Consider the following 115,343-nt stretch of genomic DNA (forward strand, 5'->3'; position numbering starts at 1 on the left):
ACGATCAACAACCTGTTTGACCGCTTCAATTTTAAACTCTTCGGGATAACGCTTACCGCTCATGGGCACCTCTCTTTAAGTCATCTTAAATGACTCTGAGGTGTCTGTTAAACCTGTGGCGATTCAGATAGCGTCATTGATACTGATACGTTAGAACTGACTAGCAGTAACGTTGCGGATAATAATGGCAATGTTTATGCTGGTGTGTTCAACATTCATAGCAATGACTATACCCTAAATGCCGATTTGGTGAACGACCGTACCTGGGATACCACTCAGGCTAACTACGGTTACGGCGTTGTCGCGATGAACTCTGATGGTCATCTGACTATCAACGGTAACGGCGATATCAACAATGGTGACGAGGCTGATGCAAGTAGCACCACTGACAACGTTGTAGCGGCCACTGGTAACTATAAAGTGCGCATCGACAACGCTACTGGCGCGGGTTCTGTTGCGGATTACAAAGGTAACGAGCTGATTTATGTCAATGACATAAACACCGACGCGACCTTCTCTGCAGCTAACAAAGCTGACCTGGGTGCTTACACCTATCAGGCTAAGCAGGAAGGTAACACTGTCGTGCTGGAACAGATGGAACTGACCGACTACGCTAACATGGCGCTGAGCATTCCTTCTGCGAACACCAATATCTGGAACCTGGAACAAGACACCGTTGGTACTCGTCTGACCAACGCTCGTCATGGCCTGGCGGATAACGGCGGCGCATGGGTAAGCTACTTCGGCGGTAACTTCAACGGCGACAACGGCACCATTAACTACGATCAGGATGTTAATGGCATCATGGTCGGTGTTGATACCAAAGTTGATGGTAACAACGCTAAGTGGATCGTTGGTGCGGCAGCAGGCTTCGCGAAAGGCGATCTGAGCGATCGTACCGGTCAGGTGGATCAGGACAGCCAGTCTGCCTACATCTACTCTTCCGCTCGTTTCGCAAACAACATCTTTGTTGACGGTAACTTGAGCTACTCTCACTTCAACAACGATTTGTCTGCTAACATGAGCGACGGTACTTACGTTGACGGCAACACCTCTTCTGACGCCTGGGGCTTTGGCTTGAAACTGGGTTATGATCTGAAGCTGGGTGATGCAGGCTACGTAACGCCTTACGGCAGCGTATCCGGTCTGTTCCAGTCTGGCGACGACTACCAGCTGAGCAACGACATGAAAGTTGACGGTCAGTCTTACGACAGCATGCGTTATGAACTCGGTGTAGATGCAGGTTATACCTTCACTTACAGCGAAGATCAGGCGCTGACCCCGTACTTCAAACTGGCTTACGTTTACGACGACTCCAACAACGATGCTGACGTAAACGGCGATTCTATCGACAACGGCGTAGAAGGTTCTGCGGTACGTGTTGGTCTGGGTACTCAGTTCAGCTTCACGAAGAACTTCAGCGCCTACACCGATGCTAACTACCTCGGCGGCGGTGATGTTGATCAAGACTGGTCTGCAAACGTTGGTGTTAAATATACCTGGTAATCATTTTCTCTCAGGAGAAATAAAGGTAATTTAAACTGAAAAATGCCCGTCAAGGACTTGACGGGCATTATTGCAAGGAATGCATATGTTATCTTTAAGCAAGCCACTACAGGAATTCTACAGACTCGATAAATGCCTTTCTAAGCATGGTACGCGTTTCGAGTTTGTTAATGATAAAGAGATTATCTGTTCACCTGATGAAAGTAATACCCATACCTTTGTTATTTTAGAGGGGGTTGTTTCGTTAGTTCGCGGTGATAAAGTTCTTATTGGTATTGTGCAGGCCCCCTTTATTTTCGGTTTAGCCGATGGTGTGGCGAAAAAAGAGGCACAATATAAATTAATTGCGGAGAGCGGTTGCATCGGTTATCGCCTCTCATCATCACAAACTCTTGCCATCATTGAGCAGAACCAACTGTGGCGTGAAGCCTTCTGTTGGATAGTATGGAAAAGTCAGGTACTGGAACTTCGTGACAAGCAGCTCATTGGTAATAATTCTTACGACCAAATTCGTGCGACGTTAATGACAATGATTGAGTGGGATGAAGAACTTCGCTCACGTATTGGTGTTATGAATTATATTCATCAACGAACGCGCGTATCGCGATCGGTGGTGGCGGAAGTTCTCGCGGCCCTGCGTAAGGGTAATTACATTGAAATGAATAAAGGCAAACTGATCAGTATTAACCGTTTGCCCTCCGAATATTAACAAAAATGTTGCGCCTCGTCTGATATAGCGCGAGGCGCGACGACTCAGGATGCAGGAATAGCAATCGGTTTATTGCCGCTTAGCTCAGTAACCAAATCGTTAATCCCGTCGCTCATATTGGTAAAACGAGTGAGGGGGGAACGGGTTACGACCACAAAAGCGCCAATATTATATTGCGGGATCATCGCCATATAGGTAATAAAACCGCCGCCTCCTCCTGTTTTCTGGATAATGCCAGGACGTCCGTCTTTTGGCGCCATATAGACCCAACCCAGACCGAGCGCGTCGGCTTTACCCGGTACGTCCATCCCGATGATTTTCTTTAACTGTGTGCGCTGATAAATCAACGTTTGCATACGATCGGCCTGTTGGCTACGGTGATAGAAATCTGACGACAGATACTGTTGCATCCAGCGCATCATATCTCCTGGCGTAGAATAGACCCCACCGCTGCCAATGGCAGCCAGCGTATTATTACAGGGGCTTGCGCCTTTCTCTGCCACCATCAGACGCTTACACTGATCGGGAGAGGGGGTAAACGTGGTGTCTTTCATTCCCAGCGGGCGAGTAATCTTTTCTTCAAACAGTTGCGTATAAGGTTTGCCGGAGGCGGTCGCCAGCGCGTCGGCTAACAGGTCGAACGCCAGATTGGAATAGGCCGCCTGTGAACCGGGCGCGACTTTTAACGTTGCTGTGGAGAGCCAGTTCCAGCGTTGTTCGCGGGTTGGCCAGACAAATACCGGACGATGCGCCGCGCCGCCGGGCTGTTCTCGCGGAAGCGCGCTGGTGTGGGTCGCTAAGTTGACCAACGTAATCGGCGTGCCTTGATACGTCGGGACACGCGCGCCGGGAGGCGCATATTTGCTGAGAGGATCGTTTAATTTTACCGTTCCCTGATCGAGCAATTTTACCAACATTTCACTGGTCATGAGCTTGGTGAGAGAAGCGATACGAATGACCGAATCAAGCTGTGGACGAACATTATTGCCCGGTCTGGTGTCACCGAAACTACGAAACACGCGTTGATTGCCGTCGATCACCACCAGCGCCATGCCCGTGGCGCCGCTACCATAAAAGATATGCTCGGCATAACGATCAACGATATCAGAGGCAAAAACCGGATCGGCAATCGGCTGAGCCGCCTGGACAGAAGTAAGTGATGCCGCAAACAGCATGGCAGTAAAAAGCAGACTACGTTTCAACGGTGATGTCCATAAGTGAAATAACGGTGGTTATGCGTATTTATACTACCCGGCGGCACATTGCAAAACGTTAAAGAGAAAAAAGTGGGTGAAAAAACGTAACGGCGGGTTTTCGTGATGGAGAATGTTTACTTTTGTGATAGAGCGCTTGTGATAACCTGATAGCGTCAGCGTGCCTGCTGTGTATGAAACTCGTCGAAACAATTCTGTTGAGCAGAAATGCGAACTAAGCGTCACAACGTAGGTCACAATGCCTGGTTTAGCCCTTTCATTTGCGTGGGCATGGCGTGATATTGCCGCCGTTACAGCAGCCGTAATAAAGAGAAGAAGTTAGCAGGAGAGCATGATGTTTAAATCTTTTTTCCCAAAGCCAGGGCCGTTTTTCATGTCGGCGTTTGTTTGGGCGCTGATCGCCGTCATTTTCTGGCAGGCGGGAGGAGGAGATTGGGTGGCGCGACTTGTGGGGGCATCCGATGAAGTGCCTATCAGCGCAGCGCGCTTTTGGTCGCTGGACTATCTGATTTTTTATGCTTATTACCTGATTTGCGTGGGATTATTTGCAACGTTCTGGTTCATCTATAGCCCGCACCGCTGGCAGTACTGGTCGATACTTGGCACCTCGCTCATTATTTTTGTCACCTGGTTTTTGGTGGAGGTTGGCGTCGCGGTTAACGCCTGGTACGCACCGTTCTATGATTTGATTCAAACGGCGCTCAGCTCGCCGCACAAGGTCACTCTTGGTCAATTTTATCATGAAGTGGGGGTGTTTCTCGGTATTGCGCTTATCGCCGTGGTGATCGGCGTGCTGAACAACTTCTTTGTCAGCCACTATGTATTTCGCTGGCGTACCGCAATGAATGAGCACTATATGGCGCACTGGCAGTACCTGCGCCATATCGAAGGGGCTGCCCAGCGTGTGCAGGAAGACACCATGCGTTTTGCCTCTACACTGGAGAACATGGGCGTGAGTTTTATCAATGCCATCATGACGCTTATCGCCTTTCTGCCGGTGTTAGTCACCCTGTCAGCGCATGTGCCGAATTTACCCATCGTAGGACATATCCCTTACGGCCTGGTCATTGCCGCCATAGTCTGGTCATTAATGGGGACGGGCCTGCTGGCGGTCGTCGGGATCAAATTGCCAGGGCTGGAATTTAAAAATCAGCGAGTGGAAGCCGCTTATCGTAAGGAGCTGGTCTACGGTGAAGATGACGCCAGCCGCGCCACGCCGCCAACAGTCCGTGAACTGTTTAGCGCGGTGCGCCATAACTACTTCCGTCTCTACTTTCACTATATGTATTTCAACATCGCGCGCATTCTCTATTTGCAGGTCGATAACGTTTTCGGTTTGTTCCTGCTGTTTCCTTCCATTGTTGCCGGTACGATTACGCTGGGGCTGATGACGCAAATCACCAACGTGTTTGGCCAGGTGCGCGGTTCGTTCCAGTATTTGATTAACTCCTGGACGACGCTGGTGGAGCTGATGTCTATTTATAAACGTTTACGTAGCTTTGAACGTCAGTTGGATGGTCAGCCAGTTCAGGAAGTGACCCACTCTTTTAGCTAACAGAAGGAAACGTTATGTCGGCGGCGTCCCGTCTTTATCCTCTGCCTTTTCTGGCGGTTGCCATATTGGCTGGCTGTAGTAGTCAATCCGGGCAGCCGGTGAGCAAGGGCGAGAAGCCTGTCGACGTGGCAAGCGTAGTTCGTCAGAAAATGCCGGCCAGTGTCAAAGACAGAGAGGCCTGGGCGAAAGATATCGCGACAACGTTTAAGAGCCAGGGGCTGGCGCCGACGGTAGAAAATATCTGTTCGGTGCTGGCTGTCGCCCAGCAGGAGTCCGGTTATCAGGCGGATCCTGTCGTGCCGGGGCTAAGTAAAATCGCCTGGCAGGAGATTGATCGCCGCGCTGAACGACTACACATTCCGCTGTTTCTGGTGCACACCGCGCTGAAAATTAACTCCCCCAACGGCAAGAGCTATAGCGAACGCCTGGACACGGTAAAAACCGAAAAACAGCTTAGCGCTATTTTTGACGATTTTATCAATATGGTCCCGATGGGGCAGACGCTATTTGGCTCATATAACCCGGTGCATACGGGCGGCCCGATGCAGGTCAGCATTGCCTTTGCCGAACAGCACGCGAAAGGTTATCCGTGGAAGATGGCGGGTACGGTACGTCAGGAGGTCTTTACGCGCCGTGGCGGGTTGTGGTTTGGAACTTACCATTTGCTGAATTACCCGGCGAACTACAGCGCGCCTGTTTTCCGCTTCGCCGACTTCAACGCGGGATGGTACGCCAGCCGTAACGCTGCGTTCCAGAATGCCGTCAGTAAAGCCAGTGGGGTAAAACTGGCGCTGGATGGCGATCTGATTCGTTATAACAGCAAGGAACCGGGCAAAACAGAGTTAGCGGTACGCAAACTGGCAGGGCAGTTGGGAATGAGTGAGCGTGAAATTCGCAGCCAACTGGAGAAAGGCGATAGCCTGGCGTTTGAAAAAACGGCGCTCTACAAGAAAGTCTATAAACTGGCCGAGGCCAAAACGGGCAAGACGCTTGCGCGGGAAATGTTGCCCGGTATTCAACTGGAAAGTCCGAAGATCACACGCAAGCTGACGACCGCCTGGTTTGCTAAACGAGTTGATGAGCGGCGGGCGCGGTGTATGGGGCGATAAATTTCGCGCTGGGATACTTTCTCCAGCGCGCTAAGGTTTATTGGTGACGGTGACGCCAGCGTAAAAACGCGGCGATAACGGCGAAAATGAGGCAGCCCGTGAGGAAGGGCACCAGGCCAAAAATCGTCCCGACGCCCAGCCCAATCTCTACCCGCGGTCGACCTGTATCCTGTACCTGCATCAGATGCTCATAGATGCCCGGCGCATGAACCAGCAGGTTTAAGAGTTGCGCTCCGGCCCAGAAGCAAAACAGTACAAATATGGCGTAAGCAATATTTCCGGGCGTAGAGGAGGTTTCTCGATGCTTCCCGCTGAACAGCGATTTTGAGAGAGTGAAATCAGCCATAAAGACCTCCAGGATGATCGGCTACGATCTGGCGTTATGCCATCGGCTTACTGTGAAGTCTGACAGGTCATTGTGTTTGTCAATATCAGAATCATGGTAATTTCACATACGGAATGTATCCATCGCGTAAATTTTTGTTAGTTGTCACAAAACGATCACTTTTATCAAAATCAATTAACATTTAAGAAATTCCGTATCCCCCACAGACTCGCTCGCCAGAAGTATGCAAAAATACGTTTTTGTTACTGTTAATACGTCGGAGTCGTTATGCGTTTGCCTGTAAAAATTCGTCGTGACTGGCACTACTATGCCTTCTCTATTGGCCTTATCTTTATTTTGAATGGCGTCGTAGGATTGCTGGGTTTTGAGGCTAAAGGATGGCAAACCTATGGCGTTGGGCTGGTAACATGGATTATTAGCTTCTGGCTGGCGGGGTTCATTATTCGCCGGCGCGAAGAGGATGAGGTAAAAGACGCCCGATAAACGTTGCGCTATCGGGCGTGCGCTATTACATCGTGGTTTTTAAGGCGTTATTCGCCGTATGGCGTTCCAGCGCCAGCTCAATCAGGCGGCTGATCAAATCGGTATAGCCCAATCCGCTCGCCTGCCAGAGTTTTGGATACATACTGATATTGGTAAAACCTGGCAGCGTATTAATCTCGTTAATCACGACCTCATTGTCTGCCGTTAAGAAGACATCGACACGCGCCATACCCGCGCATCCCAGTGTCTGATAAGCCTGGATCGCGATCGCGCGGATCTTGTCATTCACCTCGGAAGGGATCTGCGCAGGCACGACAACTTGTGCGCCATTATCATCAATATACTTAGTATCGTAGGCGTAAAATTCGCTGTTCAGTACGATTTCGCCGCAGGTACTGGCCTGTGGGTTATCGTTACCTAATACGGCGCATTCGATCTCGCGCCCTTTGATCCCTTGCTCCACCACCACTTTATGATCGAATTCGAAAGCCAGCGCGACCGCCTGCTGATATTGCGCTTCGTTAGCGACTTTACTGACGCCGACCGAAGAGCCCTGATTGGCGGGCTTAACGAACAGCGGCAGTCCCAGACGGGATTCAACCTCGGCAAAACTAAACGCGTGACGATTCGTTCGGGTGAGTGTAATAAACGGGGCGATATTCAGTCCTGCATCGCGTAGCAGTCGTTTGGCGACGTCTTTATCCATGCAGGCTGCGGAGCTCAGCACGTCTGAACCGACAAACGGTAAGTTTGCGACGCGTAGCATCCCCTGCAATGAGCCGTCTTCGCCCAGCGTACCGTGGACGATAGGAAAAATAACATCTACCGTCGGCAGCGGCTGCCCATTCTGGGCGTTAATCAATTGGTGTTGATGTTTGCCAGGCACCTGGGCCAGACTGATTGCCGAAGGACGTAGCGCGATATGTGCCGGATCGTCTGCATTCTGCAAATAATTTTCCGCATCGTTAACATGCCATTGTCCCGCCTTATCTATCCCTAACAGCACCACGTCGAAGCGGGTTTTATCGATCGCATCAACGATATTTTTCGCTGATTGCAAAGACACTTCATGTTCCGCCGACTTACCGCCAAATACTATTCCTACCCGCAATTTCGCCATCTTAAAAACCCATTCCATCGAATGCAAAGCGTATACATTACCACGACAAAACGCGGGTTTCGCGGGGTTCTGCCATAATGTTTATGGGATGTGAGAACGGAGGTCGCGTGAGAGGTAAGGGTTTTCTGATTATTGTGCTGTTGGGCGGTATTGGCGGGCTGGGATATCGTTATCTTCCCTCTTATTATAATCCTTTTGCTCCGCTACAACTTGCCGATCCGCCAGGCTGGATCACTACCTTCAAACTACAGCGCCTGACGCCGTCGCAGTGCCGGGAGCTGTTGACGGCGGCCAATCAACAGGGATTAATTTCATCACAACCTGTTGCGGATAGCGCTGGTGAATGTCCCTTGTCCCATGTTGTGCGCGTCAGAGATTTTGGCCAGGTCAAACTGAGCAGCAGTTTTTTAGCCTCCTGCCCGTTGGCGCTGCGCTCCGCGCTGTTTGTCGAACAGCAGGCAAAACCTTTAACAGAAACGTGGATGAAGCGCCGCCTGACCCGCATCGAACATCTGGGTAGCTATGCCTGCCGTAATATTTATCACCGCCCGGATGCGCGTCGCAGTGAACATGCCAGCGCAGAAGCGCTGGATGTCAGCGGGTTTCAGCTATCGGATGGCCGAAAAATCACTGTCCTGCGCGGCTGGGGGCGTGAGGAGACGGGGCCCTGGTTACGCGCTATGTTAAACGCCAGTTGCCATTATTATGGCAATGGGCTCGGGCCTGACTATAACGCTGCTCATGCTAACCATTTTCATCTTGGAATGCGGGGCTACGGCGTGTGTCGTTAAAGCATAAACGTCTGCCTTGCGCGGCTATATAATGTGACATGTTTCACAAAAATGATGAACGGGGAGACAAAATAGCAAAGTGTGACGTATCGCACCTCTGGAACCACCAGGAAAAAGAGAACTTGCTAAGCTAACGCGTATTTTCAGCTACTTACCGTTACGAGTCTTATGGAATCCTGGAAAGTTAATCTAATTTCCGTTTGGTTTGGATGTTTTTTTACCGGGCTGGCAATCAGCCAAATCCTGCCATTTTTACCCCTGTATATTTCCCAGCTTGGCGTCTCTTCCCATGAAGCGTTATCAATGTGGTCCGGGTTAACGTTTAGCATCACGTTTCTTATTTCCGCCATTGTGTCGCCGATGTGGGGCAGTCTCGCCGATCGTAAAGGGCGTAAACTGATGCTATTGCGCGCGTCGCTCGGGATGGCGATAGCTATTCTACTGCAGGCATTTGCGACCCATGTCTGGCAACTTTTCCTGTTGCGCGGAATCATGGGGTTAACGTCAGGCTATATCCCCAATGCCATGGCGCTGGTAGCCTCTCAGGTACCACGCGAACGTAGCGGCTGGGCGCTCAGTACGCTTTCTACCGCGCAGATCAGCGGCGTTATCGGCGGGCCGTTAATGGGCGGCTTTGTCGCGGATCATATCGGGCTGCGGGCGGTATTTCTGATTACCGCCATGCTGTTGGTGGTGAGCTTTCTGGTCACGCTATTTTTAATTAAAGAAGGCGTGCGTCCGGTCATCAAGAAAAGCGAACGCCTGAGCGGTAAAGCCGTTTTTGCGTCGTTACCTTATCCTGCGCTGGTGATCAGTTTGTTTTTTACCACGATGGTCATTCAACTCTGTAATGGTTCCATCAGTCCAATCCTGGCGCTGTTTATCAAATCAATGATGCCGGACAGTAATAACATCGCCTTTCTTAGCGGGTTAATCGCCTCGGTGCCCGGTATCTCTGCGCTTATCTCTGCGCCTCGCCTGGGAAAACTTGGCGACAGAATCGGCACGGAAAGAATTCTGATGGCCACGCTTATCTGCGCAGTGCTGCTTTTCTTCGCGATGTCCTGGGTCACCACGCCGTTCCAGTTGGGGCTGTTACGTTTCTTGTTAGGCTTTGCCGATGGCGCGATGTTACCCGCCGTACAAACGTTATTGGTGAAATACTCCAGCGATCAAATTACCGGACGTATTTTTGGCTACAACCAGTCATTTATGTACCTGGGCAACGTGGTTGGGCCGTTGATGGGCGCGACGGTATCGGCGATGGCCGGTTTCCGCTGGGTTTTTATCGCTACGGCGGCGATCGTGTTGATCAATATCGGGCAACTGACCCTGGCGTTACGTCGTCGGCGTAACGCGCAAAAAGCGAAAGGCCAATAGCGGTGCATCGTAACGGCGCTTCTGCCGTTACGATATGGTTTAAATTAAAAGATATATTCTTTATCCGTGAAGTTTTTCTATAGATGGCATAACCTTAAATTATGATATAGCGTGATTATTGTTTTTTGATGGTTTATTATCGTCTCGTTTACGGCCTGAGAAACGTTTCGCTGCGGCGACAGTGATAATTATTTGTGTAAAGTTCTTCCTGTATCATAAAAATAGTACTTTCAGCCTCTAGGCAGTGGTTCTTCATAGTGATAACGTCACCCTGGAACTAATAAGGAAATATGGTCATGAAAAATCTCATAGCAGAGTTGTTGCTTAAGCTAGCCCAAAAAGAAGAAGAGTCGAAAGAACTGGTTGCTCAGGTAGAAGCGTTAGAGATTATCGTCACAGCAATGTTACGTAACATGGCGCAAAACGAGCAGGAGATGTTGATACGTCAGGTAGAGGGGGCACTTGAAGGCGTAAAGCCGGATGCCAGCGTTCCTGATCACGATACGGAATTGCTGCGCCAATATGTAAAAAAGTTGCTGAGACACCCCCGGCACTAATCGTATTTAAAACAACACAGTTGTTATAACGTTACTTTTATGAAATAACATAGCCGCTTCGTTTTTATTTTCTTCTGGGTAATACAGGGCAAAATAAAAACGAAGCGGCTATGGTAATAACAGTGTAACGCTATGCGCTGTTCTTCTGCATCCTGCCAGTGTGACTGTGGATAATCGAATTGCACATTAGCCTACGGTTTGTCAATCAATAAAACATCTATTGCTAACGGTAAGTAATACTTTTACAGCCGGGTGGTATTTTTGCCAGTAACAGCCAGACTTATATAAAGTCCCTGGGATATTTCCCAAAGGGACAACGTGTAATGCGTACACTGACAAAAGGATGGTGCTATGAAAATAACATTACTGGTGACTTTACTTTTTGGCCTGGTCTTTTTAACCGCCGTCGGCGCAACCGAGAAACCGTTAACGCCGCAACAGCAGCGCATGACGACCTGTAATCAGCAGGCGACAGCGCAAGCGTTGAAAGGCGATGCACGTAAAACTTACCTTAGCGACTGTCTAAAAAACAGCCAGTCAGGCCCTGGAGAGAAAAGCCTGACGCCGCAACAGCAGAAAATGCGTGAATGCAATGTTCAGGCGACGGAACAATCCCTGAAAGGCGATGACCGTAGTAAGTTTATGAGCGCCTGCCTGAAAAAAGCGGCGTAGTGCTATCGGGTGAGCCCTGAAAAACACTCACCCGAAATTTCATACTTCCTCCATGCGCTCTGTTTCTATAATTTGGGAAAATTGTTTCTAAATGTTCCCAAAAATAATGAATGATGAAAATTTTTACCGAAAAGCGGTTGAACAGGCGGTAGCGCCGCCTGACCCTCCTGATGATCGTCAGCGCTCCGGGTTGCGCTTCGCCCGGCGCATCAGGCTACCGCGTGCGGTGGGGTTAGGGGGGATGTTTTTACCGGTGGCCGCCGTGTTAGTGACGCAACCTGTCTTTGGCGGCTGGTGGTTATTACTGGTCGGCTGGTCTTTTGTCTGGCCGCATCTGGCGTGGCAGTGGTCGGCGAAAGCCCTTGATCCGCTACGCCAGGAAATTTACAACCTGAAAGTGGATGCGATCCTCTCCGGCATGTGGATCGCGCTGATGGGCGTCAATATGTTGCCTGCCGCCGCGCTGTTTATGATGATGAGCATGAATCTGATGGGGGCTGGCGGGCGGCGGCTATTCACTGTCGGAATGGGCCTTTTGCTGGCGTCATGTCTGGTGACGTTGCAGCTTACCGGGCTACCTGTCGCGATGCGAAGCTCGTCGCTGGAAGTCACGCTCTCTTTGCCCGTCATTATGTTGTATCCGCTTCTGTTCGCCTGGGTAAGTTATCAAACGGCCATTAAATTAGCGGAACATAAGCGACGCTTGCAGGCGATGAGTTCGCGGGATGGCATGACCGGCGTCTATAACCGACGCCACTGGGAAATTTTATTACGTAATGAATTCGATCACAGCCGACGCCACCATCGGGAGGCGACATTGTTGATTATCGATATCGATCATTTTAAGAGCATTAACGACACCTGGGGACATGATGTTGGGGATGAGGCTATTATCGCCCTGACGCGTCAATTACAGTTAACGCTACGCGGGAGTGATATTATCGGGCGCTTTGGCGGCGACGAATTTGCGGTGATTATGTGCGGAACGCCGGCAGATAGCGCGATTACCGCCATGTCGCGAGTGCATGAACGGCTAAATACCTTACGCTTGCCGGGCGCGCCGCAGGTCATGTTACGTATCAGCGTGGGCGTGGCGCCGTTAACGCCACAAATCGGTCATTATCGGGAATGGCTAAAGTCTGCGGATATGGCGCTTTATAAAGCAAAGAATGCCGGACGTAACCGCACCGAAGTGGCGGCATGACGTCCAGCCGGGCTTCAGGATTTACTGAGCGCCTCTGATTTTTCCATACACTTCGTCATCGCTTCTATTACCGCAGCGCGGAAGCCACGTTCTTCCAGAACGCGTACGGCTTCAATCGTCGTTCCGCCAGGCGAGCACACCATATCTTTCAGTTCGCCGGGATGCTTTCCGGTTTCGAGTACCATTTTCGCCGACCCCATGACGGCCTGCGCGGCGAATTTATAAGCCTGAGCGCGAGGCATACCGCCAAGAACGGCTGCGTCCGCCATCGCCTCGATAAACATAAAGACATAGGCCGGCGAAGATCCGCTCACGCCAACCACCGGATGGATCATCGGCTCAGCAATCACTTCCACCTCGCCAAAGCAGCGGAAAATATTCAGGACATCAGCCGTATCTTCCGGTGTGACCAGCGCGTTGGGCGTGACGGAGGTCATTCCTGCGTTGACCAGCGACGGCGTATTCGGCATAGCGCGAATGATTTTACGGTCGTGTCCCAGCGCGCGCGCAAGCTGATCAAGCGTTACGCCTGCGGCGATAGAGACCACCAGCGAGTCTTTGTTCAGGCTGGAGGAGATTTCACTGAGCACTTTCACCATAATGCCCGGTTTTACCGCGCCGAAAACGATATCCGCGACCTGAGCGACCTCCTGCGCGCTTTGCGCCGCATTAATGCCGTACTGATCATGCAGGGCGGCGACTTTATCGGGGGAGGGGGTATAGACCCAGATCTGGCCGGGAAGTACCTGACCGCTGGCAATCAGTCCGCCAAGAATAGCCTTGCCCATATTACCGCAGCCAATAAAACCGATTTTCTTCTCCATCTCGTCACTCCCTATGTTTGTGTGTTATGGGGAATGGTTAGCTTAACGCGGATTGAAAACGGGCAGAAGGAGAAACAGCACTTTGATGAAAGGCAAAAGCGCGAGACAATAAAAGATTGTATACCGTACGGGAGACATTATGACCATCTGGGTGGATGCGGATGCGTGTCCGAATGTCATTAAAGAAATTTTGTACCGCGCCGCCGAGCGGATGCAGTTGCCGCTTATTCTGGTTGCCAATCAGGCCTTGCGCGTGCCGCCTTCGCGTTTTATCCGCACGCTCCGCGTGGCCGCCGGGTTTGACGTGGCGGATAACGAAATCGTGCGTCAATGCGAAGCGGGCGATCTGGTGATTACCGCGGATATTCCGCTGGCGGCTGAAGTGCTGGAAAAAGGCGCTGCGGCTCTTAATCCCCGGGGAGAACGCTATAGCGACGCCACGATTCGCGAACGTCTGACGATGCGTGACTTTATGGACACGCTACGCGCCAGCGGCGTACAAACGGGGGGACCAAACACTCTCTCGCCGCGCGATCGTCAGCATTTTGCCGCCGAGCTGGATAAGTGGTGGCTGGAAAGCCAGCGTAAAAAATAAATCCTGTAATGAAAAATTTACAGTTTATTCATTTCTGATTCTTGCTATAGTACTAATATTGTGACTTTAGTACCTTTGTGTAAATTATTATTTACATTTATGCGTTGTACTAGTTAGATGATATGATTATAACATTGCTGATATCAAATCCTGCGTATGCGCAGTTCCTGGGGGAACGCCTGCTATGATGCAACCTCTTTATCTTGTTGGCCCGCGGGGCTGTGGGAAAACCACCATCGGTATGGCGCTGGCGCAGGCAACCGGTTTTCGGTTTGCAGATACCGACCGCTGGCTGCAATCGCACGTGCAGATGAGCGTCGCTGATATCGTTGAAAAAGAAGGCTGGGGAGGGTTCCGCGCCCGGGAAACCGCGGCCCTGGAGGCGGTAAGCGCGCCTTCGACTGTCGTGGCGACGGGAGGCGGTATTATTCTCACGGAGTATAACCGACGTTATATGCACCGTGTTGGCGTAGTGATTTATCTGTGCGCGCCGGTATCCACGCTGGTTAACCGGCTTGAGGCTGAACCTGAAGCGGATCTGCGCCCGACCCTCACCGGCAAGCCGTTGAGCGAAGAGGTTCGGGAAGTGCTTGAGCAGCGTGACGCGTTGTATCGCGAAACGGCGCATTACATTATTGACGCGACGAAAGCGCCGGCCCAGGTCGTTTCTGAAATTATTGCGGCGCTGCCGCCGTCGACGCAACGGTTACAGGGAGATGTCTATACTTAACGCTCACCCAGAATAAAGAAAACGCTATGCCAACCAGACCACCTTATCCGCGGGAAGCTTATATCGTCACCATTGAAAAAGGCACGCCGGGCCAGACGGTGACGTGGTATCAGCTACGGGCTGACCATCCGAAACCTGATTCGCTCATCAGCGAGCATCCGACCGCAGAAGAAGCGATGGATGCGAAAAAACGTTACGAAGATCCGGATAAATCATAGACGCATGAACCACTCGGAAGGGATTCTGAGTCCCCCTAAATTGTATCTCCATCACATTCTTGAAACATTTATACTGGCAACTAAAACCGTAAATTAAGCGATAACAATACAATATTGGAGTTATTTGGAATCTTTACACAATACGTTGCTCATCTGCTGCTACGCTTTCTGAGATTTGTAGGGCAGGTAGCGCGGTGAGCGTGTGAATATTTGCCCGGGAATTACGACGAAGTAATAAGGTGGAATAAAAATGAGTGCGTCGTTGGCAATCCTCACAATCGGCGTTGTGCCAATGAGCGAAGTGTTACCGCTTCTGACGGAATACATCGACGAACAACACATCACCCATCATAGCCTGCTGGGAAAAATGAGCCGGGAAGACGTTATGGCGGATTACGCTGTAGAGCCTGGCGATGATCCGCTTTTGACGTTGCTGAATGATAACCAGATAGCCCATGTTTCCCGCCAGAAGGTGGAGCGAGATTTACAGAGCGTTGTCGAGGTGCTGGATAACCAGGGTTACGATGTCATTATACTGATGAGCACCGCGGCGATTAAAAGTATGGCAGCCCGTAATTCTATTTTGCTTGAACCGCTGCGTATTATTCCACCGCTTGTCGCCTCTATTGTGGATGGGCATCAGGTGGGCGTGATTGTGCCTGTTGCAGAACTTCTGGCGGCCCAGGAGAAAAAATGGCAGGTATTGCAAATGCCGCCGGTGTATTCGCTGGCGAATCCGGTTCACGGTTCTGAGCAACAGTTAATTGATGCCGGGCAGGCGCTACTGGATCAAGGCGCGGACGTCATTATGCTGGATTGTCTGGGTTTTCATCAGCGTCATCGGGATATTTTACAGCAGGCGCTGGATGTGCCGGTTTTACTCTCTAATGTTTTGATTGCGCGGTTAGCTTCAGAACTGCTTGTCTAATTTTACGTGACAGGCCGAACGTCAGGACTCTATATTGGGTGTTAATTTAATAATGAGACGGGGCCTGATTATGCTACAAAGCAATGAATACTTTTCCGGGAAAGTGAAGTCTATTGGATTTACCAGCAGTAGCATCGGCCGGGCCAGCGTTGGTGTGATGGCGGAAGGGGAGTATACATTTGGCACCGCCGAACCCGAAGAGATGACGGTTGTGAGCGGCGCATTGAAGGTACTGTTGCCGGGAACTGTCGAATGGAAAGTGTATACAGCCGGTGAGGTGTTTAACGTGCCTGGCCACAGCGAGTTTCATCTCCAGGTTGCTGAGCCCACCTCGTATCTGTGCCGCTATTTGTAACGGTGAGTCCCCTCTCCGGCGGAGAGGGACCCTCTGGTTAGCGCTGCGCTTCGCCGCCTAATCCTTCCACCAGGCTTTGAATCAGCGCCGCCAGCTCGCCGGTCATCAGGATAAAGTCCGCGTCAAAACGTTGGGCAAAATCTTCCCGGTCGATATCTTCGTTCTGATCGCGCAGCTCATCGCAGAATTTCAGACGCTTAATGGAGCCGTCGTCGCACATGACGAATTGAATACGCTGCTGCCAGTCGAGCGCCAGCTTCGTGACCACTTTACCCGCTTCAATATGAACGGCGATCTCGTCGCTGACCAGATCCTGCTTTTTCGCGCGGATCACGCCGCCATCTTCCAGCATCGCTTTCAATTCGGCTTCGTCCAGCAACTGGAAACCCTGAGCGACCGTACCGGAGCGCACCCACTCTGTGAGCGTCAGCTCAATCGGATTTTCCAGCGCCAGCGGGACGACCGGCAGCGAGCCAAGACTTTTACGCAGTAGCGCCAAAGTATCTTCCGCTTTTTTCGCGCTGGCGCAGTCAACCATAATCAGGCCGTTAACGGTATCAATCCACACCATTGTCTGACTGAAGCGGCTAAACGCGCGCGGCAGCAACGAATGCAACACTTCATCCTTCAGGGAATCTTTTTCCGTCTTCTTCAGCTTGCGTCCCTGATCGGCTTCCAGTTTCTGGATTTTCGCCTCCAGAGCCTGTTTGATCACTGGCGATGGCAGGATTTTCTCTTCTTTGCGCGCGCAAATAATAATTTGGCCATTGGCGGTGTGCGTTAACGCATCGCTGTGAGAGCCCATCGGCGGAACCCAGCCCATTTTGGCCATATCCTGGCTACCGCATGGGGTAAACGTCATTGAGGCGAGCTGTTTCTCCATCTCTTCGGCGCGTAATGTGATATCGCGGCTAAGACGGTAAACCATTAAATTTTTGAACCACAGCATGATAATTTCCACGGCCTTGTCGTTAAATCCAGGCGGTATAGTAACGAATTGTCGGCAGGCTTGCATTGCCAATCAGAACGGTGAATTCTACCCTGTTGATATTCCCAAAAAATGAGGAGCGGTATGTGCGTATTGGTATCGATTTAGGCGGCACAAAAACGGAAGTCATTGCGCTTGATGATGCAGGAGAGCAGCGGTTTCGCCATCGTCTGCCTACGCCGCGGGAGGATTATCAGCAAACGATAGAAACCATCGCTACGCTGGTCGACATGGCGGAACAGGCGACCGGCCAGACCGGTAGCGTCGGCATTGGCATTCCCGGTTCTCTCTCGCCTTACACCGGCGTGGTGAAAAACGCTAACTCTACGTGGCTTAACGGCCAGCCGTTCGATAGCGATGTGAGCCGTCGTCTGAAGCGTGAAGTGCGGTTAGCCAACGATGCCAATTGCCTGGCGGTATCAGAGGCGGTGGATGGCGCGGCGGCGGGGGCGCAAACGGTATTTGCGGTGATTATCGGTACCGGGTGCGGCGCGGGCGTAGCGCTAAATGGCCGGGCGCACATCGGCGGCAACGGTACGGCAGGCGAATGGGGCCACAATCCGTTGCCGTGGATGGATGACGATGAGTTGCGTTACCGCGAAGAAATTCCCTGTTATTGCGGTAAACAAGGCTGTATCGAAACCTTTATTTCCGGTACGGGATTCGCCACGGATTACCAGCGTTTGAGCGGTAAAACGCTAAAAGGCGATGAGATTATTCGTCTGGTCGACGCGCAGGACGCCGTGGCGGAACTGGCGTTAAGCCGTTATGAGCTGCGGCTGGCGAAAGCATTATCTCATGTCGTGAATATTCTGGATCCGGATGTCATTGTGCTGGGCGGCGGTATGAGCAATGTTGAGCGCCTGTACAAGACGGTTCCGTCGCTGATGAAATCGTTTGTTTTTGGCGGCGAGTGCGAGACGCCGGTACGTAAGGCGCGGCATGGCGATTCAAGCGGCGTGCGCGGCGCGGCCTGGCTGTGGCCGCTGGCGTAATGTTTTTAGCCGGATGGTGTCATCCGGCAACCGGCGTGACCGATGGCTGCTTGTGTTTTAGACGTCCGTATACCAGCAACGACGACATGGCGGAAAACGAGAGCAGGGCGGCGGGAAGCGCCACATAGTGGTACGCAAAACCTAGTGTCAGCATCAGCCCGCCGCACCAGGCGCCAATCGCGCTACCGAGATTAAACGCGATTTGCCCTCCCGCCGCGCCCAGCAGTTCGCCGCCTTTGGCGTTTTGCAGCAGCAGGATTTGCAGCGGCGCAGAGAGCGCAAACAGACCAGCACAGCAGATAAACGCGAAAGTCAGCGAGGCCGTTTTGTATCCGCTGAAGAAAAAGAGCGCCATGAGAGAGAGCACGATAACGAGGTCAGTCACTACCGCGATGCGCAGCGGAGTATATCTGCCGGAGAGTTTGCCGCTTAACAGATTGCCTAACACCATCCCCAGCCCGACCAGCATCATAATAAACGTCATGCTCGTCTCCGAAAAACCGGAGATGTACATCATAAATGGCTTGATATAGCTGAACCAGGCAAAAACGCCCGCATTGCCGAACATCGTGGCGGCGAAAATGAGCCACGGCGCGGGGCTACGCAAGAAGTGAAACTGTTCGCGCAGGCTGCCTTGGGCTTTGTCACGGATATCCGGCACCCAGAAGAAAATTGCGGTGAGCACGGCGATGTTGAAAACCGCGATCAATAAAAAGGTGTAGCGCCAGCTAAATTCCTGGCTCAGGTAAGTGCCGAACGGAATGCCCACCAGATTCGCCACCGTCATCCCTGAAACCATACCCGCGACGGCGGCGGTGACTTTCCCGGGGCGGATAATCTTTGACAGGACAATGGCGCCGACGCCAAAAAAGGCGCCGTGCGGAAAGCCGGAAACCAGTCTGCCGACGGCGAGCATCAGATATGACGAGGAAAAGGTAAATATGGCATTGCCCATCACGCACAGCGTGACCAGAAACAGCAGTATATGTTTAAGCGAAAAGCGGCTGGAAAAGAGCGCCATAACGGGCGCGCCCAGCACGACGCCGAAGGCGTAAAACGAGATCATATGCCCGGCGGCGGGAATCGTTATTCCGACATCGCGTGCCAGCTCCGTCAGCACGCCCATAATGCCAAACTCGGCCATCCCCAGGCCGAACGTACCCAGCGCCAAAGAAAAAATAACTTTTTTCATACCACCTGCCGAAAATGAAGACGCATGTCGCGCGCTGCGGCTATGAATTGTCACAGCCAATCAACGTATAGCTTGCGGATAAGCGCGAGGTAATACCATTCCTTATTCGTCTTTGTGTATTCATTATTATGCTATGTCATGACGGTATGCTGTGTGCAGGATGACATTCGCGTTACTCCACGGCAAACGCTTTGTCCAGTTTGCTATAACCAAGTCCATTGATTTTTTTCACTTTTATCTGCACAGGGATACGTTCTTTCATGGCTTCCACATGGCTAATCACACCGATGGTCTTCCCGCTGGCATTCAGCGCGTCGAGCGCATCCAGCGCGGCGTCCAGCGTTTCGCTATCAAGCGTGCCGAAGCCTTCGTCGAGGAACAAAGAATCAATGCGCGTTTTATGGCTGACCAAATCTGATAACGCCAGCGCCAGCGCCAGGCTGACCAGGAAGCTTTCGCCGCCTGATAACGTTCGCGTATCGCGCACGGCGTCGGCCTGCCAGGTATCGACAACCTCCAGTTCCAGCGCGTCGCTGGCTTTGCGCTGCAATAAATAGCGGCCATGCAGGCGGGTGAGCTGATGATTCGCCAGCCAGACCAGATTATCCAGCGTCAGTCCCTGGGCGAATTTGCGGAACTTATCACCTTCTTTAGAGCCGATCAGCGCATTGAGATAGCCCCAGTCTTCCACTTGCTGAGAGGCTTGTTTCATTTCCGCCATCAGCGCCCGTTGGCGCTGCCGATTATCTGCATCCTGTTTAATTTGCTGGCGGATTTCCCCCTGGCGTGTCGTGTTTTCACGCAGTTGTTGCGCCAACTGCGCCAGCCGCTGCGCGAGCTGCTCCGCCGTACACGTTGGGTCCAGACCGGCGGGCGGCTGTTGCTGATGGTCAGCCAGCGCCTGCGCGGACTGCGCGCTTAACGCCTTCGCTTGTTGTAGCTGACTTTCCAGCGTTTGTTGTTGTTTTTCCAGACGGGTCACGGTCTCTTCATCCAGCAACGCCGCCAGGAACGTTGCCTGGCTGTCAAACGGGCTATTTTTTAACGCTGCATCAAAGTGCGCTATCGCCTCGGCGGCGCGCTGCTGCTCCTGCGTCGTCTGTTCCTGCAGGGTTTGCAACTGGCTTTGTAATGACACGCACTCATCATGCGCCTGCCGCCAGTTATCCAGCGGCACGTCGTCGTCGGAATCCGCGGTATCCGTTTGCGGTAGCGTCTCCAGCAACGGGGCAAGCCTGTCGATCTGCGTTTGCAAATCCGCGAACTCGGTCTGACGCTGTTGCCATATTTTCGCTTCGTCGGCGCGCTCATTCAGCCACGAAGCCTCGTTTTCTGGCGCTGGAAGGGAAAGCGTATACTGCGCCAAATCAGCCGTCAGCGACGCCTGACGCTGCGCAATCTGCGCGGTAAAGCGCGCTACCTGTTCAGTATGCGCCGCGATTTGCGTTTGTAGAGCATGACGCTGGCTGAGCTGATCCAACTGTTGCTCATGCTCTTCCGCGGCGGTCAGCCAGCCCGCGAGGTCTTCTTGCGGCTGGAGCTGAACGCCCAGCGTAGCGCACAGCGTTTGCCATTCCTCAGTAAGCGCTTGCTCCTCCTGCAACAACGACTGCGCCTCGCTTTCATCCCGCTGTAATTGTTGCGTTAAGGCATCTAACTGTCCTCGCAGCGCCGCGCCTTCTTCCGCCAGCGTTTTGACCTCTTTTTCCAGCGCGTCGCGGCGGGTTTGATTCGCGCTCAGTTCCAGCGCCTGATAGGCGGCGATGGCGGGGTGCGTCGTCGAGCCGCAAAGCGGACACGGCTGGCCGGACTGTAAGTGCGCCCGCTGGCTTTCCAGATCTTTGATGCGCGCCTCCTGCTCGCAAATAGTGCGAACGTCCGCAAGCTCCTGCGCTTTAGTCTTATAACTCAAACGCTTATCCGACAGACGTTGGGTGTATTGCGCCTGCTCCTGATGATGACGCGCGATAGCTGCCTGTAGCTGCGCCTGACGCTTTTGTTTCGGGAGAATTTGCCCCTGAAGCGCGGCGAGACGATGGCGTAGCGGACGCTGCCGGGTATGCAATGCTCTGGCTTCCGCCAGCGCCTGTGGCGTGAGGTCGAGCGTGAGCGGCGGTAGCGCATCACGCTGACGCGTATCGCTCAGCAACTGCTGTTGCCATTGGCTCAGTTGCGTCCGATCGTGGGATTGTTGTGTTAATAATGCTCGCCACCCCGCCAGTTCGCTGCGCCAGACGCGGATGCCGTCGTGTTCCGCCAGCCATGTCTTCAACCGCTGCCCTGTGGCGTTCAGTTGCGTGAATTGTCGATGCGCGCAGGCGCGGATACGCTGGCGCAGGCGATACGCGCTTTGTAAGCGAGCATTCACTTCATCACTGTGCTGGCGAACACGCTCAACGGCGCGGGTTTGTTCCTGAATGCGCTCCCAATGCGGACGCAACTGGCGAGCAGGTTGCGCCAGAGTCAGCGCCGCGAGCTGCGGCTGCGCTTTTTCTCGCGCCTCTTGCGCTGCGTACAGCGCCTGCTGCCGGGCGTGTAATTCAGTGTGGATCTCGTTTTTTCGGGTCAGCCAGTGAAGGTGCTGCTGCTGTCCCTGCTGGTCGGCCAGCAGGCGTTTCTCTTCGTCAGTAAGCGCCTGCAAACTGGCTTCCAGTTGCTGTAACTGTTCGTCCGCCAATAGGGCGACGCCGCTGGCCTGCACTTGTAACTTTTCCAGTTCGAGACGGGCTGATTTATGTTTTTCAAATACCTGTGCGGAGATCTGCCCGTAAATCTCAGTGCCGGTGAGCTCCTCCAGAAGCTCTGCGCGCTCTTTCGCTTTGGCATTAAGAAAGGCGGCGAACTGCCCCTGCGATAACAACATCGAACGGGTGAAGCGCCCGTAGTCCAGCCCGGTCAACGTGGCGATCATCTCCAGTTTATCCTTTACCTTATCGGCAAAGATCTTTCCGTCTGAACACCGCGCCAGCTCCACGCGTGGGGCCTGGAGATTGCCGTCAGGCTGATTTCGGGCTCGGTTCTGGCTCCAGAACGCGCGCCAGGCTTCGCCTTTTACCTCGAACTCCACTTCGGCCAGACATTCCGCCGTATCGCGCGTCATCAAATCGTTTTGCGATTGCGATACCGTATTCAGGCGCGGCGTTTCGTGGTACAGCGCCAGGCAGATGGCGTCAAGCAAGGTGGTTTTTCCCGCGCCGGTCGGGCCGGTAATGGCGAATAACCCGTTACTGGCAAACGGTTCGGCGGTAAAGTCGACCTTCCATTCTCCTTTCAGCGAGTTCAGGTTTTTCAGACGCAAACTGAGAATTTTCATGCCTCGTGCTCCTCATTCAACGCGTAGAGCGTGCTGGAAAAGAGCTGATTCAGGCGCTCGCGCTGCGGGGTATCTAACGCTTCCAGCGCCAGACGCCGCGCAAAAACCTCTTCCACGCTAAGCTCGCTTAATGTTTCCCGCCGCTCGTTCGCCAGCGAGCGCTCACGCTGTTCGCGGCTACGGCGCACCAGTAATACCTCTACGGGGAGTGACTCCGTTAATGTCTGTATTCTGCGTTGGATATCGTGCAGATAATCATCGGTGGTGATTTCAATATCCAGCCAGACGGGGGGCGATTGCTCCACGCCGCGCCACTGCTCAAGCTGTTCGGTAATTGATGCCAGGTCGCCTTTTAAAACCGCCAACGGTTGAGTCACGGGGACAGCCAGACTTTCGGTGCTTTGCCATTTCCCCTGGTCGAAGGTCACCAGATGCACGCATTTGCTTTTGCCGCACTCATCAAAGCTGAGGGCGATGGGCGAGCCGCAATAGCGGATATGCTCTGTGCCGCCGACACATTGCGCGCGGTGAATGTGTCCCAATGCGATATAATCCGCGGGGGGGAAATGCTGCGCCGGAAAGGCATCCAGCGTACCGATATAAATGTCGCGAACCGCATCGCTTTTGCTGGCGCCGACGGTGGTTAAATGTCCCGTCGCGATAACCGGCAGCTTTCGTTCGCCGCGTAGCTGGCACGCTTCCTGATACTGCTGTTGATAATAATCGGCAATCGCATGAAGAAGTTGCTGCTGTTTCTCGCTGCCGGATAATCCCGCCTGACTGGTAATAATGTCGCGCGGGCGCAAAAAGGGAATGGGGCACAGTACGGCGCCCGGAGACCCGTCGCGACGATGAAGTAGCCGCGGCGCATAGCCCGCGCTGGCGATCACGGTTGTATTGAGAAACGCCAGAATGTCGCGCGATTCGTTTAGCGTGGCGACGGAATCATGATTACCGGCCAGCACCACCAGATGACAGCCCGTTTGCTGTAAATTAACGACGAAACGGTTATAAAGTTCTCGGGCATAGCTTGGCGGCGAACCGGTATCAAAAATATCGCCAGCGACAATAATGGCATCCACCTGATGGGCCTGCGCGGTCTCCAGCAGCCAGTCCAGAAAAGCCTGATGCTCCGCGGCGCGGCTTTTACTGTAGAAGTTTTGTCCCAGATGCCAGTCAGAGGTGTGGAGGATGCGCATAATTGTTCCATGCAAAAAAAGCGTGAACGGGATTATACACGTCATCCCCTCCATTTTTGGGCGCAATTTACCGCCGGTACACGGTAATGCACGGTTTCACCGGTGTCATAAATCATCAACATGCTGTCAATGCCGCCTTTTTTTCATAAATCTGTCATAAATCTGACGCATAATGGCGCGGCATTGATAACTAACGACTAACAGGGCAAATTATGGCGAGACGTATTCTGGTCGTAGAAGATGAGGCGCCGATCCGTGAAATGGTGTGCTTCGTGCTCGAACAAAATGGCTTTCAGCCCGTAGAAGCCGAAGATTATGACAGTGCGGTGAATAAACTTAATGAACCCTGGCCGGATCTCATCCTTCTTGACTGGATGTTGCCCGGCGGGTCAGGGTTACAGTTTATTAAACATCTCAAACGTGAGGCCATGACCCGGGATATTCCTGTGGTTATGCTGACCGCGAGAGGTGAGGAAGAAGATCGTGTGCGCGGGCTGGAAACCGGCGCTGACGATTACATTACCAAGCCGTTTTCCCCCAAGGAGTTGGTGGCGCGCATTAAAGCCGTTATGCGGCGTATCTCGCCGATGGCGGTCGAAGAGGTGATCGAGATGCAGGGACTGAGCCTTGATCCCGGCTCTCACCGCGTGATGACCGGCGACAGCCCGCTGGATATGGGGCCGACCGAATTTAAATTACTCCATTTCTTTATGACGCACCCGGAACGGGTTTACAGCCGCGAACAGCTACTCAATCATGTCTGGGGCACCAATGTGTACGTTGAAGACCGGACGGTCGACGTGCATATTCGCCGTTTGCGTAAGGCGCTGGAGCACAGCGGCCACGACCGGATGGTGCAAACGGTACGCGGGACAGGGTATCGTTTTTCGACCCGCTTTTAATGCCTTTTCCGCCAGTAGAACACAGGTTTCTGGCGGAGAAGGCTTTCCATTCTTGAGGGAGTATGACGCGTGCTGGAACGGCTGTCATGGAAAAGGCTGGTGCTGGAGCTGGTGCTCTGTTGCATCCCCGCGCTTATCCTTAGCGCTTTTTTTGGTTATCTGCCGTGGTTTTTACTGGCGGCGGTGACGGGACTGCTTGTCTGGCATTTCTGGAATTTATTACGTCTTTCCTGGTGGCTTTGGGTCGACAGAAGTATGACGCCGCCGCCGGGACGGGGAAGTTGGGAACCGCTGTTATACGGTTTACACCAGATGCAGTTGCGAAATAAGAAGCGTCGTCGCGAGCTGGGGAACTTGATTAAACGTTTTCGCAGCGGCGCGGAGTCGCTGCCTGATGCCGTGGTACTGACCACAGAAGAGGGCGGCATTTTTTGGTGTAACGGTTTGGCGCAACAGATACTGGGGCTACGCTGGCCGGATGACAACGGGCAGAATATTCTCAATCTACTGCGTTATCCGGAGTTTACCCAGTATTTAAAAACGCGTGATTTCACCCGTCCGCTTCATTTGGTGCTCAATACCGGGCGGCACCTGGAGATCCGCGTCATGCCTTATACCGATAAACAACTCCTGATGGTGGCGCGCGATGTGACGCAAATGCATCAGCTTGAAGGCGCCAGACGTAACTTTTTCGCCAACGTTAGCCATGAATTGCGTACGCCCTTGACAGTATTGCAAGGCTATCTGGAAATGATGCAGGAACAGGCGCTGGAGGGGGCGACGCGAGAGAAAGCGCTGCATACGATGCGCGAGCAAACGTATCGTATGGAAGGGCTGGTAAAACAACTGCTTACGCTGTCTAAAATTGAGGCGGCCCCGGCGCTGTTATTAAATGAAAAAGTGGATGTACCGATGATGCTGCGGGTCGTGGAGCGTGAAGCGCAGACGCTCAGCCAGCAGAAACATACCTTTACGTTTGAGGTCGACGATAGTCTTAGCGTTCTGGGCAATGAAGAGCAGCTACGTAGCGCGATCTCAAACCTGGTGTATAACGCAGTAAACCATACGCCGGCGGGAACGCATATTACGGTGAGCTGGCGACGTGTCGCGCATGGCGCTGAGTTTTGCATTCAAGATAACGGTCCGGGGATTGCTGCCGAGCATATTCCTCGTCTGACCGAACGCTTCTACCGTGTCGATAAAGCGCGTTCGCGGCAAACGGGCGGCAGCGGCCTGGGATTGGCGATTGTGAAACATGCGTTGAATCACCATGAAAGCCGCCTTGAAATCGACAGTTCGCCTGGCAAAGGAACGCGATTTAGCTTTGTGCTGCCGGAACGTTTAATTGCCAAAAATAGCGATTAATTGCCTTTCGTAAGTATAACTTTCCATAAGCCAGCGGATGCTGGCTTATTTTCTTTGCAGTTAAGACGGGCTCGTTGAAACATTCAACGTTTGGTGATTTTTTGTTCGCATGATTAGCCATAACTTTTTCATGAGAATGGTGTTTTATTCTGGTTGTAAATTTCATATCGCTATATTCATCTGGTTTTTAGATCCCACCTTGCTTTAAAACGTTATAAGCGTTTAAATTGCGCTTCAGGTGCTGTCATTACGACTGCATTTGCGCGGTAAATCGAAAAACAATTCTTCGCCGCATCGGTCCGGGAGCTTTTCCCGCTGAAATTGATAAAAAACGCCGCTTTATAATCCTCCGGGAAAGGCAAAAATTTTAATGTTTACAACATCACCATCCACAGGCAGTAAGACTTTATGACCCATCAGTTAAAATCGCGCGATATCATCGCCCTGGGCTTTATGACATTTGCGCTGTTCGTTGGCGCAGGCAATATTATCTTTCCTCCTATGGTCGGTTTGCAGGCGGGTGAACACGTCTGGACAGCCGCTATTGGCTTTCTGATTACCGCCGTAGGGCTACCGGTTCTTACTGTTGTGGCGCTGGCGAAAGTCGGCGGCGGCGTAGACAGCCTCAGTACGCCGATTGGTAAAGTGGCGGGACTCCTGCTGGCGACCGTTTGCTATCTGGCCGTCGGGCCGTTATTTGCGACGCCGCGTACCGCGACGGTGTCGTTTGAGGTCGGTATCGCTCCGTTGACCGGCGATTCTGCAATGCCGTTGCTGATTTACAGCGTGGTCTATTTCGCTATCGTTATTCTGGTTTCCCTCTATCCGGGTAAGCTGCTGGATACGGTGGGGAATTTCCTGGCGCCGTTGAAAATTATTGCGCTGGTCATCCTGTCCGTCGCGGCTATCGTTTGGCCTGCCGGTCCAATCAGCAACGCCCTGGACGCTTATCAGAATGCGGCCTTTTCTAACGGGTTTGTGAACGGCTATCTGACGATGGATACGCTGGGCGCAATGGTGTTTGGTATCGTTATTGTGAACGCGGCGCGTTCTCGCGGCGTTACCGAAGCGCGCCTGTTGACGCGTTACACGGTCTGGGCCGGCCTGATGGCGGGCGTGGGGCTGACGCTGCTTTACCTTGCCTTGTTCCGCTTAGGTTCTGATAGCGCGACGCTGGTCGATCAGTCAGCGAACGGCGCGGCGATTCTTCATGCCTACGTTCAGCATACCTTTGGCGGCGCGGGAAGCTTCCTGCTGGCGGCGCTGATCTTTATCGCGTGTCTGGTGACGGCGGTGGGGCTGACCTGCGCCTGCGCTGAGTTTTTCGCGCAGTATATTCCGCTGTCTTACCGCACGCTGGTCTTTATTCTCGGCGGCTTCTCTATGGTGGTGTCAAACCTCGGACTGAGCCATCTGATTCAAATCTCCATTCCGGTGCTGACGGCTATCTATCCGCCATGTATCGCACTGGTTGTATTAAGTTTTACCCGCTCATGGTGGCATAATTCCACCCGTATCATCGCGCCGGCCATGTTTATCAGTCTGCTTTTTGGTATCCTTGACGGCATCAAAGCATCTGCTTTTGGCGATATGCTGCCAGCCTGGAGTCAGCGTTTGCCGCTGGCGGAACAGGGACTGGCGTGGTTGATGCCAACGGTGGTGATGGTGATCCTGGCGATTATCTGGGATCGCGCGGCGGGTCGGCAGGTGACCTCCAGCGCCCACTAAAATCGCTGACATATGTGTACACCACGGGGCTTAACGCCCCGTGGTTTTTTATTGTGTTGATAGGTCAGAAATTGATGGAAAGCAATAATAAGCTAAAGCGTGGGCTGAGCACCCGGCACATTCGCTTTATGGCATTAGGTTCGGCAATCGGCACCGGCCTGTTTTACGGCTCGGCGGACGCCATCAAAATGGCGGGGCCGAGCGTGCTGTTGGCCTATATTATTGGCGGGGTCGCGGCATATATCATTATGCGCGCATTGGGGGAAATGTCCGTTCACAACCCTGCCGCCAGCTCATTTTCGCGCTATGCGCAGGAAAACCTCGGCCCGCTTGCGGGCTACATTACCGGCTGGACCTACTGTTTTGAGATCCTGATCGTCGCCATTGCTGACGTGACCGCGTTCGGCATTTACATGGGGGTCTGGTTCCCCGCCGTGCCGCACTGGATTTGGGTGCTTAGCGTGGTGCTGATCATTTGCGCCATCAACCTGATGAGCGTCAAGGTGTTCGGCGAGCTGGAGTTTTGGTTCTCCTTCTTCAAAGTCGCCACCATTATTATCATGATTGTCGCGGGTATCGGCATCATTGTGTGGGGAATTGGCAACGGCGGGCAGCCCACCGGCATTCATAACCTGTGGAGCAACGGCGGCTTCTTCAGCAATGGCTGGCTGGGAATGATCATGTCGCTGCAAATGGTGATGTTCGCTTACGGCGGGATTGAGATTATCGGTATCACCGCCGGGGAAGCGAAAGACCCGGAGAAATCCATTCCGCGCGCCATTAACTCAGTACCGATGCGTATCCTGGTATTTTATGTCGGCACGCTGTTCGTCATTATGTCTATCTATCCGTGGAATCAGGTCGGCACAAACGGCAGTCCATTTGTGCTGACGTTCCAGCATATGGGGATTACCTTTGCCGCCAGCATTCTGAACTTTGTGGTATTGACCGCCTCGCTTTCCGCTATCAACTCCGATGTGTTTGGCGTAGGCCGTATGCTGCATGGTATGGCGGAGCAGGGGAGCGCGCCGAAAATCTTTGCCAAAACGTCACGCCGTGGTATTCCGTGGGTCACTGTACTGGTGATGACGATTGCGCTGCTGTTTGCGGTTTACCTGAACTACATCATGCCGGAAAACGTCTTCCTGGTGATTGCTTCGCTGGCGACGTTTGCGACGGTATGGGTATGGATTATGATCCTGCTGTCGCAAATCGCCTTCCGTCGTCGTTTACCGCCGGAAGAGGTAAAAGCGCTGAAATTTAAGGTGCCGGGCGGTGTCGTAACGACGATAGCGGGTCTGATTTTCCTGGTCTTCATTATTGCGCTTATCGGCTACCATCCGGATACCCGCATCTCACTGTATGTGGGCTTCGCCTGGATAGTTCTGCTGTTGATTGGCTGGATATTTAAACGCCGTCGCGACCGTCAATTGGCGCAGGCGTAGTCGTTTTTCTCTGCCTTATCCGGTCTGCAGGCAACGGTAGACCGGATAAGCGGAGCCGCTTCTCCTCCTGGAGCCTCCTCCCCTAATAAACCCCTGGATGATGAGTTATCCTTTAAATCTCTGTGGCAAGGTGGCCCCATTTTCAGTAGAGGGGATACGAGATGTTGAATGCCTGGCACTTACCGGTTGCCCCATTTGTGAAGCAACATAACGATAAATTAACCATTACGCTGTGGCTGAGCGGAGAAAATCCGCCGTCTCGCGTGACGTTGCGCTCAGAATTCGATAATGAAGAAATCTCACTGGCGATGCGCAAACAGCGCCGCCAGCCGCAGCCGGGCGTGACGGCGTGGCGAGCGACGCTCAATATCGCGTTAGGGCAACCCCGTCGCCGTTACAGCTTTAAATTGCTTTGGCATGACCGCCAGCTTTGGTTTACGCCACAGGGATTTAGCCGTTTTCCGCCTGCGCGTCTGGAACAATTTGCGGTTGATGTGCCGGATAGCGGCCCGCAGTGGGTCGCCGATCAAATTTTTTATCAGATCTTCCCGGATCGTTTTGCCCGCAGCCAGTCTCGTGAAGCCGGGCAGGATAAGGTGTATTACCACCATGCTGCCGGTCACGACATCGTGCGTAAAGAGTGGGATGAACCGCTCACCCCCCAGGCGGGCGGTTCCACCTTTTACGGCGGCTGTCTGAATGGCATTTGTGAGAAGCTGCCGTATCTGAAAAAACTGGGCGTCACAGCGCTATATCTGAATCCGGTATTTACCGCGCCGAGCGTCCATAAGTACGATACGGAAGATTATCGCCATGTCGATCCGCAATTTGGCGGCGATCGGGCGCTGCTACGCCTGCGGCGTGAAACCCAGGCGCAGGGCATGAGGCTGGTGCTGGATGGCGTGTTTAATCATAGTGGCGACTCGCATGCGTGGTTTGACAGGCATAACCGCAGCACTGGCGGCGCGTGCCATCACCCGGACTCGCCGTGGCGCGACTGGTACTCCTTTTCACCACAAGGCGTGGCGCTGGACTGGCTGGGTTATCCGAGCCTGCCGAAACTCGATTATCAATCAGAAACGCTGGTCGATGAGATCTATCGCGGTGAGGACAGTATCGTTCGTCACTGGCTAAAGGCTCCGTGGAATATGGACGGCTGGCGGCTGGATGTCGTACATATGCTGGGCGAGGCGGGCGGGGCGCGTCATAATTTGCAGCACGTCGCCGGTATTACCCGGGCGGCAAAAGAGGCGCAGCCCGAAGCCTATATTGTGGGGGAACATTTCGGCGATGCGCGGCAGTGGCTACAGGCCGATGCGGAAGATGCCGCCATGAATTATCGCGGCTTCACCTTCCCGCTATGGGGATTTCTCGCCAATACTGATATCGCTTACGAACCACAGCATATTGATGCCCGGACCTGTATCGCGTGGATGGATAACTACCGCGCCGGGCTGTCACATCAGCAACAACTGCGCATGTTTAATCAACTCGACAGCCATGATACTGCGCGCTTTAAAACTCTGCTGGGTAAAGACGCGGCGCGCCTGCCGCTGGCGGTGGTCTGGCTGTTTACCTGGCCCGGCGTGCCATGTATTTATTACGGCGATGAAGTCGGCGTGGACGGCGCAAATGACCCCATGTGCCGCAAACCGTTCCCATGGGATGAACGCAAGCAGGACGGCAACTTGCTGGCGCTGTACCAGCGTATGGCGAAACTGCGCCAGAGCAGTCTGGCGCTGCGTCGTGGCGGATGCCAGGCGCTGTATGCCGAAGGTGACGTAGTGGTATTCGTGCGAGTTTATCAGCAGCAGCGGGCGCTGGTGGCTATTAACCGGGGCGAGGCCTGTGAAGTGGCGCTGGAAGCGTTGCCGTTGCTGAACGTGGCCGGATGGCAATGTAAAACGGGAAGCGGTGACATCCGTGAGGGAAGACTTAGTTTACCCGCGATTTCCGCGACGGTATGGATGAATCGTTGAGGCGAGGTGGTTCGTAACACCTTACGCATAAAAAAGGCTCGCATTCGCGAGCCTTTTATCAATGCACTGACTTACAGGCTGGAAATGTTCTCAGCCAGGTATTTAGCCACGCCATCCGGAGAGGCGTTCATGCCTTCTTTGCCTTTTTCCCACTGCGCCGGGCAGACATCACCGTGCTCTTCGTGGAACTGCAGCGCGTCGACCATACGCAGCATTTCGTCGATATTACGACCCAGCGGCAGATCGTTTACGACCTGGTGGCGAACAATACCGTTAGCGTCAATCAGGAAAGAGCCGCGCAGCGCAACGCCTTCGTCCGGGTGTTCGATACCGTAAGCTTTCTGAATTTCACGCTTCACGTCGGCGACCATTGCGTATTTCACCGGGCCAATGCCGCCTTTATCGACAGGGGTGTTACGCCATGCGTTGTGAACGAACTCAGAGTCGAAAGAAACGCCGACCACTTCAACGCCGCGCTTCTGGAATTCTTCATAACGTTTATCAAAGGCGATCAGCTCAGACGGGCAAACAAAAGTGAAGTCCATCGGCCAGAAGAACAGAACGGTCGTTTTACCATTGGTGTGCTGTTTGAAGTTGAATTTATCAACAATCTCACCGCTACCCAGTACCGCCGCAGCGGTGAAATCCGGGGCCTGACGAGTAACCAGTACCATAATAATTCTCCTGCAATATTAAGGGTTTTAGAACGCAACGCGGGCAGTATAGGGAGGGCGAAGCGACAAAACAATGCGGTCTTGACAATCAATGAGACAGCTTTTGCCTATCGATCGGGTCATTATAAATCGTAATGATGACCCTTTTATGACAGCGAACGATCTTTCTGCCAACGGCGGATCTGACGCACGCCCTCGCTATCAGGCCGTCACAGCGCTTTGCGGGCGGCCTGTGCCATCATACGCGGATAAAAATGCCAGAAGCGCTCTTCTAACGCGTCGTAGTGCGCGTCCAGATCGTACCAGGAATCACGCAAGGCATCCAGCCGGGGACGGCGATTCGCCATGCCATTCAGCACGTTTTGAATGAAATCCATATCGCGATACCGCTCTAACCATTTTTCTGACCAAAGATAATCATTCAGGTTGACAAAGCGCGGCGGGGAGTCGGGCAGAATCGTCGCGACCTGCGCATGGGCGTAGCCGACAAACGCCTGAAGTGGAAAATCAGGGGAGATTTGCGTCCAGTGGCGCGATAAAAAATGATCCCACATGACGTCCAGCGTAATGGGCGCCACGCGCCGCGTTTCATGGCGGAACCACTCTCGCGCCTCACGAACTTCCGGCAGGTTGTCGGTCATGACGTCAATACGCCGATGCATATAAATACCCTCTACCACGTCAGGAGGATAATGTGTTGCCGGGTTACCGCGGACAAAATCGGCCAGAAGATTACCGGAAAGCGAGCTGTCGGCAAGGTGCGCCAGATGCAGGTGAGCAAGAAAATTCATTATTGATTCTCTGTCCAAAAAGCGGGTAACGGTTGCAGCGGGAACGCCCCGGCACTAGACTACCCGCCTCTTATTTTAGTCTGAGTCAGAGTCATGCGCGTTACCGATTTTTCCTTTGAACTACCCGAATCCCTGATTGCCCACTACCCACAGCCGGAACGCAGTCGCTGCCGTTTGCTGTCATTAGAGGGGCCGACGGGCGCGCTGACGCACGGTACTTTCACCGATCTGCTCGATAAGCTCAACCCTGGCGATTTGCTGGTCTTCAATAATACCCGCGTGATCCCGGCGCGGCTCTTTGGCCGTAAAGCCAGCGGCGGCAAGATAGAAGTGCTGGTCGAACGTATGCTCGATGATAAACGCATCCTGGCGCATATTCGCGCTTCTAAAGCGCCAAAACCGGGCACGGAACTGCTACTGGGCGACGACGAAAGTATTCACGCGACCATGACCGCGCGTCACGGCGCTCTGTTTGAAGTTGAGTTTAATGACCCGCGTCCGGTGCTGGATATTCTCAACGCCATCGGCCATATGCCGTTACCGCCGTACATCGACCGTCCGGACGAGGACGCCGACCGCGAACTGTACCAGACGGTCTACAGTAAAAAACCGGGCGCCGTCGCCGCGCCGACCGCGGGGCTGCACTTTGATGAGCCGCTGCTGGCGGCGCTTCGTGAGAAAGGTGTCGAAATGGCGTTTGTTACGCTACACGTAGGCGCGGGCACTTTCCAGCCGGTGCGTGTCGATACCATTGAAGATCACATCATGCACTCCGAATATGCTGAGGTGCCGCAAGAGGTGGTCGACGCGGTGCTGGCGGCGAAAGCGCGCGGCAACCGCGTGATTGCGGTCGGCACCACCTCGGTACGCTCGCTGGAAAGCGCGGCGCAGGCGGCAAAAAGCGATTTGATAGAGCCGTTCTTCGGCGATACGCAAATCTTTATTTATCCAGGTTATCAATACAAAGTGATTGATGCGCTGATCACCAACTTCCATCTGCCGGAATCGACGTTGATTATGCTGGTTTCCGCATTTGCCGGTTATCAACACACCATGAATGCCTATAAGACTGCGGTAGAACAAAAATATCGCTTTTTTAGCTACGGGGACGCGATGTTTATCACGTACAATCCGCAGGCTATTTCTGAGCGTCCGTAAGAAGGCTATCTCACTTGCCATTTTGACGCCGGGCAGTGCTCGCCATCCTCACGTACTGCGTGTACGCTCCGGTGGCTGTGCGCTGGTCGACCCCAAACTGGCTGCGCCGATGACGCCTTCGGGAATTTATTAGCTATGGAATCATTCCGTAGCGAGTCGTTAAACGTCGGACTGTTTTTCTGACGCAGGAGTGATAATGAAATTTGAGTTAGATACCACCGATGGTCGCGCGCGTCGCGGTCGTCTGGTGTTTGATCGTGGCGTAGTGGAAACGCCTGCTTTTATGCCTGTGGGTACTTACGGTACCGTGAAAGGCATGACGCCGGAAGAAGTGGAAGCGACCGGCGCGCAGATTATTCTCGGCAACACTTTCCACCTGTGGCTGCGTCCGGGTCAGGAGATCATGAAGCTGCATGGCGATCTGCACGATTTTATGCAGTGGAAAGGGCCGATTCTCACCGATTCCGGCGGCTTCCAGGTCTTCAGCCTCGGCGATATTCGTAAGATTACCGAGCAAGGCGTGCACTTCCGTAACCCGATCAACGGTGATCCGATTTTCCTCGATCCGGAAAAGTCGATGGAGATCCAGTACGATCTCGGTTCCGATATCGTGATGATCTTTGATGAATGTACGCCGTACCCGGCAGACTGGGACTATGCGAAACGCTCGATGGAGATGTCGTTGCGTTGGGCGAAGCGTAGCCGCGACCGTTTTGATAGCCTTGGCAATAAGAATGCGCTTTTTGGCATCATTCAGGGCAGCGTTTACGAAGATTTACGCGATATCTCGGTGAAAGGTCTGGTAGAGATTGGCTTTGATGGCTACGCTGTCGGCGGTTTGGCTGTCGGTGAGCCGAAAGCAGATATGCACCGCATTCTGGAGCACGTTTGCCCGCAGATCCCGGCTGACAAACCGCGTTACCTGATGGGCGTGGGTAAACCGGAAGATCTGGTGGAAGGGGTGCGTCGCGGTATTGATATGTTTGACTGTGTCATGCCAACGCGAAATGCCCGTAATGGTCATCTGTTTGTGACCGACGGCGTGGTGAAGATTCGTAATGCAAAGCATAAAAGCGACACCAGCCCGCTTGACGCCGAGTGCGATTGCTACACCTGTCGCAATTATTCACGCGCTTACTTGCATCATCTCGACCGTTGCAACGAAATATTAGGTGCGCGTCTCAATACCATTCATAACTTGCGTTACTACCAGCGTTTGATGGCGGGTTTACGCAAGGCTATTGAAGAGGGTAAATTAGAGAGCTTCGTAACCGAGTTTTACCAACGTCAGGGGCGACCCGTTCCACCTTTGAACGTTGATTAATTTTAATAATGAGGGAATTTGAATGAGCTTTTTTATTTCTGATGCGGTAGCGGCAACAGGTGCTCCAGCGCAGGGCAGCCCGATGTCTCTGATTTTAATGCTGGTGGTGTTTGGTCTGATTTTCTATTTCATGATCCTGCGCCCGCAGCAGAAGCGCACCAAAGAGCACAAAAAGCTGATGGACTCCATTGCGAAAGGTGATGAAGTTCTGACGAATGGCGGTCTGGTCGGTCGAGTGACCAAAGTAGCGGAAGCCGGCTACATTGCCATCGCGCTGAATGACACCACGGAAGTGGTTATCAAACGTGACTTCGTAGCTGCCGTTCTGCCGAAAGGCACCATGAAGGCGCTGTAATATTTCGTTTTCCCAAAGGGAACTGCCGTGTTAAACCGTTATCCTTTGTGGAAGTACATCATGCTGGTCGTCGTGATTATCGTCGGCCTGCTTTACGCACTTCCCAACCTGTATGGTGAGGATCCGGCTGTTCAAATCACTGGCGTGCGCGGCGTCGCCGCCAGTGAGCAAACGCTGATCCAGGTCCAGAAAACGTTACAAGAAGAAAAAATTCCCGCTAAGTCTGTGGCACTGGAAGAGGGCGCTATTCTTGCGCGCTTCGACACCACCGATACCCAGCTACGCGCCCGTGAAGCGCTGATGAGCGTGCTGGGGGATAAATATGTCGTGGCGCTTAACCTTGCGCCGGCTACGCCGCGCTGGTTGGCGGCTATTCACGCCGATCCGATGAAGCTCGGTCTTGATCTGCGCGGCGGCGTTCACTTCCTGATGGAAGTGGATATGGATACCGCGTTAGGTAAACTCCAGGAACAAAATATCGATAGCCTGCGCAGCGATCTGCGTGAAAAAGGCATTCCTTATACCACCGTTCGTAAAGAAAATAATTATGGGTTGAGCATCACGTTCCGTGACAGCAAAGCGCGTGATGAGGCGATCGCCTATCTGACGCCGCGTCATCGTGACCTGGTGATTTCCAGCCAGGGCGGTAATCAACTTCGCGCGGTAATGACCGATGCGCGCCTGAGCGAAGCGCGCGAATACGCCGTTCAGCAGAACATTAATATTCTGCGTAACCGTGTTAACCAACTGGGCGTCGCGGAGCCTGTCGTACAACGCCAGGGCGCAGACCGTATTGTGGTTGAGCTGCCGGGTATCCAGGATACCGCTCGCGCGAAAGAAATTCTCGGCGCGACCGCGACGCTGGAATTCCGTCTGGTGAATACCAACGTTGACCAGGCCGCCGCTGCCGCCGGGCGCGTACCGGGCGATTCCGAAGTGAAACAGACCCGCGAAGGTCAGCCGGTGGTATTGTACAAACGCGTGATCCTCACCGGCGACCATATCACCGACTCGACGTCCAGCCAGGATGAATATAACCAACCGCAGGTTAACATCTCGCTGGATAGCGCAGGCGGCAATATCATGTCTAACTTCACTAAGGACAATATCGGCAAACCGATGGCAACCCTGTTTGTGGAGTATAAAGACAGCGGTAAGAAAGACGCTAACGGTCGCGCCGTACTGGTGAAACAGGAAGAGGTGATTAACATTGCCAACATCCAGTCTCGGCTGGGTAACAGCTTCCGTATTACCGGTATCAGCAACCCGAACGAAGCGCGTCAGCTCTCGTTGCTGCTGCGTGCGGGCGCCCTGATTGCGCCGATTCAGATCGTTGAAGAGCGCACCATTGGCCCGACTCTGGGTATGCAGAACATCAAGCAGGGCCTGGAAGCCTGTCTGGCCGGTCTGGTGGTCTCCATCCTGTTCATGATCTTCTTCTATAAGAAGTTTGGTCTGATTGCGACCAGCGCGTTAGTGGCTAACCTGGTGTTGATTGTCGGTATCATGTCGCTGTTGCCGGGGGCAACGCTCAGTATGCCGGGGATTGCGGGTATCGTGTTAACCCTTGCGGTGGCGGTCGACGCCAACGTTCTGATTAACGAACGTATCAAAGAAGAGTTGAGTAATGGCCGCACGGTACAGCAGGCGATAAACGAAGGCTATGCCGGCGCGTTCAGTTCCATCTTCGATGCGAACATCACGACGCTGATTAAAGTCATCATTCTGTATGCTGTCGGTACCGGGGCAATTAAAGGGTTCGCGATTACGACCGGTATCGGTGTGGCGACGTCGATGTTTACCGCGATTATCGGTACGCGTGCTATCGTAAACCTGCTATATGGCGGCAAGCGCGTCACTAAGCTGTCAATCTGAGGAGTGCGATGTGGCACAGGAATACACTGTTGAACAACTAAACCACGGCCGTAAAGTCTATGACTTTATGCGCTGGGACTTCTGGGCATTCGGCATCTCCGGGCTGTTGCTGATCGCGGCCATTGTCATTATGGGTGTACGCGGGTTTAACTGGGGGCTGGATTTCACCGGTGGTACGGTAATTGAAATCACGCTGGAAAAACCGGCTGAAATGGACGTGATGCGCGAAGCGCTGCAAAAAGCGGGCTATGAAGAGCCGCAGTTGCAGAACTTTGGCAGCAGTCACGACATTATGGTGCGTATGCCGCCAACCGAAGGTGAAACCGGCGGTCAGGTACTGGGTAGCAAAGTGGTGACGATCATTAATGAAGCCACCAACCAGAACGCGGCCGTGAAGCGTATTGAATTCGTGGGGCCAAGCGTGGGCGCCGATCTGGCGCAAACCGGCGCTATGGCGCTGCTGGTGGCGTTGATCTCTATCCTCGTTTATGTCGGTTTCCGCTTTGAGTGGCGACTGGCGGCAGGGGTGGTCATCGCGCTGGCGCACGACGTAATCATTACGCTGGGGATACTGTCGCTTTTCCATATCGAGATTGACCTGACCATTGTGGCATCGTTGATGTCGGTGATCGGTTACTCGCTGAACGACAGTATCGTGGTCTCTGACCGTATTCGTGAAAACTTCCGCAAAATCCGTCGCGGGACGCCTTACGAAATCTTTAACGTGTCGCTGACCCAGACGCTACACCGTACGTTGATTACCTCCGGTACGACGTTAGTGGTAATTCTGATGCTGTACCTCTTCGGCGGTCCGGTACTGGAAGGCTTCTCGCTGACCATGCTGATTGGCGTTTCTATCGGTACCGCTTCGTCTATCTACGTGGCATCGGCGCTGGCGCTCAAATTGGGCATGAAGCGAGAGCACATGCTGCAACAGAAAGTCGAGAAAGAAGGGGCGGATCAGCCGTCCATTCTGCCGTAAGAACGTATTTAAGCGTTGTTTGAGTCCCGGTCATGCGACCGGGATTTTTTTTGTTTATGTACCATGACGATAAACATTACTGACAGTATGCTGTCAGGAGCCCTGTCATACACTCCTCATGAATTTACCCACACAGGCAGGAGGATGTATGAAAAACATCATTAACTGGTTTGAAATTCCGGTCACTGATATGGCGCGTGCAATCACCTTTTATGAGCAAGTGATACAGATATCGTTACGCCGTGAAAATATGGACGGGACGGATTTGGCCGTATTCCCGTATGCTGAGCCAGCACCCGGCGGAGCGTTGATAAAACATGATGATGTCGCTCCAGTTGCGCAGGGAGTCGTTATTTACCTGCATACCGCGGATTTGTTAGCCACAATTGAACGTATCGTTCTCGCTGGCGGCAAGTGTGTTCTGGAACCGATAGAGCCCGGAGATGATATTGGAACTATTGCTTTGTTTATTGACAGCGAAGGCAATCGAATAGGTTTGCATCAACCCGCGTGATATTCGCTAAAATAAGAGAGTCAATATGACCCGACGCGCTGACCGTTTGTTTCAGATCGTGCAAATTTTGCGGGGTAGACGACTGACGACGGCAGCGCTGTTGGCACAGCGGCTTGCGGTTTCTGAACGGACGATTTATCGCGATATTCGCGATCTGTCGTTATCCGGTGTGCCTGTCGAAGGTGAAGCGGGGAGCGGATACCGTTTAATGGCGGGTTTTGATCTGCCGCCCTTGATGCTTACCCATCGTGAATCGGAAGCACTGATGGTGGCTATACGGTTATTGAAAACCTGGGGCGGCGATTCGCTATCGCGCGAGCTTGAATCCGCCCAGGAAAAAGTGTTGGCCATTTTGCCGGAAGAGAGCCGCCGTAAAGCGGAGCAGACACGGATTTACGCTCCGGATTTGGGTACATCTCCACATTCGCGCAGCGCGTTTGATCTTATCCATCAGGCCGTTTCGGCGCAGCAGGTGTTGGCGCTACATTATCGTGATGAAGCGGGGCATCTCTCTTCGCGGGATATACAACCGCTGGGATTGTTTTTCTGGGGAGAGCACTGGCTGCTGGTTGCCTGGTGTGAGAGACGGGAAGACTATCGGTGTTTTCGCCTCGATCGCTGTTTACAAATTACTCCGCTTAACCGGCGATTTCGTGAAACAATCGACCGTTCTTTGCGTGATTTTTTGCGAAAAGTCGAGCACGAAAAAATGCCGTAAGATGTGATAGCGATACCTCTAACGCTTGTAAAACGGGTTGATTGGTCATCAGTTTGCCTGAAATAGCCTTGCTTACCTGGATATATAAGTTGCACAGAATCATTGCTAAAAGCCCGGCTTCGCGGGAAACTGCGCATAACCCTTTGTATTATTCAGGTACCTGTTAATTATGGCTATCATCCCAAAAAACTACGCGCGCCTGGAAAGCGGCTATCGTGAAAAAGCGCTGAAGCTGTTTCCGTGGGTGTGCGGACGTTGTTCCCGTGAGTTTGTGTATTCAAATCTGCGTGAGCTGACGGTGCATCATATCGATCATGACCACACCAATAACCCGGAAGACGGCAGCAACTGGGAGCTATTGTGCCTCTACTGCCACGATCATGAGCATTCTAAATATACCGAAGCCGATCAGTACGGTTCGACGGTCATTGCCGGGGAAGATGCGCAAAAAGATGTCGGCGAGGCGACTTATAACCCGTTTGCCGATCTGAAAGCGATGATGAACAAAAAGAAATAAGCAGACTGCTGACAAAGCTGTTGGTGCTGTTGAATGTTAGGTTACGCTTCGCTCCACCCAACGGAATCCGCAATATAAATGAATTATTGGTTTTCGTAGGTCGGATGCAATCCGACATTTTTTCAGCCCCGGAGTTTGTCGTCAGCCCCCAAACGTCCTGTAACGCATACATTGTCACTGGAGTCCCGATCGCAAGGTTGGGATTTTTTTGTTTTTAAGTCCTGCCGATACTGGCGAGCAGAGTAGAATCAGCGGTAAGCCGGGGCAACCCGGTGAGGCGCAATGTTGCGGGGGCTTGATCCCCGGTGGCCTTGTCGCTGGAAAGAGAAAACCCCCGCACATTGTTCGGTATTCACCGGCAACATTACGGGGGCTAACTTGACTCCAGACAAGTTGAGGATAGCCGCGAACCGTTGCCATTGCAACAAAGGCGGCAATATGACGCTCACAGAGTTGAGCATTACTATCTGGCACGATCTGGCGGCACCAACGCTGGTCGGGATTGCGACAGGTCTGTTTTTAGGCTGGTGGCATCGCCGGAAGTAATGTGAAGTGGGCGCGACTCGCCGCCGCATGGCAGCATGCGCCCGAAACGGGCCAGAGGACGACCTCTGGCCTTTTTTGCAGGTTTAGAAGTTATAACCCACGACCAGGTAGCCGCCCCAGCCGGTAGATTTCGCGCTGAAATCGCCGTCGCCCCAGTTCAGTTTTGCGCCATTCTGCCACTGTCCGCCGTTATGGAAGTAACGCGCAACGACCGAGTAGTGCCAGTGATCGTAGTTCAGCGCCAGGATATGGCTAGAAGCGATGGAGTTGCTGGTACGGTTCGGATCGTCGCCTAAATCAGATCCCCAGTCAAAGTTGGTAAAGCCGATATAGCTCAGTTTACCGCCCCACAGATCGGTGATGGGGACGAAGTATTTCACTTTGAAACGGTAGCCGTCCCATTCGTTTTCATTGGACGCGCCGTAGTTTTGCCACTGATATTTCGCATACACGTTCAGCGACAGGCCCATCGGCAGGCCGGTGTCGATATCGGTCCCCAGACCCATATACCATGTGCTCTGGCGGCTGGCTTTGTTATCGCCCATATCGTAGATGTAGTTGTTGGCGAAATACCACTCTTTAAACGGGCCGAAGCTCAGGTCTGCGCCGGTCAGCTTATCAATCGAGAAACGCGGTTCGATTTCCATGAACAGCGGAGAACCGTCGGACCAGATACCTTTATCGTTGCCGTTACCCCAATCAAAGGTTTTGGGAATATCGATATAGCCGTAGAAATCAAACCAGTCTTTTTTGGCAAATGCTTCATATTCCAGATAGACGTCGTTGTTCAATTTCGGCGAGAAACGGGTATGGTAGCTGCCTACCACGTTTACGCTCTGGTGCCACCAGTCGGACAAATACTGCGGCTGATCATTTTCTGCTGCGTTAGCAGTAAAAGATGAGGTGAGCGCCAGCGCTGCGCTGACTGCGAGTAAAGTTTTTTTCATATGTATGCCACTGTTTGAAATCCCTTACGGGAGTGAAAAGAACGCAATTTGCGTTTCTAAATATTTCGTGTTTCTGCGGAGCCTATTATAAAAATCATTGCTCACAAAAATATGTCTTGTTTCACATATCTATCATTTACGTAATCGATTGCGTTCACGTTTGCGCATTTTAGACGCGGCGACAGTACTATCTTTCATGAATATTACCAATTCATGTCATAAATGACGGAAATGTCAGTAGGGCAACAAAAGTCGCGCGGGGGATGTTGCGGAACGCACAAAACGCTCCGCCAGAACGTTTATTGATTAACAGGCTGAATATCATGGATGCGAATGAAGCCTAACTGCGCCGGTGTGATCCCCTTCAACGGTAACGAAATATTGACATCACTGGGCGCCAGCAAACTGGCAGGGGCATTTACCAGAAGGCTCTGTGCATTCACCTCCTGATAGTTCTCCGTAGTGCCCTGAATTTGCCCGTACTCTACGGTAGCGCTGAATGCCGGCAGCGGATCGCGGGACTCGCCCTGAATGCGTAACGTTGCGTGAGCGCCGTCTGCGACAGGCGTAATCTCCAGCAACGTCATACGTAGCGTACCGATCTGACTCTCCAGCCGGGCAGGCGTATTGGCGCCAGGCAACAAATAGACGCCGCGGGTTGACTCCGCATTCAGCTTATTTTGTTGGGTAATTTTTACCGTTTCCTGATTCAGTTGGGTCATCTCTTTATTCAGGGTGCTAATGCTTTGATGCATCTGGCGAACTTCGCTCTGCGGCGCGCAGGCGGTCAGGCTCAAGAGACTTCCCACCAGGAGAATTCTTAGGTAACGTCTTGTCATGTCGATCATTTCCTTCATGGTTCGATAGCGTAATGGTAGTGCGCTATACGCACAAAGGCACCGATCCTTTATCTCAAAAGCGCTCCGCCTTTGTTGTCGCGCCAGTTCAGGGTAAAATAGCATTTCCTAAATCATCTGGTCAGGACGCCGTATGCATTGCCCATTTTGTTTCGCCGTAGATACCAAAGTCATTGACTCTCGTCTTGTAGGCGAGGGCTCGTCCGTGCGCCGCCGTCGGCAGTGCCTGGTGTGTAATGAACGCTTTACGACCTTTGAAGTGGCTGAACTGGTCATGCCGCGCGTGATAAAAAGCAACGATGTGCGCGAACCCTTTAATGAGGATAAGCTGCGTAGCGGCATGTTGAGAGCGCTGGAAAAAAGACCCGTCAGCGCAGATGATGTTGAAATGGCATTGAACCATATTAAGTCACAATTACGTGCCACTGGGGAGCGTGAAGTTCCCAGCAAGATGATTGGCAACCTGGTCATGGAGCAGCTGAAAAAACTCGATAAAGTCGCGTATATTCGCTTTGCCTCCGTCTATCGCAGTTTCGAAGATATCAAAGACTTTGGCGAAGAAATCGCTCGCCTACAGGACTAAGCCATGCAGGATGAGTTTTACATGGCGCGAGCGCTCAAACTGGCGCAGCGTGGACGTTTCACCACTCACCCGAACCCTAATGTCGGCTGTGTCATTGTTAACAATGGCGACATCGTCGGCGAAGGTTATCACCATCGCGCCGGAGAGCCGCACGCCGAGGTTCATGCGCTGCGGATGGCGGGCGCAAAAGCCAAAGGCGCAACCGCCTATGTCACGCTTGAACCCTGTAGCCATCATGGGCGAACGCCGCCATGTTGCGATGCGCTGATTGCGGCCGGCGTCGCGCGCGTGGTCGCCGCGATGCAGGACCCGAACCCACAGGTCGCCGGGCGTGGGCTGTATCGCCTGCAACAGGCGGGTATTGCGGTCAGCCACGGGTTAATGATGAGTGAAGCGGAGGCGCTCAATAAAGGCTTCCTCAAGCGGATGCGTACCGGATTCCCTTATCTTCAGCTTAAACTGGGCGCCTCCGTGGATGGACGGACGGCGATGGCCAGCGGCGAAAGCCAGTGGATCACCTCGCCGCAGGCCCGGCGCGACGTTCAGCGCTTGCGTGCGCAAAGCCACGCTATCTTAACCAGTAGCGCGACGGTATTGGCTGACGATCCGGCCTTGACGGTGCGTTGGGCGGAGTTAGATGCCTCTACGCAGGCGTCTTACCCGCAGGAAAATCTGCGCCAGCCGGTGCGAATTGTTATCGACAGCCAAAACCGGGTAACGCCTGCGCATCGTATTGTGCAGCAGCCTGGCGAAACGTGGATTGCGCGTACCCAGGAAGATAGCCGCGCGTGGCCCGATGCGGTTCGTACTATCAGCGTGCCGGCGCACAACGGACATTTGGATCTGGTTGTACTGATGATGCAGTTAGGCAGGCAGCAGATTAATAGCATATGGGTTGAAGCCGGACCGGGACTGGCAGGCGCGTTGCTGCAAGCTGGGCTGGTGGATGAACTGATTGTCTATGTCGCGCCTAAATTGTTGGGAACCCAGGCGCGGGGATTATGCGAATTGCCGGGGCTTGAGAAGCTCGCCGACGCGCCGCAATTTACCTTCAGCGAAATACGTCATGTCGGCCCGGATGTTTGCCTGCATATGGTGAGCGCATGAGTTCTCCCGTCGAAAGGGGAGCAGCGCTCAAATTATTATGATAAAATCCGCCCCCCTGCGGGGCCAAATGAACCCTGGAAGAGAGAATATGAACATTATTAAAGCTAACGTTGCAGCCCCTGACGCTCGTGTCGCCATCACTATTGCGCGTTTCAATCAGTTTATCAACGACAGCCTGCTGGATGGCGCGGTTGATGCCCTGACGCGTATTGGTCAGGTAAAAGATGATAATATTACCGTAGTGTGGGTGCCTGGCGCCTATGAACTGCCGCTGGCGACCGAAGCGCTGGCGAAAAGCGGTAAATACGACGCCGTGGTTGCGCTGGGAACCGTGATTCGCGGGGGGACTGCGCACTTTGAATATGTGGCAGGCGGCGCCAGCAATGGCCTGGCAAGCGTTGCCCAGGACAGCGGCGTGCCGGTAGCCTTTGGTGTTCTGACCACCGAGAGTATTGAACAAGCCATCGAACGTGCTGGTACAAAAGCCGGTAATAAAGGCGCAGAAGCTGCGCTGACCGCGCTTGAAATGATTAATGTATTGAAAGCCATTAAGGCCTGATTTTTTGTAAGGGGAATTCCGTGAAACCTGCTGCTCGTCGCCGCGCCCGTGAGTGTGCCGTCCAGGCGCTTTACTCCTGGCAGTTGTCCCAGAACGACATCGCTGATGTTGAATACCAGTTCCTGGCGGAACAGGACGTAAAAGACGTCGACGTTCTCTATTTCCGTGAACTGCTATCCGGGGTGGCGACTAACAGCGCGTACCTGGATGGTTTAATGAAACCGTATCTGTCCCGTTTGCTTGAAGAGCTGGGACAGGTTGAAAAAGCCGTGCTGCGTATTGCGTTGTTTGAGCTGTCAAAACGCAGCGATGTGCCTTATAAAGTGGCCATCAACGAAGCGATTGAACTGGCGAAAACCTTTGGCGCTGAAGACAGCCACAAATTCGTCAACGGCGTACTGGATAAAGCAGCTCCGGTGATTCGTCCCAACAAAAAGTGATTCACAGGCCGGAAAGATAGCGGGCGATCGATACCCGCCGTCTCCGGCCTTTTCTTTTTTTCTGCTGAGGCATAACGTATGGCATGTGGCGAGTTTTCCCTGATTGCCCGTTATTTTGACCGTGTAAGAAGCTCTCGTCTTGATGTTGAAACCGGTATTGGCGACGATTGCGCGCTCCTGAATATTCCTGAAAAGCAGACCCTGGCGATCAGTACCGATACGCTGGTGGCGGGCATCCATTTCTTACCCGATATCGATCCTGCCGATCTGGCGTATAAAGCGCTGGCGGTGAATTTAAGCGATCTGGCGGCGATGGGCGCCGATCCGGCATGGTTAACGCTGGCGCTCACGCTTCCTGACGTCGATGAGGCGTGGCTTGCCGCGTTCAGCGACAGCCTGTTTGAACAACTGGATTACTACGACATGCAGCTCATTGGCGGCGATACCACGCGCGGCCCGCTGTCGATGACGCTAGGTATTCATGGCCTTGTGCCAGTCGGTCGGGCGTTGAAACGTTCTGGCGCAAAACCGGGCGACTGGATTTATGTTACTGGCACGTTGGGCGATAGCGCTGCCGGGCTGGCGATTCTACGGGGTGATTTTCGCGTGGGAAGCTGGGGGGATGCCGACTATCTGGTCAAACGCCATCTGCGCCCGACGCCGCGTATTTTACAAGGGCAGGCGCTACGCGATCTCGCCAGTTCAGCGATCGATCTTTCCGACGGTTTGATCTCCGATCTTGGTCACATTCTGCAAGCCAGCAACTGCGGCGCGCGAATCGATTTGGAGGCGCTGCCTGACTCCGAAGAACTGTGGGGACATGCCAATGATCCCGAACAAAAGCTTCGCTGGATGTTATCCGGCGGCGAAGATTATGAACTGTGCTTTACCGTCCCGGAGCTGAACCGTGGCGCGCTGGATGTCGCGCTTGGTCATCTGGGCGTGCCGTTTACCTGTATCGGGCAAATGACGGCGGATATCGAAGGGATCGCCTTTGTGCGTGACGGAGAACCTGTCACTTTTGACTGGAAAGGATATGACCATTTTGCCACGCCATAAAGATGTTGCGAAAAGTCGCCTGAATTTGCGCAATCCGTGGCACCTGCTCGCTACCGGCTTTGGCAGCGGGCTGAGCCCCGTGGTGCCGGGCACGATGGGCTCGCTGGCGGCGATCCCCTTCTGGTATTTGATGACGTTTCTGCCGTGGCAGCTTTATTCGCTGGTCGTGATGTTTGGGATCTGCATTGGCGTTTATCTTTGCCATCAGACGGCGAAAGATATGGGCGTACACGACCACGGCAGTATTGTCTGGGATGAATTTATCGGTATGTGGATAACGCTAATGGCGTTGCCGACGACGGACTGGCAGTGGGTGGCTGCCGGGTTCGTTATTTTCCGCATTCTGGATATGTGGAAACCCTGGCCGATCCGTTGGTTTGATCGCAACGTGCACGGCGGCATGGGGATTATGATCGATGATATCGTCGCCGGGGTGATATCCGCTGGCATACTGTATTTTATCGGTCATCACTGGCCGCTCGGTATTATTTAAAGGGTTTGCCGGATGGCGGCATAAACGCCTTATCCGGCCTGCCCCTGAACAATATGTCGATTTCGCAGGCCCGATAAGCGCCGCGCCATCGGGCAATGGCAGATTATTTAAATCCCACTACCGGATGCTGTTTGTACGGCGTTTCGAGTTCGGCAATCTGCTCCGGTTTGAGCGTTAAATCAACGGCATTCAGCAACTCATCTAACTGTTCTTCACGCGAAGCGCCGATAATCGGCGCGGCGACGCCTCGTTTGCTGAGCAGCCAGGCCAGCGCAACCTGCGCCCGCGTTGCGCCAAGCGCCTCGCTGACGCCAGCCAGCTGTTCCGCTATTTGCGCATCATTTTTATCGCTTTCATCGTATAAATTTTTACCCACGTCATCCGAGGCCAGCCGGGCCGTGGTTTCTCCCCAGGGGCGAGTTAAGCGCCCGCGCGCCAGCGGACTCCACGGAATCACGGCGACCCCTTCCTGCCAGCACAGCGGTAGCATCTCACGCTCTTCCTCACGGTAGATCAGGTTATAGTGATCCTGCATAGTGACAAACGGCGCCCAGCCGTGTTGTTTTTGTAGCGCCAGCGCTTGGGCAAATTGTGAGGCGTGCATTGAGGAAGCGCCGATATAGCGGGCTTTACCCGCCTTCACCACGTCGTTTAGCGCTTCCAGAGTTTCTTCTATCGGCGTGGTGTAATCCCAGCGGTGGATTTGCAGGATATCGACATACTCCATTCCCAGACGGGTGAGGCTATCGTCAATAGAGCGCAGGATTTGCGCGCGGGACAATCCTTCCGGCAGATCGCCGACGCGATGGAAGACTTTCGTCGCTACCACCACTTCGTCGCGCCGGGCGAAATCACGCAGCGCACGACCAACAATCTCTTCGCTGCTGCCGTCGGAGTAGCTGTTGGCGGTATCAAAAAAGTTAATGCCGCCCTCAAGGGCGCGCTTGATGATGGGACGGCTGCTCTCTTCGGGAAGCGTCCAGGCGTGATTGCCGCGACTTGGCTCGCCGAATGTCATGCAGCCCAGACAAAGGCGGGACACCCGAAGATCTGTATTTCCTAACGTGTTGTATTGCATGACTCCGCTCCTGTTATACCCGTCACTCTTCAAGCATAGCAGGAGCAAAGAGGGGATTATGCCAGCCAGGCCTTGATTTTGGCTTCAATGCCTGCAGCGTCGAGCCCCAGTTCCGCGCGGGCTTCTTCCTGCGTTCCTTGCGGGATAAAGAAATCCGGAAGACCGATATTCAGCACAGGTACAGGTTTACGATGGGCCATTAGCACTTCGTTTACGCCGCTGCCAGCGCCGCCCATAATGGCGTTTTCTTCCAGCGTCACCAGCGCGTCATGCTGCGCGGCCATCTCCAGAATTAACGTGTCGTCCAGCGGTTTAACAAAGCGCATGTCGACCAGCGTGGCGTTCAACGCTTCGGCGACTTTCGCCGCCTCTGGTATTAAGGTGCCAAAGTTCAGAATCGCCAGTTTTTCGCCATGACGCTTCACAACGCCTTTACCAATAGGCAGTTTTTCCAGCGGGGTTAGCGCCACGCCCTGCGCATTACCGCGTGGATAACGTACTGCCGTCGGGCCGTCGTTATAGTGATACCCGGTAAATAACATCTGGCGACATTCGTTCTCGTCGCTTGGCGTCATGATCACCATATCCGGGATGCAGCGCAGATAGGAGAGATCGAACGCGCCCTGGTGCGTTTGCCCATCCGCGCCAACGATACCGGCGCGATCGATGGCGAACATGACCGGCAGTTTCTGGATAGCGACGTCATGGATGACCTGATCGTAGGCGCGTTGCAGGAAAGTAGAGTAGATCGCCACGACGGGCTTATAGCCGCCAATCGCCAGACCTGCGGCGAAGGTGACGGCATGTTGCTCGGCGATGGCGACGTCAAAATAGCGATCCGGGAATTTACGTGAAAATTCCACCATGCCGGAACCTTCGCGCATTGCCGGGGTGATCGCCATCAGCTTGCTGTCTTTGGCGGCGGTTTCACACAGCCAGTCACCGAAGATTTTTGAATAACCTGGCAGACCGCCGCTGCTTTTCGGCAAACATCCGCTGGAAGGATCAAATTTAGGCACCGCATGGAAAGTGATCGGATCTTTTTCCGCGGGCTCATAACCGCGGCCTTTCTTGGTCATGATATGCAGGAACTGCGGGCCTTTCAGGTCACGCATGTTCTTCAATGTGCTGATAAGCCCCATGACATCGTGACCATCGACCGGCCCGATGTAGTTAAAGCCCAGCTCTTCGAACAGTGTTCCCGGCACAACCATGCCTTTAATATGTTCTTCGGTACGCTTGAGCAGCTCTTTAATTGGCGGTACGCCGGAGAAGACTTTTTTTCCGCCTTCGCGCAGAGAAGAGTAAAGCTTACCGGAAAGTAGCTGCGCCAGATGGTTGTTGAGCGCGCCGACGTTTTCCGAAATCGACATTTCATTGTCGTTCAGAATGACCAGCATGTCGGGTCGGATATCGCCTGCGTGATTCATTGCTTCAAACGCCATACCGGCGGTGATGGCGCCGTCGCCAATCACACAGACGGTGCGGCGATCTTTGCCTTCTTTCTCCGCCGCCACGGCAATACCGATACCGGCGCTGATGGAGGTGGAGGAATGCCCAACGCTCAGCACATCGTATTCGCTTTCTCCGCGCCACGGGAACGGGTGCAGACCGCCTTTCTGGCGAATGGTGCCGATTTTGTCGCGACGACCGGTAAGGATTTTATGTGGATAAGCCTGGTGACCAACATCCCAGATTAGCTGGTCAAACGGGGTGTTGTAGACATAATGCAGCGCCACGGTAAGTTCTACCGTGCCCAGCCCGGAAGCGAAGTGCCCGCTGGAACGGCTTACGCTGTCGAGTAAGTAGCGGCGTAGCTCGTCGCAGAGTTTCGGCAGACTCTCTTTCGGTAACAGTCGTAACTCCTGGGTGGAGTCGACCAATGCCAGGGTAGGGTATTTGGCTATATCAAAACTCATCGCAAGCTCATTGGATATGGGGTTTATTTATCACGCTGGATTATGTAGTTCGCTAGCGCTTCCAGTGCCGAGGTGTCCAGTGATTGCGCGGCCAGCTGATGTAACGACTGACGGGCGTCCTCTATCAGGTCCCGGGCTTTATTCCGGGCTTGCTCAAGACCCAGAAGTGCAGGGTAGGTACTTTTGCCAAGCTGCTGGTCTGCGCCCTGACGTTTACCTAACGTTGCAGTATCGCCCACCACATCCAGAATGTCATCCTGAACCTGGAAGGCAAGGCCGATACTCTCTGCATAGCGGTCAAGTATCGGCAGAGTATTCCGTCCTTTATCGCCCGCGCTCAACGCGCCAAGTCTAACGGCGGCGCGAATGAGCGCGCCGGTCTTATGGCGATGAATGCGTTCCAGCGCGTCCAGAGTGATCCGCTGGCCTTCTGCCGCCAGATCCAATGCCTGACCGCCGCACATACCGGCGATGCCGCTGGCGTTCGCCAGTTCGGCGATCATCGCGATACGATCGCGATCGGTGACTTCCGGCATCGGCGCGTCGCTGATAATGGCAAACGCCAGCGTTTGCAACGCGTCTCCCGCCAGGATTGCGTTGGCTTCGCCAAATTTAATATGGCAAGTCGGCAGGCCGCGACGCAAATCGTCATCGTCCATTGCTGGCAGGTCGTCATGGATCAGCGAATAGGCATGAATGCATTCGACCGCCGCAGCTGGCGCATCCAGCGTTGCCGTACTGACGCCAAACATTTGACCGGTGGCGTAAACCAGAAATGGCCGCAGGCGTTTACCGCCTAATAATGCGCCATACTGCATGGCTTCGACCACGGGAGTGTTCTGAAAGGGCAGTGGCGCGATAAAACGGCTCAGCGCCTGATTCGCTTGCGTTACGCAAGCCTGTAGCTGCTGCGTAAAGTCCATTTACTCATTATCCGCGATAAAAGGCTCAGGTGAAGCCTCTTCATTATCAGACAGCAAAATTTGCACGCGCTGTTCCGCCTGCTGCAGTTTTGCCTGCCCCTGACGCGCCAGTTGTACGCCGCGCTCGAATTCATTCAGCGCGTCTTCCAGCGGCAAATCGCCGCTTTCCAGGCGGGTAACAATATGTTCCAGCTCGCTCAGCGCAGTTTCAAAGCTGGCGGGCGCCTCATTTTTCTTCGGCATGATGACTGTTTGACTCTCTGTAATGGCAGCACAAGTCTATGGTAACGGACTCACACTGATAAGCAAATAACGCGCAATGGTAAGGGGAAATGCGCAAGATGTCCGTGATAGTGATATACTTCCGCGCCTGGATGCAGCCGTAGGTATGGGCTGCTGTACTATTTCTCCACGACAAGCCTTAGATTGCTTGCTAAAGAACCATTGCCGCCATGAAGTTTATCATTAAATTGTTCCCGGAAATCACTATCAAAAGCCAATCTGTGCGTTTGCGCTTTATAAAAATTTTAACCGGGAACATCCGTAACGTTTTAAAGCACTACGATGAGACCCTCGCGGTTGTCCGTCACTGGGATAACATTGAAGTTCGCGCCAAAGATGAAAACCAGCGTCTGGCGATTCGCGACGCGCTGACCCGCATTCCGGGGATTCACCATATTCTTGAAGTCGAAGATGTGCCGTTCACCGATATGCACGACATTTTCGAGAAAGCGTTGGCGCAGTATCGCGAACAGCTTGAAGGCAAAACCTTCTGCGTGCGCGTAAAACGTCGCGGTAAGCATGAGTTTAGCTCCATTGAAGTGGAGCGCTATGTTGGCGGCGGATTAAATCAGCATATTGAATCGGCGCGCGTGAAGCTCACTAACCCGGATGTGACGGTGCATCTGGAAGTGGAAGATGATCGCCTGCTGCTGATCAAAGGGCGTTATGAAGGTATTGGCGGTTTCCCGATTGGCACCCAGGAAGATGTGCTGTCGCTGATCTCCGGCGGTTTTGACTCCGGCGTCTCCAGCTATATGCTGATGCGTCGCGGCTGTCGCGTACACTACTGCTTCTTTAACCTTGGCGGCGCGGCGCATGAAATCGGCGTTCGCCAGGTGGCGCATTACCTGTGGAACCGCTTTGGCAGCTCCCATCGCGTGCGTTTTGTGGCGATTAACTTTGAACCAGTGGTCGGCGAGATTCTGGAGAAAGTCGACGACGGCCAGATGGGCGTGGTGCTCAAACGTATGATGGTACGCGCGGCGTCGAAAGTGGCGGAACGTTACGGCGTACAGGCGCTGGTGACCGGCGAAGCGCTGGGCCAGGTGTCCAGCCAGACGCTAACCAACTTGCGCTTGATCGATAACGTGTCTGACACGCTGATCCTGCGCCCGCTGATCTCTTACGATAAAGAGCACATTATCAACCTGGCGCGCCAGATTGGTACGGAAGATTTTGCCCGTACGATGCCGGAATACTGTGGCGTGATTTCAAAAAGTCCGACGGTGAAAGCCATTAAAGCGAAAATTGAAGCCGAAGAAGAAAATTTCGACTTCAGTATTCTCGATAAGGTGGTAGAAGAAGCGAACAACGTCGATATTCGTGAAATCGCCCAGCAGACCCAGCAGGAGGTGGTGGAAGTAGAAACCGTGAGCGGTTTCGGCCCGAACGACGTGATTCTGGATATCCGTTCTGTGGATGAGCAGGATGACAAGCCGCTGAAAGTGGAAGGTGTGGACGTCGTTTCGCTGCCGTTCTACAAGCTGAGCACTAAATTTGGCGACCTCGATCAGAGCAAAACCTGGCTGCTGTGGTGCGAACGCGGGGTAATGAGCCGCCTGCAGGCGCTCTATCTGCGCGAGCAGGGCTTTGAAAACGTGAAAGTGTATCGTCCGTAATTCCTTTGCCGGGTGGCGGCTATGTCCTACCCGGCCTACCGTTTTATTTCTGCCCCAACCGTTTTGCAATGCGCTCCAGCCTCATCATCAGCAGCAGCGTAATGGCCACCAGCACAATAGTCAGCGCCGCGCCGTCGGCAATATTTCCACGGTCGGTCAGGCTAAAGATAGCTACCGGCAGCGTCGTCCAGCCCGGTGGATAAATCATCATCGTCGCGCCCAACTCCCCCATGGAGAGCGATAAACTCAGCGCCAGCGCTGACACCATCCACGGCATCAATAACGGCAACGTCACGTGACGCAGACGATACCAGGGCGATGCCCCCAGACTCGACGCGACGTTTTCAATATCGGCGGAAATGCGCGCCAGTCCGGTCGACACGTTACTGAAGGTAAAGGCGGAAATCAGCACAAAGTGCGCTGTCAGCACAATCCATAGGGTGCCGTTCATTTGCAATGGCCCCTGGCTGAAAGCAACCAGAATGCCCAGACCCACGGACACTGACGGAATCGCACTCGGCAGATAGAACACCATACTTAACCACTTCTGCGTTTTCACCCCATATTGACGCAGCGCCAGCGCCGCCCAAACGCCGCAAAGCAGCGCAAACAGGCTGGCGCAAAAGCCAATCGTGAGGCTGGCAAGTAGGGCATCCCATGCCGCACCGTGCAGAGCGTTAACAAAGTGGTTCAGCGTGAAGCCACTCGGCAGAATACCGTTCCACTGCTGGCTAAGGCTGGACATCAGAATCACCGCCAGCGGCAGGAAAAAGAACACGATAAACAGTACGCTAGCCACAACGCCCGCCGCTGCGCGTCCTTTAGGTGACCAAATTAGCATGGCTAGCTCCTTACGCCGGTACGCGATGCCGCCAGGCGATAGAGGGAGAACAGCCCCAGCGACAAGACAATGTTAATCAACGCAATCATGCAGGCGACCGTATAGTCGGACTCCAGAATCGCTTTGCTGTAAACCATCATCGGCAGGGTGTTAACCCCTTTCGCGCCAATAAACAGTACGATGCCGAACTCGTTAGTGGTCAACAGTAGGCACAGGCTGCCACCAGCCATCAGCGCCGGTAGCGCCGCCGGGAAAATCACCTGCCCAATCACCCGTAACGGGTGCGCCCCCAGAATACTGGCTGCCTCTAGCTGGCTTTTATCAATTTGCCGCAGCGCGGCCATCAGTGGCCGCATCACCAGCGGAGTGAACACCGTGATCTCCGCCAGAATGACGCCCTGCATCGAGTAGAGAAAATCCACCGGCGGTAGCTCAAAGGCAAACAGGCTCATCAGCGCACCGTTGAGCAGACCCGCTGACCCATAAATAAAGGTGAACGCCAGCGTAATCAGGAAGGTCGGCAGCGCAATAAAAGTATCGACGACCCGACCAATCAACTCGCTGCCGGGGAAAGGAATAAACACCAGAATCAGCGACATCACGCTGCCCAGCAGCAGGCAACCGGCGGTGGCGAAAAAGGCGATTTGCAACGTGTTCAGCAACGCGCCGACAAAGCGTTTCGAGTCGACCACCTGCCGGAAGGTCTCGAGCCCGATCTCGCCATTGGCACCGCGTAGCGCCTGTTCAACGATGAGCGACAGAGGCCAGAAAAACAGCGTCGCCAGCACCAGCAACGGGAGCAGCAGCCACAGCAGTGGGCGTAGGTTAAGCGCCGGTTTTTCCAGAGGTAAAATGAGTGACATGGTTATACCTCAATCAGGACCGCATCATCCGGTTCGAACCACAGCGCCAGCTTGTCGCCCACGCGCGGCAGCGGATTGACATGCGTCAACACCATCCGCACCGTTTCGCCAGCAACGTCACACAGCAGATGGGTTAAATCGCCCTGCCAGTGCACCGATTGCAGTGTGGCGTTGAAGCGGTTGCTGTAGGCCGAACGCGGCGTCAGGCTGAGGTGCTGAGGACGAATGCACAGCAGTTTGTTGTAACCGTGGTGGCTGCCCCGGCTGAACGCGCGAATCACCGCACCGCCGCAGCTGACGTCCACCAGCCCCGGAGCCTCCGTTATCCCCAGCGCGATGGCGGAGAGAATATTGGCGCGACCTAAGAATTCGGCGGCAAAACGATTGGGCGGATGCTGATATAGCGCGCGGGTTTCGCCGTGAGCAATCAGCGAGCCATCCTTCATAATGCCGATTTTATCGGCCAGAGTGAGCGCTTCCGTTTGATCGTGGGTGACGTAGAGAATAGTGAGTTCCGGCAGCTCACGGTGAAGACGGGCGATTTCTTCCACCATATTATGACGAATCTGTGCGTCCAGCGCTGACAGTGGTTCATCCAGCAACAGCACGCGCGGGCGCACGGCAATCGCGCGGGCGATGGCCACGCGTTGCTGCTGGCCGCCGGAAAGTTGATGCGGATAACGGGCGGCGTAATCACTCATGCCAACCGTTTTCAGCGCCTGCGTTACACGCTCATTAATTAGCGCCTTTGGCTGCTTCTGCGCACGCAGGCCAAAAGCGACGTTGTCTTCCACTTTCAGATGCGGGAACAAGGCGTAGTTCTGCACCACCATCGCCAACCCGCGTTTATAGGGTGGCAGATGGGTGACGTCCGTATCGCCAATCAGAATACGACCGCCTGCAGGTTGCACAAAGCCCGCAACCGCACGCAGCACCGTCGTTTTTCCAGATCCTGATGGGCCAATCAGCGCCAGCACTTCGCCAGGTTCAATCGTCAAAGAGAGCGGTTTAAGCACCACGTTGCCGTGATACGCAACGCGCAGCGAGTCGAGGACTATCCCCGATGTCCCCTGCGATGCAGGGGCGTGAACGGCGGTCGTTTTCATCAGCATCAGGCTTACTCGCTTTCGGTCACTTTGTGCCAACGGCTAATATCTGCCGACAGCGAAACGGCTACGTCATCCCAATTTGGCTGCCAGCTCTGCACGCCTTCCAACGCGGCAGTGGCGGCCTTGTAATGTTCGTCGCTCGGCGTCACGTCGCTGCGTACCGGCATTCCCCAGGAGAGTTCGCTGACGCGAGTCTGCGCTTCTTTACTCAGCAGGAAGTTAATCAGCTTTTTACCATTTTCACTCTGCGGCGCCCCCTAGACCAGGCCAATGACATAAGGGATGGCCAGCGCGCTGCGCTCGCCTTTGTCGTTGGCCGGCCAGAAGATTTTCACGTTCGGGTTACGTTCCATCTGCGCGAGGTTCATTTGCAGGTCGCCGTTAGCGACGTAGATTTCACCTTTATTAACCAGCGCGGTTAGCTTGCCGGTAGAGGCAGATGGCCCGACGTTATTGGCCTGCAGCTTGCCGAGATACGCAAAACCGGCATCTTTACTGCCGAAGCTGTGGAAAGCCTGCAGCATCACCGCCGTGCCGTCAGCGGCCTGACCTGGCGTGGAATACTGGAGTTTATTTTTGAATTTACCGTCAAGCAGATCCTGCCAGCTCGCCGGGGCAGTTTTCAGCAGCTTGCTGTTGTAGATAAAGCTCAGATAGTTCTTTACCAGCGGCGAATAAAGGTTGTTGGCATCGGGGATAGCCGATGCGGCGTCGGTGTTAAAGTTCGCCAGCAGCTTTTCGGCGGCGGCGCGCTGAATGAATGGCGGCGCGGTTACCAGCACGTCGGCCTGTGGATTCGTGCGCTCTTTTGCCAGACGTTCCACTACCACGCCACCACCGCCTTCAACATAGCGTACGGTAATGCCGGTCGCTTTGGTGAACGCGTCAAACTGCACCTGGTACCAGCTGTTATCGCCATCGTGCAGCCCGTCGATGGAGTACACCGTGACCACCGATTCCGCCCATGACGGGGCGCTGGCGAGAGCGAAGACAGACAGCAGAGCAAGTCGGGAAAGTTTCATCGTAATAGCCTCATAGCGTACGTTGCATTTTCTGGCCTATACCAGGTTTGCTTTTTACGCTAAACGGCTTATATGACAAAACGATGAAAGAGAAATAAATCAGTCCACGCCGGAGGATGCTGCGCTTATCCGGATAGCCGTGAGACGATACGATTGACAGGCCGGATAAGGCCCGCAGCCAACATCCGGCGCACCCGCTAGTGGGTATCTACCTCAATGCGCAGGCTGTCGTGACGCCAGTATTCGATATCCAGATCCAGCACTCGCCCGTGTTGATCGTAGTTCAGACGGCGCAGCAACAGCGCCGGGCGCCCTTCCATAACGCCCAGCGCCTGTGCGGCCTGCGCAGGCATGGCGGTGGGGTAGAACGACAGATGCATGCTGGTATAGACGAGGTTGTAGTGCGACTCGTATACCTCGGTCAGGCTGCCGTTGAGATCGTACTGCAGCAGCTCAGGCACGCGGGCGGGCAAACAATGGTTTTCGCAGTAGCACACGGCGCGGCCATCGGCGTAACGCAGACGGGTCAGCAGATAGATTTGATCAAACGGCTGGAGCTGGAGGGGCTCCATGACCTCGACAGGCACGGTGGTTAACACGCCGCTCAGTAGCGCGGTTTTTGGCTCCCGCCCCTGCTCGCGGCAAAGCTTATGGAAGTTGGTGTTCTGGGTCGGATCCAGCCACAGGCGTTCCGGCGTAACGAACCAACCGCGACGATCGGCGCGCCAGATAAGCCCACTGGACTCCAGCTGCGCCAGGCTTTCGCGAATAGTAATGCGCGTGGTGTTGAAGATCGCGCACAGTTCGCGTTCAGAGGGCAGTTTATCACCGCTTTTCAACGCACCGCTCTGAATACGCGCCTGAAGCTGTGCCTTGATCAACAGGTACTGCGGGATATCGCCCGGGATAGATTTCATGCTTACTCGCTTCCGTTTTGCCTGCCGCCATTATACAAGCAGAGATGAATTTTTTGTTGCAGCGCGATTTTCTCTTTGACCCGTCGCGGCAAAGATCGTCATGATAAATGCAATCTGGTATAGACCAAAGGTAAATAACATGACTTCGCGTAACTATCTGCTGCTGACTCCTGGCCCGCTCACCACCTCTCGTACCGTGAAAGAAGCGATGTTGTTCGATAGCTGTACCTGGGATGATGATTACAATATCGGCGTGGTGGAACAGATCCGCCAGCAGCTAATCGCACTGGCAACGGCCTCCGAAGGCTACACCTCCGTACTGCTGCAAGGCAGCGGCAGCTATGCTGTGGAAGCCGTACTGGGCAGCGCATTGGGGCCGCAGGATAAGGTGCTGATCGTCAGCAACGGTGCATACGGCGCACGAATGGTCGAGATGGCCGGCCTTATGGGTATCGCCCATCACGCTTACGACTGCGGCGAAGTTGCGCGCCCGGACGTGCAGGCGATCGACGCGATCCTCAACGCCGACCCGACGATCAGCCATATCGCCATGGTGCATAGCGAAACGACCACCGGGATGCTCAACCCCATTGATGAGGTGGGCGCTCTGGCGCATCGCTATGGCAAAACCTACATCGTTGACGCCATGAGCAGCTTCGGCGGCATCCCCATGGATATTGCAACATTACACATCGACTATCTGATCAGCTCCGCCAATAAATGCATTCAGGGCGTGCCGGGTTTTGCCTTCGTGATTGCCCGCGAGCAAAAACTGGCCGCGTGCAAAGGGCGTTCCCGCTCGCTGTCGTTAGATCTCTACGCCCAGTGGCGCTGCATGGAGGATAACCACGGCAAATGGCGTTTTACTTCGCCCACTCATACCGTCCTGGCGTTTGCCCAGGCGCTGAAAGAGCTGGCGAAAGAAGGTGGCGTAGCGGCACGTCATCAACGCTATCAGCAAAATCAGCGCAGCCTGGTGGCCGGAATGCGGGCGCTGGGCTTGAACACGCTGCTGGATGACGAACTTCATTCGCCCATTATCACCGCCTTTTATTCACCGGAAGACCCGCAGTATCGCTTTAGCGAATTTTATCGCCGCCTCAAAGAGCGGGGCTTTGTGATCTATCCAGGCAAAGTGTCGCAAAGCGACTGCTTTCGCATCGGCAACATTGGCGAAGTATATGCCGCCGATATCACTGCCCTGCTGACCGCCATTCGTACCGCCATGTACTGGACGAAATAAGGAACCATGATGAACCGTATTCACGCTGTTATTCTCGACTGGGCGGGCACCACCGTCGATTTTGGCTCCTTCGCGCCGACGCAAATTTTCGTCGAGGCGTTCCGTCAGGCATTTGATGTGGAGATCACCCTCGCCGAAGCACGCGTGCCAATGGGGCTGGGTAAATGGCAACACATTGAAGCGCTGGGAAAATTACCTGCTGTTGACGCGCGCTGGCAGGCAAAGTTTGGCCGCTCCATGAGCGCAGCAGATATTGATGCCATCTACGCTGCCTTCATGCCGTTACAGATTGCTAAAGTTGTCGATTTTTCTTCTCCTATTGCCGGAGTTATCGACACGATCGCGGCGCTACGAGCCGAGGGCATTAAGATAGGCTCCTGCTCCGGTTACCCACGAGCGGTGATGGAGCGCCTGGTTCCCGCCGCTGCCGAGCATGGCTATCGTCCGGATCATTGGGTGGCAACGGACGACCTGGCCGCGGGTGGTCGCCCGGGGCCGTGGATGGCGCTGCAAAACGTGATTGCGCTGGGCATTGATGCGGTCGCGCACTGTGTGAAGGTAGATGATGCCGCGCCGGGCATTAGCGAGGGGCTTAACGCGGGGATGTGGACGGTGGGGCTGGCGGTATCGGGTAACGAATTCGGCGCAACATGGGACGCCTATCAGACAATGTCGAAAGAGGACGTTGCGGTCCGCCGCGAGCACGCGGCCAGCAAGCTGTACGCCGCCGGGGCGCATTACGTGGTGGATTCACTGGCGGATTTACCTGGGGTGATTGCGCATATTAATGCGCGTCTGGCGCAGGGCGAACGCCCGTAAAATAACTGCCGGATGGCGCTGTCGCTTATTCGGCCTACAGACTGTACCGTTTTGTAGGCCGGATAAGGTGTTTACGCCGCCATCCGGCAATCATTCTTATTCGTAGTAGTTATAAATCCCCGCCGCCATCACCAGTTGCGAAGCCACTTCATGCGCTTTTTCACGACCAGCCAACAGGTCGATGATTTTCAAACCAAAATCGATAGCGGTACCCGGTCCCTGGCTGGTTAATAATTTTACCCGCGCATCCCACACCACACGCTTATCCAGCCACTGTTCGGCGGGGATCTTATCTTTCAGCGCCGGAAAACCGGTCATATTGCCGATAGGGAAGATATCGTGCGGCACGAGCACTGTGGCGGCTGCGGCGCAAATGGCTGCGACAATGCGCCCGGAGCGGTGAAACTGTTTTACGGTTTCGACCAGCAGCGGGCTGTCGCGAAAGCACTCGGCGCCTTTAATTCCGCCGGGCAACACGATGATGTCATAATCGCCGTCGGCAACTTCAACCAGCGGCGCATCCGCCAGTAGCTTTACACCGCGCGAGCAGACAATCGTCAGGTTGCCATCGCTGGCGACGCTGGCGGTAGTGACGTGGATTCCGCCGCGAACCAGCAGATCGATAGTGGTGACCGCTTCGGTCTCTTCACTACCAGGGGCGAGGCATACCAGTGCCTGAGCGTTCATACTCACTCTCCTTTCGCTTTACCATTTCAAACAGGCGGCTATTTTCCGGAACGGCGAGACCGTGCACACGGGCGCGCTTGAGTAAATAACCGGTGATGTAGTCAATTTCGGTATGGCGCATGGCACGCACGTCCTGCAACATGGATGAGATGTTTTCTGCCGTACTGTCAATCACTTGCTCAACATAATAGCGTAAATCGTCTGCCGATGTGTGGTAGCCTTCACGTTCAATCACGGCGGCGACCTCTTCGCAAATTGCGTTGATTTCATCAGGATGATGGCGCAGCTCGCCGTTCGGGCAGTTCCAAAGCGCGGTGAGCGGGTTGATAACACAGTTGACCGCCAGTTTGCGCCACATCTCTGCGCGGATATTGTTATGCCAGGCGACATCGGGCAGTGCCCCCTGCAGGATATCGGCGAGATAACTGTAATCGCCGTCTTGCTCGCGTGCCGGGCCAATATGCGTAGTACCGTTAGCGACATGAATAATGATATTACCGTCGCGGCGCGCAGCATGGGTGATAGTCCCCATCAACATCGGCTGTTGGATATTTTGCAGTTCTTCTATGGTTCCCATTCCATTATGAATGAGCAGGATAGGCGACGTCACCGGTAGGGTTGACGCCAGGGTTCGTACTGCGTCGGAAACCTGCCACGCTTTCAGCGTGACTAACAACAGTTCGCTCTTCGCCAAAAAATCCGGATCGTTTGCCGTCAGTGATTCGTTGAAAAAGGAACCATCGGTATCGATCAGATTTACGCTGCAATAAGGTTGTGGCACCCGTAGCCAGCCCTGTACGTCATGTCCATGTTTGCACAGTGCCGAAAGCCAAAGTTGTCCTAAGGCTCCGCATCCCAGTACAGTAATTTTCATTGTTCCTCCTCACCTGCAACAGCGCCAGGTGTTATGGCGCTAATTATAGCGTCATCAGCTAAGCTTCTCGTTAAGCCTCGTTGCAGGTATTATGCAACGCAACGAAAATGAAGGGAGAAGAAAAGATGCCATCTTTCGATATTGTTTCTGAAGTTGATCTGCAGGAAGCGCGTAACGGCGTGGATAACGCGGTTCGCGAGGTTGAGTCTCGTTTTGACTTTCGTGGCGTAGAGGCGACTATTGAACTGAACGATGCCAATAAAACCATCAAGGTGCTGAGCGAGTCTGATTTCCAGGTCAATCAGTTGCTCGATATTCTGCGCGCCAAGCTGCTTAAACGCGGTATTGAAGGCGCTTCGCTGGATGTACCGGACGAGTTCGTGCATAGCGGTAAAACCTGGTATGTGGAAGCGAAGCTGAAGCAGGGCATTGAAAGCGCCGTGCAGAAGAAAATCGTCAAGCTGATTAAAGACAGCAAACTGAAGGTGCAGGCGCAAATTCAGGGGGAAGAGATTCGCGTGACGGGAAAATCACGTGACGATCTGCAATCGGTAATGGCGCTGGTACGCGGCGGCGATTTAGGCCAGCCGTTCCAGTTCAAAAACTTCCGCGATTAAGTTGTTATGCCGGATAGAGCCTCGCCGCCATCCGGCAATGCAGTATTCATCCTTTGCTGATAAGCTGTTCAACTTCAAAGCGATTGGTCACTTTGCTGTCGATTTTGACGTAAGCGGAATGCTCTTCCGCCACGATCAGCGCTTCGCTTACGCCTTTCATTGCCAACAGTCGCTGTTTTAGTCTGTCGTCAGCAACGATATCCGCTGGAATTTCCACGCGCAGGCTGCTGACATAGGGCGGCTCTTTCATGGTACTTGCCACCGCCAGCCATACCATCGCCAGTACGGCCCCGGCAAGGAAAACGGTTTGCCCATCAAACGTGCCGTCTATCCAGCCGCCCAGCGAGCCGCCAAGCGCCACGCCAAGAAATTGACTGGTAGAATAGACGCCCATCGCCGTTCCTTTATACCCCGCGGGCGACTCTTTGCTAATAAGCGAAGGCAGCAGCGCCTCCATCAGATTAAAGGCGAGGAAAAAGAGTTGTACGCCAATCACCAGCTCCCAGAAATGTTGGCCCGCTCCCCACAACACGATTTCTGCGACGACAATGAGCCCCACGCAGAACAGGAATACCTGCTTCATCCGCCGTTTGACTTCAGCATAGATAATAAAAGGCACGACGGCGGCAAAGGCGATCACCATGGTTGCCAGATACACCTTCCAGTGTTCGGCGGCAGGGAAACCGGCATCGGCAAGCTGGCCGGGCAGGGCGACAAAGGTGGACATCAATAAAATATGCAGACACATAATGCCGAAATTGAGCTTGAGCAGCCTCGGCTCCGCCAGCACTTTACTGAAGCTGCCTTTGACCATCCCGGATTCGCGATTCAGCACATGGTTAGTACTGTTGGGAACCACCCAGATCGTCAGAAGAATGCCCAGAGTGGCGAGGGCGGCGATCATCCAGAACAACGCGTTCAATCCCAGACTATGGGTAACGATCGGCCCTAATACCATCGCAATCGCGAAGGTGATACCAAAGCTGACGCCGATAAACGCCATCGCTTTGGTGCGGTTTTGCTCGCGGGTGAGGTCAGACAGGAGCGCCATGACGGCGGCGGCAATAGCGCCGGACCCTTGTAGCGCTCGCCCCAGAATAATGCCCCAGATTGAGTGGGAGAGCGCGGCAATGACGCTACCCGCGACAAATACCGCCAGTCCGCCGACAATCAGCGGTTTACGGCCAATGCGGTCGGACAGCAGCCCAAAGGGAATTTGAAAGATAGCCTGCGCCAGCCCGTAAATGCCGATCGCAATGCCGATTAATGCTTCGCTGGCGCCCTGTAGCGCCATACCGTATGTGGTCAGTACTGGTAGAACCATAAACATGCCCAGCATACGCAACGAAAAGACGGTCCCTAAACCCCATGTGGCGCGCAGCTCCCCTGGCGTCATTTTATAATCGTTCATTGCCACCTCTGTATAAAAGCTGGGAGTAGTGTAGTGCGGGGAGTGTGCCGGGTAAATAGAGGGTTAATTAGCAAATATTATGTTTTTGAAACAGTTGAGCTAAAAAAGAGATAAATTGTTAACACGATAGGGGCGATCGGGAGAGTCAGCATAGCCTTGTGCTCATTCATATTCCGATCTCCTTGAGCTGTAGTGGCTATCTGAGCCGTATCAGTATAGTGTAGCGGTTAGCCACGGCCTTCAGGCGGTGTGCGCTGTTGCTCCATGTTGCAATAGCAGAACTCGTCAAGCCAGACTGTCAGCGAACCGCGCTGCCTGAGTGTGGCTGGCCGGTGGGTGATTTTAAACTTTTGCTTTGCCATAGGAACCCGATTCTGAAACGATGGCAATGATCAGATCCGCCCATCTTCTGAAAATTTGATTTATTCAACAACGCCGAGACTGATAGCAAACTTTCTGCGTGATGGCGCGCGTTTATCAGGCAGAAGATTCGTCAGCAGTCGCATTTATTATATTATTCAAGGAGTGAATTTGTTATGGAAATTAAATATTTATCATTATGTATTTTAGCGGGTATTTTATTTGTTAGCCAGGTGAATGCTTCAGAGAACAACGGTAAAGATGATGTAAAATATGCTGCGCTTACCCAGAAGGATCTTGATGCTTTGCCTGTGGAAAAAAGAGCTTCGGTTCTGGATGAACTGGGGTTTATCCATGAATACGGTATTGGTGTACCGATGAATCGCGAACGGGCGTTGCAGTATTACAAGCAGGCCTGTGAACTTGGCGGTAACTATGGTTGCTATAATGTGAAGTATGCTTATCAGTATGGCGACGGAGTGGCGAAAGATAGTGCTCAGGCCAATAAGTATGCTAAAAAAATGAATCTGGATAATTTATTGATTGAGCAAGAGTATATCGATAAGTTTTCGCAAGAAATTTACGCGGCAAAAGTATTGGCCGATACGGATAAATCGCAGCGACCAGAATTTATTAATGCACTATTTAATCTTCTAAATAATAGGCCAGAGAGCGATGCGCTTTTTTTTAGTCGTATCGGATTTAATCAGGAAAAAACGTTCCGCCTTGCTACGCTATGGGTGCAGGACGGCGATCCACAAATGGATTATCAACTGGGGTTACTCACCCTTAATGATTTCTCTGATCATTATGTGGATGAGCCTTATAAGGCCAGGCCGGCCTCGTTGAAATGGTTTCGCGCCGCCGCGGAAAAAGGCGTCGTTGAGGCCCAATCTCTCTTGGGGGGTATTTATTCGGGGGGAGAGGGCGATGAGTGGGGGATTAAGCCAGACATTCAGGAAGCACAAAAATGGTATGGACAGGCGGCTGAGCAGGGTGACAGCGATGCACAGATTGCGCTAGGTAAAATCTATTATTCTGGCGCAACAGGGCGCACTGATTACGCTAAAGCGCTGGCATTATTTACGCAGGTTGAAAATGATGGTACTAATTCGCGCTCAACGATGCCGTTGAGTTGGATGTATTATAACGGTTTAGGTACTGCACCTGATTGTGATAAAGCCTGGTCGTATTACAAGAAAGCATCTCGATATGTAGGTAAGAAGGTTGAGGAAAAAATATTTTTAAGTAAATGCGCAGCGGATATTCAGGGTCGAAAAAACAACGCGGATGCTTTACCCAAAGTAACCCTAAAAAAAGAAAGTATTTTCTCTCGCGGGATAACGGCTAAGCCGAAAGAATGCGCACTAATTTTTCAGATTGGCACAGATAAAATCCGTAACATGGCGAATTTGCATATTACGCTTGAGCTGAAAAATGATGATGGAATGGCAACTGAGGAAACGTTAATGATTCCGCCATTCGGTTTGAATACTCTGGGGATAGATATGCAAAATCATGATGTTGATCCTCTCGTTACCCCATACGATCTCCCGCTGTATACGCAAGCTTTTTGTCACGGGATCGGCGATATCCATTTTACGCTGAAATCCGCTACGGCAACGATTAACGGTAAGAATGTCGATTTACTGAAAGCTGACAGTGTGCGCTTTTTAGATAAAGAATAAGGGAATGAAAAATGATAAAACGGAAATGGAATCTTTTGCTTCTGCTTGGGCTTTCTTTCGCATCGGTATGCCAGGCAGGTGATGATATTGACGCGTTGTATAGCCGTATTGCGCAGAAAGATATTCAGGCGCTAAATGAGCTAAAAGCGTTAGCCAAAGATAATAACGCCCAAGCGCTGGCAGAGCTGGGCTTTATTTATGAGTACGGCGTTACTGTGCCGAAAGATACGATACAGGCTATCAAGTATTATGAGCAGGCTTGTCATGTTGAAGAACCCTATGGCTGCTACAACGCTCGTTATTTTTATCTGCATGGCCTGGGGGTGATGCAGGATGACGTTTTGGCAAAAGAGCTTGCGGATAAAACCAGTAAAGCAGACACCGATACTGATGCGCAGACGGTGACGCGCCTGATAGCCGACGAAATAGATACGGCAAAGCAAGCCGCGGAAAGCGATATTACTCAGCGTTCCCGGTTTATTGAAACATTACGCCAGTATGCCAGCGGCGGGAGCGCGATGGCCGCGCTCATCACGCGCCTGGGTTATTCAAAGGAGGATATCCTGCACCTTGCGGAGCTGTGGGCGCAGGAGAGAGACCCTGAACTTAACTTTATCGTTGGTAGCCTCTATGACTCTGGTTTTGTTGAGGTCGACGATAAAGAGGCGCGTTCGTTGCAATGGTTCCGCAAGGCTGCTGAATTGGGCCAGGCTGATGCGCAGAATATACTCGGTTACTTCTACTTGAATGGAAAACGAGTGATTAAGCGCGATCTGCAGAAGGGGGTGCAGTGGTACGAGTTGGCGGCTGCGCAGGGTAATGCCGATGCGCTCATAAATCTTGGTGAGATCTATTACTCCGGGACGCAGGTTCCGCTTGATTACGCTCGGGCATTTGAATTCTTTGAACGGGCGGCGAAGATGGGCAAGTCTCGCGCTTTAAACTATCTTGCCTGGATGTATACCAACGGTCAGTTTGTCGACACGGATTGCCGGAAGGCAGCGGAGTTGTTTGCTCAGGGGCGAACAAGTTTTGCAGACGATCCCCATTTTCAGGTGACCTGCGAAAAAGACCGACAGGCCCGCGCTGAAGCTGTGGCAATGCGTGAAAAGAATTTGCCGAAGTTAACCTTCAATCGTGATCGTGTTTTCGGTGCGAGCCAGGGCAGCGGCTATGCATGCGAGCTGGAGTTTGTCGTCAAAACGGACAGAATCAGCAGTATAGAGAATTTACGCGTCTCACTGGCGCTGAAAAATAAGGCCGGGGCGATGTCACAGCAGGTTATCGCATTTGAGCCTTTTGGGCTAAATACGCAGAACCGCAATTTACAAGGGTATAAGTCTGATACGCTCCGTGAATCGACATTACAACCTGTCTATCAGCCGGAATTTTGCGATGTTGATAGCTATAGCGTGACTGCTGTGACGGGAATGGTTAACGGTAAAGAGATGGATATGCTTAAGGCAGGCGTTTTTCTGTAACTGCGAGCGAAAATAATGGCGTATCAAGCGATACGCCATCAAAAGTCTTACCAGACGTAAGTCAGCAGATTCTGCGAATTCGGCACCATAAAATCAACGGACATCATGATACTCAGCGCGGTAATCGCAATGATAGAGAAGCCGAACAGCTTGCGCGCCCAGACCTTATCATCTTCCACTTTGTAACCGCGTAGCGCCATGCCGAGCCACCAAACGCTGACCGCCGCGGCGACCACCAGGTATTTGTAACCGGCATAACCGCCCAACGTGAGCATTAGCGTTGCAACGGCAAACGCAATGATGTACAGCGTGATGTGGTTTTTAGCGACTGAGATTCCTTTTACCACCGGCAGAACCGGGATATTGGCCGCCTGATAGTCCTTAAAGCGGAAAATGGCGATGGCGTAAGAGTGCGGCATCTGCCAGAGGCTGAAAATAGCCAACAGAATCGCCGCGCCGCTGTCAAAGTCGCCCGTTACGGCGCAGTAGCCAATCACCGGCGGCGCTGCGCCGGAGAGAGAACCAATCAGCGTGCCGTAAACGGAGTGACGCTTCATGTACAAGCTGTACACGCCAACGTAGACCACGAAGCCCATTACCCCCAGCCAGCAGGCCAGAGGATTGGCGCCAAACCACAGCAGCATAAAGCCAGCAATACCCAGCAGGGTGGCGTATACCAGCGAGACGCCAGGAGAAATCAGGCCTTTGACCAGCACCCGATTCTTGGTCCTTTCCATCTTCCTGTCGATATCCCTGTCGATGTAGTTGTTAAATACACAACCCGACGCCACAACCAGTGACACCCCGACCAGCGTATAAATGAACAGGGGATAGTCAATGCTGCCCTTTGAGGCCAACAGAAATCCCCCGATCACCGAGATCAGGTTGCCAAAGATGATGCCTGGTTTCGTTACTTGCAGGTATTGCTTAAACATCATACTCGCCGCTCTTAGTGCATCATCATGTTGTAGTTGAGGTTCCACATAATCCAGATGGAGCCCACAACCAGGATGGCGATGATCAGCACGGTAAAGATGAAGGCCGTCATGTTCCAGCCTTCATCAGATTTGGTGTTCATGTGCAGGAAACACACCAGATGCACCAAAATCTGCACCACTGCCATTGCCAGGATAGATCCCAGAATAACGGCCGGAGAGGCAGCGCCAGTCATCACCATCCAGAATGGAATAACCGTCAGGATGACCGACAGGATAAAGCCGGTCATGTACGTTTTTACGCTGCCGTGGGATGCGCCGCCGCTCTCGGTAGAATGACTCATTACATCGCCCCCATCAGATAAACAACAGTGAATACGCAAATCCAAATCACATCCAGGAAGTGCCAGAACAGGCTCAGGCACATGATACGGGTACGGTTAGTGCTGGTCAGACCGCGACGGGCAACTTGCACCATCAGCACCGCCATCCAGATCAAACCGGAAGTGACGTGCAGACCGTGCGTGCCGACCAGCGCGAAGAACGCAGACAGGAAGCCGCTGCGATCCGGGCCCATACCGTTAACAATCAGGTGATGGAATTCATAGAGTTCCATCCCGATAAATCCGGCACCGAACAAGAAGGTCAACGCCAGCCAGGAGATAACCTGGCTCTTGTTGTTCTTGTGCATGGCGATCGCCGCCATGCCGTAGGTAATGGAGCTAAATAACAGCAGGAAGGTTTCAACCAGAACGAACGGCAGTTCGAAAATGTCCTTACCTGTCGGGCCGCCAGCGGTGCCGTTCACCAGAACGGCATAGGTAGCAAACAGAATAGAGAACAGAATACAGTCGCTCATCAGGTAGACCCAAAATCCGAAGATTTTGTTCTGGCCTGCGTCATGGTGCCCGTGTTCGTGCGCGTGGGCAGTCGCGTGCGTTAAAGTATCAGTTGCCATTTTTCAGCCCTGCCTTAGTAATCTCATCGAAATGCTGGTTTTCCAGTTTTTCGACTTCCGGGACCGGCACGTAGTAATCCACATCTTCATCAAAGCTTTTTACAATCCAGCTGATGATCATGCCTGCGAAACCCACTATCGCCAGCCACCAGATATGCCAGATCATGGCGAAGCCAAATACCGTCGCGAAGGCGGCGATAACAATACCGGCACCGCTATTTTTCGGCATATGAATCTCTTCATACTGTCCAGGCTGTTGGTACGCTTCGCCTTTTTCTTTCATTTCCCAGAAGGCGTCACGTTCGTGAACGTGCGGCACAACGGCAAAGTTATAGAACGGCGGCGGAGACGAGGTTGACCACTCCAGCGTACGGCCACCCCATGGGTCGCCGGTCAGATCGCGGTTCTGATCGCGGTCGCGAATAGAAACGAAGATCTGAATCAGTTGGCACAGGATACCCAGCGCAATCAGCGCGGCGCCGGCGGCGGCAACCATCAGCATCGTATGGAACTGCGGATCAATTTGCTGGCTGAGGCGACGGGTCATGCCCATGAAGCCCAGTACGTACAGCGGCATAAAGGCTACAAAGAAACCGATAATCCAGAACCAGAAGGCGCGTTTACCCCAGGTTTCGTTCAGCTTGAAGCCAAACGCCTTCGGCCACCAGTAGGTCATACCCGCGAAGCAGCCAAACACCACGCCGCCGATGATCACGTTATGGAAGTGCGCAATCAGGAACAGACTGTTGTGCAGGACGAAGTCCGCGCCCGGTACCGCCAGCAGAACGCCGGTCATACCGCCGACCGAGAAGGTCACGATAAAGCCGATGGTCCACATCATTGCGGAATGGAAGACGATACGGCCCTGATACATGGTGAACAACCAGTTGAAGATCTTCACCCCGGTCGGGATGGCGATAATCATGGTGGTGATACCGAAGAAGGCGTTAACGTTCGCGCCTGCGCCCATCGTGAAGAAGTGGTGCAGCCAAACGATAAACGACAGTACGGTAATACAGACGGTCGCCCAAACCAGCGAGGTATAGCCGAACAGACGTTTACGCGAGAAGGTCGCTGCGATTTCGGAGAATACCCCGAAGACCGGCAGAATCAGAATGTACACTTCCGGATGGCCCCAGGCCCAAATCAGGTTGATGTACATCATCATGTTGCCGCCCATATCGTTGGTAAAGAAATGGGTGCCCAGATAGCGATCCAGGGTCAGCAACGCGACGGTAACCGTCAGAATCGGGAAAGAGGCGATGATCAGTACGTTGGCGCACAAAGAGGCCCAGGTAAAGACCGGCATCTTGAACATCGTCATACCCGGCGCACGCATCTTCAGGATCGTCACGAAGAAGTTGATACCGGTTAACGTCGTACCAATACCCGAGAGTTGCAACGCCCATATCCAGTAATCGACCCCGACGCTGGGACTGTACTCTATTCCCGATAGCGGCGGATAAGCCAGCCACCCTGTCTGCGCGAATTCACCCACGCCCAGCGAGAGGTTAACCAGAATAACGCCGACAACGGTGAACCAGAAGCTCAGGTTGTTCAGGAAAGGGAAAGCAACGTCGCGCGCGCCGATCTGCAGCGGAACCACCAGGTTCATCAGACCGATAACGAAGGGCATCGCCACGAAGAAGATCATGATTACGCCGTGAGCGGTAAAGATCTGATCGTAGTGGTGCGGCGGTAGAAAACCCGCTTCGCCTGCGGAGGCAAGCGCCTGCTGGCTACGCATCATGATGGCATCGGCGAAGCCACGTAACAGCATCACAATCGCGACGATGATATACATGATGCCGAGGCGTTTATGGTCAACCGACGTTAACCACTCTTTCCATAGGTAGGTCCACTTACCGAAGTAAGTAATCGCTGCCAGTATCGCCAGTCCCCCGACGATAATTGCAGCGATCGTTACCATGACGATAGGTTCATGGAACGGTACTGCATCCAGTGATAATTTTCCGAACATCTTATCTTCCTCAACCCTTGGAGTTGGCGGATTCCGCGTGGCTCATGTCCATACCTTCCATTCCTTCATGCGAGCTGTGCTCACCTTCAGGTTGGGTCATGTCCATGCTCTTACCGTGGTCCATGAATTTGTTAATAACGTCCTTGAACAAATCTGGTTTCACGCTGGAGAAATATTCCACCTTGTTGTACTCGCTTGGCATAGCCACTTTCTCGAACGCCGCCATATCATTCATGGTGTTCGGAGACTGCTTCGCTTTTGCGACCCATTGGTCGAATTCTGCGCGGTCTTTGGTGGCGATAGCTTTAAACTTCATACCAGAGAAGCCCGGGCCGCTATAGCTGGCGGAGATGCCATCGTAGGTTCCGGGTTCGTTGGCGATCAGATGCAAACGTGTTTGCATACCGGCCATGGCATAAATCTGGCTACCCAGACGCGGGATAAAGAAGGAGTTCATCACGGAGTTGGAGGTCACTTTGAAATAAACCGGCGTGTTCGCCGGGAAGGCGATCTCGTTGACGGTGGCGATACCCTGCTCCGGATAGATGAAGAACCATTTCCAGTCCATGGAAACCACTTCGATGGTGATCGGTTTTTCGTCATGCGCCAGCGGCTTGCTTGGTTCAAGCGCGTGCGTGGTTTTCCAGGTCAGTACGGCAAGGAAAATGATGATTAAGATAGGCACCGTCCAGACCACGGCTTCCACTTTATTGGAGTGTGACCAGTTCGGGCTATACTTCGCATCCTTATTACTCGCACGATACTTCCAGGCGAAACCAACAGCCATCAAGATGGCGGGAATAACGACGATCAACATCAGGCCAAATGCCGTCAGTATCAGCGAACGTTGCTCCAGTCCAATCTGTCCTTTGGGATCCAGCAGCGCAGAATTACAGCCACTGAGTAATGCAGTGCCTGCAATTAATGACAACCATCCCAAACTTTTATTGTATTTCCTGAGTCTCATTTAACGACCTCAATTCCACGGGACCTGGTGGCGTTTAAAGTGTAGGGGCATTTTACGGTAAGGTTACATTACTGTAAACATGATTGGTTCTGTGTTACCAAGTTCTGCCGCGCATGTCACATATGTTGCCAAGTATGTCGAAATAACTTTAAGACACTGTTGAAACTTTGCGTTATAACGGATGAGGTCTGTAAGTGGGATGTTGAGGGATAATTGGTATAACCAATGTAAAAATAAAACAATTACTTAACAATTTATTATCAATAAAAGGACAATCAACGGCAGAAATTTAAATTTAATCGGCTGAATCGTGTAAAGAAAATAGGTAGCGTAGAAATTACCAATAATTTCCAAAATTCTGTTGCGCACAAAAAGACAAATATATTTTTTATCAATTGATGGTTATTTAGCCGTTATAATTCCGGGTCGTTATTACAACGGCAAATAATGTTTTAGAGCAGGCGTGTTTTTCGTAGCGCCAGGTAGTCCAGCAACCCGCCAAAGACAATGCCGCACACGGCAACCGCTACCGCAGTTTCAAGCAATCCGGACAGGAATGAGAAGTTAGTGTAATCCAACGCGTTCATGGTCAGCAGGAGTACCCAGACCGCCAGCAAAGCGACGCCCGCGAGCAGGATTGAAAGCGCGAAATTGTAGGCGCCACGGTATTGCGTGCGGGGAATGAAACGCTCGTTCTGCCAGCTATATTCCAGCGTTTGCCGACAGACCAGCAACAGTAACAGCCCGGGAACGGCGGCAACAACCGAGAAGAGGTAGAATGTCGGCCAGCCGTGCGCTTCAACGAACCAGCCCGCTACGGGACCAACATAAACGCGGCCTACTGCGGAGAGGGCCGACAGTAGGGCAAACTGTGTTGCGGAAAACGACTTATTACATAGCGTCATTAATAAGGCGACAAAGGCGGCAGTACCCATCCCGCCGCACAGATTTTCGAAAAAGACCGCCGCGCCCATGCTGAACATGTTTTTATCGGTAATGGAGAGCAACCAGTAACCGGCGTTGGACGCGCCTTGCAAAATGCCGAAAATCAGCAGCGCGCGAAACAGCGAAAGACGCTGCATTAATATGCCGCCGTATAACGCGCCGACGATCGTTGCCAGCAGGCCCAGCGTTTTATTGACCACGCCGACTTCGCCGGCGTCAAAGCCGACGCCGCGAATCAAAAAGGTGGTGGTCAGGCTCATAGCGAAGGCATCACCTAGTTTATAAAGCACAATGAGCAGTAAAATCAGCCAGGCGTTGTTACGGCCAAAGAAATCGCGTAGCGGCGCGACGACGGCCTGTTCCAGCGATTTCGGGGACGGGATAGTATCGGTCGGTTCCGGCGCCAGTAAGGTGGCGATAATGCAGGGGATCAGCAATGCCGCCATCAGCCAGTACATGCCCTGCCAGCCGAGCCAGCGATCGGCCAGCCATAGCGCCAGTCCGCCGGAAACCAGCATCCCCAACCGGTAGCCAAGCACGCTGATTGCCGCGCCAGCGCCGCGTTCTTCTGCGGGTAAAACATCGGTTTTCCAGGCGTCGAACACGATATCCTGCGAGGCGGAGCAAAAAGCAATCACCACCGCCAGCGCCGCCATCCAGCGTAGCTGCGTGCCGGGTTCAAGAAAGCCCATCGCCGCAATCGCCGCCAGTAACAACAGTTGGGTGGCGAGTAACCAACCGCGACGACGACCTAAAAAAGGCGGCGTGTAGCGGTCCATCAGCGGGGACCAGAGAAACTTAAACACATAGGCCTGACCAACCAGCGAGAAGAAGCCAATCGTTTTAAGATCGATATTCTCGACGGTCATCCACGCCTGTAGCGTACCGGAAGTGAGCGCCAGCGGGAGACCGGAGGCAAAACCCAATATCAGCAGAATGGCTGAGCGCGGTTGCTGGAAAATACGTAAATATTGACTTGACATAGGCATCTACAGACCCGGCTTCTGCCGGGTCTTGTTGTTGCTATTAACGGGCGTTTTGCTTGATAAAATCGTGAATACTGGTGTCCTGAGACATATCAGCAATGGTATCGGTCAGAACGCTATTCACTGCGTCGGCAATATTCTGGTTAGAGGCCTGGAACGCCCCTTCAATAGAGTAGTTGGCGCGATAGTTTTTGGTCATCTTGCTGCCATTTGCCGCGGTCGCAATAATCGCGATATCCGCTTTGGTCGCGATGTTGTAGCGCACGCTGCCCTGGGAAACATCAGCATACAGTTGGTTAACAATAATCTGCAGATTAACCGCGCCGTTAGGCCCGATCATATAGCCCCGCGCCGTCATCTGTTTTTCCAGGACTTCTTGTAACAGGAAGCGTAAATCGCGGGAGGCGGTTAACGTTACCAGCTGGTTGTTACGCGTGACTTTCGCTAACGCCTGATCCTGGCGTTGGTCCGCGCCGGTAATGCTAACGGTGACGCCCATCAGGCTCGGGTCCTGCTGTGGCAAGGTGATCTTCGGCGCGACGTCAATGGTCGTCGGCGGTGTGGCGCATCCTGCCAGCATAAACAGAGCGACTAACGGAAAGAGAAGTTTTTTTAACATATTCAGGCTCTCAATGACGCTTAAAACGTGATAGGTAAAAATTCCCGCCATCATAACACCGCTAACGGCGAGGGGAAGTGGTCAACGCAGGTAAATTCGTCGTAATGTCCGATTTGGTATTGATAACGGCGCGAGCGGGGATTTTGAGCGCTAAAAGAATGATTAAGGCAGTAAACTTCATACGTTTGGCTGAAATAATCAGACGAAAGCTAAATTTTTGTTGTCATGCTGTAATGGAAACGGTAAAAGCGGCTAGTATTTAAAGGGATGGGTGACATCACAGCGTTGTCGGAGGAGATTTTCATGATGATACGTGAGCAAATAGAAGAAAAATTAAGGACAGCGTTCGACCCCGTGTTTCTCGAAGTTGTGGATGAAAGCTATCGTCACAATGTTCCTGCAGGATCGGAAAGCCATTTTAAGGTCGTGCTGGTGAGCGATCGCTTTACAGGCGAACGTTTTCTTAATCGTCATCGGATGATTTACGGTACGTTAACGGCGGAACTTTCCACAACCGTACATGCGCTGGCACTGCATACTTATACCCTCAAAGAGTGGGAAGGGTTGCAGGATACTATCTTCGCGTCGCCTCCTTGTCGCGGCGCGGGAAGCATCGCGTAGCAAAACGGATTTGCAACTACCTCCGCTTTTCCAGTATGTTGCTACAGAATTATGTGAAAACGGCCTGCGGGCCGTTTTGTTTTGTCTGAATTTTGAGCGTGTCGTACAGTATTCAGACAAAAATTAGCCGAGAATTGTGAAAACCGCCGCAGCATCGCACAATCACCGTTCTCGACTCACAAAAGTGATGCCGCTATAATGCGCCGTCTTATATATGAACGTCTTCGGGATGATTCTGACGACAGGGAATGTGATTGATTATGAGAACATCCCGGTTCCGCGAAGCAAATAGCACGTGCTTGCGGAGTAGAGTTGACCGAGCACTGTGATTTTTTGAGGTAACAAGATGCAAGTTTCAGTTGAAACCACTCAGGGCCTTGGCCGCCGTGTAACGATTACAATCGCTGCTGACAGCATCGAGACCGCTGTAAAAAGCGAGCTGGTCAACGTAGCGAAAAAAGTACGTATTGACGGCTTCCGTAAAGGCAAAGTACCGATGAATATCGTCGCTCAGCGTTATGGCGCTTCTGTTCGCCAGGACGTGCTGGGCGATCTGATGAGCCGCAACTTCGTTGACGCGATCATCAAAGAAAAAATTAACCCGGCAGGCGCGCCGAACTATGTTCCGGGCGAATACAAAGTGGGTGAAGACTTCACTTACTCCGTCGAGTTTGAAGTCTATCCGGAAGTTGAGCTGACCGGCCTCGAGTCCATCGAAGTTGAAAAGCCGGTTGTTGAAGTCACCGACGCTGACGTTGATGTGATGCTGGACACCCTGCGTAAGCAGCAGGCGACCTGGAAAGAAAAAGACGGTGCTGCTGATGCGGAAGACCGCGTGACCATCGACTTCACCGGCTCTGTAGACGGCGAAGAGTTCGAAGGCGGCAAAGCGACCGATTTCGTTCTGGCGATGGGCCAGGGTCGTATGATTCCGGGCTTTGAAGACGGCGTTAAAGGCCACAAAGCTGGCGAAGAGTTCACTATCGATGTGACCTTCCCGGAAGAGTACCATGCTGAAAACCTGAAAGGTAAAGCGGCTAAGTTCGTTATCAACCTGAAGAAAGTTGAAGAACGCGAACTGCCGGAACTGACCGAAGAATTCATCAAACGTTTCGGCGTTGAAGATGGTTCCGTAGCCGGTCTGCGCGCTGAAGTACGTAAAAACATGGAACGCGAGCTGAAAGGCGCGGTGCGTAACCGCGTTAAGTCTCAGGCGATCGAAGGTCTGGTAAAAGCTAACGACATCGACGTACCGGCTGCGCTGATCGACAGCGAAATCGACGTTCTGCGTCGTCAGGCTGCGCAGCGTTTTGGTGGTAACGAGAAACAGGCTCTGGAGCTGCCGCGCGAACTGTTTGAAGAACAGGCTAAGCGTCGTGTAGTTGTCGGTCTGCTGCTCGGCGAAGTCATTCGTACCAACGAGCTGAAAGCGGACGAAGAACGCGTTAAAGGCCTGATCGAAGAGATGGCGTCTGCTTACGAAGATCCGAAAGAAGTGATTGAGTTCTACAGCAAAAATAAAGAGCTGATGGACAATATGCGTAACGTCGCTCTGGAAGAACAGGCTGTTGAAGCGGTTCTGGCAAAAGCGAAAGTGTCTGAAAAAGCCACTTCCTTCAATGAGCTGATGAACCAGCAGGCGTAATTTTTCGCGTTAAAAGCACGAAATTTGCACAAAAACCCGTCACCTTTCAGTGACGGGTTTTTTTTGTCACGCATTTTGCATGGTAAGGGTGCGAAAACCGCGTTTCAGTGTTAGCGTTAGAGCAAAAGATTGTTATGCTTGAATTATGGCGATGCCGTACCCATTACAGAGGGACTGGCTGATAATCCGTCCATCAGGTTACAATCAGTACAGCAGATTTTTTCAATTTTTATCCAGGAGACGGAAATGTCATACAGCGGAGAACGAGATAATTTGGCCCCTCATATGGCGCTGGTGCCGATGGTCATTGAACAGACCTCACGCGGTGAGCGCTCTTTTGATATCTATTCTCGTCTACTTAAGGAACGCGTCATATTTCTGACCGGCCAGGTCGAAGACCATATGGCTAACCTGATCGTGGCGCAGATGCTGTTCCTGGAAGCGGAAAACCCGGAAAAAGATATCTATCTGTACATTAATTCTCCTGGCGGCGTAATTACTGCGGGGATGTCCATCTATGACACCATGCAGTTTATTAAGCCAGACGTCAGCACCATTTGTATGGGACAGGCGGCCTCTATGGGGGCGTTTCTGCTGACTGCCGGGGCGAAAGGCAAACGTTTCTGCTTGCCGAACTCTCGCGTCATGATCCACCAGCCGCTGGGCGGCTACCAGGGCCAGGCGACGGATATTGAAATTCACGCCCGCGAAATTTTGAAAGTAAAAGGGCGCATGAATGAACTTATGGCGCATCATACGGGTCAATCTCTTGAGCAGATTGAACGTGATACTGAGCGCGATCGCTTCCTCTCCGCGCCTGAAGCGGTAGAGTACGGTTTGGTTGACTCAATTTTGACCCATCGTAATTGATGCCCTGGACGCAAGTGTGCCGCTATACACTTCATCCTTCACGCTACCTCGGTGTTGGCTGCCAGCGCGCCTCCCAGTGACTTACTTATGTAAGCGCCTGCGGAGTCGACGAGTTGCCGCCTTGATGTAGCTCGAATGATTTTGTGTATATACTAATGAAGGGCGGCACAACGCTGATTAGCGGCTTGCGCCTGAGAATGGCATTTGCGTCGTCGTGTGCGGCACAAAGAACAAAGAAGAGGTTTTGACTCATGACAGATAAACGCAAAGATGGCTCGGGCAAATTGTTGTACTGCTCTTTTTGCGGCAAAAGCCAGCATGAAGTGCGCAAGCTGATTGCCGGTCCATCCGTGTATATCTGCGACGAATGCGTCGATTTATGTAACGACATTATTCGCGAAGAAATTAAAGAAGTTGCTCCGCACCGTGAACGTAGTGCGCTGCCGACGCCGCATGAAATTCGTACCCACCTGGACGATTACGTTATCGGCCAGGAGCAGGCGAAAAAAGTGCTGGCGGTGGCGGTCTATAACCACTACAAGCGTCTGCGTAACGGCGATACCAGCAATGGCGTCGAGTTAGGCAAAAGCAACATTCTGCTGATTGGACCGACCGGTTCCGGTAAAACGCTGCTGGCGGAAACGCTGGCGCGCTTGCTGGATGTGCCGTTCACTATGGCGGATGCGACCACGCTGACCGAAGCGGGTTACGTGGGGGAAGACGTCGAGAATATCATTCAGAAACTGTTGCAGAAATGCGACTACGACGTGCAAAAAGCGCAGCGTGGGATTGTCTACATTGATGAAATCGATAAGATTTCGCGTAAATCAGACAATCCGTCCATTACCCGCGATGTTTCCGGCGAAGGCGTACAGCAGGCGTTGCTGAAACTGATCGAAGGCACCGTCGCCGCGGTTCCACCGCAGGGCGGTCGCAAACATCCGCAGCAGGAGTTCTTACAGGTAGATACCTCTAAGATTCTGTTTATCTGCGGCGGCGCGTTTGCCGGTCTGGATAAAGTGATCGCTAACCGTGTTGAAACCGGCTCCGGCATTGGTTTTGGCGCGACGGTGAAAGCGAAGTCCGACAAAGCCAGCGAAGGCGAGCTGTTGTCGCAGGTTGAACCGGAAGATTTGATCAAATTTGGTCTGATTCCTGAGTTTATCGGTCGTCTGCCAGTGGTAGCGACGCTGAACGAACTCAGCGAAGAAGCGCTGATTCAAATCCTGAAAGAGCCGAAAAATGCGCTGACCAAGCAGTATCAGGCGCTGTTTAACCTGGAAGGCGTCGATCTGGAATTCCGTGACGAAGCGCTGGACGCTATCGCCAGGAAAGCAATGGCGCGTAAAACCGGTGCCCGTGGTCTGCGTTCTATCGTCGAAGCGGCGCTGCTGGATACCATGTACGATTTGCCATCTATGGAAGACGTCGAAAAAGTGGTGATCGACGAGTCCGTTATTGCCGGTCAGAGTAAGCCGTTGCTGATTTACGGCAAACCGGAAGCGCAGGCTTCTGGCGAATAATTAAACATTCATACAATCAGTTAGCCAAAAAAGGGGGGATTTTATCTCCCCTTTCGTTTTTCCTGTAAACACGCCGTTGAATGTGTGGGAAACATCCCCATATACTGACGTACATGTTATAGGTGGTATGGAGCACAGCTATACTATCTGATTACCTGGCGGACACTAAACTAAGAGAGAGCTCTATGAATCCTGAGCGTTCTGAACGCATTGAAATCCCCGTATTGCCCTTGCGCGATGTGGTGGTTTATCCGCACATGGTCATACCCTTATTTGTAGGGCGGGAAAAATCTATCCGTTGTCTGGAAGCGGCTATGGACCATGATAAAAAAATCATGCTGGTCGCCCAGAAGGAAGCATCGACGGATGAGCCGGGTGTAAACGATCTTTTCACCGTCGGGACCGTGGCCTCTATTTTGCAGATGCTGAAACTGCCTGACGGCACCGTAAAAGTGCTGGTCGAGGGGTTACAGCGCGCGCGTATTTCCGCGCTGTCTGACAACGGCGAACATTTCTCCGCGAAGGCGGAGTACCTTGATTCGCCAGCCATTGATGAGCGTGAACAAGAAGTGCTGGTGCGTACCGCTATCAGCCAGTTCGAAGGCTACATCAAGCTGAACAAAAAAATTCCGCCGGAAGTGCTGACGTCACTCAATAGCATTGACGACCCTGCACGTCTGGCTGACACCATCGCCGCGCATATGCCGCTGAAACTGGCGGATAAACAGTCCGTACTGGAGATGTCCGACGTTAACGAACGTCTGGAATATCTGATGGCGATGATGGAATCTGAAATCGATCTGCTGCAGGTTGAGAAACGCATTCGCAACCGCGTGAAAAAGCAGATGGAGAAATCCCAGCGCGAGTACTATCTGAACGAGCAAATGAAAGCGATTCAGAAAGAACTTGGCGAGATGGACGACGCGCCGGACGAAAATGAAGCGCTGAAGCGTAAGATCGACGCGGCGAAAATGCCGAAAGAGGCGAAAGAGAAAGCGGAAGCGGAACTGCAGAAGCTGAAAATGATGTCTCCGATGTCGGCGGAAGCGACCGTGGTGCGCGGCTACATCGACTGGATGGTGCAGGTGCCGTGGAATGCGCGTAGCAAGGTCAAAAAAGACCTGCGTCAGGCGCAGGAAATCCTCGATACTGACCATTATGGTCTGGAGCGCGTGAAAGACCGCATCCTTGAGTATCTCGCGGTTCAAAGCCGTGTAAATAAAATCAAGGGGCCGATCCTGTGTCTGGTGGGGCCGCCGGGGGTAGGTAAAACCTCGTTGGGCCAGTCCATCGCTAAAGCAACAGGGCGTAAATACATCCGTATGGCGCTGGGCGGCGTGCGTGATGAAGCGGAAATCCGCGGTCATCGCCGGACTTACATTGGCTCTATGCCGGGTAAACTGATCCAAAAAATGGCCAAAGTGGGGGTTAAAAACCCACTGTTCCTGCTCGATGAGATCGACAAAATGTCTTCTGACATGCGCGGCGATCCGGCTTCCGCACTGCTGGAAGTGCTGGATCCGGAGCAGAACGTGGCGTTCAGCGATCATTACCTGGAAGTGGATTACGATCTCAGCGATGTGATGTTCGTCGCCACTTCCAACTCCATGAACATTCCGGCGCCGCTGCTGGATCGTATGGAAGTGATCCGTCTGTCCGGTTATACCGAAGACGAGAAGCTGAATATTGCTAAACGTCACCTGTTGCCGAAGCAGATCGAGCGTAACGCGCTGAAGAAAGGCGAACTGACGGTCGACGATAGCGCGATTATCGGTATTATCCGCTATTACACGCGTGAAGCGGGCGTGCGTAGTCTGGAGCGTGAAATCTCCAAACTGTGCCGTAAAGCGGTTAAACAACTGTTGCTCGATAAGTCGTTAAAACATATCGAAATTAACGGCGATAATCTGCACGACTACCTCGGTGTGCAGCGCTTTGATTATGGCCGCGCGGATAGCGAAAACCGCGTAGGTCAGGTGACGGGGCTGGCGTGGACGGAAGTGGGCGGCGATCTGTTGACCATCGAAACCGCCTGCGTCCCGGGCAAAGGCAAGTTGACCTACACCGGCTCGCTCGGTGAAGTGATGCAGGAATCCATTCAGGCGGCGCTGACCGTGGTGCGTGCGCGCGCGGAAAAACTGGGTATTAATCCGGACTTTTACGAAAAACGCGATATCCACGTTCACGTGCCGGAAGGCGCAACGCCGAAAGACGGTCCAAGCGCCGGTATCGCGATGTGTACCGCGCTGGTTTCCTGCCTGACCGGTAATCCGGTGCGCGCAGATGTGGCAATGACCGGTGAGATCACGCTGCGTGGTCAGGTGTTGCCGATCGGCGGCCTGAAAGAAAAACTGTTGGCGGCGCATCGCGGCGGGATTAAAACGGTCTTAATTCCGTTCGAAAATAAACGTGACCTGGAGGAAATTCCGGACAACGTGATTGCCGATCTGGATATTCATCCTGTGAAGCGCATTGAGGAAGTTCTGACGCTTGCTCTGCAAAACGAACCGTCTGGAATGCAGGTTGTAACCGCAAAATAGTGACCTCGCGCAAATAGCGCTAATAAAAACAGGGCTGGCAGGCTATTTCGGACTTGCCAGCCTTTTTTTGTATAGCTAATTTAGATGGTTGATTGGGTCTGCCACCATTAACGGGTGTTGTAAGGGCGTGGCAGGCCTGATATAACTGCTGCGCGGTCGTACTTCGAAGGATTCAGGTGCGATATAAATTATAAAGAGGAAGAGAAGAGTGAATAAATCTCAACTGATCGAAAAAATTGCTGCAGGGGCTGATATCTCTAAGGCTGCGGCTGGACGTGCGTTAGATGCGATTATTGCTTCTGTTACCGAATCTCTGAAAGAAGGGGATGACGTTGCACTGGTAGGCTTTGGTACTTTTGCTGTTAAAGAGCGTGCTGCCCGTACTGGTCGCAACCCGCAAACAGGTAAAGAGATCACCATCGCCGCTGCCAAAGTGCCGAGTTTCCGTGCAGGTAAAGCGCTGAAAGACGCGGTAAACTAAGCGTGATCCCCTCGGGGGATGTGACAAAGTACAAGGGCGCATCAACTGATGTGCCTTTTTTATTGGCGATTCGGGACTTTCTGTGCGTTGCGGGCTGACAATTGCCCTCGTTTCTTGTCACAATAGGCTTTTGTGCGCCGCGTTCAGAAAATGCGATGCGCGTGAAGTCTCTATACGCAAATCATTCAGGTTGCGTCGACGCGGCTACTGAGCGAATCACTCAGTAGCCAGCAGAGAAGCCGCCTGAAAGATAAAGTGTAAAGTCACCTACAGCGGAGTGTGGTTACACCATGATGGACAGCTTACGCACGGCTGCAAACAGTCTCGTGCTCAAGATTATTTTCGTTATCATTATCGTGTCGTTCATTTTGACCGGCGTTAGTGGTTACCTGATTGGCGGAAGCAATAACTACGCCGCAAAAGTGAATGGCCAGGAAATCAGCCGGGCACAGTTTGAGAATGCGTTTAACAACGAACGTAACCGTATGCAGCAGCAGTTGGGCGACAGGTATTCTGAACTGGCGGCCAACGAAGGTTATATGAAAAGCCTGCGCCAGCAGGTGCTGAATCGTCTGATAGATGAAGCGCTGTTGGATCAATATTCCCGCGAACTGAAACTGGGCATCAGCGATGAGCAGGTAAAGCAGGCGATTTTCGCCACTCCCGCTTTTCAGGTGGACGGTAAGTTTGACAACAACCGCTATAACGCGATTGTGAATCAGATGGGAATGACCGCCGATCAGTACGCTCAGGCGCTGCGTAACCAGCTTACCACTCAGCAACTGATCAACGGCGTGGCCGGTACTGATTTTATGCTGAAAGGGGAAACCGACGAACTGGCGGCATTAGTCTCTCAACAGCGCGTGGTGCGTGAAGCCGTTATTGATGTCAACGCGCTGGCGGCGAAGCAGCAGGTGACCGATCAGGAAGTGTCCAGCTACTACGATCAGAATAAAGTCCGCTTTATGACGCCGGAACAGTTCCGCGTAAGCTATATCAAGCTGGATGCCGCGACGATGCAGGCACCGGTCAGCGATGCGGATATTCAGGCCTATTATGACCAGCATGTAGATCAGTTTACTCAGCCGGAGCGTATTCGTTACAGCATTATCCAGACCAAAACGGAAGATGATGCGAAAGCGGTACTGGATGCGCTGAACAAGGGCGAAGATTTCGCCACGCTGGCGAAAGAGAAATCTACCGATATCATCTCTGCGCGTAATGGCGGCGATATGGGCTGGCTGGAAGAGTCTGCCACGGTGCCGGAACTGAAAAACGCCGGATTAAAAGAAAAAGGACAGATATCTGGCGTGATTAAGTCGTCTGTCGGTTTTCTGGTGGCGCGTCTGGATGATATTCAGCCTGCCAAAGTGAAACCGTTAAGCGAGGTTCGCGATGACATTGCCGCGAAAGTGAAACAAGAAAAAGCGCTGGATGCTTACTATGCGTTGCAGCAGAAGGTGAGCGATGCGGCAAGCAACGACAATGAGTCGTTAGCAGGCGCTGAACAGGTCGCTGGCGTAAAAGCGGTTGAAACCGGCTGGTTTAGCCGTGACACCTTACCGGAAGAGCTGAACTTCAAACCGGTAGCCGATGCTATCTTTAATGGCGGTCTGGTGGGCGAAAACGGTACGCCGGGGCCGAATTCAGACATTATCACCGTGGATGGCGACCGAGCTTTTGTCGTACGCGTGAGCGAACATAAACCTGAAGCCGTGAAGCCGTTGGCAGAAGTGAAGGAACAGGTCACTGCCCTGGTGAAGCATAACAAAGCGGAACAACAGGCGAAGCTGGATGCGGAAAAACTGCTGGTCGAGCTGAAAGCGGGCAAAGGCGCGGAAGCGATGAAAGCGGCGGGTCTGAGTTTTGGCGAGCCTAAAACGTTAAGTCGTACCAGTCAGGATCCGGTGAGTCAGGCGGCCTTTGCGTTAAGCCTTCCGACGAAAGATAAGCCAGTTTATGGCGTGGCGAACGATATGCAGGGTAACGTCGTTCTGCTGGCGTTTGACGAGGTGAAAGCGGGCGCCATGCCGGAAGCGCAGAAAAAAGCGATGGTGCAGGGCATCACGCAGAACAATGCGCAAATTGTCTTTGAGGCGCTGATGAGCAATCTGCGTAAAGAGGCGAAAATCAAAATCGGCGACGCTCTGGAACAGCAGTAATCGTCGAGGCGCTTCGCAAAAAATTGCAAAACGTTGTATCCCACAAAGGCCGCTTTCGCGGCCTTTTCCATTTCTGAGAATTGCCGTTTGTTCGTTTTTCTCCGCCCCGCTATCGTGGCTGCACTGTTAACAAACAAGGAGAAAACAGTATGAAACACGGAATTAAAGCACTGCTTATTACGCTTTCTTTAACCTGCGCGGGCATGGCCCATAGCGCGCTGGCGGCGACGCCTGTCGCAAAAAATGCAGCGGTGGAAACAAAAGCGGATACGCCTTCTTCATCCTCCGCCAAAGCGGCATTACCTGCTAAAGCCAGCGATGATGAAGGTACCAGGGTGAGCATTAATACCGCGTCTGCGGAGGATCTGGCGCGGGTGATGAACGGCGTTGGGCTGAAAAAAGCGCAGGCTATTGTGAGCTATCGGGAGGAGTATGGTCCTTTTAAAACGGTGGATGATTTAAAGCAGGTGCCGGGAATGGGAAGCGCGCTGGTGGAGCGTAATCTGGCAGTTTTAACATTGTAATCACTTGCACAGTGGCAAAAATTTGCCAGACTGTAGAGGTCATACCAGTTATGGCCTCTGTACTTGTCGTTTACTTATAACAACAACGTAAGGTTATTGCGCTATGCAAACACAAATCAAAGTTCGTGGATATCATCTTGATGTTTATCAACATGTTAATAATGCCCGCTATCTGGAGTTTCTGGAAGAGGCCCGTTGGGATGGGCTGGAAAACAGCGACAGCTTTCAGTGGATGACGGCCCGCAATATTGCCTTTGTGGTGGTAAACATCAATATAAATTACCGTCGCCCGGCGGTATTGAGCGATCTACTGACCGTGACCAGCCAGGTACAACAGCTTAACGGTAAAAGCGGCGTATTAAGCCAGACGATTACGCTGGAGCCAGAAGGGCAGGTGGTGGCCGATGCGCTCATCACGTTTGTTTGTATTGATTTAAAAACGCAAAAAGCGCTGCCGCTGGAAGGCGAATTGCGTGAAAAGCTGGAACAGATGGTGCAATAACGCCTCGCTGTCTGATGGCGTTGAACTTGTCCGGCCTGGCGATATTGACCATGGTGCATATCGCCAGGCCGGATAAGGTGCATGCGCCGCCATCCGGCAAAACAATCACCTTAACCCGGTTTTTTGCTTCATTGCCGCCATCACCGCCGCTTTATTCGACAGATAATGATTCAGGCCGTTAGCGCGCAGATTACAGGCCGCGCAATGACCACAGCCATCGCCTTTAATGCCGTTATAGCAGGTCAGCGTCTCTTCGCGAACCAAATCCAGTTGGCCCCAATAATCGGCCAGCGCCCAGGTTTCAGCTTTATCAATCCACATTAAGGGCGTTTCGAAACGGATATCTTTCGCCATGCCCAGATTCACCGCGTGATTCAGCGCTTTGACGAACTCATCGCGACAGTCTGGATAGCCGGAAAAATCGGTCTCGCAAACGCCGGTGATCACCGCTTCGGCTTTGACCTGATAAGCGTAAATCGCCGCCAGCGTCAGAAAGAGAATATTGCGTCCCGGTACGAAAGTATTGGGGATACCGTCAGCGTTCGGTTCATAGTCCGGCACCGGAATGCTATCCCGCGTCAGGCTGCTGACCGCCAGTTCGTTCAGCAAAGTGACATCCAGCACTTTATGCGCGCGTGCGCCAAGTTTTAACGCCAGTGCGCGCGCGACATCAATCTCTGCGCGGTGGCGCTGACCATAATCAAACGTGACACAATGCACTTCATCATACTGATGCCGCGCTTGCGCCAGACAAGTGGTGGAGTCCTGACCTCCACTAAATACAACAACGGCGCGTTTCATAGTTATCCTGATCAATGACGAAAGCCAATATGGTAACGCGTACGGATAATCCCGACCAGCTTCTTCACGGCGAAGGCGGCGGAAGCCAGGCTTCGCTAAATTCAAACCAGCCGCGAGGGGTGAGTCGAACGCCGTTAACGCCCGGTGGGGCGCTGATGCGATAGTGATAATTAAACAGCGGCGTAAGTGTGGCGTCATCCATCAGGTTGGCAAAAACTTGTTGTAGCGCGGCGCGGCGATCTTTTTCATTGGGCTGAATTTGCAGAGCGTCAAGCGTAGCCTGCAGATGGGAAAACGCAGGCGCGTCCAGGACATGCGGCCAGATCTGATCGCAACGTAGCCACTGCTCCAGCGTATATTCCGGCGCTTCGCCGATCAGCCTGTCGCCCATCATCAGATCCGCTTGCGCCAACGCAGGGCAGTTATCCCAGTTTTTGGCATTATGAAAAATCAACGTTAACTCACAGCCGAGCGTCGCCAGGTAATGTCGAAGCTGTTCCGCCATCGTATGCAGCTCTACGGGAAGGTGATACGCCAGGGTAAGTTTTTTCGGCAATGGCGTTTCATCAACGTCCTGCCATTGCGGGATTGTCCAGCCGGGTAGCAGCCCCTGACTTGGCATAATCAAGTTCTCATCTACCGGTAAGGTTTTCAGCAGCGAAGTATGATGGATAATATGTATCAGACGCCGCGCCTGCTGTACGTTGAGCCGTGAGCCCTTTTTGAGGGTTAAATAACAAAAGCCAAGACTGATACCACTACTTACCTGACTCAGCGTCGCCAGCTCTTCCGGTTTGCCGATGGCAATCTGCACCGGATGGCGGCAACTGGTGCCCAGATCCTGGGCAAACAGTTGCGGGGTGATCCAGAATTCAATCGCTTTCAGCAGCGGATGGCTGAGGTGATAATGGTCATGACTTTCCAGACGCACCAGTTCCGGCGTGAACAACGCCAGGCGAAAAGGACCGGTGCCGATAAGCGGCAGGTCAGGATGCGCCAGACCGCTACAATAGCTCGCCAGACGATGCGCCAGCCAGTAATCAGGTCGGTGAAGGAGAAAGGTCAGGCACTGAGGATGCGTTACTTCGATCCGTGCGACGCTAATAAACAATTTGCTTAGCGCCGGTAGGGTAAGCAGCCTTTCCAGGCGTTCGTGTAGCTGCGCGGTATCCACCGCATCGCCATTATGCCAGTGCAGCGTGGAGCGAATATAAAAATCCCAGCGTAAACCGTCGGCGGAAACCTTCCAGTGATGCGCCAAATCCCCGCAAGGATATTGACTGTCGCGGTCGAAGCGCGTTAACCCGGAAAAAACTTGCCCTGCGAGATGCTGTTCCGCGCGTCCTGGCAGAAAACCCGGCTGCAGCGGATCAAGCGGACGATAGTAGGGAATACGCAATGTCGGCGTATCGTTTTGCCATTGGCCGCCCATAAAAGGCTGGAGCATCGCCCGTAACTCGCCCGGCGCCAGCTGCGCCAGTTCCAGTACGTTGAGCTGCTGCCCTTTTTCCAGCGCCTGTTCCATCATGGCGGTGCGGAGCGATTCCGGCGTGACCAGAAACTGGAGCCGTCCACGTTTCCCGCGTCCGGACTGCGCCTCCCATCTTAGCCAACCCGCCTGCTGGGCCTGACGCAGCAGCGTTCGCAGATGGCGCTCGCTACAAAAACAGCGTTCGGCCAGTTCGCTAACGGTGACATGTTGCGTTTCCCCGGCGGAAGGCTGCCAGAGGCGTTGATATTGATTAAGCCGATTCAGTAGCCTCATAGAAACCCGGAACACTTCCTTTTATCTGTTCACTATTACTTCCGTATATCTCAGGTAATACTGAACAACAAGTTAACCGCGTCACAGTGTGGAGAAAGAGATGGCCCGTCTGGCAGCATTTGATATGGATGGCACGTTATTAATGCCCGATCACCATTTGGGTAGAGAAACGATCGCCACGCTGGCGCGTCTGCGCGAACGCGATATCACCCTGACATTCGCTACGGGTCGTCATGTGCTGGAGATGCGGCATATTCTGGGGACGCTTTCACTGGATGCTTATCTTATTACCGGTAACGGGACGCGAATTCACTCGCTGGAAGGCGACGTGCTGCATCGTCAGGATCTCGATCCTCAGGTTGCCGATACGGTGATGCACCATGCCTGGGATACCCGAGCCAGTATGCATGTGTTTAATGACAACGGCTGGTTTACAGGCCAGGAGATCCCCGCGCTACTCCAGGCGCACGTCTACAGCGGCTTTCGTTATCAGGTTATCGATATAAAAAGTATTCCGGCCCATCAGGTGACGAAGATCTGTTTTTGCGGCGATCATGACGATCTGATCCGTTTGCGCATTCAGCTCAATGAGGCGCTGGAAGAACGCGCGCACCTCTGTTTCTCTGCCGTCGACTGCCTGGAAGTGCTACCGCTGGGGTGCAATAAAGGATCGGCGCTGGCGGTATTGAGCAACCATTTAGGGCTTTCACTGGCAGATTGCATGGCGTTTGGCGACGCGATGAACGATCGGGAAATGCTGGGCAGCGTCGGGCGGGGGCTCATTATGGGCAATGCCATGCCGCAGCTTATCGCCGCGCTGCCACACCTTTCGGTTATCGGACATTGTGGTAATCAAGCGGTATCACACTTTTTGACGCATTGGCTGGACAATCCGCATCTACCTTATTCCCCCGAATGAGAGATCTCTTCCAGCAAGCCAGACATTCAGTCTGGCTTTTTTTTGGTTTCTAGTCGCCGGTAAGTAATTTTGCGATGGCCGCTGACCACGGCGTCAAATCGCCGATATGGTCGCTAACCCAGGCCGGATGGTAATAGGTATCCAGATAGCGATCGCCGCTATCGCACAATAACGTCACGATAGCGCCGGTTTCTCCAGCCTCGCGCATCCGGGCCGCAAGCTGCAGCGCTCCCCACATATTCGTGCCGGTAGAGGCGCCGACTTTACGGCCTAGCTGCGTTTCCAGCCAGTGTGCGGTGGCAACGCTGGCGGCGTCCGGCACGCGCAGCATCTCATCCACGACATCCGGAATAAAAGAAGGCTCTACTCGCGGACGACCAATTCCTTCAATTTTACTGCCCACCGGGCTGCGTAATGAAGCGTCGCGATCCTGCCAGTAAGGTAAAAAGACGGAATTTTCCGGATCCACCACCATGAGCTGAGTATCATAGCCCTGGCAGCGAATATAGCGCCCAATCGTCGCAGAGGTTCCGCCCGTTCCGGCGCTCATGACGATAAATCGCGGTACTGGATGGGGTTCGTTGCGCATCTGGCGGAAAATACTGTCGGCAATATTATTGTTGCCCCGCCAGTCGGTAGCTCGTTCTGCGTAGGTAAACTGGTCCATATAGTGACCGTTCAGTTCATGCGCCAGCCGCTCGGAGGCGGCATAAATTTCGCAGGCGCTCTCCACAAAATGACAGTGGCCGCCGTAAAATTGAATCTGTTCGATTTTACGTTTTGCGGTACAGGCGGGCATGACGGCGATGAACGGCAGTCCCAGTAAACGCGCGAACCAGGCTTCGGAAATCGCCGTTGAGCCTGATGACGCTTCAATAATCGGAGTGCCTTCTTTAATCCAGCCATTGCACAACCCATAAAGGAACAGCGAGCGCGCCAGACGATGCTTGAGGCTACCGGTGGGATGCGTGCTTTCGTCTTTCAGGTAAAGCTGGATACCTGGAAATGCCGACAGGGGCAAACGAATAAGATGCGTATCCGCCGAGCGCTGGTGGTCAGCGTTAATTTCATTAATGGCATTTTTAACCCAATTGCTACTCATCATTAATATCCATTTATCATTTTGTGCCAAGAGTAGCGAAAAGTACGGAAAAAATTGTTGCTATTTGACCTTTAAATTACAATGTAAGGAGAAAAATATTCTCTATGGAGTGGGTATGTTAGATAAAATTGACCGTAAACTGCTTTGCTTATTGCAGCAGGACTGTACCCTCTCTTTGCAGGCGCTGGCGGATGCCGTTAATCTGACGACAACGCCTTGCTGGAAGCGGCTTAAACGCCTGGAAGATGACGGTATCCTGCTTGGCAGGGTCGCGCTGCTGGACCCGGAAAAACTGGGGCTGGGATTAACCGCTTTTGTGTTGATAAAAACGCAGCACCACAGCAGTGAATGGTACTGTCGGTTCGTGACCGTCGTCTCTGAGATGCCGGAAGTGCTTGGCTTCTGGCGGATGGCGGGGGAATACGACTATCTGATGCGAGTTCAGGTGGCCGACATGAAGCGGTATGACGACTTCTATAAACGTCTGGTCAATAGCGTCCCAGGACTGTCAGACGTCACCTCCAGTTTTGCGATGGAACAGATTAAGTACACCACCTCTCTGCCCATTGAATAATTCTCCCGGTATTGCCGGAAATCATATCAGGAAATAACGCGTGCGATTATTTGCTCAATTAAGCTGGTACTTTCGCCGGGAATGGCGTCGCTATCTTGGCGCGGTGGCCCTGCTTATGCTTATTGCGATGCTTCAGCTGATCCCGCCCAAAGTGGTGGGGATTGTCGTGGATGGCGTAACCGCACAGCAGTTTACTCCAGGCCGAATAGCGATGTGGATTGGCACCATTGCCCTGATCGCCGTAGTGGTCTATTTGTTGCGCTATGTCTGGCGCGTGCTGCTGTTTGGCGCTTCTTATCAATTAGCCGTCGAACTGCGTGAAGATTATTATCGCCAGCTGAGTCGTCAGCATCCCGAATTTTATCAGCGCCATCGGACGGGCGATCTGATCGCGCGTGCGACGAATGATGTGGATCGCGTCGTATTTGCGGCGGGCGAGGGCGTTCTGACGCTGGTTGACTCGCTGGTAATGGGCTGCGCGGTACTGATTGTCATGTCGACGCAAATTAGCTGGCAGCTAACGCTATTAGCGCTGTTGCCGATGCCGATTATGGCGCTGATGATCAAACGTTACGGCGATCGGCTGCATGATTATTTCAAACTGGCGCAGGCCGCCTTCTCCAGCCTGAACGACCGCACGCAGGAGAGTCTGACCAGCATCCGCATGATCAAAGCGTTTGGTCTGGAGGACCGCCAGTCTTCGCTGTTTGCGGCGGATGCCGAAGATACCGGCAAGAAAAATATGCGCGTGGCGCGTATTGACGCGCGTTTTGATCCAACCATTTACATCGCCATTGGCATGGCGAACCTGCTCGCGATTAGCGGCGGAAGCTGGATGGTGGTTAACGGCAGCCTGACGCTGGGCGAACTCACCAGCTTTATGATGTATCTGGGGTTGATGATTTGGCCGATGCTGGCGCTGGCCTGGATGTTTAATATCGTGGAGCGGGGTAGCGCCGCATACAGCCGCATCCGCGCCATGCTGGCGGAAGCGCCGGTAGTTAAGGATGGCGAAGAGCCGGTCCCGGCGGGGCGTGGCGAACTGACGGCGGCCATTCGTGAGTTTTGCTATCCGCAAACGACGCATCCGGCGCTGGAGAATGTGAACTTTCGTCTTAAACCGGGTCAGATGCTGGGGATATGCGGTCCGACCGGCGCGGGGAAAAGCACAATATTGTCGCTTATCCAGCGCCATTTTGATGTGACGCAGGGAGAGATCCGATTCCATGACATGCCGTTGACGCATCTGCAACTGGATAGCTGGCGTAGCCGACTGGCGGTTGTCAGCCAGACGCCGTTTTTGTTCTCGGACTCTATTGCCAATAATATTGCGCTCGGACGCCCGGAGGCGACTCAGGAGGAGATTGAACAGGTGGCGCGTTTAGCCAGCGTACATGAGGATATTCTCCGCTTGCCTCAGGGCTACGACACGCAGGTAGGTGAACGTGGCGTCATGTTATCGGGAGGGCAAAAACAGCGTATCTCGATTGCCAGAGCGCTACTGTTAAATGCGGAAATTCTGCTTCTCGATGATGCGCTTTCTGCAGTAGATGGCCGCACGGAGCATCAGATTTTGCATAATTTGCGCCAGTGGGGCGAAGGGCGTACGGTTATCATCAGCGCGCATCGTTTATCCGCGCTGACCGACGCCAATGAAATTATCGTTATGCAACATGGTCATGTTGTTCAGCGCGGCGATCACGATCAACTGGCGCAGCAGATTGGCTGGTATCGCGATATGTATCGCTATCAGCAACTGGAGGCCGCGCTGGATGACGCGCCGGAACGCGGCGAGGAGGCGGCGAATGCGTAGTTTTGGACAGCTATGGCCGACGCTGAAACGGTTGCTGGCGTATGGCTCGCCATGGCGAAAACCGCTCTCTGTCGCGGTGATGATGCTGTGGATTGCGGCGGCGGCGGAGGTTAGCGGTCCGCTGCTGATCAGCTATTTCATTGATAACATGGTGGCCCGCCACCATTTACCGTTGGGCAAGGTCGCGGGGCTGGCGGCCGCCTATGTGGGGCTACAGTTTCTGGCGGCGGGTCTGCATTACGCCCAGTCTTTATTATTTAACCGGGCGGCCGTTGGCGTGGTTCAGTCCTTGCGCACGGACGTTATGGATGCCGCCTTGCGTCAGCCGCTAAGCGCCTTCGACACGCAGCCTGTCGGACAATTAATTTCACGCGTGACCAACGATACGGAAGTCATCCGCGATCTGTACGTCACGGTCGTCGCAACGGTATTACGTAGCGCGGCGTTGATCGGCGCCATGCTGGTCGCTATGTTCAGCCTTGACTGGCGGATGGCGCTGGTGGCGATTTTGATTTTTCCGGCGGTATTGACCGTGATGATCATTTATCAGCGCTACAGCACGCCGATTGTACGCCGCGTGCGGGCATACCTGGCGGATATTAACGACGGCTTTAACGAAATCATCAATGGGATGAGCGTAATCCAGCAGTTTCGCCAGCAGGCGCGCTTCGGCGAACGCATGGGCGAGGCCAGCCGCTCGCACTACATGGCGCGGATGCAGACGCTGCGCTTGGACGGCTTTTTATTGCGTCCGCTGCTTAGCCTCTTTTCCGCGCTCATTTTATGCGGTTTGTTGATGCTTTTCAGCTTTACGTCTGCCGGCACGATTGAGGTCGGGGTGCTGTATGCGTTCATTAGCTATTTGTCACGTCTGAACGAGCCGCTCATTGAACTGACCACCCAGCAATCCATGCTACAGCAGGCGGTTGTGGCGGGAGAGCGTGTTTTTGAACTGATGGATCGCCCGCGCCAGCGCTATGGCAGCGACGACAGGCCGTTACAAAGCGGGGCGATTGATATTGATCATCTGTCGTTTGCTTACCGCGACGATAATCTTGTTTTACAGGACATTACGCTATCAGTACCGTCCCGTAGCTTTGTGGCGCTGGTGGGGCACACCGGCAGCGGGAAGAGCACGCTCGCCAGCTTATTAATGGGGTATTACCCCCTGACACAAGGCGAAATTCGGCTGGATGGGCGAGAAATCGCCTCTCTTAATCATCGCGTTTTACGCCAGGGCGTGGCGATGGTTCAACAGGACCCGGTAGTGATGGCGGATACCTTTCTGGCTAATGTGACGCTGGGGCGCGATGTCTCCGAGGCGCAGGTGTGGCAGGCGCTGGAAACGGTACAACTGGCAGATCTGGCGCGCGGCCTGAGCGACGGGCTGCATACGCATCTCGGCGAGCAGGGAAATACGCTGTCCGTCGGGCAAAAACAGCTATTGGCGCTGGCGCGCGTGCTGGTTGACGCCCCGCAAATATTAATTCTTGATGAAGCGACGGCCAGCATCGATTCCGGCACTGAGCAGGCGATACAGCAGGCGCTGGCGGCGATTCGCGAGCGCACCACGCTGGTGGTTATTGCCCATCGGCTATCGACAATCGTGGAGGCGGATACCATTCTGGTTCTCCATCGCGGCCAGGCGGTGGAGCGCGGGACGCATCAACAATTGCTGGCGGCGCAAGGGCGCTACTGGCAAATGTATCAATTACAGTTAGTTGGCGAGGAGTTAGCCGCCAGCGTACACGAAGAACCCGGCCCTGCGGCGTAAGGCTTGGCGCCACAGGGCAAAGCCTCGCCCATCATGCACCGTCGTGGTGCGTTTTTCTTTCCCTGCTTCGATTTTGGGGCGCGTCAATATAAAGACGCGCCGCTAACTGCGCTTTTCCTCGCTCGCCAGCTTCTGGCACATCCTTTGCAATATCCATTCTGAAGAGTCCATGCGCGGCGGCAGCCGTTACCTAATTCTGACTGGAGGGTTCTATGAAGCTGGTTACCGTGATTATCAAACCGTTCAAGCTGGAGGACGTGCGGGAGGCGCTTTCTTCCATTGGCATTCAGGGACTGACCGTCACCGAAGTGAAAGGGTTTGGCCGTCAGAAAGGACACGCCGAACTGTATCGCGGCGCGGAGTACAGCGTGAATTTCCTGCCGAAGGTCAAAATTGATGTGGCTATCGCCGACGACCAACTGGAAGAGGTGATCGATATCATCAGTAAAGCGGCTTACACCGGAAAAATTGGCGACGGCAAAATTTTCGTCGCGGAGCTCATGCGCGTTATTCGGATTCGTACCGGCGAAGCTGACGAAGCAGCGCTGTAAGACCCGCCACAAAGCAACAGGAAATGAAAAAATGAAGATAGCGATGATAAAAACCACACTGGCTTCACTGGCGCTGCTGCCTGGGCTAACGATAGCCGCGCCGGCGGTTGCCGATAAAGCGGATAGTGCTTTTATGATGATTTGCACCGCGCTGGTGCTGTTCATGACGATACCGGGTATCGCGCTGTTTTACGGCGGATTAATTCGCGCCAAGAACGTGCTGTCAATGTTAACGCAAGTGACCGTCACCTTTGCGCTGGTCTGTATTTTATGGGTGGTGTACGGCTATTCGCTGGCTTTTGGCGAAGGGAATCATTTCTTCGGTAATGCTGATGGGGCGATGTTGAAGAATATCGCGTTGACGGCGGTAACGGGTACGATTTATCAGTATATTCATGTCGCATTTCAGGGATCTTTCGCCTGTATTACCGTCGGGCTGATTGTCGGCGCGCTGGCGGAGCGTATTCGTTTTTCGGCGGTACTGATTTTTGTCGTGGTGTGGTTCACGCTCTCTTATATTCCGATTGCGCACATGGTGTGGGGCGGCGGCCTGCTGGCTGCTCACGGCGCGCTGGATTTTGCCGGTGGTACGGTGGTGCATATTAACGCCGCTATCGCCGGGCTGGTGGGGGCTTACTTAATTGGCAAACGCGTCGGCTTTGGGAAAGAAGCATTTAAACCCCATAACCTGCCGATGGTCTTTACCGGTACTGCGATTCTGTATATCGGCTGGTTTGGATTTAACGCGGGTTCTGCTGGTAGCGCAAACGAGATAGCAGCGCTGGCCTTTGTGAACACCGTGGTGGCGACCGCCGCCGCGATTCTGGGGTGGATTATCGGCGAGTGGACGCTACGCGGTAAGCCTTCCCTGCTGGGAGCCTGTTCCGGCGCGATTGCCGGTCTGGTCGGCGTGACGCCAGCCTGTGGCTATGTTGGCGTTGGCGGCGCGCTGGTTATCGGCGTTATTGCGGGTCTGGCGGGATTGTGGGGAGTCACCATGCTTAAACGTCTGCTACGGGTAGATGATCCGTGCGACGTATTTGGCGTTCACGGCGTTTGCGGAATAATCGGCTGTATCCTGACCGGCGTTTTTGCCGCCAGTTCGCTGGGCGGCGTTGGCTTTGTCGACGGCGTTACGATGGGACATCAGGTGATGGTACAGCTGGAAAGTATTGCTATTACGGTCGTCTGGTCCGGCGTTGTCGCGTTTGTTGGTTACAAACTGGCGGATATCCTTGTTGGACTGCGTGTACCGGAAGAGCAGGAGCGCAAGGGGCTGGATGTGAACAGTCACGGCGAGAATGCGTATAACGCGTGATTGCGCAACATGCCTGATGGCGCTGCGCTTATCCAGTTTACCGTAGGCCGGATAAGCGCAGCGTCATCAGGCCATTAACGCCGCATAGCGGCATGTTTTTTAATTGTGATTACGCATTACCCCTTCCTGCACGGTTGAAGCGACCAGCGCGCCATCCTGAGTATAAAACTCGCCGCGAACAAAGCCCCGGGCGCTGGAGGCGGAAGTGCTCTCCACGCTATAAAGTAGCCATTCATTAAAATTGAACGGACGATGGAACCACATAGAGTGATCGATAGTGGCGATCTGAATGCCCTTTTCCAGAAAACCGATGCCGTGAGGCTGAAGCGCGACGGGAAGGAAATTCAGATCCGAGGCGTATCCCAGTAAATATTGATGGACGCGAATGTCATCCGGAACGGTGCCGTTGGCGCGAATCCATACCTGACGCACAGGCGCGGCGACGTGACCTTTCAACGGATTGTGAAATTCGACGGGACGAATTTCCAGCAGGCGATCGCAGAGAAACTTTTCTTTCAGAATCGGCGGCAGTAAATGCGCCAGCGATTGCGCGATTTCCGTTTCTGACGGTAGTCCTTCCGGCCCGACTGCTGTCGGCATGGTTTTTTGATGTTCAAAACCCGGTTCCGGCGCCTGGAATGAGGCGGTCATGTAAAAGATGGGTTTCCCGTTCTGAATTGCGGCAACGCGGCGGGCGCTGAAGCTGTTCCCATCGCGCAGCACTTCTACGTCATAGATAATGGGTTTTTGGCTATCGCCCGGCCGCAGAAAATAACTGTGGAATGAATGCACCAGTCGTGCTTCCGGCACCGTTTCTTTGGCGGCATAGAGTGCCTGGCCCACCACCTGACCGCCAAATACCTGGCGCAGCCCTAAGTCTTCACTTTGGCCCCGAAAGAGTCCTTCTTCAATTTTTTCCAGATTCAATAATGTCAGCAAATTATTCAGTGTCTGACTCATACATACTCTCCAGGTGACAACGATGCCGAAGCGAGGTAGGGCAGAGTATAACGCAATTTTGCAAGTGGTCCGATGGGTACAAAAGTCTGAATAACAGACCAATTCCAGGCAAAAATGAGTGACATGTGCCACACTTAATCACGTTATGTTTCTGTTAACCACTCTTCCGGCGGGGGGAAAGGCCTGCTGGTGCATTGATGATAAGGAGAATTGAATGAAACTCGTGCACATCGTAAGTGGTTTAGCGGTTGCGATATCTCTGGCGGCCTGCGCTGATAAAAGCGCTGATATCCAGACGCCTGCGCCAAACCCTAACATGTCGATTACAGCTAACCAGTCTACTATTCAGCAACCCAATGTTTCCGGTACCGTCTGGATCCGCCAGAAGGTCGCTCTGCCGCCAGATGCGGTGCTGACCGTGACGCTTTCAGATGCTTCGCTGGCTGATGCGCCGTCTAAGGTGCTGTCGCAAAAAGCGGTACGTACCGAAGGTAAACAGGCGCCTTTCAGTTTTGTGTTGCCGTTTAACCCATCAGATATTCAACCTAACGCGCGTATTCTCCTGAGCGCGGCCATCACCGTTGATAATAAGCTGGTATTTATTACCGATAGCGTGAAACCGGTGATTAATAATGGCGGCACTAAAGCGGATCTGACGCTGGTACCGGTACAGCAAACGGCGGTGCCTGTGCAGGCCAGCGGTGGTGCGACGACGACGGTTCCATCGACTTCGCCGACCCAGGTCAATCCGTCTTCTGCCGTTCCTGCGCCTACCCAGTATTAATCCTGCGCCAACCCTCTCCGTTACGGAGAGGGTTAATACACCCAGCGATAGCGTTGTAAATCGATTTGTCCGCTTCCCGACACCACCACGCCTTCCGCCAGTAATGCCTGACGTTGCCGCTGTAGATCCGGCCCGGTAAGTGATATTGCGCCGTGGCGGTTCACCACCCGATGCCATGGTAAAGTGCTGCCTTCCGGCAGACGTTTTAAAACTCCGCCGACCTGACGCGCCGCCCGAGGCGAACCGGCAAGCCGGGCGACATCGCCGTAGGTCGTGACAAACCCTTCCGGGATCGAGGCGACGATTTGCCAGACGCGTTGAGGAAATGTGTCCTGAATATCCATAATAGAATCCTGCGTTAATGCTTCAGGATAATCTGGAATAAGGGGGGAGGAAAGCCCGGATGCGCAAGAAACCAGCATCCGATGCCTGATGGGTTGCAATTGCACGATATAGCAGTGATAATGCGCCTGCGCGTTGGTTCACAACGCTCTCAATGGGGGCTCTGTTGGTTCTCCCGCAACGCTACTCTGTTTACCAGGTCAGGTCCGGAAGGAAGCAGCCAAGGCAGATGACGCGTGTGCTGGGATGTAGCTGGCAGGGCCCCCACCCATTTGTGCCTCTCCACACTGTTCTTTTCTGCTGTGCGACGTTATAGCCGCTGTTCCGCCCAAAGAATAAATGCCGTAGCGGGTAGGGGTTTACTGTATAACCAGCCCTGACCATAATGTACGCCATGCTGGCGTAGCCACTGTTCTTGCCTGGTCGTTTCGATGCCTTCTGCGACCATCTTAAGTTTGAGCGTTTTCGCCATTTCAATAATATGCGGCGTGACGTTTTTATATTCCAGCGCATCGACAAAAGATTTATCAATTTTAAGGACATCCACATCCAGATTTTGTAAGTAGCTGAGGCTGGAATAGCCGGTGCCAAAGTCATCAATATAAATGGAATGACCCGCGTTACGGTATCTGGCGACAATGGGCGCGCTGGTTTTCGGATCGGCGAACTCGCGCTCCGTTAACTCAAGCGCGATTTGCGACGGAGAAATTTGGCTACGGTTCAGCAGCGTGCTTAACAGCGTCGGCAACGTTTCCGACGCCAGATCGGATGCCTCAAGATTGATTGAAATATGTTGTTCGGGATGGGACTTTAACCAACTCCCCATGTCTTCAAAAACGGTTTCGATGATTAGCCGGGTTAGCGGCTCCGTGAGCCCGGTTTGTTCAGCCAGCGCGATAAAAATTTCCGGCGAAAGGAAGGTGCCGTCCGCCTGTTGCCAGCGAGCTAAGGCTTCGGCACCGACAATTTTTCCGCTGCTCAGGGAGACAATAGGCTGATAGTGTACGTTAATTTCGCGATTGTCTATCGCATCCTGGAGACGGTGGCGGGGCGACTGTAGCCGACGCAAAATACGCAGAATAAAGGCCGCGGCCAGCAGACCCGTTACGATGCCCGCCGGTAGCCAGATAAACGCCTGTCGATACCAGCTCCTTTCCAGCGGAGCGGTCGGTGCCCAGCTTACGATAGTAATGCCCATTTCCGGAAAGGGGTGGATAGCATACTGAATGCCTCGGTTTTCCAGCCGCAGGGGCGTCTCATGGTGAATGAGCGGAAGAATAGCGGGGTCAAGGTTACCGCTGCTGGCAACCACAGTATTGCGTTCCCGGCCAATAATAGCGACGTCAATCGGCCATGCGCCAAACGGAATCACATCGATAAAGGACGCCGGGTCGATCATCACGATATAGCTGTCGCTCCCGAGTGCCGCCATATAGCGTTTTATACCCAGATCGTTTTGCGCCGTAAACCTGGCGCGATAACCGTCGCGAGTGATTTTCATGGGCGGAGGGAAAGCGGGAATATGGCTCTCTTTTTCAAGTGAGGAGCAAACGGGAATCGAATTTTTAAGATACAGAACTTCCTGGACATACCGAAAGCTATAAGACACGCGGCGCATGGCGAGTAAATGGGCGCTGCTGCAGGGCTCGCCTTTAAAGGAGGCAATATGCGTTAACGCGGCTTTTGCCTGGTCACTGACCCTTTCTGTACGTAGCGCCACCCGGGACGAGAAGATATCCAGCTCTTCGTTAAACCTTTTTTCAACTTGACGGTGCGCCAGCCACAGGCTCAATCCTATCGGGAAAAGGACAGACAGGATAAGCACTCCCGTTACCAGGCTGACCAGATGTCGTGTTGTCACAGTGATGTCCTTATAAACACAGCGTAGAGAAAGTATATCCGATCGTAAATCGCGCCCTTGAATGATAAAGCTATTTTATCGATTTTACAGATACAGGGGCCAGACTAACGCGTTACGCCACGTTGCTTTTGCCGCCAGGAAGAGATCGTGAATGTTTACCGGTTGAAAAAGGAGCATTGATAGCGTATTTTATTGTTATGTTATAACATAATTGAGAGAGCGCAATGAAACCTGATATTCATCCTGTATACCGCACCGTCGTATTTCACGACACCAGCGCAAATGAATATGTGAAAGTGGGATCAACTATCAAAACTGAACGTGAAATCGAACTGGACGGCGTGACATATCCGTATGTCACTATTGATGTGTCATCAAAATCGCATCCTTTTTATACCGGTAGACAGAAAACGTTTGATAGCGAAAGTAGCGCCGCACGCTTCCAGAAACGTTTCGGTCATTTTATCGGCGCTAAACGGGGGTAAATGAAATGCAGGTGTTAAACTCACTTCGCAATGCAAAACAACGGCATCCGGATTGCCAGATAGTCAAACGCAAAGGACGCTTATACGTGATTTGTAAAACAAATCCGCGTTTTAAGGCGGTTCAGGGGCGTAAAAAAAGACGTTAAAAAACCAACAGTTCAGGGAAAGCAGTGCGTACCAGGGAGGGTGCGCACTTTTTTATTACCGGCTGGCTTCTGCGCGGGCCAGCGTAAAAATATCGTAGAAGGAAAGTTCGCCCTTACGGGCAACCATTTTTTGCAGCTGGACTTTATGTTCATTATCCACCTGTGGAGACTGAAGAATCGTCTCAATGAGCGTGGGGGGAACAAAGCGGGTGTTGTACCATTCGCCGTTGTAACAGACCCGGAGGTCCAGCACATCGATGTCGTTATAGTGATAACGCGGGGCGATGTCGAAAAAGAAGAAGCCATTAAATACGATAAATAACACCACTAACAGCCACACTGACCCCACCAGCGTTTCTGATTGCAGCATGACCGCCAGCGTCGCAAACCAGGCTGCATACATCGCGATAAATAACCCAGGATGCTTGCGGATAAAACTGATACTAAAACGCGGCCTGTTATCGCGTTTTTCACGGATGTTTAAGTCATCAATAGTTTCGCTAAGCAGGCGCTGTATCTCTGTCATCTTTTGCCTTCATGATTTCTGCGACATAGGGGGTAATAACAGCCCATTTTAAAGGGAGGTGTAACGTGAAAAAAGTAACAGATTAACCACGAATTAGCATAACAGTTATCATTTTGACTACAATTTTTTAATGATTCGCGCCGGATTTCCGCCTACCACGACGTCTGGCGGTACGTTTTTTATCACCACAGCGCCTGAAGCGACGACGACGTTATCGCCGATGGTAACGCCCGGATTAACGACGGCTCGTCCGCCTATCCAGACGTTATTTCCGATAGTGACGGGTTTACCTAATTCTTTGCCGCTGTTGCGTTCGACGGCGTCCAGCGGGTGCGTGGCGGTATAGATATGTACCCCTGGCGCGAGCATACAATTATCGCCAATATGAATTGGGCAAACATCAAGCATGACGCAGTCGAAGTTAGCGTAAAAGGAGTGACCAAGAAAAATATTATAGCCGTAGTCGCAACGAAAGGAAGGTTCAATATAGGCGTCTTCGCATCGACCCAACAGGTCGCGTAAAATCGCCTGACGCTTATTTATTTCATCAGGCGTAGTATAATTGTATTGATGGATGAGTTGACGCGCCCGCAGTCGATCCTGGCATAAAGTTTCATCGGTCGGGCAATACAGTGCCCCAGCGATCATTTTTTGTTTTTCGTCACTCATCGCGCGCTCCCCTTGGTGGATATTATCGCAATAGAAGCAATAATAAAGTATTAGAGGGAACGTTCCCTGCTATTGGTATGTGATCTATATCACTGTTCTATAATAGCCCGTTGTGTTATTAGCCTGAACGAGGAGGCAGATAACACCTGTGTGTTCTCTAAAAAAGTAATGTAGCGTGATTAACGAATGAATTTCCATACTGAAGAGGGGATCTTGTCGTAGAGTTTGTTCATCGTCAATTCTGCAAGACGGTGATCCGCAGCTGAGTAAAATACAGCCAGCTCATTGTCGGACAATTCATATTTATTTTTCTCAATGACGCGCTCCAGAGTGTCAATTGTCTGACAGCGCCGTAAACGCATCAAATAATCAGTTTTAGTTAATGGTTTATCAGACATAAATTCTACCTATGATTGTAATAATTTTTAACAAGACAAACTAACAGGATTGGCCCTGGTGGCGTTGACGAAACAACGGAACAGGCGGTTGCCCGATTTACGCCATTTTTGCAAATCCTGCGTATTAATACCATAGCTGCTGAACAACATAAAGGTGTCGTCCAGGTATTCATCTATCTGCGCAATCAATTTATTGTCTTCATTGTACTTAATTTTATAATTAAGCGCGAAAGTTGCAATATGCTCTATCAGCTCATTGAGCTGCAGGTTGACTGCTGAGGTCGGGTCATTAACCCAGCCATGGTTGCTTTCTTCAAGGTTTGCAAGACAGTCATGATACAGGGTTTCGCAAAGAAATTTAAGCTGTGCTATATCATGTCTTTTGGGTGAGTATTCGTCCATAATGCATCCCCTTTTTAGTGGCTTAAACTAACCGAACACCTTCGGGATGGATACAACTAACTAACCTGGTACTTCCCACGTCACCTTATGATTTAACTATAATCTACTCTAAAAAACTTTTCATCGTCATATTACTAAAAATTACAATTGCGTGAAAGCCGTGTGTCGCCATACTTTTTCGAATTTTAACAGTGAACGTCGGTCGCCTAAAAAGAAACCAGTTTTATTGCTCGTATAATCATTGGGTTAACGTTTTTTAGCTTTTCAGGCTAAAACAATAGACTCTGACAGGAGAAAATAGCCAGGAATATTCTTAATATTTCTTAATTAATGGCTGAATTAAGAAATGGCCAACTTTCCTAAGAAAAGCCTTTAACGCAGTAAGGATTATACCTTTTATTAATATGGCAAAAAATAATCAATCTAACAATAAGCGTATTTTATGATTTTTGCGTAAAAAAGGCCGCTTGCGCGGCCTTATCAACAGTGAGCAAATCAGCGATGTTCTGTCGAATGACTATGCTCAATATCTTCGCTTTTACGGCTAAAGCGGCGGCGTACCACCACGAAGAAGACCGGTACGAAGAAAATAGCCAGTACGGTTGCCGTTACCATCCCGCCCAGTACGCCAGTACCTACCGCATTCTGCGCGCCGGAACCCGCGCCGGAACTGATAACCAGCGGCATAACCCCCAGCATGAACGCTAACGAGGTCATCAGAATCGGGCGCAAACGCATCCGGACGGCCTCCAGCGTCGCTTCTACCAGACCTTTCCCTTCTTTATCCATTAAGTCTTTGGCGAATTCGACGATAAGTATCGCGTTCTTCGCCGACAACCCAATGGTTGTGAGCAGGCCCACCTGGAAGTAAACGTCGTTAGTCAGTCCGCGGAAGGTGGCAGCCAGCAGCGCGCCGATAACCCCAAGCGGAACAACCAGCATTACGGAGAACGGGATAGACCAGCTCTCATACAATGCCGCCAGACACAGGAAGACGACGATCAGCGAGATAGCATACAGGGCAGGGGCCTGGTTGCCGGACAACCGCTCCTGGTAGGACATCCCGGTCCAGTCATACCCAATGCCTGACGGCAGCTTGCTGGCCAGTTCTTCCATCATCGCCATCGCTTCACCAGTACTCTTGCCTGGCGCCGCCTGACCCAGAATTTCCATCGAAGGCAGACCGTTATAGCGTTCCAGACGTGGCGAACCATATTCCCAGCGGGAAGAGGAGAATGCGGAGAACGGCACCATCTGACCATCGCTACCACGAACGTACCAGTCGTTAATATCATCCGGCAACATGCGGTATTTCGCTTCGGACATCACGTAAACTTTCTTCACACGACCGCGATCGATAAAGTCGTTTACATAGCTGCCGCCCCATGCTGCGCCCAGCGTGGTATTAATGTCGCTAATAGACACGCCCAGCGCCTGAGCTTTTTCCTGGTCGATATCGATTTTAAACTGCGGCGTATCTTCCAGGCCGTTAGGTCGAACGCCGACCAGCAGATCAGGATATTTCGCCACCTCGCCGAACAACTGATTACGCGCCTGGGTGAGTTTTTCATGACCAAGTCCCGCCTGGTCAATCAACTCGAAGTCAAACCCGGTTGCGGTGCCCAGTTCAACAATCGCCGGCAGGTTAAAGGCGAAGACCATCGCATCTTTAATTTGTGAAAACGCTGCGGTTGCCCGCTGGGTAATCGCTTCAACCTTGTTTTTTTCGCCTGGACGATCGGCCCAGTCTTTCAACGACACGAATGCAATACCGGTATTCTGACCGCGCCCTGCAAAACCGAAGCCGTTGACGGCGAATACCGATTCAACGTTGGCTTTCTCTTTGTTCAGATAGTAATCCGTGACCTCATCCAGCACTTTTTGCGTGCGCTCTTGCGTTGCGCCGGCGGGGAGCTGGACCATTGTCAGGAATACGCCCTGGTCTTCATCCGGCAAGAAAGAGCTTGGCAGACGAACGAACAGATAAGCCATACCGACGACGATAATGAGATAGAGCAGCAGGTAACGCCCGGTGCTGCGCAGAATATTCCCTACGCTATCGGTGTAGTGATGCGTGCTCTTATCAAACAGGCGGTTAAACCAGCCGAAAAAGCCTTTTTTCCCTTCGCCATGATCGCCTTTGGCGACAGGTTTGAGCATCGTCGCGCACAGCGCGGGCGTCAGGATCAGCGCGACCAGCACCGACAGCGCCATCGCCGATACGATGGTGATAGAGAACTGACGATAAATTGCCCCGGTTGAGCCGCCAAAGAAGGCCATCGGAATAAATACCGCCGACAGTACCATCGCGATACCCACCAATGCGCCCTGAATCTGGCCCATGGATTTGCGCGTCGCTTCCTTCGGCGGAAGGCCTTCTTCCGTCATAACACGTTCGACGTTCTCGACCACCACGATGGCGTCATCCACCAGCAAGCCGATGGCGAGCACCATCCCGAACATCGTCAGCGTGTTTATCGAGAAACCGAATGCCGCAAGCACGGCAAAGGTTCCCAACAACACCACCGGAACCGCAATAGTCGGAATCAACGTCGCGCGGAAGTTCTGCAGGAACAGGTACATCACCAGGAACACGAGGATAATCGCTTCGACCAGCGTTTTTACCACTTCATGAATAGAGATCTTCACGAACGGCGTGGTGTCATACGGGTAGACGATTTTCATCCCTGGCGGGAAGAACGGTTCCATTTTTTTCAGTTCGGCGCGAATAGCGGTAGCGGTATCCAGCGCGTTGGCGCCGGTAGCCAGTTTGATGCCAAGACCTGACGCTGGCTGACCGTTAAATTTCGCGATGACGTCGTAGTTTTCGCCGCCAAGCTCAATTTTCGCTACATCCCGCAGACGAACCTGAGAGCCATCCTGATTCACCTTCAGCAGGATTTTGCCAAACTCATCCGTTGAGGTCAGACGCGTTTGGGCAATAATCGATGCGTTAAGCTGCTGGCCTTTAACTGGCGGCGTACCACCGAGCTGACCTGCCGCGACCTGGGCGTTCTGCGCTTTGATCGCGTTAATCACGTCGACCGGCGTCAGTTGGTATTTGGTCAGCTCTGTCGGATTCATCCAGATACGCATCGCATACTGCGAACCAAACAGCTGGACGTCGCCCACCCCAGAGGTACGGCTGATCGGATCTTTCATATTGGCGGCAACGTAATCCGAAATATCCTCCTGGGTCATGGTGCCGTCGGTGTTAATGACGCCCACTACCATCAGGAAGCTACTTGAGGACTTCTCAACGCTCACGCCCTGTTGCTGTACTTCCTGGGGAAGTAACGGCATTGCCAGTTGCAACTTGTTCTGAACCTGAACCTGCGCGATGTCCGCATCGGTGCCGGATTCAAAGGTCAGCGTGATCTGCACGGTCCCCGTGGAGTCACTGTTGGAGGACATATACATCAGGTTATCGATACCGTTCATATTCTGTTCGATAACCTGCGTGACGGTATCCTGTACCGTTTTCGCATCAGCGCCAGGGTAGGTTGCGGAGATCGTCACTGCTGGTGGCGCAATCGTCGGATATTGCGCTACCGGCAATTTGAGGATCGCGAGCCCCCCTGCCAACATGATGATGATGGCGATCACCCACGCAAATATAGGGCGATCGATAAAGAAATTAGGCATGTCTTAACGGCTCCTGTTTAAGTTAAGACCTGGGATGAGCAGGTTGATCACCGCTTGCGGCTTGCTGTTTGTTATCCGCGGTAATTTCCTGCACTTTAACCTGTGCGCCAGGACGTACTTTTTGCAGCCCGCTGACGACTACGCGGTCGCCCGCTTTCAACCCGTCAGTCACCAGCCACTTATCGCCGATCGCCTGGCTTGCGACGATTTGGCGGGTTTCCACTTTGTTATCAGCGCCAACCACCAGCACCGTGGCATCGCCGCGTGGAGTACGGGTAACGCCCTGTTGTGGAACCAGTAATGCCGTCGGTTTTGTCCCTTCCTGCAGACGTGCGCGAACGAACATTCCTGGCAATAAGGTGTGATCCGGGTTAGGGAAGATGGCGCGCAAAGTAATAGACCCGGTGCTTTGGTCAACGGTCACGTCGGAGAACTCAAGCGTACCGGACTGCGGGAATTTGATACCGTCGCTGGTCACCAGGTCGACCTTCGCTTTGCCGTTTTCCTGTTTCAGCGAACCATTTGCCAGCTCCTGCTTCAGGCGCAGGAAGTCATTGCTGGACTGGGTCACATCGACATAAATAGGGTCCAGCTGCTGCACTGTCGCCAGCGCCGACGCCTGACCGTTCTGTACCAGTGCGCCTTCCGTTACGGATGACTTACCAATACGACCGCTAATCGGCGAGGTGACTTTGGTATACGCCAGGTTGATACGTGCGGTTTCAACGGCGGCTTTTGCTGCGACAACAGCGGCAGTCGCTTGTTGTGCGTCAGCCAGCGCCTGATCGTATTCCTGCTTACTGATGTACTGCGTACCCAGCAGCTTTTGATAACGCTTCACCGTCAGTTCAGCGATATTCGCGGCGGCCTGCGCTTTTGCCAGATCGCCCTTAGCGCTGTCGTAAGTCGCCTGGTAGGTCGCAGGATCAATCTGATAGAGAGAGACTCCCGCTTCGATATCACTTCCCTCAACGAAATTACGCTTCAGGATAATGCCGCTTACCTGCGGGCGAACTTCGGCGATACGGTAAGCAACGGTACGACCCGGAAGTTCAGTTGTGATTTGCAGTGGTTCCGTTTTTAGTGTGACAACCCCAACTTCTGGCATCTGCTGGCCGCCTTGCTGGTCCTGTTTGTCGTCACATCCTGTTAGCGCTAAGCTGCCTGAGAGCATCAGAACGACCGCCAGAGGCGTTAACCCTCTGTTTTTGTTCATATGTAAACCTCGAGTGTCCGATTTCAAATTGGTCAATGGTCAAAGGTCCTTAAACCCATTGCTGCGTTTATATTATCGTCGTGCTATGGTACATACATCCATAAATGTATGTAAATCTAACGCCTGTAAATTCACCGACATATGGCACGAAAAACCAAACAACAAGCGCTGGAGACACGACAACACATCCTGGATGTGGCCCTGCGTTTGTTCTCGCAGCAAGGCGTATCGGCAACCTCGCTGGCGGAGATTGCGAACGCTGCTGGCGTGACGCGCGGCGCAATCTATTGGCATTTCAAAAATAAGTCGGATTTATTCAGTGAGATCTGGGAGCTATCAGAATCCAATATTGGTGAGCTTGAGATTGAGTATCAGGCAAAATTCCCCGACGATCCACTATCTGTATTAAGAGAAATTTTAGTTCATATTCTTGAAGCTACTGTAACAGAAGAACGACGCCGCTTATTGATGGAGATTATATTCCATAAATGTGAGTTTGTCGGAGAAATGGTTGTGGTTCAACAGGCGCAACGTAGCCTTTGTCTGGAAAGTTACGATCGGATTGAACAAACGTTAAAACATTGTATTAATGCTAAAATGCTGCCTGAAAATCTGCTGACCCGTCGTGCGGCGATACTGATGCGCAGCTTTATTTCAGGGCTCATGGAAAACTGGTTATTTGCTCCGCAATCGTTTGATTTAAAAAAAGAAGCTCGCGCCTACGTCACGATCCTGCTGGAGATGTATCAATTGTGTCCGACGCTGCGCGCGTCGACGGTCAACGGCTCCCCCTGATAATATTCCAGGAAAACTCCTGGACATTTTCTGTGTCGCTATTCTGTTTGTTACAGGCGTGATATTCTTGCGACTCAATTATTTCCGGTCTGCTTGCCGGTTCAGACACTTCATTCTCATGACTATGTTGCAGCTTTATAAACGTTCACAGCATTTTGTTTTTATTACAATTAGCGTCCTTATTATCCTGCTGTCCTGTCAGTCTCTGGCATTTGCCCGGGGGCAAACGAATGGCGACCTGCCGTCAAAAGCGGATGTGCAAAACCAGCTGGATACGCTGAATAAGCAAAAAGATCTCTCCGCCCAGGATAAGCTCGTCCAGCAAGACCTTATTGATACGTTAGCTACGCTGGATAAAATCGAGCGGGTGAAAGAGGAGACCGTACAGCTACGGCAGAAGGTGGCGCAGGCGCCTGAAAAAATGCGTCAGGCGACGGCTGCGTTGAATGCGCTGAGCGACGTCGATAATGATGATGAAATGCGAAAAACGCTGAGTGCGCTTTCGCTACGTCAGCTTGAGCTGCGCGTGGCGCAGGTACTGGATGATTTGCAAAATTCGCAAAACGATCTTGCCGCTTATAACAGCCAGCTTGTTTCACTACAGACCCAGCCTGAGCGCGTGCAAAACGCCATGTATACCGCCTCACAGCAAATACAGCAAATCCGTAACCGTCTGGACGGCAATAACGTCGGCGAAGCCGCGCTTCGCCCCAGCCAACAGGTGTTATTACAGGCACAACAGGCGCTGCTTAATGCGCAGATCGACCAGCAACGTAAGAGTCTTGAAGGGAATACCGTTTTGCAGGACACCCTGCAAAAACAGCGAGATTACGTGACGGCCAACAGTAATCGTCTTGAACATCAGCTTCAACTTTTACAGGAGGCGGTCAACAGTAAACGACTTACGCTAACGGAAAAAACGGCCCAGGAGGCTATTTCGCCGGACGAAACGGTGCGTATCCAGGCGAACCCGCTGGTAAAACAGGAACTGGATATTAACCATCAACTCAGCCAGCGTCTGATTGTCGCGACCGAAAACGGCAATATGTTGATGCAGCAAAACATTAAAGTAAAAAACTGGCTCGATCGCGCGCTGCAGTCGGAAAGAAATATCAAAGAACAGATTGCCGTCTTAAAAGGCAGCCTGTTGCTGTCGCGTATTCTTTATCAACAGCAGCAAACCCTGCCCTCCGCCGACGAACTCGAAGATATGACCAACCGCATTGCGGATTTGCGTCTGGAGCAGTTTGAAATCAACCAGCAGCGTGATGCCTTATTCCAAAGCGATGCCTTTGTCGACAAGCTGGAGGAGGGGCATACCAGCGAGGTGAATGATGAAGTTCATGATGCGTTGCTTCAGGTGGTGGAGATGCGCCGTGAGCTATTGGATCAGCTAAATAAACAGTTGGGTAACCAGCTGATGATGGCGATTAACCTGCAAGTTAACCAGCAGCAGTTGATGAGCGTCTCGAAAAATCTGAAAGCCATTTTGACGCAGCAGATTTTTTGGGTGAACAGTAACCGCCCTATGGACTGGGACTGGCTTAAAGCGTTCCCCCAAACGTTAAAAGAGCAATTCAGCGCCATGAAAATCACGGTGAACTGGCAAAAAGCCTGGCCCGCGGTATTTATTGCTTTTTTGGCCGGGTTGCCGCTCTTGCTCATCGCCGGTTTAATCCGCTGGCGTCTGAAATGGTTAAAAGCGTATCAACAGAAGCTGGCCGCCGCCGTGGGATCGCTGCGTAACGATAGTCAGCTCAATACGCCAAAAGCTATTCTGATCGATCTTATCCGCGCGCTGCCGGTGTGCCTGATTATCCTCGCGATTGGATTGATCTTGCTGACCATGCAGCTAAATATCAGCGATCTGCTCTGGGCCTTTAGTAAAAAGCTCGCGATGTTCTGGCTGGTCTTTGGGCTGTGCTGGAAGGTGCTGGAAAAAGAGGGCGTGGCGATACGCCATTTTGGTATGCCGGCGCAGTTGACCAGCCACTGGCGTCGCCAGATTGTACGCATTAGCCTCGCATTGCTGCCGCTGCACTTTTGGTCTGTGGTGGCGGAGTTGTCGCCGCTGAATCTGATGGATGACGTGCTGGGGCAGGCGGTTATTTTCCTCAATCTGCTGGTCATAACATTGCTGGTGTGGCCACTGTGCCGGGAAAGCTGGCGCGATAAAGAATCTCACGGCATTCGACTGGTGACCGTGACGATTCTTTCCATTATTCCGGTGGCGTTAATGGTATTAACGGCGACCGGCTATTTCTATACCACCCTGCGCCTGGCGGGGCGCTGGATTGAAACCGTCTATCTGGTCATTATCTGGAACCTGCTTTATCAAACGGTGCTGCGCGGGTTAAGTGTAGCGGCGCGCCGGATTGCCTGGCGACGCGCGCTGGCTCGTCGTCAGAACCTGGTAAAAGAGGGAGCGGAAGGCGCGGAGCCACAGGAAGAACCCACCATCGCGTTGGAGCAAATTAACCAGCAAACATTACGTATCACGATGCTGCTAATGCTTGCCCTGTTTGGCGTTATGTTCTGGGCGATTTGGTCCGATTTGATCACCGTATTCAGCTATCTTGATAGCATCACGCTGTGGCACTACAACGGCTCCGAAGCTGGCGCTGCGGTGGTGAAAAGCGTGACGATGGGCAGCTTGCTATTCGCCATTATTGCCGCGATGGTGGCCTGGGCACTCATCCGCAACTTACCCGGCCTGTTGGAAGTGCTGGTGCTTTCACGTCTGAATATGCGCCAGGGGGCTTCGTATGCGATCACCACGATCCTTAACTACGTCATTATCGCTGTTGGCGCGATGACAGTATTCGGATCGCTCGGCGTCTCGTGGGATAAACTCCAGTGGCTGGCGGCGGCGTTGTCGGTAGGTCTCGGTTTTGGGCTACAGGAGATCTTCGGTAACTTTGTCTCGGGTTTAATCATCCTCTTCGAACGTCCGGTACGCATTGGCGATACGGTAACGATCGGCACCTACTCCGGCACGGTCAGTAAGATTCGTATTCGCGCCACCACTATTACCGATTTTGATCGTAAAGAAGTGATCATTCCGAACAAAGCGTTCGTAACGGAGCGGCTGATTAACTGGTCCCTCTCCGATACCACGACACGTCTGGTGATCCGGCTTGGCGTGGCTTATGGCTCGGATCTGGAGAAAGTGAAAAGAGTCCTGCTACAGGCGGCGATGGAGCATCCGAAGGTGATGCACGATCCGGAACCTGCCGTATTCTTCACCACCTTTGGCGCCAGCACTCTGGATCATGAACTGCGTCTGTACGTGCGTGAATTGCGCGATCGTAGCCATACGGTGGATGAACTGAACCGCGCGATCGATCGACTGTGCCGTGAAAATGATATCAATATCGCCTTTAACCAGCTTGAGGTGCATCTGCATAACGCGAAGGGCGACGAAGTCACTGAAGTGAAGCGCGATCTCAACGGCGGCGATCTGGCGCCTACGGCAAGCTAAAAGGCGGTGGGCTGCGCGCTTTATGAGTGCGCGCGGCGCCGCTAATGCGAAAGCGTAGAAAGCTCTTCCGGCGTAATGCCGGTGACGCTGGCGATGAGCCCAGGTTCCAGCCCGTTGGCAAGCATTTTGCGGGCAATAGCGCGCGCTTCGGCCTCACGGCCTTGTGCTAACCCTTGCTCAAGGCCTTTTTGCAACCCTTCCGTTCGGCCTTTTTCTTCCAGCCATTCCGCTATTGTCATCAGTTGTTCCTTATACTGCGGCGCGCCCTGCGCCAGTTGACGAATTAGCGCCCCGGGTTCTGCGGCGTTTCCTGCTTTCAACATATAGTTGATCAACACACTGAGCTGCGTGTCCGTCAAATGATCCTGCGTTAAAAGCGTGATAAGGGGGTCGAGCAGTTCGCTTAAATCGCGTTGACGAATATGTTTTTGCAGGAGCTCTAACATCGCTATCCGCCGATGCTGCAAAAGCTGATTATCCGGCATTGTCGTCAGGTCGACCAGCGCAAATTCGCGGCTGTATAAGGCCTTCGCCATATCCGGTTTCACAAACATATTATGCCAGTTAAGGCTATAGGGCCACGGGCTTTCCGGACCGTGATAAAAAAGGATTGGCACCACCAGCGGCAAGGTATCATGACCGGCATCCAGATGACGCTGCATGGCGGCAATGGCGTAACGCATCAGGCGAAAAGCCATCAGCCGGTCTGATTTGCTCTGATGTTCAATGAGCGCGTAAACATACCCGGGGCCGTGTTGGGTATGCAGAGAGTAGAGAATATCTGAATAGCGGCTGCGTAAATTGTCTTCAACAAAACTCCCCGACTCCAGCTTCAGTGAATCCAGATCGCAGATTGCAAGAAAGTCTTCTGGCATGTGGAGAGCCAGAAAGTCGCGGGCGACCTCTTTTTGCATCAGCATTTGTCGAAATACCGCATCGTGCGGCGTGGTGGGTAGACGTTCCATGACCCATCCCTTGTTGCCTGACTGTAGCGACCACTCTGTCAGCGACAACGAGGACAAACCAGAGGGCAATTACTCTGTTTGCGAGTCGTCTTCCGTACTTTTTAACTTGTTTTCATAATCTCGCATAACTATTTCCAGCGCGCGTAGCACCGTTCGTGCCGGTAAGCGATTCTCTTCAAGCAGCACAATTAAATCCACGGCCAGTTTGACTTCATCAGGGGCATTTTCAAGCGACATACTTTCTCCAGGATTAACGGGTTAAACGCGCCAGTACGTTTTCTATTTTCTCCAGCGCATGTCGGCAGCGCGCCAGCCGTCCTTCATAGATCTCGACTTCCTTTTGCAGCGTTTGTTGTTCGACAAGGCCGGTCGCCTGCGCCAGACGAATTTTGCGCTCCTGTGTCATCGCCAGTAGTCGACGTTCAAACTCCTGATGCTGTATTCGTCTGCGCTGCCAACGGCCAAGCCCTGGTGCGGCGGTATCCCACTGGCGCAGCGACCAGGCGGCGGTTTCACGCGATATCGCCTCCAGTTGCGAAGCCAGATGTTCCGCCAGCCAGGCGACTTGCGGCAGTTGCTCATGTTTTACCGCCTGACGCAACGCGGCGAGATTGGCGTCAGCCTCTTCCAGATATCCCTGCAACAGAGTACTGCGGGTACGGAAAAGGTGTCGGTCAAAGCGCGCGCTTAACGTCGCATGTTGCGCCAGCGGCGCGCAGCGTTGGCGTAGCGTCGCCAGCCTCTCTTCCAGCGTCTGTAACAGCATAGCGGTTTTCAATTCAACACCCCGATGAAAATAAGACAGGCTGTGCTACAGTAGCCTTCTGTTTGATAACGATTCGCATTATGCAACGTACTATTTTAATCATCATTGGCTGGCTGGCGGTAGTATTAGGGACATTGGGCGTGGTTTTGCCCCTGTTGCCGACTACGCCGTTCATTTTACTGGCGGCCTGGTGTTTCGCCCGCTCGTCGCCGCGTTTCCATGCCTGGTTGTTATACCGCTCATGGTTTGGCGGTTATCTGCGCCACTGGCAGCGCTATCGGGCCATGCCGCCGGGAGCGAAACCGCGAGCGATCGCGTTGATATTGCTGACCTTTAGTATTTCGCTGTGGCTGGTGAATATGATGTGGGTGCGGGTGCTGCTGTTGGTTATTTTGGCCTGCCTGCTGATTTTTATGTGGCGGATACCGGTGATTGATGAAAAGCAACAAAAGCGCTGAAGCACACGAATCGCTGTTGCAATTGTCGTTCACAGCCAGTAAATTCGACCGTTTTCGAGCACAGGCGCAGGCGGTCAAAGAGTAACCGAGCGTTACCCCTGACTGAAAAGTATTGCGCCGTGAGTAACACCGTACTTAGCAGGCATATATCCATGACCGCGACTGCACAGCAGCTTGAGTTTCTCAAAAACAGCATCAAAAGCATTCAGGATTACCCGAAACCGGGCATTCTTTTCCGTGATGTCACCAGCTTACTGGAAGACCCGAAAGCCTACGCGCTCAGTATTGAACTGTTAGTTGAGCGTTATAAAAATGCGGGTATCACCAAAGTGGTCGGCACCGAAGCGCGTGGCTTCCTGTTTGGCGCGCCGGTTGCGCTTGGGCTGGGCGTTGGTTTTGTTCCGGTACGTAAACCGCGCAAATTACCGCGTGAAACTATTGCCGAGACCTATGAATTAGAGTACGGCACCGATCAGCTGGAAATTCATGTCGACGCGATTAAACCTGGCGACAACGTGCTGGTCGTGGACGATCTGCTGGCGACTGGCGGCACCATTGAGGCGACCGTGAAGCTGATCCGTCGTCTGGGCGGGAAAGTCACCGATGCGGCGTTCATCATCAATTTGTTCGATCTGGGCGGCGAGCAGCGTCTGGAAAAGCAGGGGATTACCTGTTATAGCCTGGTGCCGTTTCCGGGGCATTGATTCAGGCTATTCGCACTGCTATTTTAGCCAGAGAGACAACCTCGCTGTATCGGCGAGGTTGTGTTAGCATTACCCTTCTATGAATCCACCTTCCAGCGTTTCAGAGCCTGCCAATGAGTTATCAGGTCTTAGCCAGAAAATGGCGCCCACAAACCTTTGCTGACGTCGTCGGCCAGGAACATGTGCTGACCGCACTGGCGAACGGCTTGTCGTTAGGGCGCATTCATCACGCATATCTTTTTTCCGGCACGCGCGGCGTCGGTAAAACCTCTATCGCCCGACTGCTGGCGAAGGGGCTGAACTGCGAAACCGGCATTACCGCGACGCCGTGCGGCGTTTGCGATAACTGTCGGGAAATTGAGCAAGGGCGTTTTGTCGATCTCATTGAGATTGACGCCGCATCGCGTACCAAAGTCGAAGACACCCGCGACCTGCTGGATAACGTCCAGTACGTGCCTGCGCGCGGTCGCTTTAAAGTCTATCTGATCGATGAAGTCCACATGCTGTCGCGCCACAGCTTTAATGCGCTACTTAAAACGCTTGAAGAGCCGCCAGCGCATGTGAAATTTTTACTGGCGACCACCGATCCGCAGAAGCTGCCGGTGACCATTTTGTCGCGCTGCCTACAGTTTCATCTCAAAGCGCTGGATGTTGAACAGATTCGCCATCAGCTTGAGCATATTCTCAATGAGGAACATATCGCTCACGAACCCCGCGCGTTGCAGTTGTTATCGCGTGCGGCTGACGGCAGCCTGCGCGATGCATTAAGTCTGACTGACCAGGCGATCGCCAGCGGCGACGGGCAGGTTTCGACGCAGGCGGTAAGCGCCATGCTCGGTACGCTGGACGACGACCAGGCTTTGTCATTAGTCGAGGCGGTGGTTGACGCTAACGGCGAACGCGTCATGTCGCTTATCAACGAGGCGGCGGCGCGCGGTATTGAATGGGAAGCGCTGCTGGTCGAAATGCTTAGCCTGCTGCACCGTATTGCGATGGTGCAACTTTCGCCTGCCGCGTTAGGCAGCGATATGGCGGCTATCGAGCAACGGATGCGCGAACTTGCCCGGACGGTGCCTCCCGGCGATCTTCAGCTCTATTATCAGACGTTGTTGATTGGCCGCAAAGAATTGCCCTGGGCGCCGGACCGGCGGATGGGCGTTGAAATGACGTTACTGCGTGCGCTGGCGTTTCACCCGCGTATGCCCTTGCC

Annotated in this window: 109 protein-coding genes, 1 other RNA gene and 3 pseudogenes (1 of these 113 running past the window's edge); 66 read left to right on the forward strand and 47 right to left on the reverse strand. The window is 53.0% G+C overall.

Annotated elements, in window-relative coordinates:
- Positions 1–132 precede the first annotated feature (132 nt).
- A pseudogene (locus J4728_RS03470) lies at positions 133–1,506 on the forward strand (autotransporter outer membrane beta-barrel domain-containing protein); the annotation flags it as partial.
- A gap of 85 nt (positions 1,507–1,591) precedes the next feature.
- Positions 1,592–2,215: a hydrogen peroxide resistance inhibitor IprA gene (gene iprA / locus J4728_RS03475; RefSeq protein WP_000950242.1), complete on the forward strand. Its 624-nt coding sequence runs from the start codon at positions 1,592–1,594 to the stop codon at positions 2,213–2,215.
- Positions 2,216–2,259: 44 nt separating this feature from the next.
- Here the strand turns inward: iprA and ampH are convergent, their stop codons facing one another.
- A complete protein-coding gene (gene ampH / locus J4728_RS03480; RefSeq protein ID WP_000830785.1) occupies positions 2,260–3,417 on the reverse strand; it encodes a D-alanyl-D-alanine-carboxypeptidase/endopeptidase AmpH in 1,158 nt (385 codons plus the stop codon).
- Positions 3,418–3,763: 346 nt separating this feature from the next.
- Between ampH and sbmA the strand changes: the two genes are divergently transcribed.
- Both sbmA and yaiW read left to right on the forward strand, forming a co-directional pair.
- A complete protein-coding gene (sbmA, locus tag J4728_RS03485; RefSeq protein WP_000477024.1) occupies positions 3,764–4,984 on the forward strand; it encodes a peptide antibiotic transporter SbmA in 1,221 nt (406 codons plus the stop codon).
- A gap of 14 nt (positions 4,985–4,998) precedes the next feature.
- Entirely contained in the window at positions 4,999–6,093 is a 1,095-nt protein-coding gene (gene yaiW / locus J4728_RS03490; RefSeq protein ID WP_001271418.1) for a surface-exposed outer membrane lipoprotein YaiW, read from the forward strand.
- 37 nt (positions 6,094–6,130) lie between these two features.
- On the opposite strand, the gene J4728_RS03495 is transcribed toward yaiW, so the two are convergent.
- Positions 6,131–6,439, reverse strand: coding sequence for a YaiY family protein (locus J4728_RS03495; RefSeq protein WP_000763139.1), 309 nt, complete (start codon positions 6,437–6,439; stop codon positions 6,131–6,133).
- Between the two features lie 267 nt (positions 6,440–6,706).
- On the opposite strand from J4728_RS03495, the gene J4728_RS03500 reads away from it, so the two are divergent.
- Positions 6,707–6,922 (forward strand): DUF2754 family protein, encoded by a 216-nt coding sequence (locus J4728_RS03500; RefSeq protein WP_001239243.1) that lies wholly within the window; start codon positions 6,707–6,709, stop codon positions 6,920–6,922.
- 25 nt (positions 6,923–6,947) lie between these two features.
- On the opposite strand, the gene ddlA is transcribed toward J4728_RS03500, so the two are convergent.
- Complete coding sequence (gene ddlA, locus J4728_RS03505; protein ID WP_001096588.1) at positions 6,948–8,042, reverse strand: D-alanine--D-alanine ligase; 1,095 nt, start codon at positions 8,040–8,042, stop codon at positions 6,948–6,950.
- A 77-nt stretch (positions 8,043–8,119) separates the two neighbouring features.
- Here ddlA and J4728_RS03510 point away from each other — a divergent pair, with 77 nt between their 5' ends.
- From J4728_RS03510 to adrA, 5 genes are all read left to right on the forward strand, one after another.
- Entirely contained in the window at positions 8,120–8,833 is a 714-nt protein-coding gene (locus J4728_RS03510; RefSeq protein ID WP_000480792.1) for an extensin family protein, read from the forward strand.
- Positions 8,834–9,001: 168 nt separating this feature from the next.
- Positions 9,002–10,213, forward strand: coding sequence for a multidrug efflux MFS transporter (locus tag J4728_RS03515; protein ID WP_000446768.1), 1,212 nt, complete (start codon positions 9,002–9,004; stop codon positions 10,211–10,213).
- 296 nt (positions 10,214–10,509) lie between these two features.
- Complete coding sequence (gene iraP, locus J4728_RS03520) at positions 10,510–10,770, forward strand: anti-adapter protein IraP (RefSeq protein ID WP_001518423.1); 261 nt, start codon at positions 10,510–10,512, stop codon at positions 10,768–10,770.
- A 351-nt stretch (positions 10,771–11,121) separates the two neighbouring features.
- Entirely contained in the window at positions 11,122–11,442 is a 321-nt protein-coding gene (psiF, locus tag J4728_RS03525; protein WP_000705166.1) for a phosphate starvation-inducible protein PsiF, read from the forward strand.
- A gap of 91 nt (positions 11,443–11,533) precedes the next feature.
- Positions 11,534–12,646 carry a diguanylate cyclase AdrA gene (adrA, locus tag J4728_RS03530; protein ID WP_000484095.1) on the forward strand — a complete coding sequence of 371 codons (1,113 nt, stop codon included), beginning with the start codon at positions 11,534–11,536 and terminating at the stop codon, positions 12,644–12,646.
- 14 nt (positions 12,647–12,660) lie between these two features.
- Here adrA and proC read toward each other — a convergent pair whose 3' ends face one another.
- Positions 12,661–13,470 (reverse strand): pyrroline-5-carboxylate reductase, encoded by an 810-nt coding sequence (gene proC / locus J4728_RS03535; protein ID WP_208211209.1) that lies wholly within the window; start codon positions 13,468–13,470, stop codon positions 12,661–12,663.
- Between the two features lie 139 nt (positions 13,471–13,609).
- Between proC and J4728_RS03540 the strand changes: the two genes are divergently transcribed.
- From J4728_RS03540 to ppnP, 5 genes are all read left to right on the forward strand, one after another.
- Positions 13,610–14,065 (forward strand): YaiI/YqxD family protein, encoded by a 456-nt coding sequence (locus J4728_RS03540; protein ID WP_000158137.1) that lies wholly within the window; start codon positions 13,610–13,612, stop codon positions 14,063–14,065.
- Between the two features lie 184 nt (positions 14,066–14,249).
- Positions 14,250–14,795 (forward strand): shikimate kinase AroL, encoded by a 546-nt coding sequence (gene aroL, locus J4728_RS03545; RefSeq protein ID WP_000983569.1) that lies wholly within the window; start codon positions 14,250–14,252, stop codon positions 14,793–14,795.
- A gap of 26 nt (positions 14,796–14,821) precedes the next feature.
- Complete coding sequence (gene yaiA, locus J4728_RS03550) at positions 14,822–15,013, forward strand: protein YaiA (RefSeq protein ID WP_001143161.1); 192 nt, start codon at positions 14,822–14,824, stop codon at positions 15,011–15,013.
- Between the two features lie 250 nt (positions 15,014–15,263).
- The gene (locus J4728_RS03555) at positions 15,264–15,941 is read left to right on the forward strand and encodes an AroM family protein (protein WP_001276437.1); all 678 of its coding nucleotides are present in this window, start codon (positions 15,264–15,266) and stop codon (positions 15,939–15,941) included.
- 70 nt (positions 15,942–16,011) lie between these two features.
- Positions 16,012–16,296, forward strand: a complete 285-nt coding sequence (gene ppnP / locus J4728_RS03560) for a pyrimidine/purine nucleoside phosphorylase (protein WP_000941945.1) — start codon at positions 16,012–16,014, stop codon at positions 16,294–16,296.
- Between the two features lie 37 nt (positions 16,297–16,333).
- Here the strand turns inward: ppnP and rdgC are convergent, their stop codons facing one another.
- Positions 16,334–17,245: a recombination-associated protein RdgC gene (rdgC, locus tag J4728_RS03565; RefSeq protein WP_208211211.1), complete on the reverse strand. Its 912-nt coding sequence runs from the start codon at positions 17,243–17,245 to the stop codon at positions 16,334–16,336.
- Between the two features lie 125 nt (positions 17,246–17,370).
- On the opposite strand from rdgC, the gene mak reads away from it, so the two are divergent.
- The gene (mak, locus tag J4728_RS03570) at positions 17,371–18,279 is read left to right on the forward strand and encodes a fructokinase (RefSeq protein WP_001219276.1); all 909 of its coding nucleotides are present in this window, start codon (positions 17,371–17,373) and stop codon (positions 18,277–18,279) included.
- A gap of 19 nt (positions 18,280–18,298) precedes the next feature.
- Here the strand turns inward: mak and araJ are convergent, their stop codons facing one another.
- The 3 genes from araJ to sbcD form a co-directional block, all read right to left on the reverse strand.
- Positions 18,299–19,471, reverse strand: a complete 1,173-nt coding sequence (gene araJ / locus J4728_RS03575; RefSeq protein WP_000755625.1) for an MFS transporter AraJ — start codon at positions 19,469–19,471, stop codon at positions 18,299–18,301.
- A 172-nt stretch (positions 19,472–19,643) separates the two neighbouring features.
- Positions 19,644–22,784, reverse strand: coding sequence for an exonuclease subunit SbcC (gene sbcC, locus J4728_RS03580; RefSeq protein ID WP_208211213.1), 3,141 nt, complete (start codon positions 22,782–22,784; stop codon positions 19,644–19,646).
- Positions 22,781–23,983, reverse strand: coding sequence for an exonuclease subunit SbcD (sbcD, locus tag J4728_RS03585; RefSeq protein WP_001221260.1), 1,203 nt, complete (start codon positions 23,981–23,983; stop codon positions 22,781–22,783). Before sbcD ends, sbcC begins: the two co-directional genes overlap by 4 nt.
- A 212-nt stretch (positions 23,984–24,195) precedes the next feature.
- Here sbcD and phoB point away from each other — a divergent pair, with 212 nt between their 5' ends.
- The 5 genes from phoB (at position 24,196) to malZ (ending at position 31,402) form a co-directional block, all read left to right on the forward strand.
- Positions 24,196–24,885: a phosphate response regulator transcription factor PhoB gene (phoB, locus tag J4728_RS03590; protein ID WP_000113921.1), complete on the forward strand. Its 690-nt coding sequence runs from the start codon at positions 24,196–24,198 to the stop codon at positions 24,883–24,885.
- A 69-nt stretch (positions 24,886–24,954) separates the two neighbouring features.
- A complete protein-coding gene (phoR, locus tag J4728_RS03595) occupies positions 24,955–26,250 on the forward strand; it encodes a phosphate regulon sensor histidine kinase PhoR (RefSeq protein ID WP_000893645.1) in 1,296 nt (431 codons plus the stop codon).
- A 408-nt stretch (positions 26,251–26,658) separates the two neighbouring features.
- A complete protein-coding gene (gene brnQ / locus J4728_RS03600) occupies positions 26,659–27,978 on the forward strand; it encodes a branched-chain amino acid transporter carrier protein BrnQ (RefSeq protein WP_000149625.1) in 1,320 nt (439 codons plus the stop codon).
- 74 nt (positions 27,979–28,052) lie between these two features.
- A complete protein-coding gene (proY, locus tag J4728_RS03605; protein ID WP_000445556.1) occupies positions 28,053–29,423 on the forward strand; it encodes a proline-specific permease ProY in 1,371 nt (456 codons plus the stop codon).
- A gap of 161 nt (positions 29,424–29,584) precedes the next feature.
- Positions 29,585–31,402 (forward strand): maltodextrin glucosidase, encoded by a 1,818-nt coding sequence (malZ, locus tag J4728_RS03610; RefSeq protein ID WP_000930724.1) that lies wholly within the window; start codon positions 29,585–29,587, stop codon positions 31,400–31,402.
- Between the two features lie 71 nt (positions 31,403–31,473).
- Here malZ and J4728_RS03615 read toward each other — a convergent pair whose 3' ends face one another.
- A complete protein-coding gene (locus J4728_RS03615; RefSeq protein WP_000244731.1) occupies positions 31,474–32,076 on the reverse strand; it encodes a peroxiredoxin in 603 nt (200 codons plus the stop codon).
- Between the two features lie 209 nt (positions 32,077–32,285).
- Positions 32,286–32,867, reverse strand: coding sequence for an ACP phosphodiesterase (acpH, locus tag J4728_RS03620; protein ID WP_001009858.1), 582 nt, complete (start codon positions 32,865–32,867; stop codon positions 32,286–32,288).
- A 93-nt stretch (positions 32,868–32,960) separates the two neighbouring features.
- Here acpH and queA point away from each other — a divergent pair, with 93 nt between their 5' ends.
- The 9 genes from queA (at position 32,961) to J4728_RS03665 (ending at position 40,856) form a co-directional block, all read left to right on the forward strand.
- Positions 32,961–34,025 (forward strand): tRNA preQ1(34) S-adenosylmethionine ribosyltransferase-isomerase QueA, encoded by a 1,065-nt coding sequence (gene queA, locus J4728_RS03625; protein ID WP_052934493.1) that lies wholly within the window; start codon positions 32,961–32,963, stop codon positions 34,023–34,025.
- A 196-nt stretch (positions 34,026–34,221) separates the two neighbouring features.
- Positions 34,222–35,349 (forward strand): tRNA guanosine(34) transglycosylase Tgt, encoded by a 1,128-nt coding sequence (gene tgt / locus J4728_RS03630; protein WP_000667305.1) that lies wholly within the window; start codon positions 34,222–34,224, stop codon positions 35,347–35,349.
- 22 nt (positions 35,350–35,371) lie between these two features.
- Complete coding sequence (yajC, locus tag J4728_RS03635; protein WP_000007628.1) at positions 35,372–35,704, forward strand: preprotein translocase subunit YajC; 333 nt, start codon at positions 35,372–35,374, stop codon at positions 35,702–35,704.
- A 27-nt stretch (positions 35,705–35,731) separates the two neighbouring features.
- Positions 35,732–37,579 carry a protein translocase subunit SecD gene (gene secD, locus J4728_RS03640; RefSeq protein WP_000934808.1) on the forward strand — a complete coding sequence of 616 codons (1,848 nt, stop codon included), beginning with the start codon at positions 35,732–35,734 and terminating at the stop codon, positions 37,577–37,579.
- 10 nt (positions 37,580–37,589) lie between these two features.
- The gene (gene secF, locus J4728_RS03645) at positions 37,590–38,561 is read left to right on the forward strand and encodes a protein translocase subunit SecF (RefSeq protein WP_000046629.1); all 972 of its coding nucleotides are present in this window, start codon (positions 37,590–37,592) and stop codon (positions 38,559–38,561) included.
- A 148-nt stretch (positions 38,562–38,709) separates the two neighbouring features.
- Positions 38,710–39,075, forward strand: coding sequence for a VOC family protein (locus tag J4728_RS03650; protein ID WP_208211215.1), 366 nt, complete (start codon positions 38,710–38,712; stop codon positions 39,073–39,075).
- A gap of 25 nt (positions 39,076–39,100) precedes the next feature.
- Entirely contained in the window at positions 39,101–39,793 is a 693-nt protein-coding gene (locus J4728_RS03655; protein WP_000198318.1) for a helix-turn-helix transcriptional regulator, read from the forward strand.
- A 169-nt stretch (positions 39,794–39,962) separates the two neighbouring features.
- Positions 39,963–40,310 (forward strand): HNH nuclease YajD, encoded by a 348-nt coding sequence (gene yajD, locus J4728_RS03660; RefSeq protein WP_000974818.1) that lies wholly within the window; start codon positions 39,963–39,965, stop codon positions 40,308–40,310.
- A gap of 438 nt (positions 40,311–40,748) precedes the next feature.
- Entirely contained in the window at positions 40,749–40,856 is a 108-nt protein-coding gene (locus tag J4728_RS03665; protein ID WP_000176312.1) for a type I toxin-antitoxin system toxin Ldr family protein, read from the forward strand.
- Positions 40,857–40,939: 83 nt separating this feature from the next.
- Here the strand turns inward: J4728_RS03665 and J4728_RS03670 are convergent, their stop codons facing one another.
- Together J4728_RS03670 and J4728_RS03675 are read right to left on the reverse strand one after the other, a co-directional pair.
- Positions 40,940–41,803, reverse strand: coding sequence for a nucleoside-specific channel-forming protein Tsx (locus J4728_RS03670; protein ID WP_000752021.1), 864 nt, complete (start codon positions 41,801–41,803; stop codon positions 40,940–40,942).
- 299 nt (positions 41,804–42,102) lie between these two features.
- Entirely contained in the window at positions 42,103–42,642 is a 540-nt protein-coding gene (locus tag J4728_RS03675; RefSeq protein WP_000198486.1) for a DUF3251 domain-containing protein, read from the reverse strand.
- A 151-nt stretch (positions 42,643–42,793) separates the two neighbouring features.
- Here J4728_RS03675 and nrdR point away from each other — a divergent pair, with 151 nt between their 5' ends.
- The 6 genes from nrdR (at position 42,794) to pgpA (ending at position 46,901) form a co-directional block, all read left to right on the forward strand.
- Positions 42,794–43,243 carry a transcriptional regulator NrdR gene (gene nrdR / locus J4728_RS03680; RefSeq protein WP_000543533.1) on the forward strand — a complete coding sequence of 150 codons (450 nt, stop codon included), beginning with the start codon at positions 42,794–42,796 and terminating at the stop codon, positions 43,241–43,243.
- 3 nt (positions 43,244–43,246) lie between these two features.
- Entirely contained in the window at positions 43,247–44,350 is a 1,104-nt protein-coding gene (gene ribD / locus J4728_RS03685; RefSeq protein WP_001150216.1) for a bifunctional diaminohydroxyphosphoribosylaminopyrimidine deaminase/5-amino-6-(5-phosphoribosylamino)uracil reductase RibD, read from the forward strand.
- Between the two features lie 88 nt (positions 44,351–44,438).
- Positions 44,439–44,909, forward strand: a complete 471-nt coding sequence (gene ribE / locus J4728_RS03690; protein ID WP_001021372.1) for a 6,7-dimethyl-8-ribityllumazine synthase — start codon at positions 44,439–44,441, stop codon at positions 44,907–44,909.
- Positions 44,910–44,929: 20 nt separating this feature from the next.
- Positions 44,930–45,349, forward strand: a complete 420-nt coding sequence (nusB, locus tag J4728_RS03695; protein ID WP_000801129.1) for a transcription antitermination factor NusB — start codon at positions 44,930–44,932, stop codon at positions 45,347–45,349.
- A gap of 78 nt (positions 45,350–45,427) precedes the next feature.
- Positions 45,428–46,408: a thiamine-phosphate kinase gene (gene thiL / locus J4728_RS03700; RefSeq protein WP_000752134.1), complete on the forward strand. Its 981-nt coding sequence runs from the start codon at positions 45,428–45,430 to the stop codon at positions 46,406–46,408.
- Complete coding sequence (pgpA, locus tag J4728_RS03705; protein WP_000154063.1) at positions 46,386–46,901, forward strand: phosphatidylglycerophosphatase A; 516 nt, start codon at positions 46,386–46,388, stop codon at positions 46,899–46,901. The genes thiL and pgpA overlap by 23 nt, the downstream gene beginning before the upstream one ends.
- Before the next feature lie 103 nt (positions 46,902–47,004).
- Here the strand turns inward: pgpA and J4728_RS03710 are convergent, their stop codons facing one another.
- The 4 genes from J4728_RS03710 to xseB are packed head-to-tail and all read right to left on the reverse strand — an operon-like array spanning position 47,005 to position 51,064.
- Entirely contained in the window at positions 47,005–47,979 is a 975-nt protein-coding gene (locus J4728_RS03710; protein WP_203438052.1) for an aldo/keto reductase, read from the reverse strand.
- A 56-nt stretch (positions 47,980–48,035) separates the two neighbouring features.
- Positions 48,036–49,898 carry a 1-deoxy-D-xylulose-5-phosphate synthase gene (gene dxs, locus J4728_RS03715; RefSeq protein ID WP_000006782.1) on the reverse strand — a complete coding sequence of 621 codons (1,863 nt, stop codon included), beginning with the start codon at positions 49,896–49,898 and terminating at the stop codon, positions 48,036–48,038.
- A gap of 23 nt (positions 49,899–49,921) precedes the next feature.
- On the reverse strand, positions 49,922–50,821 hold the full coding sequence (gene ispA / locus J4728_RS03720) for a (2E,6E)-farnesyl diphosphate synthase (RefSeq protein ID WP_000348076.1): 900 nt from the start codon (positions 50,819–50,821) through the stop codon (positions 49,922–49,924).
- The gene (gene xseB, locus J4728_RS03725) at positions 50,822–51,064 is read right to left on the reverse strand and encodes an exodeoxyribonuclease VII small subunit (protein ID WP_001124944.1); all 243 of its coding nucleotides are present in this window, start codon (positions 51,062–51,064) and stop codon (positions 50,822–50,824) included.
- Positions 51,065–51,273: 209 nt separating this feature from the next.
- Between xseB and thiI the strand changes: the two genes are divergently transcribed.
- Positions 51,274–52,722: a tRNA uracil 4-sulfurtransferase ThiI gene (gene thiI / locus J4728_RS03730; RefSeq protein ID WP_000668652.1), complete on the forward strand. Its 1,449-nt coding sequence runs from the start codon at positions 51,274–51,276 to the stop codon at positions 52,720–52,722.
- A gap of 43 nt (positions 52,723–52,765) precedes the next feature.
- Here thiI and phnV read toward each other — a convergent pair whose 3' ends face one another.
- The 5 genes and pseudogenes from phnV to phnR form a co-directional block, all read right to left on the reverse strand.
- A complete protein-coding gene (gene phnV, locus J4728_RS03735) occupies positions 52,766–53,563 on the reverse strand; it encodes a 2-aminoethylphosphonate ABC transport system, membrane component PhnV (RefSeq protein ID WP_208211217.1) in 798 nt (265 codons plus the stop codon).
- Positions 53,564–53,565: 2 nt separating this feature from the next.
- A complete protein-coding gene (gene phnU, locus J4728_RS03740) occupies positions 53,566–54,426 on the reverse strand; it encodes a 2-aminoethylphosphonate ABC transporter permease subunit (protein WP_000052713.1) in 861 nt (286 codons plus the stop codon).
- 2 nt (positions 54,427–54,428) lie between these two features.
- Positions 54,429–55,538 (reverse strand): 2-aminoethylphosphonate ABC transport system ATP-binding subunit PhnT, encoded by a 1,110-nt coding sequence (gene phnT / locus J4728_RS03745; RefSeq protein ID WP_000928787.1) that lies wholly within the window; start codon positions 55,536–55,538, stop codon positions 54,429–54,431.
- A 5-nt stretch (positions 55,539–55,543) separates the two neighbouring features.
- Positions 55,544–56,557, reverse strand: a pseudogene (gene phnS / locus J4728_RS03750) (2-aminoethylphosphonate ABC transporter substrate-binding protein).
- A gap of 197 nt (positions 56,558–56,754) precedes the next feature.
- Positions 56,755–57,474, reverse strand: coding sequence for a phosphonate utilization transcriptional regulator PhnR (phnR, locus tag J4728_RS03755; RefSeq protein WP_000836268.1), 720 nt, complete (start codon positions 57,472–57,474; stop codon positions 56,755–56,757).
- A gap of 139 nt (positions 57,475–57,613) precedes the next feature.
- Between phnR and phnW the strand changes: the two genes are divergently transcribed.
- Positions 57,614–58,717: a 2-aminoethylphosphonate--pyruvate transaminase gene (phnW, locus tag J4728_RS03760; RefSeq protein ID WP_208211219.1), complete on the forward strand. Its 1,104-nt coding sequence runs from the start codon at positions 57,614–57,616 to the stop codon at positions 58,715–58,717.
- Positions 58,718–58,726: 9 nt separating this feature from the next.
- Entirely contained in the window at positions 58,727–59,536 is an 810-nt protein-coding gene (phnX, locus tag J4728_RS03765) for a phosphonoacetaldehyde hydrolase (RefSeq protein ID WP_001530701.1), read from the forward strand.
- 96 nt (positions 59,537–59,632) lie between these two features.
- Here the strand turns inward: phnX and yajL are convergent, their stop codons facing one another.
- On the reverse strand, positions 59,633–60,223 hold the full coding sequence (gene yajL, locus J4728_RS03770) for a protein deglycase YajL (RefSeq protein ID WP_208211221.1): 591 nt from the start codon (positions 60,221–60,223) through the stop codon (positions 59,633–59,635).
- Complete coding sequence (panE, locus tag J4728_RS03775; protein WP_208211223.1) at positions 60,186–61,097, reverse strand: 2-dehydropantoate 2-reductase; 912 nt, start codon at positions 61,095–61,097, stop codon at positions 60,186–60,188. The genes yajL and panE overlap by 38 nt, the downstream gene beginning before the upstream one ends.
- Before the next feature lie 125 nt (positions 61,098–61,222).
- Here panE and J4728_RS03780 point away from each other — a divergent pair, with 125 nt between their 5' ends.
- Positions 61,223–61,714 carry a YajQ family cyclic di-GMP-binding protein gene (locus tag J4728_RS03780; RefSeq protein WP_001138913.1) on the forward strand — a complete coding sequence of 164 codons (492 nt, stop codon included), beginning with the start codon at positions 61,223–61,225 and terminating at the stop codon, positions 61,712–61,714.
- A gap of 46 nt (positions 61,715–61,760) precedes the next feature.
- On the opposite strand, the gene J4728_RS03785 is transcribed toward J4728_RS03780, so the two are convergent.
- Together J4728_RS03785 and J4728_RS23805 are read right to left on the reverse strand one after the other, a co-directional pair.
- Positions 61,761–63,125, reverse strand: a complete 1,365-nt coding sequence (locus tag J4728_RS03785; RefSeq protein WP_001000938.1) for an MFS transporter — start codon at positions 63,123–63,125, stop codon at positions 61,761–61,763.
- Between the two features lie 230 nt (positions 63,126–63,355).
- A pseudogene (locus J4728_RS23805) lies at positions 63,356–63,487 on the reverse strand (IS5/IS1182 family transposase); the annotation flags it as partial.
- A 174-nt stretch (positions 63,488–63,661) separates the two neighbouring features.
- On the opposite strand from J4728_RS23805, the gene J4728_RS03790 reads away from it, so the two are divergent.
- Both J4728_RS03790 and J4728_RS03795 read left to right on the forward strand, forming a co-directional pair.
- Positions 63,662–65,173, forward strand: coding sequence for a tetratricopeptide repeat protein (locus J4728_RS03790; protein WP_208211225.1), 1,512 nt, complete (start codon positions 63,662–63,664; stop codon positions 65,171–65,173).
- 11 nt (positions 65,174–65,184) lie between these two features.
- Positions 65,185–66,654 carry a tetratricopeptide repeat protein gene (locus J4728_RS03795; protein ID WP_208211228.1) on the forward strand — a complete coding sequence of 490 codons (1,470 nt, stop codon included), beginning with the start codon at positions 65,185–65,187 and terminating at the stop codon, positions 66,652–66,654.
- Positions 66,655–66,701: 47 nt separating this feature from the next.
- Here the strand turns inward: J4728_RS03795 and cyoE are convergent, their stop codons facing one another.
- The 7 genes from cyoE to J4728_RS03830 form a co-directional block, all read right to left on the reverse strand.
- Positions 66,702–67,592, reverse strand: a complete 891-nt coding sequence (cyoE, locus tag J4728_RS03800) for a heme o synthase (RefSeq protein WP_000971352.1) — start codon at positions 67,590–67,592, stop codon at positions 66,702–66,704.
- Positions 67,593–67,603: 11 nt separating this feature from the next.
- On the reverse strand, positions 67,604–67,933 hold the full coding sequence (locus J4728_RS03805) for a cytochrome o ubiquinol oxidase subunit IV (protein ID WP_000019878.1): 330 nt from the start codon (positions 67,931–67,933) through the stop codon (positions 67,604–67,606).
- Positions 67,933–68,547, reverse strand: coding sequence for a cytochrome o ubiquinol oxidase subunit III (locus tag J4728_RS03810; RefSeq protein WP_000179833.1), 615 nt, complete (start codon positions 68,545–68,547; stop codon positions 67,933–67,935). Before J4728_RS03810 ends, J4728_RS03805 begins: the two co-directional genes overlap by 1 nt.
- Complete coding sequence (gene cyoB, locus J4728_RS03815) at positions 68,537–70,528, reverse strand: cytochrome o ubiquinol oxidase subunit I (protein ID WP_000467158.1); 1,992 nt, start codon at positions 70,526–70,528, stop codon at positions 68,537–68,539. Before cyoB ends, J4728_RS03810 begins: the two co-directional genes overlap by 11 nt.
- 10 nt (positions 70,529–70,538) lie before the next feature.
- The gene (gene cyoA / locus J4728_RS03820) at positions 70,539–71,495 is read right to left on the reverse strand and encodes a cytochrome o ubiquinol oxidase subunit II (protein WP_001239448.1); all 957 of its coding nucleotides are present in this window, start codon (positions 71,493–71,495) and stop codon (positions 70,539–70,541) included.
- 452 nt (positions 71,496–71,947) lie between these two features.
- Positions 71,948–73,423, reverse strand: coding sequence for a muropeptide MFS transporter AmpG (gene ampG / locus J4728_RS03825; protein ID WP_000098473.1), 1,476 nt, complete (start codon positions 73,421–73,423; stop codon positions 71,948–71,950).
- A gap of 43 nt (positions 73,424–73,466) precedes the next feature.
- Positions 73,467–74,045, reverse strand: coding sequence for a lipoprotein (locus tag J4728_RS03830; RefSeq protein WP_001537832.1), 579 nt, complete (start codon positions 74,043–74,045; stop codon positions 73,467–73,469).
- A 303-nt stretch (positions 74,046–74,348) separates the two neighbouring features.
- Here J4728_RS03830 and bolA point away from each other — a divergent pair, with 303 nt between their 5' ends.
- The 9 genes from bolA to fadM all read left to right on the forward strand — a co-directional run bounded on the left by bolA (position 74,349) and on the right by fadM (position 84,913).
- Positions 74,349–74,666: a transcriptional regulator BolA gene (gene bolA / locus J4728_RS03835; protein ID WP_000973433.1), complete on the forward strand. Its 318-nt coding sequence runs from the start codon at positions 74,349–74,351 to the stop codon at positions 74,664–74,666.
- Between the two features lie 346 nt (positions 74,667–75,012).
- The gene (gene tig / locus J4728_RS03840; RefSeq protein ID WP_001198403.1) at positions 75,013–76,311 is read left to right on the forward strand and encodes a trigger factor; all 1,299 of its coding nucleotides are present in this window, start codon (positions 75,013–75,015) and stop codon (positions 76,309–76,311) included.
- A 246-nt stretch (positions 76,312–76,557) separates the two neighbouring features.
- Positions 76,558–77,181, forward strand: a complete 624-nt coding sequence (gene clpP, locus J4728_RS03845; RefSeq protein WP_000122257.1) for an ATP-dependent Clp endopeptidase proteolytic subunit ClpP — start codon at positions 76,558–76,560, stop codon at positions 77,179–77,181.
- A gap of 251 nt (positions 77,182–77,432) precedes the next feature.
- Positions 77,433–78,704 carry an ATP-dependent protease ATP-binding subunit ClpX gene (clpX, locus tag J4728_RS03850; RefSeq protein WP_000130314.1) on the forward strand — a complete coding sequence of 424 codons (1,272 nt, stop codon included), beginning with the start codon at positions 77,433–77,435 and terminating at the stop codon, positions 78,702–78,704.
- 185 nt (positions 78,705–78,889) lie between these two features.
- Positions 78,890–81,244, forward strand: a complete 2,355-nt coding sequence (gene lon / locus J4728_RS03855) for an endopeptidase La (protein WP_001067723.1) — start codon at positions 78,890–78,892, stop codon at positions 81,242–81,244.
- Between the two features lie 190 nt (positions 81,245–81,434).
- Positions 81,435–81,725, forward strand: a complete 291-nt coding sequence (gene hupB, locus J4728_RS03860) for a nucleoid-associated protein HU-beta (protein WP_254888479.1) — start codon at positions 81,435–81,437, stop codon at positions 81,723–81,725.
- Positions 81,726–82,015: 290 nt separating this feature from the next.
- Positions 82,016–83,887 (forward strand): peptidylprolyl isomerase, encoded by a 1,872-nt coding sequence (gene ppiD, locus J4728_RS03865; protein WP_000969434.1) that lies wholly within the window; start codon positions 82,016–82,018, stop codon positions 83,885–83,887.
- Between the two features lie 149 nt (positions 83,888–84,036).
- Positions 84,037–84,411, forward strand: a complete 375-nt coding sequence (locus J4728_RS03870) for a helix-hairpin-helix domain-containing protein (protein ID WP_000680322.1) — start codon at positions 84,037–84,039, stop codon at positions 84,409–84,411.
- Between the two features lie 103 nt (positions 84,412–84,514).
- Positions 84,515–84,913 carry a long-chain acyl-CoA thioesterase FadM gene (gene fadM / locus J4728_RS03875; RefSeq protein WP_001194543.1) on the forward strand — a complete coding sequence of 133 codons (399 nt, stop codon included), beginning with the start codon at positions 84,515–84,517 and terminating at the stop codon, positions 84,911–84,913.
- A gap of 105 nt (positions 84,914–85,018) precedes the next feature.
- On the opposite strand, the gene queC is transcribed toward fadM, so the two are convergent.
- Together queC and J4728_RS03885 are read right to left on the reverse strand one after the other, a co-directional pair.
- Complete coding sequence (gene queC / locus J4728_RS03880) at positions 85,019–85,714, reverse strand: 7-cyano-7-deazaguanine synthase QueC (protein ID WP_000817201.1); 696 nt, start codon at positions 85,712–85,714, stop codon at positions 85,019–85,021.
- A gap of 64 nt (positions 85,715–85,778) precedes the next feature.
- Positions 85,779–87,479: an SgrR family transcriptional regulator gene (locus J4728_RS03885; protein ID WP_001238174.1), complete on the reverse strand. Its 1,701-nt coding sequence runs from the start codon at positions 87,477–87,479 to the stop codon at positions 85,779–85,781.
- Between the two features lie 100 nt (positions 87,480–87,579).
- Here J4728_RS03885 and cof point away from each other — a divergent pair, with 100 nt between their 5' ends.
- Positions 87,580–88,398 carry an HMP-PP phosphatase gene (gene cof, locus J4728_RS03890; protein WP_000113030.1) on the forward strand — a complete coding sequence of 273 codons (819 nt, stop codon included), beginning with the start codon at positions 87,580–87,582 and terminating at the stop codon, positions 88,396–88,398.
- 49 nt (positions 88,399–88,447) lie between these two features.
- Here cof and cdsH read toward each other — a convergent pair whose 3' ends face one another.
- Positions 88,448–89,503 carry a cysteine desulfhydrase gene (cdsH, locus tag J4728_RS03895; protein ID WP_000987849.1) on the reverse strand — a complete coding sequence of 352 codons (1,056 nt, stop codon included), beginning with the start codon at positions 89,501–89,503 and terminating at the stop codon, positions 88,448–88,450.
- A 112-nt stretch (positions 89,504–89,615) separates the two neighbouring features.
- Here cdsH and decR point away from each other — a divergent pair, with 112 nt between their 5' ends.
- The 5 genes from decR (at position 89,616) to amtB (ending at position 95,530) form a co-directional block, all read left to right on the forward strand.
- Complete coding sequence (decR, locus tag J4728_RS03900) at positions 89,616–90,074, forward strand: DNA-binding transcriptional regulator DecR (protein WP_000884593.1); 459 nt, start codon at positions 89,616–89,618, stop codon at positions 90,072–90,074.
- Between the two features lie 40 nt (positions 90,075–90,114).
- Positions 90,115–91,887, forward strand: coding sequence for a SmdA family multidrug ABC transporter permease/ATP-binding protein (locus tag J4728_RS03905; protein ID WP_001235571.1), 1,773 nt, complete (start codon positions 90,115–90,117; stop codon positions 91,885–91,887).
- Positions 91,880–93,661 (forward strand): SmdB family multidrug efflux ABC transporter permease/ATP-binding protein, encoded by a 1,782-nt coding sequence (locus tag J4728_RS03910; protein ID WP_001256070.1) that lies wholly within the window; start codon positions 91,880–91,882, stop codon positions 93,659–93,661. The genes J4728_RS03905 and J4728_RS03910 overlap by 8 nt, the downstream gene beginning before the upstream one ends.
- A 212-nt stretch (positions 93,662–93,873) precedes the next feature.
- Positions 93,874–94,212, forward strand: a complete 339-nt coding sequence (gene glnK, locus J4728_RS03915) for a P-II family nitrogen regulator (protein ID WP_000780341.1) — start codon at positions 93,874–93,876, stop codon at positions 94,210–94,212.
- 31 nt (positions 94,213–94,243) lie between these two features.
- The gene (gene amtB / locus J4728_RS03920) at positions 94,244–95,530 is read left to right on the forward strand and encodes an ammonium transporter AmtB (protein ID WP_208211231.1); all 1,287 of its coding nucleotides are present in this window, start codon (positions 94,244–94,246) and stop codon (positions 95,528–95,530) included.
- Between the two features lie 99 nt (positions 95,531–95,629).
- Here the strand turns inward: amtB and tesB are convergent, their stop codons facing one another.
- A complete protein-coding gene (tesB, locus tag J4728_RS03925; RefSeq protein WP_208211234.1) occupies positions 95,630–96,490 on the reverse strand; it encodes an acyl-CoA thioesterase II in 861 nt (286 codons plus the stop codon).
- 214 nt (positions 96,491–96,704) lie between these two features.
- On the opposite strand from tesB, the gene J4728_RS03930 reads away from it, so the two are divergent.
- Positions 96,705–97,274: a YbaY family lipoprotein gene (locus J4728_RS03930; protein ID WP_000779802.1), complete on the forward strand. Its 570-nt coding sequence runs from the start codon at positions 96,705–96,707 to the stop codon at positions 97,272–97,274.
- Between the two features lie 32 nt (positions 97,275–97,306).
- Here the strand turns inward: J4728_RS03930 and J4728_RS03935 are convergent, their stop codons facing one another.
- Positions 97,307–97,696, reverse strand: a complete 390-nt coding sequence (locus J4728_RS03935; protein WP_000961285.1) for an MGMT family protein — start codon at positions 97,694–97,696, stop codon at positions 97,307–97,309.
- An 84-nt stretch (positions 97,697–97,780) separates the two neighbouring features.
- On the opposite strand from J4728_RS03935, the gene ffs reads away from it, so the two are divergent.
- Positions 97,781–97,877: signal recognition particle sRNA small type (gene ffs / locus J4728_RS03940), an RNA gene on the forward strand.
- A 49-nt stretch (positions 97,878–97,926) separates the two neighbouring features.
- On the opposite strand, the gene J4728_RS03945 is transcribed toward ffs, so the two are convergent.
- Positions 97,927–99,477, reverse strand: a complete 1,551-nt coding sequence (locus J4728_RS03945; RefSeq protein WP_208211237.1) for an EAL domain-containing protein — start codon at positions 99,475–99,477, stop codon at positions 97,927–97,929.
- A 224-nt stretch (positions 99,478–99,701) separates the two neighbouring features.
- Between J4728_RS03945 and J4728_RS03950 the strand changes: the two genes are divergently transcribed.
- Together J4728_RS03950 and ykgO are read left to right on the forward strand one after the other, a co-directional pair.
- Complete coding sequence (locus J4728_RS03950; protein ID WP_000801415.1) at positions 99,702–99,962, forward strand: type B 50S ribosomal protein L31; 261 nt, start codon at positions 99,702–99,704, stop codon at positions 99,960–99,962.
- Between the two features lie 5 nt (positions 99,963–99,967).
- Positions 99,968–100,108, forward strand: coding sequence for a type B 50S ribosomal protein L36 (gene ykgO / locus J4728_RS03955; RefSeq protein ID WP_001197749.1), 141 nt, complete (start codon positions 99,968–99,970; stop codon positions 100,106–100,108).
- Between the two features lie 55 nt (positions 100,109–100,163).
- On the opposite strand, the gene J4728_RS03960 is transcribed toward ykgO, so the two are convergent.
- The 6 genes from J4728_RS03960 to acrA form a co-directional block, all read right to left on the reverse strand.
- Positions 100,164–100,634 carry a YlaC family protein gene (locus J4728_RS03960; protein ID WP_023234240.1) on the reverse strand — a complete coding sequence of 157 codons (471 nt, stop codon included), beginning with the start codon at positions 100,632–100,634 and terminating at the stop codon, positions 100,164–100,166.
- A gap of 117 nt (positions 100,635–100,751) precedes the next feature.
- Positions 100,752–101,303, reverse strand: coding sequence for a maltose O-acetyltransferase (gene maa / locus J4728_RS03965; RefSeq protein ID WP_001278789.1), 552 nt, complete (start codon positions 101,301–101,303; stop codon positions 100,752–100,754).
- Positions 101,304–101,482: 179 nt separating this feature from the next.
- Positions 101,483–101,701: an HHA domain-containing protein gene (locus J4728_RS03970; RefSeq protein WP_001280991.1), complete on the reverse strand. Its 219-nt coding sequence runs from the start codon at positions 101,699–101,701 to the stop codon at positions 101,483–101,485.
- A gap of 27 nt (positions 101,702–101,728) precedes the next feature.
- The gene (tomB, locus tag J4728_RS03975) at positions 101,729–102,103 is read right to left on the reverse strand and encodes an Hha toxicity modulator TomB (RefSeq protein WP_000344807.1); all 375 of its coding nucleotides are present in this window, start codon (positions 102,101–102,103) and stop codon (positions 101,729–101,731) included.
- Positions 102,104–102,598: 495 nt separating this feature from the next.
- Positions 102,599–105,748 carry an efflux RND transporter permease AcrB gene (gene acrB, locus J4728_RS03980; protein WP_001132508.1) on the reverse strand — a complete coding sequence of 1,050 codons (3,150 nt, stop codon included), beginning with the start codon at positions 105,746–105,748 and terminating at the stop codon, positions 102,599–102,601.
- A 22-nt stretch (positions 105,749–105,770) separates the two neighbouring features.
- On the reverse strand, positions 105,771–106,964 hold the full coding sequence (acrA, locus tag J4728_RS03985) for a multidrug efflux RND transporter periplasmic adaptor subunit AcrA (RefSeq protein WP_208211240.1): 1,194 nt from the start codon (positions 106,962–106,964) through the stop codon (positions 105,771–105,773).
- Positions 106,965–107,105: 141 nt separating this feature from the next.
- On the opposite strand from acrA, the gene acrR reads away from it, so the two are divergent.
- Positions 107,106–107,759 carry a multidrug efflux transporter transcriptional repressor AcrR gene (gene acrR, locus J4728_RS03990; protein WP_000101755.1) on the forward strand — a complete coding sequence of 218 codons (654 nt, stop codon included), beginning with the start codon at positions 107,106–107,108 and terminating at the stop codon, positions 107,757–107,759.
- A gap of 118 nt (positions 107,760–107,877) precedes the next feature.
- The gene (gene mscK, locus J4728_RS03995) at positions 107,878–111,240 is read left to right on the forward strand and encodes a mechanosensitive channel MscK (protein WP_208211243.1); all 3,363 of its coding nucleotides are present in this window, start codon (positions 107,878–107,880) and stop codon (positions 111,238–111,240) included.
- Between the two features lie 41 nt (positions 111,241–111,281).
- Here the strand turns inward: mscK and J4728_RS04000 are convergent, their stop codons facing one another.
- The 3 genes from J4728_RS04000 to priC all read right to left on the reverse strand — a co-directional run bounded on the left by J4728_RS04000 (position 111,282) and on the right by priC (position 112,983).
- Entirely contained in the window at positions 111,282–112,205 is a 924-nt protein-coding gene (locus J4728_RS04000) for an Rpn family recombination-promoting nuclease/putative transposase (protein ID WP_000440527.1), read from the reverse strand.
- Positions 112,206–112,274: 69 nt separating this feature from the next.
- Positions 112,275–112,442: a pleiotropic regulatory protein RsmS gene (rsmS, locus tag J4728_RS04005; protein ID WP_000051161.1), complete on the reverse strand. Its 168-nt coding sequence runs from the start codon at positions 112,440–112,442 to the stop codon at positions 112,275–112,277.
- Positions 112,443–112,455: 13 nt separating this feature from the next.
- The gene (gene priC / locus J4728_RS04010; RefSeq protein ID WP_001519637.1) at positions 112,456–112,983 is read right to left on the reverse strand and encodes a primosomal replication protein N''; all 528 of its coding nucleotides are present in this window, start codon (positions 112,981–112,983) and stop codon (positions 112,456–112,458) included.
- 68 nt (positions 112,984–113,051) lie between these two features.
- On the opposite strand from priC, the gene J4728_RS04015 reads away from it, so the two are divergent.
- The 3 genes from J4728_RS04015 to dnaX all read left to right on the forward strand — a co-directional run.
- Entirely contained in the window at positions 113,052–113,429 is a 378-nt protein-coding gene (locus tag J4728_RS04015; RefSeq protein WP_058679776.1) for a DUF454 family protein, read from the forward strand.
- Between the two features lie 152 nt (positions 113,430–113,581).
- A complete protein-coding gene (apt, locus tag J4728_RS04020) occupies positions 113,582–114,133 on the forward strand; it encodes an adenine phosphoribosyltransferase (protein ID WP_000127350.1) in 552 nt (183 codons plus the stop codon).
- A 113-nt stretch (positions 114,134–114,246) separates the two neighbouring features.
- Positions 114,247–115,343, forward strand: partial view of a DNA polymerase III subunit gamma/tau gene (gene dnaX, locus J4728_RS04025; RefSeq protein ID WP_208211245.1) — the 5' portion only. Its footprint extends 832 nt past the window's final position; 1,097 of the gene's 1,929 nt are visible here — the first part of the coding sequence; the start codon lies at positions 114,247–114,249; its stop codon lies beyond the right edge, outside the window.

Origin of the sequence: Salmonella sp. 32070601201500089SM (assembly GCF_017573605.1) — a bacterium.
Lineage (GTDB): Bacteria > Pseudomonadota > Gammaproteobacteria > Enterobacterales > Enterobacteriaceae > Salmonella > Salmonella enterica.

Bases quoted from the DNA above. Each gene is read 5' to 3' on its own strand.
- J4728_RS03495 (WP_000763139.1), bottom strand. From the start codon at position 6,439: ATGGCTGATTTCACTCTCTCAAAATCGCTGTTCAGCGGGAAGCATCGA.
- J4728_RS03950 (WP_000801415.1), top strand. From the start codon at position 99,702: ATGAAACCTGATATTCATCCTGTATACCGCACCGTCGTATTTCACGAC.
- queA (WP_052934493.1), top strand. From the start codon at position 32,961: ATGCGCGTTACCGATTTTTCCTTTGAACTACCCGAATCCCTGATTGCC.
- phnV (WP_208211217.1), bottom strand. From the start codon at position 53,563: ATGCTAATTTGGTCACCTAAAGGACGCGCAGCGGCGGGCGTTGTGGCT.
- ppnP (WP_000941945.1), top strand. From the start codon at position 16,012: ATGCTACAAAGCAATGAATACTTTTCCGGGAAAGTGAAGTCTATTGGA.
- thiI (WP_000668652.1), top strand. From the start codon at position 51,274: ATGAAGTTTATCATTAAATTGTTCCCGGAAATCACTATCAAAAGCCAA.
- J4728_RS03615 (WP_000244731.1), bottom strand. From the start codon at position 32,076: ATGGTACTGGTTACTCGTCAGGCCCCGGATTTCACCGCTGCGGCGGTA.
- proY (WP_000445556.1), top strand. From the start codon at position 28,053: ATGGAAAGCAATAATAAGCTAAAGCGTGGGCTGAGCACCCGGCACATT.
- amtB (WP_208211231.1), top strand. From the start codon at position 94,244: ATGAAGATAGCGATGATAAAAACCACACTGGCTTCACTGGCGCTGCTG.
- J4728_RS03655 (WP_000198318.1), top strand. From the start codon at position 39,101: ATGACCCGACGCGCTGACCGTTTGTTTCAGATCGTGCAAATTTTGCGG.
- acrB (WP_001132508.1), bottom strand. From the start codon at position 105,748: ATGCCTAATTTCTTTATCGATCGCCCTATATTTGCGTGGGTGATCGCC.
- J4728_RS03790 (WP_208211225.1), top strand. From the start codon at position 63,662: ATGGAAATTAAATATTTATCATTATGTATTTTAGCGGGTATTTTATTT.
- J4728_RS04015 (WP_058679776.1), top strand. From the start codon at position 113,052: ATGCAACGTACTATTTTAATCATCATTGGCTGGCTGGCGGTAGTATTA.
- cyoA (WP_001239448.1), bottom strand. From the start codon at position 71,495: ATGAGACTCAGGAAATACAATAAAAGTTTGGGATGGTTGTCATTAATT.
- J4728_RS03665 (WP_000176312.1), top strand. From the start codon at position 40,749: ATGACGCTCACAGAGTTGAGCATTACTATCTGGCACGATCTGGCGGCA.
- tomB (WP_000344807.1), bottom strand. From the start codon at position 102,103: ATGGACGAATACTCACCCAAAAGACATGATATAGCACAGCTTAAATTT.
- ribD (WP_001150216.1), top strand. From the start codon at position 43,247: ATGCAGGATGAGTTTTACATGGCGCGAGCGCTCAAACTGGCGCAGCGT.
- J4728_RS03885 (WP_001238174.1), bottom strand. From the start codon at position 87,479: ATGAGGCTACTGAATCGGCTTAATCAATATCAACGCCTCTGGCAGCCT.
- cyoB (WP_000467158.1), bottom strand. From the start codon at position 70,528: ATGTTCGGAAAATTATCACTGGATGCAGTACCGTTCCATGAACCTATC.
- J4728_RS04000 (WP_000440527.1), bottom strand. From the start codon at position 112,205: ATGGAACGTCTACCCACCACGCCGCACGATGCGGTATTTCGACAAATG.
- iraP (WP_001518423.1), top strand. From the start codon at position 10,510: ATGAAAAATCTCATAGCAGAGTTGTTGCTTAAGCTAGCCCAAAAAGAA.
- cyoE (WP_000971352.1), bottom strand. From the start codon at position 67,592: ATGATGTTTAAGCAATACCTGCAAGTAACGAAACCAGGCATCATCTTT.
- yajD (WP_000974818.1), top strand. From the start codon at position 39,963: ATGGCTATCATCCCAAAAAACTACGCGCGCCTGGAAAGCGGCTATCGT.
- J4728_RS03785 (WP_001000938.1), bottom strand. From the start codon at position 63,125: ATGAACGATTATAAAATGACGCCAGGGGAGCTGCGCGCCACATGGGGT.
- sbcD (WP_001221260.1), bottom strand. From the start codon at position 23,983: ATGCGCATCCTCCACACCTCTGACTGGCATCTGGGACAAAACTTCTAC.
- clpX (WP_000130314.1), top strand. From the start codon at position 77,433: ATGACAGATAAACGCAAAGATGGCTCGGGCAAATTGTTGTACTGCTCT.
- J4728_RS03810 (WP_000179833.1), bottom strand. From the start codon at position 68,547: ATGGCAACTGATACTTTAACGCACGCGACTGCCCACGCGCACGAACAC.
- phnT (WP_000928787.1), bottom strand. From the start codon at position 55,538: ATGCTGATGAAAACGACCGCCGTTCACGCCCCTGCATCGCAGGGGACA.
- yaiA (WP_001143161.1), top strand. From the start codon at position 14,822: ATGCCAACCAGACCACCTTATCCGCGGGAAGCTTATATCGTCACCATT.
- thiL (WP_000752134.1), top strand. From the start codon at position 45,428: ATGGCATGTGGCGAGTTTTCCCTGATTGCCCGTTATTTTGACCGTGTA.
- phnW (WP_208211219.1), top strand. From the start codon at position 57,614: ATGACTTCGCGTAACTATCTGCTGCTGACTCCTGGCCCGCTCACCACC.
- J4728_RS03870 (WP_000680322.1), top strand. From the start codon at position 84,037: ATGAAACACGGAATTAAAGCACTGCTTATTACGCTTTCTTTAACCTGC.
- ykgO (WP_001197749.1), top strand. From the start codon at position 99,968: ATGCAGGTGTTAAACTCACTTCGCAATGCAAAACAACGGCATCCGGAT.
- phoB (WP_000113921.1), top strand. From the start codon at position 24,196: ATGGCGAGACGTATTCTGGTCGTAGAAGATGAGGCGCCGATCCGTGAA.
- nrdR (WP_000543533.1), top strand. From the start codon at position 42,794: ATGCATTGCCCATTTTGTTTCGCCGTAGATACCAAAGTCATTGACTCT.
- dxs (WP_000006782.1), bottom strand. From the start codon at position 49,898: ATGAGTTTTGATATAGCCAAATACCCTACCCTGGCATTGGTCGACTCC.
- araJ (WP_000755625.1), bottom strand. From the start codon at position 19,471: ATGAAAAAAGTTATTTTTTCTTTGGCGCTGGGTACGTTCGGCCTGGGG.
- sbcC (WP_208211213.1), bottom strand. From the start codon at position 22,784: ATGAAAATTCTCAGTTTGCGTCTGAAAAACCTGAACTCGCTGAAAGGA.
- J4728_RS03960 (WP_023234240.1), bottom strand. From the start codon at position 100,634: ATGACAGAGATACAGCGCCTGCTTAGCGAAACTATTGATGACTTAAAC.
- J4728_RS03515 (WP_000446768.1), top strand. From the start codon at position 9,002: ATGGAATCCTGGAAAGTTAATCTAATTTCCGTTTGGTTTGGATGTTTT.
- bolA (WP_000973433.1), top strand. From the start codon at position 74,349: ATGATGATACGTGAGCAAATAGAAGAAAAATTAAGGACAGCGTTCGAC.
- tig (WP_001198403.1), top strand. From the start codon at position 75,013: ATGCAAGTTTCAGTTGAAACCACTCAGGGCCTTGGCCGCCGTGTAACG.
- phnU (WP_000052713.1), bottom strand. From the start codon at position 54,426: ATGTCACTCATTTTACCTCTGGAAAAACCGGCGCTTAACCTACGCCCA.
- tgt (WP_000667305.1), top strand. From the start codon at position 34,222: ATGAAATTTGAGTTAGATACCACCGATGGTCGCGCGCGTCGCGGTCGT.
- J4728_RS03805 (WP_000019878.1), bottom strand. From the start codon at position 67,933: ATGAGTCATTCTACCGAGAGCGGCGGCGCATCCCACGGCAGCGTAAAA.
- sbmA (WP_000477024.1), top strand. From the start codon at position 3,764: ATGTTTAAATCTTTTTTCCCAAAGCCAGGGCCGTTTTTCATGTCGGCG.
- J4728_RS03795 (WP_208211228.1), top strand. From the start codon at position 65,185: ATGATAAAACGGAAATGGAATCTTTTGCTTCTGCTTGGGCTTTCTTTC.
- proC (WP_208211209.1), bottom strand. From the start codon at position 13,470: ATGGAGAAGAAAATCGGTTTTATTGGCTGCGGTAATATGGGCAAGGCT.
- iprA (WP_000950242.1), top strand. From the start codon at position 1,592: ATGTTATCTTTAAGCAAGCCACTACAGGAATTCTACAGACTCGATAAA.
- xseB (WP_001124944.1), bottom strand. From the start codon at position 51,064: ATGCCGAAGAAAAATGAGGCGCCCGCCAGCTTTGAAACTGCGCTGAGC.
- J4728_RS03780 (WP_001138913.1), top strand. From the start codon at position 61,223: ATGCCATCTTTCGATATTGTTTCTGAAGTTGATCTGCAGGAAGCGCGT.
- J4728_RS03500 (WP_001239243.1), top strand. From the start codon at position 6,707: ATGCGTTTGCCTGTAAAAATTCGTCGTGACTGGCACTACTATGCCTTC.
- J4728_RS03830 (WP_001537832.1), bottom strand. From the start codon at position 74,045: ATGTTAAAAAAACTTCTCTTTCCGTTAGTCGCTCTGTTTATGCTGGCA.
- J4728_RS03540 (WP_000158137.1), top strand. From the start codon at position 13,610: ATGACCATCTGGGTGGATGCGGATGCGTGTCCGAATGTCATTAAAGAA.
- J4728_RS03670 (WP_000752021.1), bottom strand. From the start codon at position 41,803: ATGAAAAAAACTTTACTCGCAGTCAGCGCAGCGCTGGCGCTCACCTCA.
- mscK (WP_208211243.1), top strand. From the start codon at position 107,878: ATGACTATGTTGCAGCTTTATAAACGTTCACAGCATTTTGTTTTTATT.
- cdsH (WP_000987849.1), bottom strand. From the start codon at position 89,503: ATGATGAGTAGCAATTGGGTTAAAAATGCCATTAATGAAATTAACGCT.
- J4728_RS03650 (WP_208211215.1), top strand. From the start codon at position 38,710: ATGAAAAACATCATTAACTGGTTTGAAATTCCGGTCACTGATATGGCG.
- J4728_RS03555 (WP_001276437.1), top strand. From the start codon at position 15,264: ATGAGTGCGTCGTTGGCAATCCTCACAATCGGCGTTGTGCCAATGAGC.
- yaiW (WP_001271418.1), top strand. From the start codon at position 4,999: ATGTCGGCGGCGTCCCGTCTTTATCCTCTGCCTTTTCTGGCGGTTGCC.
- aroL (WP_000983569.1), top strand. From the start codon at position 14,250: ATGATGCAACCTCTTTATCTTGTTGGCCCGCGGGGCTGTGGGAAAACC.
- brnQ (WP_000149625.1), top strand. From the start codon at position 26,659: ATGACCCATCAGTTAAAATCGCGCGATATCATCGCCCTGGGCTTTATG.
- J4728_RS03930 (WP_000779802.1), top strand. From the start codon at position 96,705: ATGAAACTCGTGCACATCGTAAGTGGTTTAGCGGTTGCGATATCTCTG.
- ddlA (WP_001096588.1), bottom strand. From the start codon at position 8,042: ATGGCGAAATTGCGGGTAGGAATAGTATTTGGCGGTAAGTCGGCGGAA.
- cof (WP_000113030.1), top strand. From the start codon at position 87,580: ATGGCCCGTCTGGCAGCATTTGATATGGATGGCACGTTATTAATGCCC.
- decR (WP_000884593.1), top strand. From the start codon at position 89,616: ATGTTAGATAAAATTGACCGTAAACTGCTTTGCTTATTGCAGCAGGAC.
- acrR (WP_000101755.1), top strand. From the start codon at position 107,106: ATGGCACGAAAAACCAAACAACAAGCGCTGGAGACACGACAACACATC.
- rsmS (WP_000051161.1), bottom strand. From the start codon at position 112,442: ATGTCGCTTGAAAATGCCCCTGATGAAGTCAAACTGGCCGTGGATTTA.
- fadM (WP_001194543.1), top strand. From the start codon at position 84,515: ATGCAAACACAAATCAAAGTTCGTGGATATCATCTTGATGTTTATCAA.
- phnR (WP_000836268.1), bottom strand. From the start codon at position 57,474: ATGAAATCTATCCCGGGCGATATCCCGCAGTACCTGTTGATCAAGGCA.
- malZ (WP_000930724.1), top strand. From the start codon at position 29,585: ATGTTGAATGCCTGGCACTTACCGGTTGCCCCATTTGTGAAGCAACAT.
- queC (WP_000817201.1), bottom strand. From the start codon at position 85,714: ATGAAACGCGCCGTTGTTGTATTTAGTGGAGGTCAGGACTCCACCACT.
- ribE (WP_001021372.1), top strand. From the start codon at position 44,439: ATGAACATTATTAAAGCTAACGTTGCAGCCCCTGACGCTCGTGTCGCC.
- ampG (WP_000098473.1), bottom strand. From the start codon at position 73,423: ATGTCAAGTCAATATTTACGTATTTTCCAGCAACCGCGCTCAGCCATT.
- glnK (WP_000780341.1), top strand. From the start codon at position 93,874: ATGAAGCTGGTTACCGTGATTATCAAACCGTTCAAGCTGGAGGACGTG.
- J4728_RS03910 (WP_001256070.1), top strand. From the start codon at position 91,880: ATGCGTAGTTTTGGACAGCTATGGCCGACGCTGAAACGGTTGCTGGCG.
- J4728_RS03970 (WP_001280991.1), bottom strand. From the start codon at position 101,701: ATGTCTGATAAACCATTAACTAAAACTGATTATTTGATGCGTTTACGG.
- yajC (WP_000007628.1), top strand. From the start codon at position 35,372: ATGAGCTTTTTTATTTCTGATGCGGTAGCGGCAACAGGTGCTCCAGCG.
- maa (WP_001278789.1), bottom strand. From the start codon at position 101,303: ATGAGTGACGAAAAACAAAAAATGATCGCTGGGGCACTGTATTGCCCG.
- J4728_RS03675 (WP_000198486.1), bottom strand. From the start codon at position 42,642: ATGACAAGACGTTACCTAAGAATTCTCCTGGTGGGAAGTCTCTTGAGC.
- yajL (WP_208211221.1), bottom strand. From the start codon at position 60,223: ATGAACGCTCAGGCACTGGTATGCCTCGCCCCTGGTAGTGAAGAGACC.
- psiF (WP_000705166.1), top strand. From the start codon at position 11,122: ATGAAAATAACATTACTGGTGACTTTACTTTTTGGCCTGGTCTTTTTA.
- acpH (WP_001009858.1), bottom strand. From the start codon at position 32,867: ATGAATTTTCTTGCTCACCTGCATCTGGCGCACCTTGCCGACAGCTCG.
- J4728_RS03935 (WP_000961285.1), bottom strand. From the start codon at position 97,696: ATGCTGGTTTCTTGCGCATCCGGGCTTTCCTCCCCCCTTATTCCAGAT.
- J4728_RS03710 (WP_203438052.1), bottom strand. From the start codon at position 47,979: ATGCAATACAACACGTTAGGAAATACAGATCTTCGGGTGTCCCGCCTT.
- apt (WP_000127350.1), top strand. From the start codon at position 113,582: ATGACCGCGACTGCACAGCAGCTTGAGTTTCTCAAAAACAGCATCAAA.
- ppiD (WP_000969434.1), top strand. From the start codon at position 82,016: ATGATGGACAGCTTACGCACGGCTGCAAACAGTCTCGTGCTCAAGATT.
- adrA (WP_000484095.1), top strand. From the start codon at position 11,534: ATGTTCCCAAAAATAATGAATGATGAAAATTTTTACCGAAAAGCGGTT.
- phnX (WP_001530701.1), top strand. From the start codon at position 58,727: ATGAACCGTATTCACGCTGTTATTCTCGACTGGGCGGGCACCACCGTC.
- tesB (WP_208211234.1), bottom strand. From the start codon at position 96,490: ATGAGTCAGACACTGAATAATTTGCTGACATTATTGAATCTGGAAAAA.
- ispA (WP_000348076.1), bottom strand. From the start codon at position 50,821: ATGGACTTTACGCAGCAGCTACAGGCTTGCGTAACGCAAGCGAATCAG.
- acrA (WP_208211240.1), bottom strand. From the start codon at position 106,964: ATGAACAAAAACAGAGGGTTAACGCCTCTGGCGGTCGTTCTGATGCTC.
- clpP (WP_000122257.1), top strand. From the start codon at position 76,558: ATGTCATACAGCGGAGAACGAGATAATTTGGCCCCTCATATGGCGCTG.
- lon (WP_001067723.1), top strand. From the start codon at position 78,890: ATGAATCCTGAGCGTTCTGAACGCATTGAAATCCCCGTATTGCCCTTG.
- pgpA (WP_000154063.1), top strand. From the start codon at position 46,386: ATGACCATTTTGCCACGCCATAAAGATGTTGCGAAAAGTCGCCTGAAT.
- rdgC (WP_208211211.1), bottom strand. From the start codon at position 17,245: ATGCTGTGGTTCAAAAATTTAATGGTTTACCGTCTTAGCCGCGATATC.
- J4728_RS03510 (WP_000480792.1), top strand. From the start codon at position 8,120: ATGTTTATGGGATGTGAGAACGGAGGTCGCGTGAGAGGTAAGGGTTTT.
- panE (WP_208211223.1), bottom strand. From the start codon at position 61,097: ATGAAAATTACTGTACTGGGATGCGGAGCCTTAGGACAACTTTGGCTT.